General features: G+C 37.7%; 101 protein-coding genes, 4 tRNA genes and 1 other RNA gene (1 of these 106 running past the window's edge). 58 read left to right on the top strand and 48 right to left on the bottom strand.

Features of this window, described 5'->3' with window-relative positions:
• Positions 1-601: autotransporter outer membrane beta-barrel domain-containing protein (locus T432_RS0101910; protein ID WP_028883956.1), on the top strand; the 601-nt coding region annotated here is incomplete at its 5' end.
• A gap of 88 nt (positions 602-689) precedes the next feature.
• Here T432_RS0101910 and rpmG read toward each other — a convergent pair.
• The 6 genes from rpmG to radC all read right to left on the bottom strand — a co-directional run bounded on the left by rpmG (position 690) and on the right by radC (position 5,635).
• Positions 690-857: a 50S ribosomal protein L33 gene (rpmG, locus tag T432_RS0101905; protein WP_014111238.1), complete on the bottom strand. Its 168-nt coding sequence runs from the start codon at positions 855-857 to the stop codon at positions 690-692.
• A gap of 17 nt (positions 858-874) precedes the next feature.
• Positions 875-1,111, bottom strand: coding sequence for a 50S ribosomal protein L28 (gene rpmB / locus T432_RS0101900; protein WP_015551972.1), 237 nt, complete (start codon positions 1,109-1,111; stop codon positions 875-877).
• Between the two features lie 125 nt (positions 1,112-1,236).
• Positions 1,237-2,682 carry an MATE family efflux transporter gene (locus T432_RS0101895; RefSeq protein WP_248646256.1) on the bottom strand — a complete coding sequence of 482 codons (1,446 nt, stop codon included), beginning with the start codon at positions 2,680-2,682 and terminating at the stop codon, positions 1,237-1,239.
• A 2-nt stretch (positions 2,683-2,684) separates the two neighbouring features.
• The gene (locus T432_RS0101890; protein WP_028883954.1) at positions 2,685-4,445 is read right to left on the bottom strand and encodes an ArnT family glycosyltransferase; all 1,761 of its coding nucleotides are present in this window, start codon (positions 4,443-4,445) and stop codon (positions 2,685-2,687) included.
• A gap of 72 nt (positions 4,446-4,517) precedes the next feature.
• A complete protein-coding gene (locus T432_RS0101885) occupies positions 4,518-4,778 on the bottom strand; it encodes a type B 50S ribosomal protein L31 (RefSeq protein WP_014111242.1) in 261 nt (86 codons plus the stop codon).
• A 173-nt stretch (positions 4,779-4,951) separates the two neighbouring features.
• Positions 4,952-5,635 carry a RadC family protein gene (gene radC / locus T432_RS0101880; RefSeq protein ID WP_028883953.1) on the bottom strand — a complete coding sequence of 228 codons (684 nt, stop codon included), beginning with the start codon at positions 5,633-5,635 and terminating at the stop codon, positions 4,952-4,954.
• A 52-nt stretch (positions 5,636-5,687) separates the two neighbouring features.
• Between radC and T432_RS0101875 the strand changes: the two genes are divergently transcribed.
• The gene (locus T432_RS0101875) at positions 5,688-6,155 is read left to right on the top strand and encodes an FKBP-type peptidyl-prolyl cis-trans isomerase (protein ID WP_028883952.1); all 468 of its coding nucleotides are present in this window, start codon (positions 5,688-5,690) and stop codon (positions 6,153-6,155) included.
• The gene (gene ispH, locus T432_RS0101870; protein ID WP_028883951.1) at positions 6,155-7,102 is read left to right on the top strand and encodes a 4-hydroxy-3-methylbut-2-enyl diphosphate reductase; all 948 of its coding nucleotides are present in this window, start codon (positions 6,155-6,157) and stop codon (positions 7,100-7,102) included. The genes T432_RS0101875 and ispH overlap by 1 nt, the downstream gene beginning before the upstream one ends.
• Here the strand turns inward: ispH and T432_RS0101865 are convergent.
• From T432_RS0101865 to T432_RS0101840, 6 genes are read right to left on the bottom strand one after another with little or no spacing between them, the layout of a single operon-like run.
• Entirely contained in the window at positions 7,089-7,724 is a 636-nt protein-coding gene (locus tag T432_RS0101865; RefSeq protein WP_028883950.1) for a Maf family protein, read from the bottom strand. The two genes, ispH and T432_RS0101865, sit on opposite strands and share 14 nt — an antisense overlap.
• Position 7,725: 1 nt before the next feature.
• Complete coding sequence (gene rlmH, locus T432_RS0101860; protein ID WP_015551979.1) at positions 7,726-8,196, bottom strand: 23S rRNA (pseudouridine(1915)-N(3))-methyltransferase RlmH; 471 nt, start codon at positions 8,194-8,196, stop codon at positions 7,726-7,728.
• 1 nt (position 8,197) lies between these two features.
• The gene (rsfS, locus tag T432_RS0101855; protein ID WP_014111248.1) at positions 8,198-8,596 is read right to left on the bottom strand and encodes a ribosome silencing factor; all 399 of its coding nucleotides are present in this window, start codon (positions 8,594-8,596) and stop codon (positions 8,198-8,200) included.
• Positions 8,593-9,180, bottom strand: a complete 588-nt coding sequence (gene nadD, locus T432_RS0101850; protein WP_028883949.1) for a nicotinate (nicotinamide) nucleotide adenylyltransferase — start codon at positions 9,178-9,180, stop codon at positions 8,593-8,595. The genes rsfS and nadD overlap by 4 nt, the downstream gene beginning before the upstream one ends.
• A complete protein-coding gene (purD, locus tag T432_RS0101845) occupies positions 9,180-10,466 on the bottom strand; it encodes a phosphoribosylamine--glycine ligase (protein ID WP_028883948.1) in 1,287 nt (428 codons plus the stop codon). The genes nadD and purD overlap by 1 nt, the downstream gene beginning before the upstream one ends.
• On the bottom strand, positions 10,467-11,198 hold the full coding sequence (locus tag T432_RS0101840) for a YebC/PmpR family DNA-binding transcriptional regulator (protein WP_014111251.1): 732 nt from the start codon (positions 11,196-11,198) through the stop codon (positions 10,467-10,469).
• Positions 11,199-11,294: 96 nt separating this feature from the next.
• On the opposite strand from T432_RS0101840, the gene T432_RS0101835 reads away from it, so the two are divergent.
• Together T432_RS0101835 and fic are read left to right on the top strand one after the other, a co-directional pair.
• Positions 11,295-12,788, top strand: coding sequence for a helicase HerA-like C-terminal domain-containing protein (locus T432_RS0101835; RefSeq protein ID WP_028883947.1), 1,494 nt, complete (start codon positions 11,295-11,297; stop codon positions 12,786-12,788).
• A 27-nt stretch (positions 12,789-12,815) separates the two neighbouring features.
• Positions 12,816-13,370, top strand: a complete 555-nt coding sequence (gene fic / locus T432_RS0101830; RefSeq protein ID WP_028883946.1) for a protein adenylyltransferase Fic — start codon at positions 12,816-12,818, stop codon at positions 13,368-13,370.
• 29 nt (positions 13,371-13,399) lie between these two features.
• Here the strand turns inward: fic and T432_RS0101825 are convergent, their stop codons facing one another.
• Both T432_RS0101825 and pepN read right to left on the bottom strand, forming a co-directional pair.
• Entirely contained in the window at positions 13,400-14,410 is a 1,011-nt protein-coding gene (locus T432_RS0101825) for a class 1 fructose-bisphosphatase (protein WP_028883945.1), read from the bottom strand.
• A 3-nt stretch (positions 14,411-14,413) separates the two neighbouring features.
• Positions 14,414-17,119 (bottom strand): aminopeptidase N, encoded by a 2,706-nt coding sequence (pepN, locus tag T432_RS0101820; protein WP_028883944.1) that lies wholly within the window; start codon positions 17,117-17,119, stop codon positions 14,414-14,416.
• 104 nt (positions 17,120-17,223) lie between these two features.
• Here pepN and tldD point away from each other — a divergent pair, with 104 nt between their 5' ends.
• The 8 genes from tldD to T432_RS0101780 all read left to right on the top strand — a co-directional run bounded on the left by tldD (position 17,224) and on the right by T432_RS0101780 (position 25,184).
• Positions 17,224-18,690, top strand: a complete 1,467-nt coding sequence (gene tldD, locus T432_RS0101815; protein WP_028883943.1) for a metalloprotease TldD — start codon at positions 17,224-17,226, stop codon at positions 18,688-18,690.
• A gap of 1 nt (position 18,691) precedes the next feature.
• Positions 18,692-19,810, top strand: coding sequence for a tRNA 2-thiouridine(34) synthase MnmA (gene mnmA, locus T432_RS0101810; protein ID WP_044971011.1), 1,119 nt, complete (start codon positions 18,692-18,694; stop codon positions 19,808-19,810).
• An 11-nt stretch (positions 19,811-19,821) separates the two neighbouring features.
• Entirely contained in the window at positions 19,822-21,210 is a 1,389-nt protein-coding gene (gene purB, locus T432_RS0101805) for an adenylosuccinate lyase (protein WP_028883941.1), read from the top strand.
• A 61-nt stretch (positions 21,211-21,271) separates the two neighbouring features.
• Positions 21,272-21,718 (top strand): c-type cytochrome, encoded by a 447-nt coding sequence (locus tag T432_RS0101800; protein ID WP_028883940.1) that lies wholly within the window; start codon positions 21,272-21,274, stop codon positions 21,716-21,718.
• Between the two features lie 9 nt (positions 21,719-21,727).
• Positions 21,728-22,372 carry a carboxypeptidase regulatory-like domain-containing protein gene (locus T432_RS0101795; protein ID WP_028883939.1) on the top strand — a complete coding sequence of 215 codons (645 nt, stop codon included), beginning with the start codon at positions 21,728-21,730 and terminating at the stop codon, positions 22,370-22,372.
• Positions 22,373-22,454: 82 nt separating this feature from the next.
• Positions 22,455-23,009 (top strand): hypothetical protein, encoded by a 555-nt coding sequence (locus T432_RS0101790; RefSeq protein WP_028883938.1) that lies wholly within the window; start codon positions 22,455-22,457, stop codon positions 23,007-23,009.
• Between the two features lie 39 nt (positions 23,010-23,048).
• A complete protein-coding gene (locus T432_RS0101785) occupies positions 23,049-23,513 on the top strand; it encodes a hypothetical protein (RefSeq protein WP_028883937.1) in 465 nt (154 codons plus the stop codon).
• A gap of 12 nt (positions 23,514-23,525) precedes the next feature.
• Positions 23,526-25,184: an FMN-binding glutamate synthase family protein gene (locus tag T432_RS0101780; RefSeq protein WP_028883936.1), complete on the top strand. Its 1,659-nt coding sequence runs from the start codon at positions 23,526-23,528 to the stop codon at positions 25,182-25,184.
• On the opposite strand, the gene T432_RS0101775 is transcribed toward T432_RS0101780, so the two are convergent.
• A complete protein-coding gene (locus tag T432_RS0101775; RefSeq protein ID WP_028883935.1) occupies positions 25,181-25,630 on the bottom strand; it encodes a hypothetical protein in 450 nt (149 codons plus the stop codon). The genes T432_RS0101780 and T432_RS0101775 overlap by 4 nt on opposite strands.
• A gap of 10 nt (positions 25,631-25,640) precedes the next feature.
• On the opposite strand from T432_RS0101775, the gene T432_RS0101770 reads away from it, so the two are divergent.
• From T432_RS0101770 to T432_RS08730, 4 genes are all read left to right on the top strand, one after another.
• Positions 25,641-26,162 (top strand): ribonuclease domain-containing protein, encoded by a 522-nt coding sequence (locus T432_RS0101770; protein ID WP_028883934.1) that lies wholly within the window; start codon positions 25,641-25,643, stop codon positions 26,160-26,162.
• Positions 26,153-26,431 carry a barstar family protein gene (locus T432_RS0101765; RefSeq protein ID WP_028883933.1) on the top strand — a complete coding sequence of 93 codons (279 nt, stop codon included), beginning with the start codon at positions 26,153-26,155 and terminating at the stop codon, positions 26,429-26,431. The genes T432_RS0101770 and T432_RS0101765 overlap by 10 nt, the downstream gene beginning before the upstream one ends.
• A 98-nt stretch (positions 26,432-26,529) precedes the next feature.
• Positions 26,530-26,606: transfer RNA gene (locus tag T432_RS0101760), tRNA-Met, on the top strand.
• 332 nt (positions 26,607-26,938) lie between these two features.
• Positions 26,939-30,115, top strand: a complete 3,177-nt coding sequence (locus tag T432_RS08730) for a YadA-like family protein (protein WP_044971008.1) — start codon at positions 26,939-26,941, stop codon at positions 30,113-30,115.
• Between the two features lie 48 nt (positions 30,116-30,163).
• Here T432_RS08730 and T432_RS0101750 read toward each other — a convergent pair whose 3' ends face one another.
• Together T432_RS0101750 and T432_RS0101745 are read right to left on the bottom strand one after the other, a co-directional pair.
• The gene (locus T432_RS0101750) at positions 30,164-31,957 is read right to left on the bottom strand and encodes an ATP-binding cassette domain-containing protein (RefSeq protein ID WP_028883932.1); all 1,794 of its coding nucleotides are present in this window, start codon (positions 31,955-31,957) and stop codon (positions 30,164-30,166) included.
• Entirely contained in the window at positions 31,957-33,156 is a 1,200-nt protein-coding gene (locus T432_RS0101745) for a lytic murein transglycosylase (protein WP_248646255.1), read from the bottom strand. The genes T432_RS0101750 and T432_RS0101745 overlap by 1 nt, the downstream gene beginning before the upstream one ends.
• 123 nt (positions 33,157-33,279) lie before the next feature.
• Here T432_RS0101745 and T432_RS0101740 point away from each other — a divergent pair, with 123 nt between their 5' ends.
• From T432_RS0101740 to ssrA, 3 genes are all read left to right on the top strand, one after another.
• The gene (locus tag T432_RS0101740) at positions 33,280-35,448 is read left to right on the top strand and encodes a carboxy terminal-processing peptidase (RefSeq protein WP_014111270.1); all 2,169 of its coding nucleotides are present in this window, start codon (positions 33,280-33,282) and stop codon (positions 35,446-35,448) included.
• Between the two features lie 2 nt (positions 35,449-35,450).
• Positions 35,451-36,386, top strand: a complete 936-nt coding sequence (locus T432_RS0101735) for an SDR family oxidoreductase (RefSeq protein ID WP_028883930.1) — start codon at positions 35,451-35,453, stop codon at positions 36,384-36,386.
• Positions 36,382-36,699, top strand: a transfer-messenger RNA (tmRNA) gene (gene ssrA / locus T432_RS08255). The genes T432_RS0101735 and ssrA overlap by 5 nt, the downstream gene beginning before the upstream one ends.
• Here ssrA and T432_RS0101730 read toward each other — a convergent pair.
• The 3 genes from T432_RS0101730 to ompA form a co-directional block, all read right to left on the bottom strand.
• Positions 36,697-37,371 carry an HAD family hydrolase gene (locus T432_RS0101730; protein WP_028883929.1) on the bottom strand — a complete coding sequence of 225 codons (675 nt, stop codon included), beginning with the start codon at positions 37,369-37,371 and terminating at the stop codon, positions 36,697-36,699. The two genes, ssrA and T432_RS0101730, sit on opposite strands and share 3 nt — an antisense overlap.
• Positions 37,361-38,071: a bifunctional 2-polyprenyl-6-hydroxyphenol methylase/3-demethylubiquinol 3-O-methyltransferase UbiG gene (ubiG, locus tag T432_RS0101725; protein ID WP_028883928.1), complete on the bottom strand. Its 711-nt coding sequence runs from the start codon at positions 38,069-38,071 to the stop codon at positions 37,361-37,363. Before ubiG ends, T432_RS0101730 begins: the two co-directional genes overlap by 11 nt.
• A 70-nt stretch (positions 38,072-38,141) precedes the next feature.
• Entirely contained in the window at positions 38,142-38,711 is a 570-nt protein-coding gene (gene ompA / locus T432_RS0101720) for an outer membrane protein OmpA (RefSeq protein ID WP_014111274.1), read from the bottom strand.
• Between the two features lie 424 nt (positions 38,712-39,135).
• On the opposite strand from ompA, the gene gyrA reads away from it, so the two are divergent.
• From gyrA to T432_RS0101625, 19 genes are all read left to right on the top strand, one after another.
• Positions 39,136-41,820, top strand: a complete 2,685-nt coding sequence (gene gyrA, locus T432_RS0101715) for a DNA gyrase subunit A (protein ID WP_028883927.1) — start codon at positions 39,136-39,138, stop codon at positions 41,818-41,820.
• Positions 41,820-42,950 (top strand): 3-phosphoserine/phosphohydroxythreonine transaminase, encoded by a 1,131-nt coding sequence (gene serC / locus T432_RS0101710; RefSeq protein WP_044971006.1) that lies wholly within the window; start codon positions 41,820-41,822, stop codon positions 42,948-42,950. Before gyrA ends, serC begins: the two co-directional genes overlap by 1 nt.
• Entirely contained in the window at positions 42,943-44,037 is a 1,095-nt protein-coding gene (gene pheA, locus T432_RS0101705) for a prephenate dehydratase (RefSeq protein ID WP_028883925.1), read from the top strand. Before serC ends, pheA begins: the two co-directional genes overlap by 8 nt.
• Before the next feature lies 1 nt (position 44,038).
• Entirely contained in the window at positions 44,039-44,911 is an 873-nt protein-coding gene (locus tag T432_RS0101700) for a prephenate dehydrogenase (RefSeq protein WP_028883924.1), read from the top strand.
• A complete protein-coding gene (gene cmk / locus T432_RS0101695) occupies positions 44,908-45,567 on the top strand; it encodes a (d)CMP kinase (protein ID WP_028883923.1) in 660 nt (219 codons plus the stop codon). The genes T432_RS0101700 and cmk overlap by 4 nt, the downstream gene beginning before the upstream one ends.
• A gap of 146 nt (positions 45,568-45,713) precedes the next feature.
• Positions 45,714-47,423 carry a 30S ribosomal protein S1 gene (gene rpsA / locus T432_RS0101690; RefSeq protein ID WP_014111280.1) on the top strand — a complete coding sequence of 570 codons (1,710 nt, stop codon included), beginning with the start codon at positions 45,714-45,716 and terminating at the stop codon, positions 47,421-47,423.
• On the top strand, positions 47,423-47,752 hold the full coding sequence (locus T432_RS0101685; protein ID WP_014111281.1) for an integration host factor subunit beta: 330 nt from the start codon (positions 47,423-47,425) through the stop codon (positions 47,750-47,752). The genes rpsA and T432_RS0101685 overlap by 1 nt, the downstream gene beginning before the upstream one ends.
• Before the next feature lie 95 nt (positions 47,753-47,847).
• The gene (locus T432_RS0101680; protein WP_028883922.1) at positions 47,848-48,183 is read left to right on the top strand and encodes a LapA family protein; all 336 of its coding nucleotides are present in this window, start codon (positions 47,848-47,850) and stop codon (positions 48,181-48,183) included.
• 10 nt (positions 48,184-48,193) lie between these two features.
• Positions 48,194-49,387 carry a lipopolysaccharide assembly protein LapB gene (locus T432_RS0101675; RefSeq protein WP_028883921.1) on the top strand — a complete coding sequence of 398 codons (1,194 nt, stop codon included), beginning with the start codon at positions 48,194-48,196 and terminating at the stop codon, positions 49,385-49,387.
• Positions 49,387-50,334 carry a D-glycero-beta-D-manno-heptose-7-phosphate kinase gene (gene rfaE1, locus T432_RS07855; RefSeq protein ID WP_049959886.1) on the top strand — a complete coding sequence of 316 codons (948 nt, stop codon included), beginning with the start codon at positions 49,387-49,389 and terminating at the stop codon, positions 50,332-50,334. Before T432_RS0101675 ends, rfaE1 begins: the two co-directional genes overlap by 1 nt.
• Complete coding sequence (locus tag T432_RS0101665) at positions 50,324-50,737, top strand: ComEA family DNA-binding protein (RefSeq protein WP_028883920.1); 414 nt, start codon at positions 50,324-50,326, stop codon at positions 50,735-50,737. Before rfaE1 ends, T432_RS0101665 begins: the two co-directional genes overlap by 11 nt.
• The gene (locus T432_RS0101660; RefSeq protein WP_028883919.1) at positions 50,737-51,669 is read left to right on the top strand and encodes a P-type ATPase actuator domain-containing protein; all 933 of its coding nucleotides are present in this window, start codon (positions 50,737-50,739) and stop codon (positions 51,667-51,669) included. The genes T432_RS0101665 and T432_RS0101660 overlap by 1 nt, the downstream gene beginning before the upstream one ends.
• Before the next feature lie 3 nt (positions 51,670-51,672).
• A complete protein-coding gene (ccoS, locus tag T432_RS08250; protein WP_028883918.1) occupies positions 51,673-51,849 on the top strand; it encodes a cbb3-type cytochrome oxidase assembly protein CcoS in 177 nt (58 codons plus the stop codon).
• Positions 51,850-51,983: 134 nt separating this feature from the next.
• Positions 51,984-53,450, top strand: coding sequence for a cytochrome-c oxidase, cbb3-type subunit I (gene ccoN, locus T432_RS0101650; RefSeq protein ID WP_014111288.1), 1,467 nt, complete (start codon positions 51,984-51,986; stop codon positions 53,448-53,450).
• Positions 53,451-53,464: 14 nt separating this feature from the next.
• Positions 53,465-54,163 carry a cytochrome-c oxidase, cbb3-type subunit II gene (gene ccoO, locus T432_RS0101645; RefSeq protein ID WP_014111289.1) on the top strand — a complete coding sequence of 233 codons (699 nt, stop codon included), beginning with the start codon at positions 53,465-53,467 and terminating at the stop codon, positions 54,161-54,163.
• A gap of 15 nt (positions 54,164-54,178) precedes the next feature.
• Positions 54,179-54,352, top strand: coding sequence for a cbb3-type cytochrome oxidase subunit 3 (locus T432_RS0101640; protein ID WP_014111290.1), 174 nt, complete (start codon positions 54,179-54,181; stop codon positions 54,350-54,352).
• Positions 54,349-55,281, top strand: coding sequence for a cytochrome-c oxidase, cbb3-type subunit III (gene ccoP, locus T432_RS0101635; protein ID WP_014111291.1), 933 nt, complete (start codon positions 54,349-54,351; stop codon positions 55,279-55,281). The genes T432_RS0101640 and ccoP overlap by 4 nt, the downstream gene beginning before the upstream one ends.
• Positions 55,282-55,371: 90 nt before the next feature.
• A complete protein-coding gene (gene ccoG / locus T432_RS0101630; RefSeq protein WP_028883916.1) occupies positions 55,372-56,943 on the top strand; it encodes a cytochrome c oxidase accessory protein CcoG in 1,572 nt (523 codons plus the stop codon).
• A gap of 3 nt (positions 56,944-56,946) precedes the next feature.
• Entirely contained in the window at positions 56,947-57,246 is a 300-nt protein-coding gene (locus tag T432_RS0101625) for a FixH family protein (RefSeq protein WP_028883915.1), read from the top strand.
• Between the two features lie 71 nt (positions 57,247-57,317).
• On the opposite strand, the gene T432_RS0101620 is transcribed toward T432_RS0101625, so the two are convergent.
• From T432_RS0101620 to leuS, 11 genes are all read right to left on the bottom strand, one after another.
• On the bottom strand, positions 57,318-58,040 hold the full coding sequence (locus T432_RS0101620; protein ID WP_044971002.1) for a helix-turn-helix domain-containing protein: 723 nt from the start codon (positions 58,038-58,040) through the stop codon (positions 57,318-57,320).
• 35 nt (positions 58,041-58,075) lie between these two features.
• On the bottom strand, positions 58,076-58,738 hold the full coding sequence (locus T432_RS0101615; protein ID WP_028883913.1) for a TadE/TadG family type IV pilus assembly protein: 663 nt from the start codon (positions 58,736-58,738) through the stop codon (positions 58,076-58,078).
• Between the two features lie 76 nt (positions 58,739-58,814).
• Positions 58,815-59,738 carry an Hsp33 family molecular chaperone HslO gene (gene hslO / locus T432_RS0101610; RefSeq protein ID WP_028883912.1) on the bottom strand — a complete coding sequence of 308 codons (924 nt, stop codon included), beginning with the start codon at positions 59,736-59,738 and terminating at the stop codon, positions 58,815-58,817.
• On the bottom strand, positions 59,738-60,259 hold the full coding sequence (locus T432_RS0101605; protein ID WP_028883911.1) for a gamma carbonic anhydrase family protein: 522 nt from the start codon (positions 60,257-60,259) through the stop codon (positions 59,738-59,740). Before T432_RS0101605 ends, hslO begins: the two co-directional genes overlap by 1 nt.
• A complete protein-coding gene (locus tag T432_RS0101600; RefSeq protein WP_044971001.1) occupies positions 60,259-61,668 on the bottom strand; it encodes an AMP-binding protein in 1,410 nt (469 codons plus the stop codon). Before T432_RS0101600 ends, T432_RS0101605 begins: the two co-directional genes overlap by 1 nt.
• A gap of 64 nt (positions 61,669-61,732) precedes the next feature.
• Positions 61,733-62,233: an RDD family protein gene (locus tag T432_RS0101595; protein WP_028883909.1), complete on the bottom strand. Its 501-nt coding sequence runs from the start codon at positions 62,231-62,233 to the stop codon at positions 61,733-61,735.
• A complete protein-coding gene (locus T432_RS0101590; RefSeq protein ID WP_028883908.1) occupies positions 62,226-63,545 on the bottom strand; it encodes a THUMP domain-containing class I SAM-dependent RNA methyltransferase in 1,320 nt (439 codons plus the stop codon). The genes T432_RS0101595 and T432_RS0101590 overlap by 8 nt, the downstream gene beginning before the upstream one ends.
• A gap of 2 nt (positions 63,546-63,547) precedes the next feature.
• On the bottom strand, positions 63,548-63,973 hold the full coding sequence (locus T432_RS0101585) for a CopD family protein (protein WP_028883907.1): 426 nt from the start codon (positions 63,971-63,973) through the stop codon (positions 63,548-63,550).
• Between the two features lie 14 nt (positions 63,974-63,987).
• Positions 63,988-65,037 (bottom strand): DNA polymerase III subunit delta, encoded by a 1,050-nt coding sequence (gene holA / locus T432_RS0101580; RefSeq protein WP_028883906.1) that lies wholly within the window; start codon positions 65,035-65,037, stop codon positions 63,988-63,990.
• 1 nt (position 65,038) lies between these two features.
• Positions 65,039-65,566 carry an LPS-assembly lipoprotein LptE gene (locus tag T432_RS0101575; RefSeq protein WP_248646254.1) on the bottom strand — a complete coding sequence of 176 codons (528 nt, stop codon included), beginning with the start codon at positions 65,564-65,566 and terminating at the stop codon, positions 65,039-65,041.
• 3 nt (positions 65,567-65,569) lie between these two features.
• Positions 65,570-68,224 carry a leucine--tRNA ligase gene (leuS, locus tag T432_RS0101570; RefSeq protein WP_028883904.1) on the bottom strand — a complete coding sequence of 885 codons (2,655 nt, stop codon included), beginning with the start codon at positions 68,222-68,224 and terminating at the stop codon, positions 65,570-65,572.
• Between the two features lie 99 nt (positions 68,225-68,323).
• Between leuS and T432_RS0101565 the strand changes: the two genes are divergently transcribed.
• Entirely contained in the window at positions 68,324-69,787 is a 1,464-nt protein-coding gene (locus T432_RS0101565; RefSeq protein WP_028883903.1) for an aminoacyl-histidine dipeptidase, read from the top strand.
• Between the two features lie 83 nt (positions 69,788-69,870).
• Here the strand turns inward: T432_RS0101565 and T432_RS0101560 are convergent, their stop codons facing one another.
• Positions 69,871-71,046, bottom strand: coding sequence for a JmjC domain-containing protein (locus T432_RS0101560; protein ID WP_028883902.1), 1,176 nt, complete (start codon positions 71,044-71,046; stop codon positions 69,871-69,873).
• An 18-nt stretch (positions 71,047-71,064) separates the two neighbouring features.
• Positions 71,065-73,683, bottom strand: a complete 2,619-nt coding sequence (mutS, locus tag T432_RS0101555) for a DNA mismatch repair protein MutS (protein WP_028883901.1) — start codon at positions 73,681-73,683, stop codon at positions 71,065-71,067.
• Between the two features lie 52 nt (positions 73,684-73,735).
• Between mutS and T432_RS0101550 the strand changes: the two genes are divergently transcribed.
• The gene (locus T432_RS0101550; protein WP_028883900.1) at positions 73,736-74,623 is read left to right on the top strand and encodes a mechanosensitive ion channel family protein; all 888 of its coding nucleotides are present in this window, start codon (positions 73,736-73,738) and stop codon (positions 74,621-74,623) included.
• Here T432_RS0101550 and T432_RS0101545 read toward each other — a convergent pair.
• Positions 74,613-75,371: an RNA methyltransferase gene (locus T432_RS0101545; RefSeq protein ID WP_015551322.1), complete on the bottom strand. Its 759-nt coding sequence runs from the start codon at positions 75,369-75,371 to the stop codon at positions 74,613-74,615. The genes T432_RS0101550 and T432_RS0101545 overlap by 11 nt on opposite strands.
• A gap of 63 nt (positions 75,372-75,434) precedes the next feature.
• Here T432_RS0101545 and T432_RS0101540 point away from each other — a divergent pair, with 63 nt between their 5' ends.
• Both T432_RS0101540 and T432_RS0101535 read left to right on the top strand, forming a co-directional pair.
• Positions 75,435-76,211 (top strand): inositol monophosphatase family protein, encoded by a 777-nt coding sequence (locus tag T432_RS0101540; RefSeq protein ID WP_028883899.1) that lies wholly within the window; start codon positions 75,435-75,437, stop codon positions 76,209-76,211.
• Position 76,212: 1 nt separating this feature from the next.
• Positions 76,213-77,070, top strand: a complete 858-nt coding sequence (locus T432_RS0101535; protein WP_028883898.1) for an undecaprenyl-diphosphate phosphatase — start codon at positions 76,213-76,215, stop codon at positions 77,068-77,070.
• On the opposite strand, the gene T432_RS0101530 is transcribed toward T432_RS0101535, so the two are convergent.
• The 3 genes from T432_RS0101530 to T432_RS0101520 all read right to left on the bottom strand — a co-directional run bounded on the left by T432_RS0101530 (position 77,036) and on the right by T432_RS0101520 (position 79,056).
• Positions 77,036-77,806 (bottom strand): UDP-2,3-diacylglucosamine diphosphatase, encoded by a 771-nt coding sequence (locus T432_RS0101530; protein ID WP_028883897.1) that lies wholly within the window; start codon positions 77,804-77,806, stop codon positions 77,036-77,038. The genes T432_RS0101535 and T432_RS0101530 overlap by 35 nt on opposite strands.
• The gene (locus T432_RS0101525; RefSeq protein ID WP_028883896.1) at positions 77,799-78,305 is read right to left on the bottom strand and encodes a peptidylprolyl isomerase; all 507 of its coding nucleotides are present in this window, start codon (positions 78,303-78,305) and stop codon (positions 77,799-77,801) included. Before T432_RS0101525 ends, T432_RS0101530 begins: the two co-directional genes overlap by 8 nt.
• An 88-nt stretch (positions 78,306-78,393) precedes the next feature.
• Positions 78,394-79,056 carry a tetratricopeptide repeat protein gene (locus T432_RS0101520; protein ID WP_248646252.1) on the bottom strand — a complete coding sequence of 221 codons (663 nt, stop codon included), beginning with the start codon at positions 79,054-79,056 and terminating at the stop codon, positions 78,394-78,396.
• 14 nt (positions 79,057-79,070) lie between these two features.
• Here T432_RS0101520 and cysS point away from each other — a divergent pair, with 14 nt between their 5' ends.
• From cysS to tilS, 3 genes are read left to right on the top strand one after another with little or no spacing between them, the layout of a single operon-like run.
• Complete coding sequence (cysS, locus tag T432_RS0101515; RefSeq protein ID WP_028883894.1) at positions 79,071-80,522, top strand: cysteine--tRNA ligase; 1,452 nt, start codon at positions 79,071-79,073, stop codon at positions 80,520-80,522.
• 56 nt (positions 80,523-80,578) lie between these two features.
• Positions 80,579-81,541, top strand: a complete 963-nt coding sequence (locus tag T432_RS0101510; RefSeq protein ID WP_028883893.1) for an acetyl-CoA carboxylase carboxyltransferase subunit alpha — start codon at positions 80,579-80,581, stop codon at positions 81,539-81,541.
• Positions 81,516-82,634, top strand: coding sequence for a tRNA lysidine(34) synthetase TilS (gene tilS / locus T432_RS0101505; RefSeq protein ID WP_028883892.1), 1,119 nt, complete (start codon positions 81,516-81,518; stop codon positions 82,632-82,634). The genes T432_RS0101510 and tilS overlap by 26 nt, the downstream gene beginning before the upstream one ends.
• A 35-nt stretch (positions 82,635-82,669) precedes the next feature.
• Here the strand turns inward: tilS and T432_RS0101500 are convergent.
• Both T432_RS0101500 and T432_RS0101495 read right to left on the bottom strand, forming a co-directional pair.
• Positions 82,670-82,747, bottom strand: a tRNA-Arg gene (locus T432_RS0101500).
• A gap of 46 nt (positions 82,748-82,793) precedes the next feature.
• Entirely contained in the window at positions 82,794-83,144 is a 351-nt protein-coding gene (locus tag T432_RS0101495) for a TM2 domain-containing protein (RefSeq protein WP_028883891.1), read from the bottom strand.
• Between the two features lie 97 nt (positions 83,145-83,241).
• On the opposite strand from T432_RS0101495, the gene T432_RS0101490 reads away from it, so the two are divergent.
• Genes T432_RS0101490 through T432_RS0101480 form a run of 3 tightly spaced genes read left to right on the top strand, consistent with a single transcriptional unit; the run spans position 83,242 to position 86,766 of the window.
• On the top strand, positions 83,242-84,303 hold the full coding sequence (locus tag T432_RS0101490) for a TAXI family TRAP transporter solute-binding subunit (RefSeq protein WP_028883890.1): 1,062 nt from the start codon (positions 83,242-83,244) through the stop codon (positions 84,301-84,303).
• 20 nt (positions 84,304-84,323) lie between these two features.
• Positions 84,324-84,794, top strand: a complete 471-nt coding sequence (locus T432_RS0101485; RefSeq protein ID WP_028883889.1) for a DUF1850 domain-containing protein — start codon at positions 84,324-84,326, stop codon at positions 84,792-84,794.
• Entirely contained in the window at positions 84,784-86,766 is a 1,983-nt protein-coding gene (locus T432_RS0101480; protein WP_028883888.1) for a TRAP transporter permease, read from the top strand. The genes T432_RS0101485 and T432_RS0101480 overlap by 11 nt, the downstream gene beginning before the upstream one ends.
• Positions 86,767-86,825: 59 nt before the next feature.
• Here the strand turns inward: T432_RS0101480 and T432_RS0101475 are convergent.
• Both T432_RS0101475 and T432_RS0101470 read right to left on the bottom strand, forming a co-directional pair.
• Positions 86,826-86,919 (bottom strand) — tRNA-Ser (locus tag T432_RS0101475).
• A 55-nt stretch (positions 86,920-86,974) separates the two neighbouring features.
• A complete protein-coding gene (locus T432_RS0101470) occupies positions 86,975-88,234 on the bottom strand; it encodes an aspartate kinase (protein ID WP_028883887.1) in 1,260 nt (419 codons plus the stop codon).
• A gap of 145 nt (positions 88,235-88,379) precedes the next feature.
• Here T432_RS0101470 and T432_RS0101465 point away from each other — a divergent pair, with 145 nt between their 5' ends.
• Positions 88,380-88,856 (top strand): DUF1178 family protein, encoded by a 477-nt coding sequence (locus T432_RS0101465; RefSeq protein ID WP_014111323.1) that lies wholly within the window; start codon positions 88,380-88,382, stop codon positions 88,854-88,856.
• A gap of 12 nt (positions 88,857-88,868) precedes the next feature.
• Positions 88,869-89,354: a YajQ family cyclic di-GMP-binding protein gene (locus T432_RS0101460; protein ID WP_028883886.1), complete on the top strand. Its 486-nt coding sequence runs from the start codon at positions 88,869-88,871 to the stop codon at positions 89,352-89,354.
• Positions 89,355-89,410: 56 nt separating this feature from the next.
• Here T432_RS0101460 and efp read toward each other — a convergent pair whose 3' ends face one another.
• Genes efp through acnB form a run of 4 tightly spaced genes read right to left on the bottom strand, consistent with a single transcriptional unit; the run spans position 89,411 to position 94,924 of the window.
• A complete protein-coding gene (gene efp / locus T432_RS0101455; RefSeq protein ID WP_014111325.1) occupies positions 89,411-89,965 on the bottom strand; it encodes an elongation factor P in 555 nt (184 codons plus the stop codon).
• Positions 89,966-90,008: 43 nt separating this feature from the next.
• Entirely contained in the window at positions 90,009-91,127 is a 1,119-nt protein-coding gene (gene earP / locus T432_RS0101450; RefSeq protein WP_028883885.1) for an elongation factor P maturation arginine rhamnosyltransferase EarP, read from the bottom strand.
• Positions 91,128-92,333, bottom strand: coding sequence for an aminotransferase-like domain-containing protein (locus T432_RS0101445; RefSeq protein WP_028883884.1), 1,206 nt, complete (start codon positions 92,331-92,333; stop codon positions 91,128-91,130). It abuts the gene before it with no gap.
• Positions 92,333-94,924, bottom strand: a complete 2,592-nt coding sequence (gene acnB / locus T432_RS0101440; RefSeq protein ID WP_028883883.1) for a bifunctional aconitate hydratase 2/2-methylisocitrate dehydratase — start codon at positions 94,922-94,924, stop codon at positions 92,333-92,335. The genes T432_RS0101445 and acnB overlap by 1 nt, the downstream gene beginning before the upstream one ends.
• Before the next feature lie 171 nt (positions 94,925-95,095).
• Here acnB and T432_RS0101435 point away from each other — a divergent pair, with 171 nt between their 5' ends.
• From T432_RS0101435 to thiC, 6 genes are read left to right on the top strand one after another with little or no spacing between them, the layout of a single operon-like run.
• Positions 95,096-96,253: a hypothetical protein gene (locus T432_RS0101435; protein WP_028883882.1), complete on the top strand. Its 1,158-nt coding sequence runs from the start codon at positions 95,096-95,098 to the stop codon at positions 96,251-96,253.
• Position 96,254: 1 nt separating this feature from the next.
• Complete coding sequence (locus T432_RS0101430; RefSeq protein WP_028883881.1) at positions 96,255-97,238, top strand: hypothetical protein; 984 nt, start codon at positions 96,255-96,257, stop codon at positions 97,236-97,238.
• Positions 97,235-98,587: a tryptophan--tRNA ligase gene (locus tag T432_RS0101425; protein WP_028883880.1), complete on the top strand. Its 1,353-nt coding sequence runs from the start codon at positions 97,235-97,237 to the stop codon at positions 98,585-98,587. The genes T432_RS0101430 and T432_RS0101425 overlap by 4 nt, the downstream gene beginning before the upstream one ends.
• 36 nt (positions 98,588-98,623) lie before the next feature.
• Entirely contained in the window at positions 98,624-99,151 is a 528-nt protein-coding gene (locus T432_RS0101420) for a phosphatase PAP2 family protein (RefSeq protein ID WP_028883879.1), read from the top strand.
• Positions 99,148-100,188 carry a glycosyltransferase family protein gene (locus T432_RS0101415; RefSeq protein WP_028883878.1) on the top strand — a complete coding sequence of 347 codons (1,041 nt, stop codon included), beginning with the start codon at positions 99,148-99,150 and terminating at the stop codon, positions 100,186-100,188. Before T432_RS0101420 ends, T432_RS0101415 begins: the two co-directional genes overlap by 4 nt.
• A 31-nt stretch (positions 100,189-100,219) precedes the next feature.
• Positions 100,220-102,094 (top strand): phosphomethylpyrimidine synthase ThiC, encoded by a 1,875-nt coding sequence (thiC, locus tag T432_RS0101410; RefSeq protein WP_028883877.1) that lies wholly within the window; start codon positions 100,220-100,222, stop codon positions 102,092-102,094.
• A 41-nt stretch (positions 102,095-102,135) separates the two neighbouring features.
• Here thiC and T432_RS0101405 read toward each other — a convergent pair.
• The 3 genes from T432_RS0101405 to trxA all read right to left on the bottom strand — a co-directional run bounded on the left by T432_RS0101405 (position 102,136) and on the right by trxA (position 103,902).
• Positions 102,136-102,212 (bottom strand) — tRNA-Ile (locus T432_RS0101405).
• A gap of 40 nt (positions 102,213-102,252) precedes the next feature.
• Entirely contained in the window at positions 102,253-103,509 is a 1,257-nt protein-coding gene (gene rho, locus T432_RS0101400) for a transcription termination factor Rho (RefSeq protein WP_028883876.1), read from the bottom strand.
• Positions 103,510-103,584: 75 nt separating this feature from the next.
• On the bottom strand, positions 103,585-103,902 hold the full coding sequence (trxA, locus tag T432_RS0101395; protein ID WP_014111335.1) for a thioredoxin: 318 nt from the start codon (positions 103,900-103,902) through the stop codon (positions 103,585-103,587).
• A gap of 191 nt (positions 103,903-104,093) precedes the next feature.
• Between trxA and parE the strand changes: the two genes are divergently transcribed.
• Positions 104,094-105,167 carry the 5' portion of a DNA topoisomerase IV subunit B gene (gene parE, locus T432_RS0101390; RefSeq protein WP_028883875.1) on the top strand. It continues 903 nt past the right edge of the window, so only the first 1,074 of its 1,977 coding nucleotides appear in the window; the start codon lies at positions 104,094-104,096; the stop codon falls past the right edge of the window.

The raw sequence follows: 105,167 nt of genomic DNA, 5'->3' as shown, positions 1-105,167 counted from the left end.
TATCACAACAGATGCCCTAAGCCTAGGAGTCTATCACACTAACTATAACCCTAATGGTTCGTACTTTGATTTAGTAGGACAAGTGAGTAAGCTTAAAAACAAATACAATGCACGCAATGGTATTAAGGTTGATCAAAGCGGCTGGAGTGCGTTGCTATCGGCAGAGATTGGACATAAGTTTGCACTTGGTACTGCAGGTGGATTTATCGAACCACAAGCACAGCTTGCCTACCAACATCTAAGCCTAGATGATTTTAAAGACAAAGCTCGTGAAGTCAAGGGAGTGGATGCAAATGCCCTAAGAGGCAGAGTTGGTGTAAGGATGGGATATGACTTAGCCCCTAAAGCATCTGCAGTAGGCAGCTCGGTGTATATGACAGCTAACTTAATCACAGATATAACATCAAATCCGAAAGTGAAAATCGGTAAGGATAATGTGGAAGAGAAATTCAACCGCACATTCTTAGAGATTGGCTTAGGAGGACAAGCATCTATGAGTAAGTCTTTGAACCTATATGGTGATATAAGAGTACAGACTAATGTAGGCAGCAAAGATCGCTCAGGAATCAAAGGTCAAATTGGTCTTAAGTATAGTTGGTAGTAGTAAGGGTCCTTTGGACCCTTGCGATAAGCCCAAGATACAAAAAAGCCCACCGTCACAGGTGGGCTTAATCATATGTGAATTCTTATTATTTAAGCTTAGTTTCTTTGTATTCTACATGTTTACGAGCAACAGGATCATATTTTTTGATAATCATTTTATCTGGCATGCTACGTTTATTTTTAGTAGTAGTGTAGAAGTGACCTGTGCCTGCTGAAGACTCAAGTTTAATTTTTTCGCGAATACCTTTAGCCATATCTATCTCCTATGCTATTAAACTGATTGACCGTTTTTACGCATATCAGCTAAAACGGCATCAATACCTTTTTTATCGATAGTACGTAAAGCATTAGAAGAGATGCGTAGACGAACCCAACGGTTCTCACTTTCAACCCAAAATCTATGAGTTTGAAGATTTGGAAGGAAACGTCTTTTAGTTTTGTTATGTGCGTGTGACACATTATTTCCGGACATTGGGCGCTTGCCGGTTACTTGGCATACTTTAGCCATGATTATTTACCTCGTTAAGTTAAAAGATCTGTATTTTTGGCTCAGACCAACCTTATGTGATTTCCAAATAGGAAAACGTTCATTTTATTCTAAAAATATTTTATATGCAATTAACTTATTGAAATTTATGACTTTTTGCGTTTTAGTAGCTCTTTTTTGTAGTAAAAAGGCATATTATTTTTTCTAGATTTAGGAAGTAGAGTACGTATTACAAAAATATACCAAGAGCCCAAAATAATAGTACATACATAAAGAGAAATAGTAATCATAGTCCACATGGAAGAGATACCAACGGGAGCACCAGGCACAATAAAGTCAGTTAAAAACGTAACTCCGCCTTTGCCAGAACCGAATCCAAAATAAAATCCTCCTATCATCCCTATACCCAATAAGATAATCGATTGAGTCACAAATGGTACGGTAGCAATTTTGTGAGCTCTCAATATATATGGAACATAACATTGCAAAGCATCAGCTAAATGGAAGAATGGAATTATCGAAATCATAATTAAGGTGATTTCTGCTACATTTGCATCGTTTGTGTATAAAGAGACTAACGGCTCTTTAAATACTATTACAAGCACAGCTAATATGGCATATCCAGCCAAAACTAAATAAGTGCCAATTTTTACGGTGTTATAGGAGAGAATATATTTTCTTGCACCAATAGCTTGAGCCGCTAAAGCTGAAGTTGCAATGCTTATCGATTGAGGGATCATATACATCACTGCGACTAAATTAGTCATAATCTGATGGGCCCCAGAAACGAATTTGCCTTCTCTAGCAACGAATAAAGCCATAAATGTGAATATACTTATTTCTACAAGATATGAACCCCCCATAGGAATACCAAGTTTCAATATTTGCCTAATATATTTAAATGTCGGGCGACCTAAGTGAAGCTTGTATTTTTTATATACGGGGTTACCGAATAAAATCCATAAACCTATACCATAGGTAATCCAGCTTACAATCAAGGTAGAAAGACCAGCCCCAGCACTTCCCAACTCAGGTAGACCAAATTTTCCAAATATCAAAATCCAATTTAAAATCGCCTTTGATGCAGTCCCCACAATACTTATGTACATGATATGTCGTGGATGCTGAGAAGATGTGCTCACTGCATATACAGCCCTATACATAAGCATAGCTGGCAATGCCAAGTAACTTATCCGCAAATAAATTGTAATTTCATCTCGTACCTCTTTTGAGACATCCCCTGACATTGAAAGCCACAAATCTGGAAATAGCATAAGTAGCCCAGCAACTAGAGATAATATCAAGGCTAGCCATGTCCCTTGGCCCCAAAAAATCCCAACTTCAGAATTTTTTCGAGCACCGATTAGCTGAGATATTATCGGGATAATTGCATGCACTACCCCCATTAAACTAATGCTTATAGTAACGAATATGGCAGAAGCTAAACTCATAGCTTGCAAGCTAGTTGAGCTGTAATTTCCAAGCATCATTGTGTCTAAAACTGCATATGATATACCAGCTAGCTGACCTATTAATATAGGCCAGATCATTGAAATTAACTTTTTAAATATCGCATTACTGTAAGTAGACATGATTACCTATTTTTTAGAAGAATGAAATATTCTCCGTGGCGCTCGCTAGGCCTATTTCCTTCCCATAACACTGAGTTTGTGGCCAGTGGAGAGATTTTACTTAAAGAAATTGGATTGTTTTTGTTTGTTTGAAGAAAAGCGAACTGACACTCGTTTTTACTAAATTTTAAATTGGAAAAAATATGAAAAACAGCTAGCTGCCCAAGACCAACATTTATAGGTTCTACGCATGCATTAGGTGGCAATGCCCCCGCAACTTCCCTCGCTAAATCTTCACCAGCAATTCTATAAGATCGGCTGTAATTTATTAGAGGTAGCCAAAGCAAAGAGAGTAAAAACCAAACGCAAGTAAGCCCCCCTGCAGTCACAATCAGTCCTCGCCATAGGCCCTGTGGTTGTTTTCGTAAGCGCCAGTTTAAAAGCATAATCCATAAAATGCAGACCACAACACCAACAAATACTTCAATCCAATTGATGGTAATTTCGTAACCAGTAATTAATCTCATTATGTTGAAATTAATTTTGCTTGGCCATCCAGTTTGAAGTGCAATCCATCCAAACCACACTGTCAACAGAGCAATAGACACAGTCATAATGCTAAACCAATCGAGAATATTGATAGCATTACGTTTTAGAGTAGGAATACACATAGCGGCCAAGGCAACATTGCCAAACATAATGGGTCCATAATAAAGGTCATATGCAGGGCTGAAGAAAAATATAACAATTAGATTCGATGCGTAAAATAAAAAGGGAATCAAAATGTGAAACTCTTTAATCCATCGAGCCCATTTATAAATTGCTATTAAGGCAAATGGCCAGCTAGGCCAGAGGTACCAACTTAAATCGCGAATCTTAATTAATGTATCCTCAGTTTTAAGCTCAAAAGCCATCTTCAAATTATGCAGGTACCAACCGTCTAGCCAGTTAGGATTGCTTTGACGCACATACCAGTCCCACAAGAAGAAAGCAACACTCGTGGTAATCAACGGAATAAGCAAATTTAATTTTGTACGTACATCATAGGCAGGAAGAATCAGAAGAACAAAACTGACTATAAGTAATGGAAACAAACCAATAAAACCAAAAGAAGCCAATGACCCTATAAAAGCGAAACTTAAAGCTATAACGCCTTGAGGTTTTTTATCTATAATTCGCACAAAACCGTAGAATGCAATAGAATGCAAAGCCATAAGAAGAGGGAAATAGCTCGTTTCATGAACCCGAATAATAATTCCTACAGTAGCTATGCCAAAGAAGTACGCAACATCAGCAATCATTCTCCCATAGTCCTTTGGCCTAGGCTCCCCTCCAAATGAAAGTGGCAATGGCTGTGCCTCCTTTCTCCTAGCTAGCAAATATGTCCCATACCAAATGCCCCATAGAATTAAGAAATAGTAAAAAACATTAGGTATGCGTGCGGCATTGATTTGAGCGTCTAAGGGATTAAGAAAAAGTTCTAAAAATGGGGCAAAGATTAGAATAGAAATAGCCCCAATAATAGAATTCAAAGGCCCCTCACCATAAAAGGGAATTTCAGATATATGTGTAGTTAGCCAAGCACTTAAGTCAAATCCGTTAGAGAAATCTCTTACTAAAGTGAGCATACTGGCAAAGCCTGCTGCATCCTCAGTTTTCCATGGATCACGCCCAAAAAGCCCTGCGAAAATGAACGCAAACATAACCCAGTAGAGTATTCTTCTAGGTAGTTTGGAAGCCGCAGGACTGGCTAATCGGGCAGGTGTTTTACGGATTGAATTCATAATAAAAAAGGCAAACCCAAAACTAGATGCGTTTGCCTTATATTTTAGTACTTTGAATTTGTACTAAATCTTTTATTTTTTGATAGTACCTTGAGTACGTGCGAAACGGGCACGGAATTTCTCCACGCGACCAGTTTCAACAATACGAGTTTGAGCACCAGTATAAAAAGGGTGAGACTCAGAGGTCACGTCACACTTAAATAGTGGATATGTTTTGCCGTCAATATCAATAGTTTCGCGAGAATTCAAAGTAGAGCGAGTAATGAATTGTTTACCTGATTGCATATCTTGGAAAACAACTTCTCTGTATTCTGGGTGAATGCCTTCTTTCATGATTATCCTTATGTGTACGGGTCGCCAAATCAAATAAAATTTAATTCACGTATCCTAAAAGTAATCTAGGATTGTATCAAAAATTAAAAACTTTTCCACATATTAGATCCCAAATTTGGTATATCCGTCTTAATTTTTTAACAAAATCATAGGTTTAATAGGCCATTGCACAATTAATCATTTATTAACCCCATCTCAGCCATTGATTTAGCTTCTAATCTTGTGCAGACTATATGGTCTATAAGTTTAATATTTACTAAATCCAGAGCATCACGCAATTTTCTAGTTATTTCTATGTCGGGTTTACTTGGTTGGGGCTCACCAGAAGGGTGGTTGTGAGCCAAAACTATATAAGCGGCATGATGTTTAAGAGCACTTTTTACAATTTCTCTAGGATAAATTGGGGCATGGTCAATTGTCCCTTTAATTGCAATTTCCGAATGAGTAAGTTTAAAAGAATGATTGAGAAATAAAAGCAGGCAGTTTTCCTCGGTTTTATTGCCAATTGTATGAATGCAATATCTTTTCACTGCACTTGCTTGTTGTAGTACAGGATATTCTTTTAGGGGTTCTTCTAAAATTCTCTTTGCTATTTCATGTAAAGCCATAAGTTGCGTAACTTTAGCTAGGCCTAAACCGTGAATATCATATAACTCTTCTGAATGGGCATTTAAAAGTTGTCTTAAGCCTCCAAACTTTGTGAGCAATTTTTGACTAAATTCAACTACAGGCTGCCCCTTAGGGCCACTTCCTAATATCAGAGCAAGTAATTCTGCAGTCGATAAAACCTCTGGCCCATGCTTAATGAGACGCTCTCTTGGTTTTTCAGTAGGTGTATCTAAACTTAAAATTGACATAGTGATTAAAATAAATAACTTTAAAACCAGATTTTGATGGAAATTAATCCTTATGACTAGTCGGGATGATAAAACTATCCATAATGATTCATACTTAACTCTCCACTACAAAATACTCTTAAAAACAGGAGCATTGCCAGCGGAAGAATTTATAAATACCTTCAATGGTCCACCAGCAACACTTCTTATGGGTTCAGGGCAGTGGGCAGAAACTATGGAAGCTCCACTAATTGGTCATAAAGAGGGCGATCATTTTAGTTTTGAACTTTCCGCAGCTGAAGCTTTTGGAGAAAGAAATCCAGAACTAGTTCAAACTATATTGGAGGATGCCGTAATCAATGGATCAGATGATATCCCAGTTTTTGAAATCAATGATCGAATAGAATTTACAGCTCCAAATGGCTCTCGTTATTCTGGTCTTTTTAAGGGTAGGGACGGAGAGAATGTTATTATCGACTTTAATCATCCACTGGCGGGACAAGCACTTCATATTGAAGTAAAAATTATTGGAGTTATGTAATGACAGATAATTCAAATGCAGAGATTCTCCTTTCTGAACCACGTGGCTTTTGTGCAGGCGTCGACAGAGCGATAGATATAGTTGAGCGTGCACTTGAGCTACATGGGGCACCCATCTATGTTCGTCATGAGATTGTTCATAATCGTTTTGTTGTGCAGTCATTAAGAGAAAAGGGAGCCATTTTTGTCGACGAACTCGATGAAGTGCCCGAAGGCTCTATCGTAATTTTTTCTGCTCACGGGGTTTCTCTAAAAGTGAGGGAGGAAGCCGAAGCGCGAGGATTGCGTGTTTTTGATGCAACCTGTCCCCTAGTTACAAAAGTGCATATTGAAGTAAAAAAAATGCATGAAGCGGGTAGGTCAGTGATTATGATTGGACATAAAGGACATCCAGAAGTTGAGGGTACACTTGGTCAAGCCCGAGGCAATATGTACCTTGTCGAAACTGTTGAGGATGTTCACAATTTAGATATACCAAATACAGATAATTTGGCCTATGTTACTCAAACCACATTATCAGTTGATGATACAGCATTAATCACAAAAGCCTTACATGAAAAATTTCCCAATATCATTGCCCCCAAAAAAGCCGATATCTGTTATGCAACTCAAAATCGTCAGGATGCAGTCAAAATCATTGCCCCCCAATGCGATGTGTTTTTCGTTGTAGGAAGTACAAATAGTTCTAACTCAAATAGGCTTCGAGAGTTGGCTGAACGCCTTAATTGCCCTTCATATCTTATTGATGATCCTGATATGATTAAGCCAGAGTGGATCGAAGGAAAAAAATCTATAGGCATTACGGCAGGTGCGTCTGCCCCAGAAGTGCTTGTGCAAAATGTAATTAATAGACTACGCGAAATGGGTGCGATTTCTGTAAGAAAAGTTGCTGGAATCGAGGAGAACGTGTCATTTCCGCTTCCAAGAGAACTATCTAGGAAGCTTTAAGTCGCAAGCCACAAAGCAGTTGATATGTTTCAAACAAAGGCAGCCCCATCACACCCGTATAGCTGCCTTCTATTTTTTCAATAAAAATTGAGGCCATGCCCTGAATGCCGTAGGCACCAGCTTTTCCGAAAGGCTCTCCACTTTCTATATATTTAGAGACATCATCCATCGAAAGCCTCTTGAAATAAACATTCGTGCGAGAAACAGCCAATGTCCTATCGCCCCTAACATTTATCACCACAGCTGTATGCACCTGATGCATTTTTCCAGAAAGCTTAAGCAAAATCTGAGCCGCATCAATCTCATCTTTTGGCTTACCTAAAACATAGCCATCCATCATAACGCATGTGTCAGCCGTCAGAATGGGCCTATAGTAAAGCTTATCATTGAGTACATAATCCCAAGCTAAATCTGACTTCTCATATGCAGTGCGAATCACATAGTCCTCTGGTCTCTCGTTTTCGAGCATTGGTTCATCCTCGCCCTCAGGCTTAGGCACACGCAATACTTCATGACGAATTCCAATATGCTTAAGTAGTTGATGTCTGCGTGGACTCTCAGAAGCAAGATATATTATTGGAAACTTATTTGATATAGGTGTCTCTTTAAAATCATCGACCATACTAAGCTCTGTGATAAGGGTGATTGTTTAAAATGCTCCATGCCCTGTATAACTGTTCAATTAGCAACACACGGACCATTGGATGTGGCAATGTCAACGACGACAACCTCAATTTTTCATTACTCTTTGATTTGAGTACTTCATCCAAACCATCTGGCCCTCCAATCAATAGAACCACTTCAGGTTTTTCATTCATCCACTCACTAAGCCTTTTAGAGAGAGAAACGGTGGTCAAATCCTTTCCATGTTCATCGAGTGCAACTACCCACGCATCGCTTGAAATCGCAGACTCAATTCTGATAGCTTCTGCGGCCATCATTTGTTTTGCTGTTTTGCCCGACGTTCTAGGTTCAGGTTTTACTTCATGCAAAGAGACTTGTATTTCTGGGGGCATGCGTTTTTCATACTCAGCATATGCCTCTTCAACCCATTTAGGCATCTTCTGACCAACAGCGATAATTTTTAATTTCATACTAATCCAAATCTGGATCGTAAGTATGAGAAGGCGGTGTTTCAATGGTGGATTGAGGAAGAAGTTTCATGCGTACTGGACGTCCACCCCACACAGCTTCCAAATCATAATATGCACGAATATGTGGTTGCATACAATGGATAATAATATCTCCAATATCCACTAATACCCACTCGCCACTATCCTCGCCTTCAAGTGCAATAATTTCAATATCATGCTTACGAACCGCATCAATAACACTTTTAGCCAAAGAACGAGTTTGTCGATTCGAAGAACCGCTTGCAATAATCATGCGGTCGAACAAACTTGTTAAATGGGTTGTATTGAAAATTTTGATATTTTGAGCTTTTACGTCTTCTAGTGCATCGACTACGATTCTTTGAAGTTTTTGAATATTCATTCTTTATAAAGATTGTGAGTATTAATGTATTTTATAACCTCTGGGTGGACAAGTCCCTCAATAGATTGCGAATTTTTAATTTTTTCTCTAATTTGAGTTGAAGATAAATTTTGATCTTCCATTTGCAGAAAATGTATCTCTTTATTTAATTTTTTGAGTTCTTCGCTTATCTCAGAAGGAATCTCAAGAGGGTAGGATGGTCTATGAGCCACTAGCAGATCAACATGTCTAAGTATATCCTGCCATCTATGCCAGGTCGTAAAATTTTGAAGCTGATCACTGCCCATAATCCAATAATATTTATGCTCCGGTGGCAATGCCTCAACTGTATCTATCGTATATGTAAGCCCATCTCTTTCTAATTCACTTGTGTTAATGCATATGTCTGGATGACCTGCAATCGAAAGCCTAATCATAGCAATTCTATGAGCGGCTTCAAGCATCTGAGATGGTTTCTGCCACGGTTTTTTTGCTGGCAGTAATTGCACTTGCTTAATTTCTCCAAAATTTAGTGCACTTAGAGCAAGTGAGAGATGAGCTTTGTGAAATGGATTAAAACTCCCACCCAATAAGGCTATATGCATTAATTTCCTTTTAAGGCTCTCCAGCCTATATCTGTACGATATTGCATACCGTCAAAATTTATTTTCTTAATTTTCTCGTAGGCAATGTTCCTGGCTGTTTTCAATTCTTCACCAACAGCACATACGCAAAGTACACGGCCACCTGAAGTAACTAAATCTCCATCTGAGTTAATTTTTGTACCTGCATGGAAAATCTTACAATTATTAGATTCACTCAAATCACCACTAATTGCATCGCCTTTTCTAGGATTAGTCGGATATCCATCTGAAGCAAGTACTACTCCTACAGCAAATCTTGAATCCCATTCAATCTCTGCCTCGTTAAGATGCCCATTTAAAGCAGCACCTACAATATCGGAGAAATCAGATTTAATACGCATCATAATAGGCTGCGTTTCAGGGTCACCCATGCGGCAATTAAATTCCAAAACCTTTATAGAACGTGTTTCATCTGGACCATCATCAATCATTAGCCCTGCATATAAAAATCCTGTGTATTTAATACCGTCAGCTTTCATACCTACAATAGTTGGGCGAATAATCTCATCCATAACCCGATTATGAATTACATCGCTTACGATAGGAGCAGGTGAATAAGCTCCCATACCACCTGTATTTGGCCCCTTATCGCCATCTAATTGACGTTTGTGGTCTTGACTGCCTGCTAGAGGAAGTATATGTTCACCATCAACCATAACAATGAAACTAGCTTCCTCGCCCTTTAAAAAATCCTCAATCACAATGCGAGAACCCGCTACGCCCATAGTAGCTCCTGCAAGAAAATCATCCACAGTCGCATGAGCGGTGTCCATATCCATCGCAACTACCACACCTTTCCCCGCCGCTAAGCCGTCCGCTTTTATAACAATCGGTGCCTGCTTTGAGTTCAAGTATTCATGAGCCTCTTGAGTCGATGTAAATGTCCTATAATCCGCAGTTGGAATCGAATGACGCATCATAAAATTTTTCGCAAAATCTTTGGAACTTTCAAGCTGTGCAGCAGCCTTTGTAGGGCCAAAAATCCTTAAACCATGTTTGCGAAATAAATCTACGACACCCTGAGCAAGTGGAGCTTCAGGACCTACAACAGTAAATTCAATCCCGTTTTCTAGAGCAAATTTTAAAAGCCCCTCATTATCTGAGATGGCAATGTTCTCGAGTTTCGCTTCTTGATCTGTCCCGCCATTTCCTGGGGCAATATACACTTTAGTGACTTTATTGGATTTAGCCAATCTCCATGCAATTGCATGTTCGCGTCCACCAGAGCCAATTACAAGCAAGTTCATCTATTCGGCCTCATCAAAAACGGCTGTAGTATGTACTTCTTGAACATCATCTAGGCTTTCTAGTTGATCGAGAATTTTTTGCATTTTAACGGCATCATCTCCTTCAAGAACTGTCTCGTTTAATGGTTTCATAATGATGGCATCTACTTCTGGAGTTAACCCCGCATCTAAAAATGCTTTCTTCACGGCCATGTAATCAGAAGGCTCACATGTCACTTCAATAAGTCCTTCTTCGTCTGTAATAACATCATCTGCCCCTGCCTCTAATCCTATGTCCATTATTTGTGATTCGTCACTACCTGGAGCAAATAGGAATTGTCCACAATGTTTAAACATAAAGGCTACGCTTCCGTCTTGACCTAAATTACCCCCATGTTTAGTAAAAGCGTGACGAACATCGGAAACTGTTCTTGTGCGGTTATCAGTCATACATTCAACAATCACGGCTGCACCAGCAGGGCCATAGCCTTCATATCGGATTTTTTCATAGTTTTCACCATCTGCACCGCCAGCTCCGCGTTGAATCGCACGCATTATATTATCTTTAGGCATATTTGCGGCAGTAGCCTTATCCCATGCAAGACGTAATGATGGATTTGCATCGGGGTCAGGACCTCCAGCTCTTGCGGCAACTTGAATCTCTCTAATTATTTTCGTCCAGATTTTTCCACGTTTAGCGTCTTGTCGTCCTTTACGGTGTTGAATATTAGCCCACTTACTATGTCCAGCCATTTAATTTCTCTATTTGTTAAATATAAAATGACTAATTTTAACAAGACTAGGGTTAATTTATAATTAGCTAGTTAAATTTACTTGTATGAGGTAATCATGGCTGAGCCTATTCTTTTTGCTAAAGGAAGTGAAGATTTTGTTTATATGTTGCCAAAACTAGCCAATCGGCATGGTTGCATAACAGGTGCCACAGGTACTGGTAAGACTGTGTCTCTTCAAGTTCTTGCTCAGTCATTCTCAAAATTAGGTGTACCTGTTTTTATGGCTGACGTTAAAGGTGACTTAACAGGTATTTCTCAAGCTGGTGAAGCCTCTCCAAAATTGGTGGCTCGATTAGAAAAATATGGTATTCCAACACCAAATTTTGCTGCTTGTCCTGTTACTTTATGGGATTTATACGGGGAGCAGGGACATCCAATTAGAGCAACTATTAGTCATATGGGACCTCTGTTACTGTCACGTATTTTAGATTTAAATGATACTCAGTCTGGTGTACTAAGCTTGATATTCAAACTTGCAGATGATGAGGGTCAGTTAATCCTTGATATGAAAGATTTACGTGCCATGTTGCAGCATGTCTCAGATCGTAGAGCTGAAATACAAGGTACTTACGGAAACGTATCGCCTGCTACAGTTGGGGCCATTCAAAGAAAACTTCTAGAATTGGAAGCTCAAGGAGCAGACAAATTCTTTGCAGAACCTATGCTCGATATATTCGATTTAATGCGAGTAGATCATAACGGAAATGGCATGGTTAATATCTTGGCTGCAGATAAATTGATGAATTCGCCTAAACTATATGGAGTGTTTTTATTGTGGTTACTAGCCGAGATCTACGAGGCATTGCCAGAAGTAGGGGATTTAGAGAAGCCAAAATTTGTTTTCTTTTTTGATGAGGCACATTTGGTTTTTGAAGATGCACCAGATGCATTATTAGAAAGAATTGAGCTTATTGTTCGCCTTAGCCGTTCAAAAGGAATTGGTGTTTATTTTGTAACTCAAAATCCATTAGATATTCCTGATAGTGTTTTAGGTCAGTTAGGGAATCGTGTTCAACACGCTTTACGTGCTTATACACCACGCGATCAAAAAGCGGTTAGAACTGCAGCTGAAACCATGCGTCCAAACCCTAAACTTAATATCGAACAGGCTATAACTGAACTTGGTGTGGGTGAGGCCTTAATCTCTTTCTTAGATGAAAAAGGTGCTCCTTCTATAACAGAGAGAGCTTGGGTTGTTGCACCTGCTTCTAGAATTGGCCCCATCACTGACCTTGAGAGAAATCAACTTAAAAATTCTTCACATGTTTACGGTAAATACGATCGTACTGTCGATCGAGAATCCGCTTATGAAATACTCCAAAAGCGTGCTGCAGAAGTTCAAGCGCTACAACAAAAAGAATCTGCACAAGCACAAGGAAGTGGAGGTGTAGTTGGAATTTTTAAAGACTTTATGATCGGCAGTACTGGTCCTCGTGGGGGACGTCGTGATGGCATAATACAAAGAGCAGTTAAAAATGAGGCTTCACGTATGACACGCTCTTTAATTCGTGGAGTTTTAGGATCTTTGTTAGGTGGTAGACGAAGATAATTATTTTTATTTGTGATTTATGGGCCTATGAATACCAACGATATTGATAAAAAAAGTTTAGAAAACGCCAAGAATCTTTTTTTAAGCGGAAAAATAAATCAAATTGAAGTAGATACACTTCTAGGCCTTAAAGAAATTCACAGAGAATTATTCTCTGGTTTATATGAATTTGCTGGTGAGATAAGGACAAAAAATATCTCAAAGGGAAATTTTCGATTTGCAAACTCTCTTTATCTCAAGGAAGCTCTATCTGCTATTGAAAAGATGCCAGAATCTAGTTTTGAAGAAATTGTGTCTAAATACGTTGAAATGAATATAGCCCATCCTTTTATGGAAGGTAATGGGAGAAGTACAAGAATTTGGCTTGATATGATTTTAAAAAAACGAATTAGAAAAGTTGTGGATTGGGCAAAGATTAATAAAATTGATTATCTCCAAGCTATGGAGAGAAGCCCGATAAACGATTTAGAACTTCGTACATTATTAGGAAATAATCTCACAGATAGAATAGAAGATAGAGAGGTAATTTTTAAAGGTATTGAACAGTCTTATTTTTATGAAGGATACGATGCACGAAAATAGTTGAAAGCCTCGTATTTGAGGCTTTCTTTTTATTTGAAGTAGGATTTGAAAGTTTCTACTTCATTTTTTGAACCCAAGACCACACTCACTCTTTGATGTAGGTCTTTAGGTTCAATATCTAAAATAGGATTTACTGTATCCACAGCCAAACCGCCAGCTTGTTCAATGATTAAAGACATGGGATTTGCTTCATAAAGAAGACGCAATTTACCTGGCTTTTCAGGATTACGTTTATCCCATGGATACATAAAAATACCACCTCTTTGCAAGATTCTATGCACCTCTGCAACCATTGAAGCCACCCATCGCATATTAAAATCTTTTCCTCTAGGACCTGTAGTGCCTGCCAAACAATCATTTATATAATTTTGTACAGGCTCATCCCAATGCCTCATATTAGACATATTTATGGCAAATTCCTTGGTATCTTCAGGTATTTGTATATTTTCTTTAGTAAGAATCCAACTACCAAGTTCCGTATCTAGAGTGAAAGCCACAACACCATTTCCCACCGTAAAAACTAGTTGCGTTTGTGGGCCATATAAAGCATAACCTGCGGCAACTTGTTGACGTCCAGTGTTATAAAAAATATCTTTAGAAATTTTTGGGTTCTCTAGTTTTTTACTGTCAGCTTTGACTATTGAGAAAATTGTGCCTATAGAAATATTTACATCAATATTCGATGAGCCATCAAGCGGATCAAATAGAAGAAGATATTCGCCCTTAGGATATTTTTCAGGAATATTATGAATATCTTCCATCTCTTCAGAAGCCATCGCAAGCAAATGCCCGCCCCATACATTTGCCTCGAGCAAAACATCATTGGAAATTACATCTAATTTTTTCTGAACCTCTCCTTGAACATTTTCATGAGAAGTTTCACCTAACACATCATTTAGATCACCTTTACCCGTTAGGTTGGCAATGGTCCTGCATGCCCTTGCTACTGACTCTATAATCAATCTGACTTCTGGAGCGAGTTTGCTTTCATTACGTTGTTGTTCAACAAGATATTGAAACAAGGTTTTTCTAGTCTTCATGTTTTACTCAATCGATGATGCTTTTGAAATGATTTCTATCACATTAGGAGATAGTTTATCCTGTGCGGAAATTTTATCTAATTGTGCTTTCATAAGTCCACGGTAAGGCTCATCATATTTAGACCAATTATCCATAATACGTGCATACCGAGCTGCAACTTCAGGATTTTTCGAATCGATTTCAAGTAAATATTTGGTGAAAAATTCGTATCCTAATCCATCTTTACTATGGAACAACTCCATATTATTCATACTAAATTGGAAAATTAAAGATCGTGCACGATTAGGGTTCGATAAATTAAATTGCGGGTGGGCAATAAGAGCATTTATAGCATCCATATTACTTGCATACATAGCTTGAAGTGCAAACCATTTATCGATAACTAATTGATCATTTTCAAATTGATGGTAGAAGTGATTTAAGAAAGTTTTAGTCAATTCATGGTCAGGGTGGTATTTAACAAGGCTTGATAAGGCCGCATATCTGTCGGTCATATTATTCGCATTTAAATACTGATCATTAGCTAAATTCAAATGTTTATCTGACTCTTGATTAAGCAGAAAATTTAGACATGTATTTTTAAGTGCACGAACTCCATAATTTTTTGCATCTAAAACGTATGTCAGATTTTCGTTTAATTTAGAGTACAAAGCAAAAAATAAGCCTTCTAATCTAGTTGCAAGTTCACGTGAGAATTTTTTCGAAGCTCTAACAAGATTTTGTGGATTTATAGGTGATTGCATTTGAGAGAGCAACTTCAATCCAGGCACCTGCAATAGCAATGCCTTATATGCATCACTAATATTCGTATCAGATATATTTAACTGCCACACACGAATAACATCAGCATCCACTATTTTTTCAGGAGATATAGTAATTGCAAGTATTTCATTTATCGCTAGCGTTTGAGCGGATTCCCAACGAACAAATGGATTTGTATCCTTAGTTGCTAGAGTAATTAGCTCATCTTTAGTATAAGAATATTTCACTTTAACAGGAGCTGAAAAATCCCTTAATAAAGATGGAATTGGTTTAGAGCTCACATTTGCAAATGACCAGGTTTGAGTTTCTTGATGCAAGTCGAGAATAAAACTATTTGGTTCATATTCCGTAATCGCAGAATTATAGTCGTTGCTAATTGGTTCAGCTTTAATAGCGGCCCCATACTCATTTATAAATCCGATCTTAAATGGTATGTGGAATGGTTCTTTTTTGTAGTCCGCTTTGATTTTTTCAACCCCAACATTTGGGCATGATTGAGAAAGGGTAACTTGAACCACTTTAGTCTCTGGCGAGTAGGCAATGCTCACGTCTACTGTCGGTGTGCCCGCTTGTGAATACCATCTTCTAAAAATATTAAGATTGCGTCCTGGATTTTTAAGGCTATAAATTGATTCCATAGCATTTACAAAATCATCGCATGTTACGGCCTGCCCATCATGACGTCTGAAATACTCACGCATACCAGACTGAAAATCCTCTTCACCTAAAAGAGTATGCTGCATGCGTATTACTTCTGCACCTTTTTCATATACAGTTGATGTGTAAAAATTTGCTATCTCTTGATAAGAGTGTGGTCGAATTGGGTGTGCCATTGGCCCTTCATCTTCAGCAAATTGAATGGCACGTAAATTAATTACATCTTGAATTCTATTTACTGCTCGAGCACTTTCAGCTTCTTCAAATTCAAGTCCTTTAGCCATCATATCTGCAGAGAATTCTTGATCTCTAAATACTGTTAGTCCTTCTTTAAGACTTAATTGAAACCAGTCTCTACATGTGACGCGGTTACCAGTCCAGTTATGAAAATACTCATGTCCAACAACACCTTCAATGCCTTGATAATTTGCGTCGGTAGCTGTCTCAGGTGAGGCTAATACATACATTGCATTAAAAATGTTAAGCCCTTTGTTTTCCATAGCACCCATATTGAAGTCGCGAGCTGCGACAATCATAAAACGCTCTAAATCAAGTTCAAGTCCAAATCTTTCTTCGTCCCACTTGATTGCATTTTTTAAACTCTCCATAGCCCATTTAGTTTGGCTTTTGCTTCCAGGGTCACTATAGATTTGAAGTAGTACTTTTCTACCTGATTTAGTTTCTATATGATCTTCAAGTAAATCAAACTGACCACCTACTAAAGCAAATAAATAGCAAGGTTTTAGGAATGGGTCATGCCATATAGCTCTATGCATTCCATCTTCTAAATCTATTGACTCAATTAAATTACCATTAGAGAGGATATGTGGGTATTTCTCTTTAGATGCATCAATAGTGACTCTAAACTCAGACATAACATCGGGACGGTCTGGATAAAAGGTTATTCTTCTAAATCCTTCTGCCTCGCATTGAGTAAAAAAACTTTCTCCTGAAATATATAAACCCATTAATGCACTGTTATCCTTTGGGTTACAAGAGTTAACTATCTCAATAGTGAACTCTTTTGCTGGAGGAATTAGAGTTAAAAGTTCATGTTCATATTTATAGTCATTAAACTCTACATGATTAATTTTTAATGACTTAATGTCTAAATCAGCACCATTTAAAACTAGCGGAACAATTGAGTCGTTCTCATCTTTAAGTTTTACCTGCATCGTATTAGTAACAGTGGTGCATTTAGGGTCTAATTTGAAATATAAACTAACGTTCTGTATTGAATAAGGGTAAGGAAGGTAATCTTCTCTATAAACTGTTTTTTGAGAATTCATTAATAGTACCTTATAGGGTAAAAATCAGATTATGTATTATAGTCCCGAGCATGTTTGAACTATAATGATGTATTTAAAAAAAATAAAGTTCAATTTTATAACTTATGACCTCTATTTCCTCTAGCGAATCTCCAATCGTACACGCAAAAAAAATTCTCCTAGACGACAATGGAATCACCCTTGAATATATAGCAAAAGCATTGGGTGTAATTCACAGCCATAAAACAAACTATGCGGATCTCTACTTTCAGTACAACAGTTCAGAGAACTGGAGTTTAGAAGAGGGAATTGTGAAAACTGGTGGTTTTTCTATTTCTCAAGGTGTTGGTGTTAGAGCTGTGGCTGGAGAGAAAACCGCATTTTCCTATTCGGATGAATTATCTTCATCGATTCTTTTAAAGAATGCGGAGACCGTCAAAAGCATTGCCACCCAAGGGGAGGCTAAGGTATACACATCTCCAAAAGGTTTAGTTAAAAGCGAAAGCCTTTACGCACCTATTGACCCTATCAATACTATGACTTCAGAAGAGAAGCTAGAGATTCTTCATAAGGTCGAAAAATATGCGAGAGCTATGAGTCCTGAGATTAAGCAAGTTATGGCTGGTCTCGGGGCTGAATATGAAGTTGTTTTAGTTGTAAGTAGTGGTGGTCGTTTGGAGGCTGATATTAGGCCTCTTGTTAGACTTTCACTAACCGTAATTGCTGAGAGAAATGGTCGTCGTGAAAGGGGAAATGCTGGAGGCGGCGGAAGATTTGGACTTAATTATTTTACGGATGAGCTAATAAAAGAATACGTTAAAAAAGCCGTAGATGAAGCTCTAATTAATTTAGAAGCTAAGCCAGCACCTGCAGGAGAAATGACTGTTGTTCTAGGTTCTGGCTGGCCTGGTATTCTTCTTCATGAGGCTGTAGGACACGGTCTTGAGGGCGATTTTAATCGCAAAGGAACTAGTGTATTTTCTGGACGTATTGGTGAAAGAGTGGCTTCCAAAGGTGTGACCGTTATAGATGATGGAACAATTAAAGATCGTCGCGGCTCTTTAAATATTGATGATGAAGGAAATCCAACTCAAAGAAATGTCCTTATAGAAGACGGAATTTTATGCGGATATCTACAGGACACTTTAAACGCAAATTTAATGAACATGCCTTTAACTGGAAATGCACGTCGCGAATCATATGCACATCTTCCTATGCCACGTATGACTAATACTTATATGTTAGGCGGAGAGCATAAACACGAAGAGATTATCGAATCAGTTAAAAAAGGAATTTATGCGGCAAATTTCTCAGGTGGTCAGGTTGATATAACAAGCGGAAAATTTGTCTTTAGTGCTTCAGAAGCATATTTAATCGAAGATGGAAAAATCACCTCTCCAATAGTTGGTGCTACATTGATAGGTAGTGGTCTAGATACTATGAATAAGGTTAGTATGATTGGGGATAATATGTCTCTTGATAGTGGTGTCGGGACTTGCGGAAAAGATGGACAAAGTGTGCCTGTCGGTGTAGGTATGCCTACTATAAGAGTTGACGGTATAACTGTAGGTGGTACCCATCAAGGCAGATAATATGTCTAAACCTAAAGTTGTTGTTGGTTTGTCTGGAGGAGTAGATTCATCAGTTACCGCTCATATTCTAAAAGAGCAAGGGTACGAAGTACTGGGCATCTTTATGAAGAATTGGGAGGACGATGATGATTCCGAATTTTGTTCTTCTCGCCAAGACTGGATTGATGTTGTTAGTGTCGCAGATACTCTAGGGATTGAAGTGGATGCCGTAAATTTTGCGGCAGAATACAAAGATAGAGTTTTTTCAGATTTCCTTCGAGAATACTCTGCAGGCCGTACACCGAATCCTGATGTTTTATGTAATGCAGAAATAAAATTTAAAGCATTTTTAGACCATGCGATGAGTACAGGGGCGGAGTACATTGCCACAGGGCATTATGCTAGGGTTAGGGCTGTGGATGGCCCTAAGGGCAAGTCCTATCAGCTTCTTAAGGGTCTTGATCCGCAAAAAGATCAGAGCTATTTTTTGCATCGACTCAATCAAGAGCAACTCTCTAAAGTTATGTTTCCATTGGGGGAACTTCATAAAACTCAAGTGCGTGAGATTGCCGCTAAATTAGGTTTATCTAATGCCGCAAAAAAAGATTCAACAGGAATTTGTTTTATTGGAGAGCGCCCATTTAGGGAATTTTTAAATCGATATTTACCTTCAAAACCTGGCCCTATACTGACTGATTCGGGTGAGCAAATTGGGGAGCATGTAGGTCTTTCCTTCTACACTATTGGTCAGCGAAAGGGTATTGGAATAGGAGGGGTTAAATCGCATATGTCATCTGATGGAGTTTCTGATGCTTGGTATGTGGCTCGCAAAGATATGAAATCCAATACTCTTTATGTCGTTAATGGTCATGACCATCCATGGCTTTTATCAAATGAATTGGTGGCACTTGATGCCTCATGGGTTTCAGGAGAGAGTCCAAATTTAGGTGCTTATGCCGCTAAAACACGTTATCGTCAGTCAGATGCAGAGTGTGAATTAGTTCATTCTGAGGGACAGGAATTTAAATTACATTTTCGTGAGAATCAATGGGCCGTTACGCCTGGGCAATCAGCCGTGATTTATGACGGTGAAATTTGCCTAGGAGGTGGAATAATAGAAGTTTCACGCGACTCAAATTAAAAAGGTCAATTATGAAATTAGATGATCAAACTTCAATGCAAGATTTTGTATTAACTGCTTTATCTCCTATAGATGGTAGATATGCATCTAAGAGTACCGATCTAAGGACCTATTTATCGGAAGCTGGGTTTATGGCTCATAGAGTTGAAGTAGAGATAAACTGGCTGATTGCATTGTCAGAGGCTGGATTAGATGAAATTAAGCCATTTTCCGACGATTCTAAAAAAGAGCTACTTAAAATAGTTTCTGATTTTTCTTTGGTCGATGCTGATCGCATTAAAGAGATTGAAAAAACTACCAACCACGACGTTAAGGCGGTTGAATATTTTCTTAAAGAGAAAATAGCTTCAAATGAAGAATTATCAAAAGCCTCAGAATTTATTCATTTTGCATGCACATCTGAAGATATAAATAATACATCTCACGCTTTGATGCTTAAAAGAGTGAGGGCAACGGTGTTATTGCCAAAAGCGAAAGAGATTATTAATTTAGTAAAAAACTATGCTCTTCAATTTGCAGAAATTCCCATGCTTTCACGTACACATGGACAAACTGCTAGCCCTACGACACTAGGAAAAGAATTTTCAAATGTCCTAATTAGATTGGAGAGGGCTTATATGGCCATTGAATCGGTCGAGCCACTTGCTAAATTAAATGGCGCTACAGGTAACTATAATGCCCATGTTTCGGCATATCCAGAAATTAATTGGCCTGAATTTAGTAAAAAGATTATTGAGTCATTAGGTCTTATTCAAAACACACATACGATTCAAATTGAACCACACGACTGGATGGCAGCCTTATTTGATGCGGTTGCTAGGTTCAATACAATTTTGATTGATTTTAATCGTGATATTTGGGGCTATATCTCTTTAGGATATTTCAAACAAAAGCTTAAAGAAGGCGAGGTAGGTTCATCGACTATGCCTCATAAAGTAAATCCGATTGATTTTGAAAATTCAGAAGGCAATCTTGGTTTGGCTAATGCGGTGCTTAGACATTTATCTGAGAAGCTACCTATATCGCGATGGCAGAGAGACCTAACCGACTCTACTGTTCTAAGAAACCTTGGTGTTGCCTTTGGATATTGCATGATTGCTTGGGATTCACATATAAAAGGGCTAAATAAGCTTGAGGTTAACGAGGGCAGGATTAAAGAGGATATTGAAAATTGTTGGGAGGTTCTTGCTGAGCCTGTGCAAACAGTGATGCGTAGGTATGCATTGCCACAACCATATGAGCAACTAAAAAAACTCACTCGTGGACAGGGTATTACAAAAGAGGCATTAAGAAATTTTATTTCAGAACTCGATTTACCTGAAGCGGCTAAAAATGAGCTTTTAGAGTTGACACCTGAGAAATATACTGGTCTTGCTGCTAAATTAGCAAAGATTGTTTAAAATTCTTGTAATGTCCAAACTTTAACTTATACTAGATTTGGATTTTTTTAAGGAGAATATTATGAAATTTCTAAAATCATTATTTATTGCTACCTGTATGATCTCTGCAGTAGTAGCTCAAGCAGAAGAGAAAAAAGAACCAACTGCTGCGGAAAAAGCAATTAAATATCGTCAGTCAGCTAAAACTGTTATGGCTACTCATTTTGGTATGTTAGGCGGTATTTTAAAAGCTGAAAAATTCGATGAAGATGCAGCTGAAAAACAAGCTGAAATTCTAGACTTTGTTGCTCGCTTGCCTTGGTCTAAATTCGGTCCTGGTACTGAGGGCGGGAACGCAAAACCTGAACTTTGGTCAAACACTGCTAAATTCGAAGAATATCGTGATCTTCTATTAAAATCAGTAGATGACCTAGAAGAAGCTGAAGAACTTGATGAGTTTAAAAAAGCTTTTGCGGGCATGGGTGATGCTTGTAAAAAATGTCACACAGAATTTAGAGTTAAAAAATAATAATGGAGGATGCTATTAGTGAAGGAAAAATCTAGATATTTTAAATTTAAGAAACTTTCATCTTTTAGCATCTGGGCATTTATTATCACGGCTTTGGCTGCTTGTTCGACTCCCTTTATAAAGCAGCCGATTAAGCCGCTTCCGAATGAACTTATAAAATCATCATCAGCCTTGAAAGCGAGAGAGGGGTTAGATGGCGGGAGCATTGCCATAGCAAATAATTCGCCTCTAGCTCAAGTAGTAGGCAGAATATATCTTAGAAATCAAAATGATTCATCAGAGCGTACAGGAAAGTACGTCGAAGTTGCATTAAATCCTGTATCAAATGCAAGTAATCAATGGTATAGGGATGTTTGTTTAGGCGGGTTTGAATTGGCAGGGGATATTGGCCCATCATATAGGAATATGATTAGAACTTCAGTTTCTAATGAGTTGGGGCAGTTTGCATTTCCAAATGTTCCTGAAGGGGAATATTATCTTTCAGCTAGACTTTATTGGTTCGATGAAAAGCCAATGAGCGGTCCTGAGATGTATGGGGGTCTCTTAGCTAAGAAAATTCGCGTAGGGCAGTTAGCTATTTCAGAGCAACTTACACAAGAAAATGCGTGCAGTGGAAATTATCGTGAATATAGATTGATTAATATTTTCAATTAGTACCAAATTTTTAATTTTTGTGTCATTTCTGTGATATATATTAGACGGATTATATTTTTTCATCCCCTCAATTTTTTAAATTATGAAACTCGCACATATTTTTCTATCTGCCGCTCTTGCTTGTGGTTTAATGGCCTGTGAATCTACTGGTACAGGTCCAAACGGTCCAAAAGGATCACTAAGAGTAAATCCATATAAAGACGGTAAAACTCTGGCTTTGTACGTTGTATCAACTAAGAAAGGCACTGTAAGAAAACGTGTCAGAAACAAAAAAAATCGCTTGGTTTGGGTTAACGAAAAACAAGATACTCAGCTTAATGCTGACGGTAAAACTTACTTTACTACTGGTAGAGTGATTGGATTGGATGATGTTTCTTATGCTCTTGCAGCTAAAACTATTAATGATGAACCTGCACTAGGTCTACGTTTAACTCCAGATGCAGCTTTAAGACTTGCAACTGAGCTGCAATCCTCAAAAGGTGGGACAGTTTTAGCCAGTATAGATAATAAATTTTTCTCGCGTTTAAATAATGCTGGAGCTAAGCTAGAAGACGGTGTAATCCTATTCCCGGTATCATCATTAGTTGATGCAAGAGACTTAGCTGTAACTTTACGTGATGGAAAGAAAGGCAAGTAAGTTATAAAATTTTCTTAAATTTTACTTTCAGGAAAATTTATGAATCTACTTAAAAAACTACTACTTCTTTTTATACCTATTCTATTAGCTGCGTGTCAGAGCCCGAATCAACCGGGCGACACCGCTAATCCTTCTGAAATTGACTCTATTGTTGAGGTTTATCATGGATCTAATGATCCAGTTGAAAACTTTCAATCACTTAAAGTTAATGAAAAAATTAGAATCTATGTTTCTAAGTTTCCAATTATCAATAGATCTTATATAAATCAGGTCCAAAATATTGTGGACGACAAGGGTAATGCATATGTGCGACTAGGATTGACAGCCGAAGGCATTGCCATCATGTCAAAAACTCCTCAAAACTATGGATATGTAACGGTCGTTAAAGGAAATTTAGTTTCTATAGATGGGTTTGTTCAAAAGAGTAACTTCTTTTTATTAGTTCCTGACCAAGAAACCGCTCAATCTCTAAGCAAAATTATTTCAAGTTCAATTCCTAAATAATTAGGTCTAATCATGGCTAAATTTTTATATTCTCGGTACACAGTCTTCGTACTTGTTATTTTCGGTAGCATTATCGGTTTATTGTTAGCCATGATATTCGACTCAAATTGGTTGTGGCTTGCTATTCCCTGTATTTTCTTAACTGCTATAGGTATTCGTGATCTTACTCAGACTAAGCATGCAGTCACTAGAAACTACCCAGTTATAGGAAATATGCGTTATATTCTTGAGTCAATTCGTCCAGAAATAAGGCAGTATTTTCTTGAGCAGGATAATGAAATATTGCCATTTTCAAGAAATCAGAGGGCTGTAGTTTATCAACGTGCAAAACAGCAAATCGATAAGCGGCCTTTTGGGACAATTAAGGATGTATATGAACAAGAGTACGAATGGATTAACCATTCTATGCATCCTACTACTATTGAGAATCACGATTTTAGAACTACGGTAGGCGGTCCTCAGTGTACTAAACCATATTCGATTTCAGTATTCAATATTTCGGCTATGAGCTTTGGGGCATTGTCTAAAAATGCGATTCTTGCCTTGAATAGAGGGGCTAAACAAGGTGGATTTGCACATGATACGGGTGAGGGTGGTATCAGTAAATATCATATGCAAGGCGGAGACTTAATTTGGAATATCGGCTCAGGTTACTTTGGTTGTCGTAATGAGGATGGTTCTTTTAACGATGAGGAATTCGCTAAAAAGGCCACTCAACATAATGTCAAGATGATTGAACTAAAAGTTTCACAAGGGGCTAAACCAGGGCATGGGGGTATATTGCCAGGGGCTAAAGTAACTCCTGAAATTGCAGAAGCTCGTGGTGTTCCTGTAGGTGAAGATTGTAATTCTCCAGCCTTCCATCCAGAGTTTGACAATCCAATTGGTATGATGAAATTCATCAAGAGATTGCGAGATCTTTCAGGGGGCAAACCTGTAGGGTTTAAGATTTGTATTGGTCACCCATGGGAGTTTTTCTCCATAGCTAAGGCTTTTTTAGAAACTGGTATCTACCCAGATTTTATAGTGGTGGATGGAGCTGAGGGTGGTACTGGTGCGGCTCCTATAGAATTTGCTGACCATGTCGGTACGCCTCTACGTGAAGGCCTACGATTAGTACATAATACATTAGTTGGTATAGGTTTAAGAAAACACATCAAAATTGGTGCTGCAGGTAAAGTAATTACTGCGTTTGATATTGCTCGTGCACTATCACTTGGGGCAGATTGGTGTAATGCTGGTCGTGGATTTATGTTTGCTGTTGGATGTATCCAGGCTCAAGCCTGTCACACTGATAAATGCCCTACAGGTGTTGCTACTCAGGATCCACTAAGAGCGAAAGCTCTTGTTGTGGAAGATAAGGCCTATAGAGTCTACAACTACCACAAAAATACACTGCATGCTTTAGCAGAACTTTTAGGTGCAGCGGGCCTTCACCATCCAAGCGAACTTAGAGCACACCATATTGCTAGACGCGTATCTCCAACTGAAATTAGATTGCTCTCTGCACTATATCCCGAATTGGTAGAGAATGAATTAATTGAAGGGAAATATAGTACGAGATTATTTGAAGTCGCGTGGCCTGTAGCTAATGCTCAAAGCTTCCATTTAGAAGCTTCTGCTCAAAATATGGTGGAGTCATTCCATAAAGCATATGGAATGAACAATTAATTAAGCTTAGAGCAAGACTTAATAAATTTATCTACGACTTTTTCTTCTGGTTCAAGTTTGTCTTTAGGAGTATTCCAGAGGCCTTCAGCAAAAGCTTTAAAGTCAGTTGGGATATCAGGATTCTCTGAAATATAAGTCATTGCTTCAGATATAGGTTTATCCTCAAGCCTTAAAGAATAAAGATTATGAATAATTGGTTCAGCCATATCGCATGTAAAACCGCTTTCCTCCACAGGAGATGCTTCATTTGAAGTGATTTCGAAAGCGTCTTTGGTACTCAATATTTCAGGATTAGTTGCGGGAGTATTTTCGGGACTTACTACTACTGGTGCTTCTGGATTAACTGGATCATCCTGTAATAAAACATCTTTAAACGAGTTGAATAAAAGATAAGCAATACCCACTAAAATTAAAACAAAGATTAGTACTTTAAATAAATTCTTCATTAAAAACCTTATGCAACTACCCAAAATCAGAAAGAATCATTTCGTTTATTTTACATTAATAATAATTCTTCTCATTAGTATATGGGCTTATTTAAAACCTTCTAAATCACAAGCTGAGGCCACTATACAGAATCTTCAGGATCAAAACTCCTGTGAAATAGTGATTCCCAAATGGATTAAAGATAATCTTAAAAACAATTTAAATTCTAATCAAGTTCTTGAAATTGTGCGTAATCTTGAGAAAGAGGAAGCATTGCCACCTTATTATGTGACAAAAAGAGAAGCACGCGAGATGGGATGGACTCCTGGTAAGCCATTTAATGAAATCCAAGGTTTAAAAGGTAAATCCATAGGAGGCGATAAATTTCGTAATTTCGAAAAGAGGCTACCCCGCGGACGATGGAAGGAAGCGGACCTTGATTACAATGGAGAGCGTCGCAATGCAAAAAGATTTTTATATAGTGAATCTGGACGCAAATACATAACATTAGATCATTACGAGACTTTTGTGGAGGTGCCTGCATGCAAATAAAAATTTGTGATTTGACTGGTGTGAAAAGCAAAAGCGAATTTTATGATCGCATTTATTATGAATTTGATGTGGCAGATTATGCGGCCAATAATTTAGATGCTTTACACGATATATTGACTATGGATATCGAGGGTCCAATTGAAATTGTTTGGAGTGATCTCGATGGCAGTGCAAGTGAGATGACTTGGGATCAGGTGAATAAGATCTTAAGTGTGTTTCGTAGTGTAGAAAGCGACAGAGAAGACTTTATTTTGCGAATTTCAGACTAAAATCTTGTTTTTTTTATGGTGGCAATGTAGAATAATTTTCTTTACTTTATGTAATTGGTGACTTGCTTTTTGCATAACAGATCAAAATCCCTCATAAAGGCTCTTTAGCTCAGTCGGTTAGAGCGACGGAATCATAATCCGCAGGTCCCCCGTTCGAATCGGGGAAGAGCCACCAAATTTTCCTTCTTTTTTGAATTTAGTTTTTGGCGGAGTTGATATGTTTGAACTCGAATTTTAGGCACGTGTGATTTTCACTACGTTAATTTTTCGAATAAACATTGACATAAATCAAAAAACATAATTTATCAATACAACTTTTAAATAAAATTTATTTGTTTTATTTCTAATTATTACAACTAAGGCATAAATTTTATATATTTTTATAGATTTATTGTTTTCTTGTCTATAAAATTTGAACTTTGAAATTTTTTACAAATTTTAGCTTCAACATGATTCAGTTGTGTTTTTCTTGCAACTGGAATGCTTATTATTTTGATTAGGATACATATGAATAAGATATATAAATCTGTATTTAATGCCACAACTGGTGCTTGGGTGGCAGTCTCAGAGCTTTCCAAAAAGCGTGGGGGTGGCAAATCTACACGCTCTAAAACTTTATCTGGTATTTTAGGAACTATATTAGCGACAGGATCGCTATTTGGTTTTACTGGATATATTTCATCTGCTCAAGCATATGACTTAATTCACCCAGATCAGTATCGTGTATATGGTTGTGGGGCACCTTTAGGTGTAGCTGGTGACCAAATTTCTTCATTTCTTTGTGGTGGTGCAATAGATAAAAATGGGAATTGGGCACCTATAAAGCCTATTACAGGTGTAGGTTGGGACCCTGAATGGCCTGACACTGCACATCATGTGATTGCTATCGGGTTTGATCCAAAAATATATACACATTTAGGAGTTGTTATTGGTGGTAGAAATCAGATTCACTCTCTAGGTTCAGTTGTGTTAGGTTACCAATCAGTTGCTGATCGTGAATATTTAGGCGAGGATGCATCTGTAACTTTTAACCCAGCTAATAAGGTCTATCTTTATAATTCACCTATGGTTCGTCAGACTATCCGCGGAAAAATGGGTGCTTTCTCAGTTGGTCTAAGAGACATTATTAGAAAAGGCCCAGACGGAAGACTTTACAGATATAGTGGAGTTACTAGACAGATTATTAATGTAGCCCCAGGTCGACAATGGTCTGACGCAGTAAACGTTGCTCAATTATTGGCTGTAGAAAATGCATTAAAAAAATATGTTGACGATAACGTTACAGAAATCGAAAAACAACTTGATAATCCAATAGACAAGCCTGACTATACAGGTAATGAAAATCACAACGGCTCAACTGGAGACGATAAACCCGACGAAAATGGTGTTATCGGAGGTGAATTACCTGAACCTACACCTGAAAATCCACCTCCAGTTGTAGACCCATCTGATAATCCTGGTCACGACAATCCAGGCGGAAATACAGCTGGTCCAGATAATCCTGACGACCCTAATAATCCAGATAGCCCATTTAATCCAAATAATCCTAGTGGTCCTGGCGACAATCCAAACCCAGGTGTAACTGTTGCTGGTGGTGGTGTTGCTTTCAAATTTAAAGGAAACACAGGTGAAGATGCTACTAGCCCTAAAGCAAATAGTGTGGTTCATATCAAAGGGGCAGACGCTAAAGACGGTGAAACGTTAAAAGAAGAAGATTTTGATGATGGTGAAAATATCCTAACTAAACTTGAGAAGTTTAATAATGATCTTATACTTAGAATCAAGCTTCGCAAGAATTTTAACCCTCAAAGCATTACAGTAGGTAAAGGTGACCCAGGTACTCCAGGTGCTGATGGTGTAAACGGCGAGATCAAAGTTATCAATAAAATCGACAAGGAAACTGTTGTAGTTAAAGGTGATGAATATAACGGAGGTGTTATAGAGATCTATGGTCCTAACGGCAAAGATGGTCGTGATGGAACTAATGAAAAAGATGTAGAATCTGGACTAACTTTAGCTAACGATGGAATTACCTTCAATAATATTCCTGGTACTAAATCTGATCCAAATGGTGAGGTAGACGGTAAAGGTGACTCTAGTTTATCTATGACAGCAGATACCTCAGATGAAAATAATAAAACTCCTGGTACACTAGATAACGAAGAAGGGAAACCTGTAACTCCACGTCTTGTTTATACTGATCCAAACAATAACAATGAAAAAGTCTTCGTAGCAACTATGAATGACGGTTTCAGATTTGGCGCGAATACTGGTGAAACTGACAAAAACCCACTTGCAACTAAGCTTAATTCCATTGTTGAAATTAAAGGTAAAGACTTAGCTGAAGGTGCAGATACCGAAACATTGTGGAATGATGAATTCGATCAAGGCGAAAATATCATGACACGAGTTGAGGAAAAAAATGGCAAAACCATTATTCGAGTAGCTATGCGTAAAGAAATCGCTACAAACACTGTTAATTCAACTACTGTTAATACCAATACTATTGTAGTTGGTAAAGGTGATCCAGGTACTCCAGGTGCTGATGGCCAACCAGGAGAACCAGGTAAAAATGGTGTCAACGGCGAAATCAAAGTTATCAATAAAATCGATAAGGAAACTGTTGTAGTTAAAGGTGACGAAGAAAATGGAGGTGTTATAGAACTCTATGGCCCTAACGGCAAAGATGGTCGTGATGGAAAAGACGGAAAACCAGGCGAACCAGGTCTTACTTTAACAAGTAAAGATATCACATTCCATAATATTCCTGTTACAAAAGGTAAAGATGGAAAAGATGGAACTGGTTCATCAAGCCTTTCTATGGATGCAAAAGGCACTACATCAACTTTAGATGATAAGGAAGGCGAACCAAAAACACCTCGCATTGTTTATACAGACCCTAACAATCCTAATGAAAAAGTTGAAGTTGCAACAATGAAGGATGGTTTGATTTTCTCAGGCGATAACGGTGACACTAAACTTAAAAACAAACTCAATACAGAGTTAAAACTTGTGGGTGGAGCTGATATCAATAATGTTTCTGAGAATAATATTTCAGTAGCTGCAGTTCCTGCGACGGATGAAAATCCAACTAACGAAATCAAAGTTCGCCTATCGAAAGATCTTAAAGGCTTGAACTCTGCTCAATTCGTAAATGGAACTCATGAAACTATTATCAAGCCAGAAGGTATCGTAATCAGCAAAGTCGTTCCTGCTGAAAATGACTCAAATGGTTCTAACGGCGGTTCTGATAGTGGCTCTGATAGTGGCGATTCAACTGGTTCTGGAAATGGTGCTACTGTTACTAAACCTGTTGTTGAAATCAATGAAAACGGCTTAGATCTTAAAGGTGAAGGCTCAATCACTGGCTTAAAACCTAGTTCTGACCCAAATTCAGCTACAACTCTAGGTCAAGTTCAAGAGATTGTATCTAACTCAGAGGTTAATCAATGGAGAAACACGCGTGAAAGTACGGCAACTGCAGTAGCAATGGCGAACTTACCGCAAGCATATGTGCCTGGTAAGAGCATGGTTGCAATTGCTGGTGGAAATCACGAAGGTAAAGCCGCTGTAGCAGTAGGTATTTCTACGATTTCCTCTAGTGGTAAATGGGTACTTAAAGGCTCTATGGCCAAATCCAAATCTAAATTTAGTGCTGGAGTAGGCGTAGGATACCAATGGTAATCTAGCCCTCAAATAGAAAGCCCCGATTCGCAAGATTTCGGGGCTTTTTTATATCTTCGCTTCAAGTTTTTGCCACTTATCAAAAAGCAGCTCCAACTCCTTTTCTAAATTGGCAATGTTCCCGTGAATCTCCGCCGCTGCCTCTGGCCCATCCGTATAAATCTCTGGGTCTGAAAGCTTAGCTGTCAAAATTTCAATTTCTTCTTCAACTTTAGAAATTCTCTCAGGAAGCTCTTGTAGCTCTTTAAGTTCATATGTGCTGAGTTTAGATTTATTTTTAGACTTTGTTTCTTTTGGAATTTCTTTTCGAACTACATCCTCTACAGGATTATTTTTTGGTTCTTTTTGGGGTCTTTGCCTAATGTAATCTTCATATCCCCCAACATAATTATTCCATGTTGCATCACCATCAAAGGCAATGGTTTGCGTAATAACATTATCCAAGAACACTCGATCGTGACTCACAAGTAAAACCGTTCCAGAATATGTTTGCAGCAACTCCTCTAATAATTCTAAAGTTTCAATATCTAAATCATTTGTGGGTTCATCAAGTACTAGAACATTTGCAGGGCGTGCAAATAATCGAGCCAGCAATAGCCTAGCTCGTTCACCGCCTGACAGGCTGCTAACAGGAGAATGAGCACGTGCAGGATCAAACAGAAAATCCCCTAAGTACCCCATAATATGCTTTTTATTACCACCAATCTCCACCCATTCACTACCCGGACTAATCACATCCGCCAAAGTAGCATCTTCATCAAGTTGATTACGCATCTGATCAAAATATGCAACTTCAAGATTAGTCCCTAATTTCACAGAACCAGATGTAGGGGTTAGTTGGCCAAGGATTAAACGTAAGAGGGTGGTTTTACCCGCCGCATTAGGACCTATGATGCCAATGCGATCCCCACGCAATATCTTTGTTGAAAACCCTCGTACGATCTCTTTCGAGCCATAGCTGAAACTCACATTATCCAATTCAGCCACTAGTTTCCCAGATCTTTCACCGCTTGAGAGTTGAAAGTTAACATTTCCCACTCTATCTCGTCTTTCGGAACGTTCCCGACGCAAAGCTTCAAGTCTTCGAACACGTCCTTCATTCCTAGTTCTTCGAGCCTCAATACCCTTTCGAATCCAAACTTCCTCTTGAGCGAGAAATTTATCGAACTTCGCATTTTGAATTTCTTCGGCCTTTAAAGCAGCCTCCTTTTGAGTCTGCCATTTAGAAAAATTACCAGGAAAGCTATATAACTTTCCGCGATCTAATTCAACAATCCTTGTGGTAACCTCATCCAAGAACCGCCTATCATGCGTAATCACAAGCAGTGCAAACGTCGCTTTTTTTAATTTTTCCTCAAGCCAAATAATGCTCTCAAAATCTAGATGATTAGTAGGCTCATCTAAAAGCAAAAGTTGCGGATTTTTTAATATAGCAGCTGCCAATGCAATCTTTTTATTCGTACCACCTGACAGCCCAACCGCTTGCATAGCCCCATCTAAGCCAAGTTCATCCAGTATTTGCTCAGCCCTTGAACTGCGCTCCCAGTCCTCGACCTCTAAATAATCAGATAATAAATTTTCGAGAATAGTTTTACTCTCATCTAATTTTGGCTCCTGCTCAACGGTCACGATCCTAATGCCATTTAAGAATGAAATTTCCCCATCATCCGCATGAATTCGTCCGTTTATAATTTTTAGCATTGAGGATTTGCCTGCACCGTTCCTTCCGATAAGTCCAATGCGCTCACCTTCAGAGATAGAAAAATCGGCATGGTCAAGTAAAGCATGATGCCCAAACGCAAGCTGAGCATCTGTAAAAGTTACAAGAGAATTTGACGCCATCAGAATTTTTCTTTTCGTAGCGTATTTAAAATAGATTTATCTGGAATTCCTGTCGCTGGCAATGCCAACCTTTGCTGCTCAAATCGTATAGCATCCTGAGTCTTAGATCCTGCAATGCCGTCAGGTTCTCCTATTTGATGCCCACGTGCGAGCAAAATGCTTTGTAGTTCACGCGTTTCAGCCCTAGATAAGCTCTCGTCCTTCGTTGGCCAAGGTGTCACAAATGGCCCCTTACCGCGCAATCGATCAGATAAATGTGCAATTGCTAATGCATAGCTCTCCGCCGCATTATAGCTATAGATAGCATCGAAATTTTTAAACGTAATGAATGCTGGTCCCTTAATCCCCGCTGGCAATAACAACGCCGCCTTCGTGTTTGGTTGTGCAACTGAGCTCAAACTCTGACCATCTATAGTTTTGATACCCTTGTTCATCCAATATTGAACAGTTCTTTTATGCTTTCTGCCCGACACATCCAAATTAATATTAGGTGGCAATGCTACCTCAACCCCCCACGGTCTCCCTGTTTGCCATCCACTTTTGACCATATAGTTTGCTGTAGACCCCAATGCATCCGCCACATTATCCACTAAATCCCGACGCCCATCTTTATCGAAATCAACGGCAATTCTCTCAAATGTCGATGGCATAAATTGAGTCTGCCCAAAAGCCCCAGCCCATGACCCTTTCAGTTTCTCACGAGATATATCTCCTGACTGCAATATACGTAAAGCAGAAAATAATTCACCCCTAAAATATGGTTGCCTACGCCCCTTACATGCCAATGTCCCTAAAGAGCGCACTAAATCATACTTTCCAAGATTCGTCCCAAAATTACTCTCAACCCCCCATATAGCAACTACAGTCGCAGGATCGACGCCCATCTGCTCCTCAACACGCTTTAAAATATCGGAGTGTTTATTCATAAGAGCACGCCCCTGATCAATGCGTTCCTGATCCACAAGATTGGCCATATAACGCCATATTGGAGTCACAAACTCAGGCTGGTAATTTAGTTTTTGAATTAATGAATTATCTGGCTTAATCGGTAGTAAATACTTTTCGTAAGTCGCATAGTCTACATCCGATTTCATAGCTGGACTTCTTAAATTGGCAATGCAATTCTCAAACGCATTCGTAGCAGCAATACTAAATTGAGAATAAGTCAGTCCTAATGTGGCAATGATTACCGATTTCATCAACTTTTTTGGGCTCATATAAGGTAATGTAGTGAAATAAAATTAAAAGGGATTTTATCGATTTTACAATGCTTTGGTTAAGTATAATCAAACATAAACAATTAATAGATTACGTTAAGTTTTATGAATTTAAATCGAGTTTTCAAAAGCACGCTCATTGCCATAAGTTTAATTTCTGGATCTGTATCCTTAAATGCAGTCACAAACGATGCTCAAACTAACGAGGCATCATTGTATAAGCCAGCTAAATTTAAAGATTTGGAATTTAAAGACAATTATGCTCGTGCAACGGTATTATCAGCTTTAATTCTGAATAGATTCCAATTCGAAAAAAAACCTTTCGATGATAAATTACAGTCGCTTGTCTTCGAGAACCTATTTAAGTCGCTCGATGTAAACAAAATGATTTTTACTAAAGAGGATATAAATTCATTTAAAAAATATGAATCGAAAATTCTCTCTTACTACAGGAAGGGTCAGCTACAAATAGGATTTGAGATTTTTAATCTATATAAGCACAGATTGGTTGAGAGATATGATTACGCAATCTCGCTTTTAGATAAAGGTTTTGATTTCAAAAAAAATGAGGAGTTTGTTCTTGATCGTGATGAACTCGATTGGCCTTTGACTCATCAGGAAGCTAACGATTTATGGCGCAAGAGAATCAAAAATGATTTTCTTCGCTTAAAACTAGCTAATGTTGATGAGGACAAAATCAAAAACACTCTTCGTAAACGCTATATCAACCGCAGAAACACTGTTGCACGCATGGATGGAGAGCAGGCCGCAGAATACTTTATAAATGCTTTAGGTGACAGCTTAGATCCTCATACTACATACTATAGTCCCTCATCAGCGAAAAACTTTGATGTGTCTATTAGCTTGTCTGTTGAGGGTATTGGTGCCGTATTGCAAAAGCATTTTGAATACGGTCAAATTCGTGAAGTGGTTGCTGGCGGTCCTGCCGCTAAAAGTAAGCAAATTAATCCTGGTGATTTAATTGTGGGAGTTGCTCAGGGAGAAACTGGTCAGTTTGAGGATGTTATCGACTGGGAACTTGACGACATAGTTAAGAAAATTCGAGGCAAAAGAGGAAGTGTTGTTAGACTTCAATTAATCCCTGCTGGTACTGGTATGGACGGTAAACCTAAAGAGGTTAAGATTGTTCGCGAAAAGGTTTCTATGGAAGAGCAAGCTGCAAGATCTAAAGTGATAGAAACTAAATCAGATGGAAAATCTCATAAGGTAGGTGTTATTACAATTCCATCGTTTTATGAAGATTTCGATGCTAGAAAAGCCTTGGAGAAAAACTACAACTCATTATCTAAGGACATTACTAAATTTCTTAATGAATATAAAAAGTCAGGGGTTGAGGCTGTTGTTTTAGATTTAAGAAATAATGGTGGTGGTTCTTTAAATGAGGCCGCTAAAGTAAGTGGACTTTTTATAGGCAATTATGAGAAGGTTGTGCAAGTAAGCTCACAAAACGGCGATATTAATGTAGTCCAATCTCGCGGTGTCAAACAAGAGTGGGATAAACCTGTTGTTGTTATTATTAATAGGTTTTCTGCTTCAGCATCTGAAATACTTGCAGCAGCCATTAAAGATTATGGCCGTGGAGTAGTCGTAGGTTCTCAAACATGGGGAAAGGGTACTGTTCAAACCTTTAGAGATTTAACAGACTTTTTACAAAAAGACGTTGAGTATAAAGATTTAGGTGCTATCAAATGGACCATTCAAAAATTCTTCCGAGTTAACGGTAGTTCAACTCAACTAAAAGGCGTAGAGCCAGATATTGAGTTTCCATCAAGCGTGGACAACGAGAAACTTGGTGAATCTAGTTATGATAATCCATTGCCATGGACTATTTTGAGACCAGCTGAATATAAACCTTTTGCAGATTTGAAGGGAAGCATTGCCAAACTAAATACCTTACATAAAGATCGTATTGCAAATTCTGGAAGCTGGAATCTACTCAAAAAGGAAAATGCATATCGTTTGAAATTATCTCAACGTAAATCGTACTCTCTTAATTATGAGACACGCGTTAAAGAACGAGAAGAGATGGATGCACAAATCAAAGCCTTCGATAAAGAAAGAAAAGAACTTGGAGAAATTAACTTTAATGATCTTAAGTTAGATGATGGTCTTGCTAGAGGAGAGGGCGATTTAAAAGAGGAGCTTGAAAACGAGAAAAAACGCAAGGAGAATCTTGATGTTGTGGCTCGTGAAAGTGCAAATATTGCCTCTGATATGATTTCTGTTACTTCAGGGTTAAATTTTAGCCGATAGATATGGCAGCGGCTCTTAAAGCCCCTCCTTACAAATTCGCCGTAATAGTTGGCGACTCTGGACAGTTGGGGCTTACATTTAAATATTCCAGACATATATATAGTATTTGCACAAGATATGAATTTTTTCCTAGCTCATCCTTAGATGCACACGAAAATTTTCGAGCTCTTAAGCGATTTCTAGATGCTTACAAACCTGATTTAGTAATTAATACAATTGCTTATACTTCAGTAGATGAGGCCGAAAATAATAAAGAAGTCTCCTATGTTATTAATGCTGTGCTACCTAGGACTTTAGCTCAATGGTGCTTCTACAACAAGGCGGCAATTGTTCATTTCTCTACTGACTATGTCTATGATGGAACCTCTAAGGAACCCTATCCTGAGACTACACTACCTTGCCCAATTAATCAGTATGGTCTTGATAAATTAACTGGTGAACTCTATATAATGAAGGAAACCCCTGATTTTTATATCTTTAGGACTAGTGCTTTATATAGTCCCTTTAGGGTGAACTTTGTTAAGAAAATTTTTTCTAAATTAACTAACCCTAAAAAGCAAGGCCCATATAGATTTAATGTAGTAAGAGATCAATTTACTGTACCCACCTCTAGTGAATTTTTGCTTGAATACATGTTTAAGATTATCAGTAAGAAAGCATTAGGGGTTTTTCATGTAGTTCCATCTGGATACAGTAGTTGGTATGAATTTGCCTTAATGATTCGTTCTGAAGGTGTTAAATGGAGTAATTTGAGCCCTAGAGCTCCATTAATTTCTCCAACTAAAACTAGGAAAGATCATAAGGGTGCTAATCGCCCAGAGTTTTCCGTATTAGATAACTCTAAGATGGCGAAACTTTTAAGAACTACTATTCCCGAATGGGATGAGGTTTTTCGTGATTGTTCTGATGAACTACTATCTGTCCTTAGGGATAGGTGACATTAGTCATTGATTTTGTTAAAATTAACTTTAAGCTGTATATCTGATAGACTGAATTATTTTTGGACGCGGGTTCGACTCCCGCCGTCTCCACCACTAAGGCATTTATCAGAGTGTTTTATTGGAGGGGACGTATTGGCTTCGACAGGGATAACTAGGAATATTGGCAGTCGGTAGGCGATGACCGTAAATCAAGCACATCTATAAATGCTAACGATGATAAATTTGCATTGGCAGCTTAATTAAACAAGCTCCAGGAGTGTGATTCACTTGGCAACAGAACGAATCAAGGCAGCTTCGGCTGCCTTTTTTATTTAAATAATTTATCTATTCCAACAGTAATTTCAGCTGGTGTATGGGCTATGAAATCTGCTCCCCATTCGGGAATCATTTCAGGTTCAGGACAATATCCATATGTCAGGATTATTGTTTTCATGCCCGCAGCCTTACCAGCTTCAATATCTCTTTGATCATCTCCAACATATATGCAATTGCTAGGATTTACACTAGCTTGATCACATGCTAAGAATATAGTATCTGGGTGAGGCTTACTTTTAGGAGCTGAATCTCCATAAGTAGATGAAATAACCCGATGAGTTAAATTAAGAAAATTTAGCAATGGAATGGTTAGATTAGATGGTTTATTTGTGACAATGCCCCAAGGAATCTTCTTATTATCTAAGTCTTCCAACATTTCAGGTATCCCATCAAAGAAACGAATATTTTGAGTCAATCTTTCCCTATAATCTGTAAGATATTCTTCTCTGATTAAATCGTAGTCTGGGTCCTCCTTTAAAAGACCTATAGCTTCTTTTAACATAGCTGGAGTACCACGAGAAACGAAGTTTTTTAGATATTCAAAGGGGAGAGGCTCTTTATTTCGTTTTAATCTTTGCAGATTTGCACATTCCACCAAATCTTTAGCAGAATCAACAAGAGTACCGTCAAAATCAAAAAAAACCGCTCTAGAGACCTTAAATTCCATGCTTTTTAACTGCCAACATATAATTTATGTCAAGCGATCCACTCAATTCATAATTACCCGTAAGTGGTTTATATTCAAAACCAGTGGAGTTCAATAAATCAAGATTGTACATTCTAGCAAAACGCATAATTTCACTAGGTTTTAGAAACATACTATGATTATGGGTGCCTTTAGGAACCATACCAAGAATATATTCAGCAGCAACAATGGCTAAAGCGTATGATTTAAAGTTTCTGTTAATAGTGGAAAAAAATGCAATGCCATCAGGTTTTAGTAGGGTAGAAATTGCTTCAATTAAACTTTGAGGATTTGGTACATGTTCAAGAAGTTCCATGCACGTAACAACATCATAAGTTTGTTTATGAGATATTGCATGATCTTCAGCAGATTCCACTAAATAATTTATTTTAAGACCACTCTCAAGGCTATGAAGTTTAGCTACGGTTATAGATTCTTTTGCTAAATCTATACCAGTTACATCTGTAATGCCTGAGCTAACTAGGCTTTCAGTTAGGATACCACCTCCGCACCCAATATCTATTAACTTAATATCTTTTGGAGGTTTATCAATATTGGATAAAACCCAATTCAATCTAATTGGGTTAATATCATGAAGTGTTTTAAATTCACTAGATTTATCCCACCATTTTGAGGCAATGGCTGAGAATTTTTCAATCTCTGTGTCGCTTACATTTGTCATAGTTTTAAAGAAATGAAAATGGCCCCTAACTGGAGCCATATTCATTTTTAAATAATATCTAGTTTAGAAATTATTTAGGTGTACCAACCATCTCGATATCTACGCGACGGTTTTGAGCACGACCTTCACGAGTGCGGTTATCTGCTACAGGTTGAAGTTCACCGCGACCAGAAGCGATGATTTGTTCAGCTGGGATACCTTTGTTTACAAGGTAGTTTTTAACTGTAGCTGCACGGCGTTCAGAAAGTTTTTGGTTATATGCTTGAGTACCGATAGAGTCAGTGTGACCAACAGTAATCAATGATTCAAGAGTTAAATGAGTTACTTGTTCAGCGATTTGATCTAGAACAGCACGACCTTCAGGTTTAAGATTTGATTTGTCGAAATCAAAGAAAGTATCTGCATTGAAAGTAACTTTGTTTGCTGTAATAGGAAGTGGAGTACCGTCAGCAGCTACTGCTACTGTGCCACCACACTCAGGAAGTGCAGTTGCAGGAGTCCAGAAGTCATTCTGCCAGCAATCACCGAAGTCATTTACTACAGGGTCACCGAAGTCACTAACCCAGTTATCTACTGTTTGAGCTGATGCAACGCCAGCTGAGAAAGCAAAAGCAATTGCTAGAGCGAATTTAGAGGTCATTTATATTTCTCCTCGAAGAGCTAAATGTGCTAAAAAAAGATTCGCAGCGCGTGACGCCACATAATTAAAATTCAGGGATAGTATACCAATCATTACGGTCATATTCAAAACCTTTTGACGGTTTTTCCCTTATTTCCGTAGTTAATATTACGTTATTTAGGCAAATATTGTTATTTTTGTAGGTCAAAATAAGGATACATTGCAAAAAAGTGTCGTTTTTTTTGAACAATAGTTGCATATTTCATACATTTATGTGACTGAATTATCGATCAAAACAAGTGAATTCCGCTTAAAAATTTACGTTTAGAAACACAAGTTAAAGCAATTTCTTAAGTTTATTTGTAACTTGAAACGAAACTGTATTGAAACACCCCTCAAATGCTAAAATTCCAAGTTAAGCAAAATAAATAAAAAAGTGAAATAAATGGATTCTTTCGCAAAGGAAACCCTCCCTGTATCTCTTGAAGAGGAGATGCGTCGTAGTTACCTAAGTTATTCAATGAGTGTAATAGTAGGCAGAGCATTGCCTGATGTTAGGGACGGTTTAAAACCTGTTCACCGTCGTGTTCTTTATGCTATGCACGAACTATCTAATAGTTGGAATAAGCCCTATAAAAAATCAGCCCGTATTGTGGGTGATGTGATTGGTAAATACCATCCTCACGGTGATTCTGCTGTCTATGACACTATAGTTAGAATGGCTCAAGATTTCTCAATGAGATATATGCTTGTTGATGGACAGGGTAATTTTGGGTCAATTGACGGTGATGGTGCGGCTGCCATGCGTTATACGGAAATTCGCCTCGAGAAGATTGCTCATGAGATGCTATCAGATCTGGAAAAAGAAACTGTAGATTTTGGGCCAAACTATGATGGTAGTGAGTTCGAACCGAAAATATTGCCAACTAGGATACCAAACCTACTTATTAATGGCAGTTCTGGGATTGCAGTCGGGATGGCTACTAACATTCCTCCACATAATCTATCTGAAGTAATTGATGGATGTCTATATTGTCTTAAAAATCCTGATTGCTCAATTGACGAATTAATTGAATATATTCCAGCCCCTGATTTTCCTACGGGCGGAATTATTTATGGGTATAGTGGTGTTCGTGAAGGCTATCGTACAGGACGTGGTCGTGTAGTCATGAGAGCCAAAACTCATATAGAGGATTTTGAAAAAGGCAATAGACAAGCTATTGTTGTAGATGAAATTCCTTATCAAGTAAACAAAAAAACTCTCCAAGAGAAAATAGCCGAACTAGTTAATGGAAAGAAAATTGAAGGCATCTCCGATATTAGAGATGAGTCAGATAAAGATGGAATGAGACTAGTTATTGAGCTTAAACGTGGAGAGGTGGCTGATGTTATCCTCAATAACCTGTTTAAGTTAACTCAGCTACAAGATACTTTTGGTATGAACTTGGTAGCTTTGGTTAATGGCCAACCTAAACTTCTAAATCTTAAAGAACTTGTAGTCTATTTCTTGCAGCATCGTCGTGAAGTTATTACCCGAAGAACTGTTTATGAATTAAGAAAGGCTAGAGAAGAGGGACATAAGTTAGAAGGCTTAGCTGTTGCACTGGCTAATATAGATGAATTTATCCAAACAATTAAATCATCTGCTTCTCCAGACGAGGCCCTTGAGCGCTTAATGAGTAAAGGGTGGGATTCGTCTTTAGTCAAAAGCTTGCTATCTAGAGTGGATGAAGATCAAACATTGGGTGGCTTTAAAGCCTATAGACCTGAGGGGTTGCCTGAAGAATATGGTTTGCGAGAAGACGGATTGTATTATTTAAGTTATGAGCAAACACGTGAAATTCTTAATATGAACTTGCGTCGACTTACAGGCTTAGAGCAAGAGAAAATTATTTCTAGCTATGAGGCTGCGATGGAGGCTATTACGGATCTTTTAGATATTCTAGCTAAGCCTGAGAGGATAACTACAATTATCGGAGAGGAACTCATTGCCATCAAAAATGAGTACACTCTAAAGGATACTCGTCGCTCTCAAATCGAATATCAAGCTGCTGAATTTGAAACCGAAGATTTAATTACTCCTATGGATATGGTTGTTACTCTATCCAAGGAAGGTTATATAAAGAGCCAACCATTATCTGAGTATCAAGCACAAAATCGGGGTGGTCGCGGCAAAAAAGCTACCGAGATGAAAGATGATGATTATATCCAACAGCTGTTTATCGCTAATACACACGATTATGTTTTATGTTTTTCAAGTTTAGGTCGTTTACATAGGCTTAAAGTATGGGAGGTACCTCAAGGGACGCGTACGTCCAAGGGGAAACCTATCGTTAATCTTTTTGATTTACAGGAAAATGAAAGGATAACGGTAGTATTGCCAATTAAACAATTCTCAGATGATCAATTTATTTTCTTAGCTACAGCTAAGGGCATAGTTAAGAAAACCGCTCTATCTCAATATTCAAGCACTCGTAAGATGGCTGTTATAGCTGTCACTTTGGATGATGATGACTACTTAGTTGGGGCTGAATTAACAGACGGTAAAAGTGACATTATGTTGTTCTCTGATGCGGGCAAAGCTGTGCGTTTTGATGAATCGTCTGTTAGGGCTACGGGCAGGTCATCGCGAGGTGTGCTTGGCATGAGATTGGAAGAGGGACAAAAAATTATTTCACTTATTGTCTCGAAAGATGAACAGGCAAGTGTCTTAACTGCCACTGAAAATGGATATGGTAAAAGGACAGCTGTTACAGATTATACGCGTCATGGTCGTGGAACTAAAGGTATGATTGCGATTCAGACCAGTGATAGAAACGGTAAAGTTGTAGCTGCTGTATTAGTTCAACCTGAAGATGAGATAATGCTGATTACCACTGATGGTATAGTGGTTAGAACTAAGGTTGAGCAGATTCGTGAAATGGGCAGGGCTACTCAAGGTGTGACTTTAATTAGAGTGGATCAAGGTACGAAACTTTCTGGAGTTCAGAGAGTTGTAGAAACTGTTACGGAAGGCGATTTAGGACAACAGGAGACTGAGGATGAGGAAGCATTGCCACAGTCATCTGAAGTGGAAGCTGATTCGCAAGATAGTGAGAATCCAGCTAGTAATTCTGAGGGAGATGAATAATGAGTGTTTGGAATTTTTCTGCTGGTCCAGCAAAACTTCCACGTCCAGTATTAGAACAAGCTGCATCTGAAATGCTCGATTGGAATTCTAGTGGTATCTCTGTTATGGAAATGAGCCACAGATCTCCAGAATACGAGCAAATTTTGTCAGATGCATTGACAGATTTTAGGGATTTGTTTGCTGTTCCCGATGGATATTCGATTTTATTTATGCATGGAGGAGCTACTGCTCAAAATGCATTGGTGCCTATTAATTTAATAGCTAGTCGTGAAGCCCAAAAGGCCGATTATGTGCTCACTGGTACTTGGTCTATAAAATCTCATAAAGAATCACAAAGATTTGCAGATGTTCAGGTAGCCGCAAGCAATCAAGTGGAAAAAGAAATAGACGGCGTTTTGTATAAATCAGGAATGTGGATGCCAGAAGTTTCTGACTGGAAAATTAATCCAGACTCATCATATGTTCATTTTTGTTCTAATGAAACTATAAGTGGTTTAGAGATGAAAGATTTGCCGAATATGGCCAATCTAGGGGCTCCTGACGTACCTATGGTTATTGATATGTCCTCTCATATTCTATCTAGACCTATAAATTTTGATGGTGTAGGCTTGATATATGCAGGAGCTCAAAAAAATCTCGGCCCTGCGGGTGTAACTGTTGTTATTGTTAGAGATGATTTGATTGGGTTTACTAAAGATATTTGTCCTTCCGTATTTAATTACGAAAACGTAAAAGGAGGTAATTCTGGCTTTAATACCCCTCCAGCTTATAACGTATATATTTGCGGTTTAGTACTTAAATGGTTGCGTTCAAAAGGTGGATTAATGCCTATTCACGAGCAAAATCTAGCTAAGGCCCGATCCTTATATGAATTAATCGATAAATCTCAAGGGTTTTATAAAAACGAGATTCAGCCGAAATATAGATCTGATATGAATGTGACATTTACATTGCCATCAGAAGAGCTTCACAATTTATTTTTAAAAGAAACTAAAGCGAATGGTCTTTTAGGATTGAAAGGGCATAAATCGGTAGGTGGAATTAGGGCTTCAATTTATAACGCAATGCCTATTGAAGGTGTTCGCGAACTGGCTGAATTTATGGACAGCTTTGTAGCTCAACATGGATAAACAAGATGAACTAGCTCTCCGCTTAGAGCCGCTTCGTCAGCAAATCGACGAAGTTGATTGTGCTATTTTGGAGTTGCTTGATAGGCGTGCTAGTTTAGCTATAGAAGTAGGGGAAATTAAGAAAACTCACGGCTCTGATACGGATGTACTTAAACCTGAACGTGAGGCTAAGATTTTTAAGTCTTTATCGGAGAAAGCTAAGGTTTTTCCTTCTATAGCGGTGCAAAGTGTATGGACTGAGATAATTTCTGCTTGTCGTGGTTTAGAAAAAAAATTGACCGTTGCATATCTCGGCCCCAGCGGCTCATTTTCTGAAGAAGCGGCTTACAAACTTTATGGCCACTATATCGACAAAAAGCCATGCACTACATTTGAGGAAGTTTTTAAAGCAGTAGAATCAAAAGAGGCAGATGTTGGAGTCGTACCAGTTGAAAATTCTACCGAGGGAATGGTAAATAGCACACAAGATTTGTTTTTGACTTCTAAATTAAAAATTCATAGTGAATGTAATGTGGAAGTAAAACATTGTTTACTGCATAAAAATGGCCAAATGAGTGATGCAAAAAAACTTTATGTTCATCCTCAGACTCGCGGGCAATGTCATAAATGGCTAATACAGAACTTGCCTAATATTGAGATAATTACGGCAAAAAGCAATTCAGAAGCGGCCATGCAGGCATCGGCAGATTCTGCGGCACTAGCAATTGCTAGTGAGAGTGCTGCGGAAATTTATGGACTCAAATGCATTGCCACAGGAATACAAGATTCTACAAGCAATAAAACTAGGTTTGTAGGCATAGGGCATATTGCACCCAAACCAAGTAATAATGATAAAACAAGCTTAATTTTTGCGGCCTCTAATGAAGCAGGAAGCGTATATAACCTGCTATTTCCGTTTGCCCAATACGGCGTATCTATGAGTAGATTAGAATCTCGCCCATTTAAAAATGGAGAATGGGAATATTATTTTTATGTCGATCTTTTAGGGCATGCACAAGAGGCAAATGTCTCTCAAGCATTAGATCTTCTAAAAAGCAAAGCACCATTTGTGAAAGTGCTGGGCTCGTATCCAAAGGCTAGTTCATGATATGACTAAGATTAAGAACTTAGGATTAATTGGTGTCGGGCTGATTGGTACCTCAGTTCTTTTGGGTCTATCAAAGAAAGATTTAGTCTCTCGTGTGTATGCTTACGACACTAATAGTGAGAATATTGACTATGCCATCAAAGAAGGGTGGGTGGATGAAAAATCTACTATAGATGAAATAGCTCAGAAGTGCGATTTCGTAATCATTGCCACTCCGACAAAGGCGATTATTAATGTTTTTAAGCAGCTAGCATATAATTTGAACCCAAATGCAACGGTCATAGATGTAGGAAGTACAAAGGCAGAAATTATCACTTATACGCATCAGAATTTTCCCCATCTAAAATCATGCTTTGTGCCATGTCATCCAATAGCTGGATGGCATACGAATGGCCCTCATTCTGCGAATCCTAATTTATTTGTAAACCGCAATATAGTGATTACGCCTTTTAATGAGACTCCCTCTGAACGCCTTGAGTTTGTTAAAAAATTGTGGGATTTGCTTGGGGCAAAAGTAAATTTAATGACTAGCTTCGAGCAGCACGATAAAATATTTTCTGCCCTAAGCCATCTGCCTCATTTTATTGCCTCTTCATATATGGAATATTTAATTAAGAATGTGCATTTTCGCGACAATATCGATTTGGGCGGAACGGGGTTTCGTGATTTTTCCCGCATTGCAGGCGGATCGGCTCAAGTTTGGACCGATATTTTTCTTAGTAATCGTGATGTGCTTTTGGAGCAAATTAGTGACTTTGAAACTCATTTAAATATGATGCGAGAGCTTATTGATTCTGGGGATAAAGTGAAGATTATGGATTGGCTTGAGAGAACATCAGAGTTGCGTAATTCTTGGAAGGGAATTATCGAATGAAATTAATAACTATTGATGGGCCAAGTGCTTCTGGAAAAGGCACTGTTAGTCAAAGAGTTGCTGAAATTTTGGGTTGGGATGTGTTGGATTCTGGTGCACTTTATAGGCTCTCAGCCCTTGCATGCCTCAATTTAAGTACAGATTTAAAGAATATTCAGGATGTAGTCTCAGTAATAAAAAATATGCAGATTAATTTCTGTGATGGTCATGTGTTTCTTAATTCCAATAATGTGACTGATGCCATTCGTACAGAACATGTTGGCAATGTTGCCGCTCAACTCGCCACAATCCCAGAAGTTAGGAAGGCGTTAGTAAATCTCCAACACAGTTTTTTAAAGGAAAAGGGGCTAGTTGCTGATGGTCGAGATATGGGGACAGTTATATTTCCACAGGCACCCCTAAAGATATTTTTAATTTCTGACATAGAAACTAGAGCACTTCGAAGATTCAATCAAATAAAAGACAAAAACCCGAATATCACTCTTGATGCTATTAGGAATGATATGAGAAAGCGAGATGAACAGGATAGAAACAGAAGCATTGCCCCATTAGTGGCTGCAAAAGATGCCATTACCATTGACACTACTTCAATGAGTATTGATGAAGTTGTTAATTTCATAATACAAAAATGGAAAATCTTAGAAAAATTCTCCTAATTATTTGATTATCAAGAAATTTTTAATTAAAATATCAATCTTTTTTTAGTGCCCTATTTATAGGGTTTTTTTAACTCCACTGGTTACTTAGTAATTGGTGTGCATATTTGGGATTAGGCAAACCGTTTAATCTCTTGGATTTATTAATGTCTCAAAATCTTAACTTACAAGAAGCCCTCGGGGGCGAAAGCTTTGCTGATCTGTTCGCTAACGCTAATCAGCAAGAAGTCAAATCAGGTGAGGTAATCACCGCAGAAGTTGTTCGAATTGAACACAATCATGTAGTGGTAAACACTGGACTTAAATCTGAGTCTATGGTGCCACGTGAAGAATTCCTTAACGATCAGGGTGAACTTGAAGTAGAAGTAGGCGACTTCGTTTCAGTTGCAGTTGACTCTCCAGAAAATGGTTTTGGTGAAACTGTTGTTTCTCGTGATCGTGCTAAACGTTTGGCTGCATGGCTTAAACTGGAGGAAGCACTTAACTCTGGTGAGCTTATTACTGGTACTATCACAGGTAAAGTTAAAGGCGGCTTAACTGTTATGACTAACGGTATCCGTGCATTCCTTCCTGGCTCTCTTGTTGATGTACGTCCAGTTAAAGACACAACTCCTTTTGAAGGTAAAACTATGGAGTTTAAGGTCATTAAACTTGACCGTAAACGTAATAACGTAGTTCTATCACGCCGTTCTGTTCTTGAATCTAATATGGGTGAAGAACTTCAAAAACTTCTTGAAAATCTTCAAGAAGGTTCTGTGGTTAAAGGAACTGTTAAAAATATCACTGAATACGGTGCCTTCGTAGACTTAGGTGGTATCGATGGTCTTTTACATATCACTGATATGGCATGGCGTCGTGTTCGTCATCCATCAGAAGTATTAACCGTTGGCCAAGAAGTAGAAGCTAAAGTTCTTAAATTCGATAAAGATAAAAATCGCGTTTCTCTCGGTATTAAACAACTTGGCGAAGATCCATGGGTTGGCTTAGCTACTCGTTATCCGAAAGATTCTAAACTAACTGGTAAAGTTACAAATATCACAGAATACGGTGCTTTCGTTGAAGTTGAAACTGGTATTGAGGGTCTTGTTCACGTATCTGAGATGGATTGGACAAACAAAAATGTCGACCCTCGTAAAGTAGTTTCTCAAGGTCAAGAGATTGAAGTATGCGTTCTTGAAATTGATGAAGACCGTCGTCGTATCTCTCTTGGTATGAAACAAGTTCAACCAAATCCATGGGAAGAATTCGCTAATAAACATAAACGCGGTGACCGTATTAAAGGTGCTATTAAATCTATAACAGATTTTGGTGTATTCATTGGTCTTGAAGGTGGCATAGATGGTCTAATTCACCTATCTGATCTATCTTGGAATGAACCAGGTGAAGTTTATGTACGTAAACTAAGCAAGGGCGACGAGATTGAAGCCGTTGTTATTGCCATCGATACTGAAAAAGAACGTATCTCATTAGGTCACAAGCAACTTGAAGGTGATCCGTTCACTATGTATACCTCGACTCATGAGAAATCTGCTCTAGTTAAGGGTGTAGTGAAATCTGTAGAACCTAAAGGTGCTACTGTTACCTTGGATTCTGATGTTGAAGGATACCTTCGTGCATCTGAAATTTCAAATGGCCGCATCGAGGACGCGACTACTGTTCTGAAAGAAGGTGATGAAGTTGAAGCTATGATTATTAATATTGATCGTAAAGCTCGTTCAATCCAACTTTCTATTAAAGCTCGCGAAAATGCTCAAACAGCTGAAAAGCTTGAATCACTTAAAGATTCATCTTCTGGAACTACAAGCCTTGGTGCACTTCTTAAAGCAAAAATAGATCAAGCTAAAGATAATAAATAGTGACAAAATCTGAACTTATTGATGCACTGGTTGCTACTTACCCACAATTTGCAACCCGTGACATGGATATAGCCGTTAAAACTATTCTTGATGCGATGACTAATTCCTTAGCGGATGGTCAAAGGATCGAGATAAGAGGGTTCGGTAGTTTTTCATTGTCACAACGTGCTCCGCGTGTGGGCCGCAATCCTAAGACTGGGGAAGTCGTTGAGGTCGTCGGTAAACGAGTGCCTCACTTCAAAGCTGGTAAAGAGTTGCGAGAAAAGGTAGATGAGGTCTTTAAGAAAGAGCTAAATCCAATAATTACAGAAGATAGCTTTCTTTCTTAATATTTCTTTTATTAGTAGCCTGAACATTACGTTCAGGCTTTTTTTTACTCTAATTTTTGTCTTACAATATGGAAAAATGAAATTTTGAGGTCTATATGAAAATAGTTGTCTGGGCTATACGCATTATTCTTTTTGTTTTAGTTATATTGTTAGCCATAAAAAACACCGCTCCTGTAGACATAAATTTCTATGGAAATCTATCGCTTAAACAGGTTCCATTAATTGTTGTAATCCTTACAAGTTTTCTACTTGGTGGTGTTTTAATTTACTTACTTACATTGCCAACTAAATTAAGCAGAGGCGTAGAATTAAGTCGCTTGCGTAAAGAAAATCAGATTATGAAATCTGACCTTGAGCACACTCATAGAAAAGAACAAATTGTGCCTGTTTCATCTCCAGACGGCTTTGTAGTAACGGAAAAAGTTCGCTAATAGGTGAAGTTTGAATTTTGAATTCTGGTTTTTAATATTTATACCTATATTCTTTTTGCTTGGTTGGTATGCCTCACGTATAGATGCCAAGCAAATGATGGACGAATCTAGCAATCTCCCAAATTCATACTTTAAAGGTTTGAATTTCCTTTTGAAAGAGGATTACGACAGGGCTATAGATTCATTTGTAGAGGTTGCAAAACTAGATACTGAAACAACCGAATTACATTTAGCTTTGGGTAGTCTATTTAGAAGAAGAGGCGAAATTGACCGTTCAATTAGAGTTCACCAAAGTCTATTAAATAGACCAGATTTACCAGCTCATGAAGTTGCACATGCACGATTTGAGCTTGCTCAGGATTACTTTAAAGCTGGGTTGTTGGATAGAGCAGAAAGAGAGTTTAAAAACTCCCTATCGCATAGTAAGTATGCATTGCCATCGTTTGCAAATTTATTGAGAGTCTATGAGATTACTCATGACTGGGACAATGCTATCAAAACTTTAAAAGAACTTCAGAACCGTCTCAATAAACCACTGCCTGAAATTGTTCACTATTATTGCGAAATTATTGAAGATGAGCTTAGAAAGGAAAAGCCTGATATTCAGGAAATTGAACAAATCCTTATGCACGCAAGGGATGAGTTTGAAAATCTAGGAGAATCATCGAATCCTTCAGTTAGTGCAAGGCTAAGTATTGTTAGAGCTAAAATTGCGGGACTTAATAAAGATATAGGTTTACAAAAAAAACATTTGCTCAGTGTTTTATATGAGGCTCCTGAATTTGGTGGATTGGTAGCTAGAAATTTAATGGATCTTATGAACAGTTCTTCAGAGGGTTCGGAAGGTTTTGAGTTATTAAAATCCCATTATGCGAAATATCCTTCTATAGAAATCTTTAGTGTACTTTTTGATTATCTGGTGCAGAAATCCCCAAAAGAAGCAATTGAATTTGCAAAATCCTCTTTAAGCACTAATCCTTCTATTTTGGGGCTTAGTAAGGCTCTATCTAGTTACTTGAAATTTGGCACTTCTGATGGGGTGGATAATTTAGTCATACTGCAGAATTTGATATCTTCTCAAAGTGATAAACTTGAAAAATACACGTGTAACCATTGCGGATTTCAAGCTAAATCTTTTTATTGGCAGTGTCCTGGTTGCAATAATTGGAATACATTTGATCATAAAAGAGTTGAGGACCGATAGTGTCACATAACTATCCAATAGAAAATATAAAGAAACGCAAAATATTAGTGGTTGGTGATCTTATGGTAGATCGCTATTGGTTTGGTAGGGTGGATAGAATCTCTCCTGAAGCACCTGTGCCTGTGGTCCACGTTAAGAAAAATGAAAATAGGCTTGGTGGTGCGGCAAACGTTGCTAGTAATGTTGTTAGTCTAGGGGCTCAAGTATCATTAGTTGGAATTGTTGGGGATGATGAACCTGCGAAAATTTTAAAGAATTTATGTGAAGAGCACTCAATAAGTCATCATTTTATCTCAGATAATACTTCAGAAACTACCATCAAGATGAGGGTTTTAGGCGGTCAGCAGCAACTTATAAGGATAGATTTCGAAAAATTTCCAAGTGACCAAAAAGCCCAAGAGTTAAATCAGAAAACTAAAGAATTAATTAAGGCTCATGACCTAGTGGTATTTTCAGACTATAGAAAAGGTGCACTTAAATATATCGAAGATATGATTGTTTTTGCTAAAGCAAATTGCATCCAAGTTTTAGTGGATCCAAAAGGGGCTGATTATTCTAAATATTCAGGAGCCTCTTTAATTACTCCAAATAGAGCTGAGATGGAATTAGCTGTAGGACATTGGGATTCAGAAGAATCTTTACTTTTGAAGGCAAATGCTTTGAGAGAGGCCCATGATATTGATGCTATTTTAGTTACTAGATCAGAACTAGGTATGACTCTATTTGATAGAAATGGTCGCACACATCAAAATGCTCAGGCTAAGGAAGTTTTTGATGTGTCGGGAGCTGGAGATACGGTTTTAGCTACCTTGGCGGTTACAAGGGCGGCTGGCCTAGAGTGGAGCGAAGCTATTAACTGGGCAAATAAAGCTGGTGGCATAGTTGTCGGTAAACTTGGTACCTCAACTGTTAGTTCAGAAGAAATAATGCATTATCATGATTTGTAAATTCATTAGATTTTTTGTATTTATTTTAGTTTCTTTTTTTGCTATCAATGCTTCATATGCTAGCTCGATTGACGTAAATACGGCATCAATAGAAGCACTCGATTCTATAAAGGGAATCGGCCCCAAAATGGCCAAATCTATTATTGAAGCTAGAAAATCAGGTGGCCCCTTTGAGTCTTATAGTGATTTAGCTGATAGGGTTAAAGGCTTAGGGGAGAAAAAAGTAAAATCCCTTCGAAAAGCAGGATTGTTTATAAAAAATGCAAAAGACGAGAATGCGAAAACATTGCCAAAGAGCAAAATAAAAACTAAGAAAAAATCTAAATCTAAAAAAGAGAAGGTTAAGGAAACAGCCGTGCCTTTTGATACATTTCCAAAATTAGTTAGACCTCCTAAATCATAATGGAATCAAATAAATCAATTTTTTCTATACCAGATAATTTACCGCAAGAGGAACGTTCTAAACGAAGAGCATTGCTATCAAGGCTTGGTATATCTTGGCTTGTAATGATGCAAATTATGATGTTTGCGGTTCCAGGTTATGTGAAACCAAGCTACGAAAATACAGATAGCTATGAAATTCTGATGAAGGTGATAGTCATGATGAATTGGATTAGTCTTGCATTGACCATTCCAATTATTTTGTACTGTGCAACGCCGATTTGGAATGGACTATTTAGAGACGAGAATCGCAATCATATAAACATGAATTGGCCCGTAGCAATTGGGATAATTGTTGCTTTTGTGCCATCAATGTTAGTGACCATTACTCATAGAGGAGAGGTCTATTATGACTCAATTTCTATGTTCGTGGCTTTTTTACTAACAGCAAGATATCTAGAGCTAGCTGCTGAACAATCAACCTTTAACAAGGCTAGTACATTTGATTTGCGGACTCTTCACCAGAGCCTTAAGAATAGAGCTGATAGACTGGCTTATGTATTTGTGATTCTACAAATAGTACTTGCTGTTGTTACCTCGGCCGTGTGGTATTTTTGGATCGACAAAGCACATGCATTGCCAGTTTTAGTGTCCTTATTTGTTATGAGCTGTCCATGTGCTATGGCTATGTCTGTGCCCACTGCATTTTCAGCGGCTCGAGCAGGGTTGAGTGAAGAATATGTTACAAGAGATACTCAAAATCTGTATTCTAAGATTAAAATCTGTACTTACCAAAATCTGTATGGTTCTTTGATTTGGCACATACTAATGACTCCATTAGCCATGACAGGTATAGTAGAGCCTTGGCTTGCTGCCATTACTATGCTTATTTCATCTTTAGGCGTAGCTTGGAATTCATACAGATTGTTTAAATTTTTGAAGTCCCATAGCTAGAAAATGTTTGCACTTTTTATACTTTTGGCACTGTCATTTTTCTTTGTAGTTATCGTAGGATTGTTCCTATATTGGGCTACAAGCTCAGGACAATTTGATGATGTTCAAAAGCACTCTACAGCTATCTTAGAGGACGACGATACACAAAATCTTGATGTATCTCAACCTTTAGATGAATAGAGTAGAAATGATTCTAGATTTTTTGACTTACTTCAAAATATTTAAGTAAAATGTTAAAGTCCGATGAAATCGATTGAAATTATTCGGGCTTTAATTATAAATTTAATAGACTTGTTTTATTAAGAGGAAAACCTATGCGTACATTAAGCGCTGATACTCCTGAAACCTTTAACTATAAGGTAGTAAGGCAATTTGCGATTATGACTGTGATATGGGGTGTTGTGGGTATGTTGGTTGGCGTTATTATTGCCGCTCAACTAGTATTCCCAGAGCTTAACCTAGCAGATATTCTCGGTTATGGTCGTTTACGTCCACTTCACACTAATGCAGTTATCTTTGCGTTTGGCGGTAGTGCTCTTTTCGCTACATCATACTATGTAGTACAAAGAACCTGTCACACACGCCTATTCTCAGATGCACTTGCTGCATTTACATTCTGGGGGTGGCAGTTAATTATCGTTTTAGCGGCAGTTACATTGCCAGCTGGTTTTACTAGCTCTAAAGAATATGCTGAGCTTGAGTGGCCCATCGATATTCTTATTACTCTAGTTTGGGTTGCTTACGCTGTGGTTTTCTTCGGAACCATCTTAAAACGTAGAGTTAAACATATCTATGTTGCAAACTGGTTCTACGGAAGCTTTATCTTAACCATTGCCATCTTACATATTTTCAATAATATTGAATTCCCTGTAAGCGGTGAGTTATTTAAATCTTACTCATTCTACGCGGGTGTACAAGATGCTATGGTTCAGTGGTGGTATGGCCATAACGCTGTAGGCTTCTTCTTAACAACCAGCTTCCTAGGAATGATGTATTACTATGTTCCTAAACAAGCACAAAGACCAATCTTCTCATACCGCTTATCAATCGTTCACTTCTGGGCTTTAGCATTCACTTACATGTGGGCAGGTCCTCACCACTTACTTTGGACTTCATTGCCAGACTGGACTCAAAGCTTAGGTATGACATTCTCTCTTATCCTTCTTGCGCCATCTTGGGGTGGTATGGTTAACGGTATCATGACTATGTCAGGTGCTTGGCATAAACTTCGCCAAGATCCTATTCTTAAATTCATGGTTACAGCATTATCCTTCTACGGTATGTCTACATTCGAAGGTTCAATGATGTCTATCCGTACCGTAAATGCTCTATCTCACTACACTGAATGGACTGTTGCACACGTTCACTCTGGTGCGTTGGGATGGGTTGCTATGATTACCTTCGGTAGTATGTATTACACAATCCCACGTCTATGGGGTCGCAGTGAAATGGCTTCTAAAGGTCTAGTCGAACTGCACTTCTGGATTGCAACTATCGGTGTGGTTCTATATATCGCTTCTATGTGGGTAGCTGGTGTTATGGAAGGCTTAATGTGGCGTTCTGTAGAAGCTGACGGTACTATGACTTACTCATTTGTACAAGCTCTTGATGCTAAGAAACCACTTCTAATGATTCGTCTACTTGGTGGTACTTTATACCTAGTTGGTATTGTGATCATGCTTGTAAACGTATTCAATACTATTCGTGGTCATAAAGCAGTTAACCCTGCTGTTCCTGCACCTACTGAGCACGATGTTGCTCCTAACACAGTAACTGCTTAAGGGAGAAATAGTTTATGGCTACAAATAATAAAAAATTCTTCTCTCATGAGGTTATTGAGAGAAACATGGGTTTATTAATCATCTGCTCTATATTGGTGGTTATATTTGGTGGTTTGGTTCAAATCATTCCATTATTCTTCCAACACTCTACTACTCAAGCAGCACCAGGAGTTAAACCTCTTAATGCTCTCCAATTAGTAGGTCGCGACGTTTATATTAAAGAAGGTTGTTACGGTTGTCACAGCCAGCAAGTACGCGTTCTTGCTTCTGAAGTACAACGTTATGGTCCATATTCAGTCGCAGGTGAAAGTGTTTACGATTATCCATTCTTATGGGGTTCTCGCCGCATGGGTCCAGATCTTGCTCGTGTAGGTGGACGTTACTCTGATGACTGGCATCGTGCTCACCTTCGTAATCCTAGACAGTTTGTACCTGAATCTAATATGCCAGCATATAAATGGTTGCAAAATAAAGATGTTTCATCTGAAAACATTCAAAACCGTATGAAAACATTGAATTCTCTTCATACTACTCATACTGGTCAACCTATGTATTCAGAAGAAGAGATCGCAAAAGCACCTGAAATGCTTAAAGGTAAAACTGAAGAAGATGCAGTTATTGCATTCCTTCAAAACCTTGGTGTTGGTTACAGAGCTGCATTAGCTGAGCAAAATAAAGCTAATGCAACTACTGCTCAACCCGCAGCTAACTAATAGGAGTCCTAGATAATGGCACTTTTGAATGGTCTTCTAACTATTCTTTCGATGGCATTATTTTTTGGAATTATTTGGTGGGCTTGGTCAACTAGACGTAGTAAAGATAATGAAACTGCAGCTAATTTGCCCTTTAGCCTACCAGATGAAATTGAATCAGATCATAAAAATGGAGAGATAAAATCATGAGTGATTTTTTTAGTAGCGGTTGGAGTTACTGGATCACCATCATTACGATTTTGGGTATAGTTTTCTGTGTATGGTTACTATGGTCACAACGTAAATGGCTAAAACGACAAACAGAAATTACCGACACTGGTCATGAATGGGACGGTATTACGGAGTTTAACTACCCAATCCCACGTTGGTGGATTTATATGTACCTTGGCCTTTGTGTTATAGGTGTATCTATTATTTTCCTATACCCAGCTTTAGGTGATTTCAAAGGGTTCTTAAACTTTACTTCTCAAGATAAGGTTGAACAAGAACTATCTGCTCACGCAGAACAAATGAAACCTATCTATGCGAAATTTGACGGTAAATCTGTTGAAGATTTATCTAAAGATCCAGAAGCATTAGCTTTAGGTGAACGTCTTTTCTTAAATAACTGTGCTCAATGTCACGGTTCAGATGCAAAAGGTTCTCCTAATTTCCCTAACTTAACAGATAACGATTGGAAGTGGGGTTCGCAAGAGGGTGATAAATTCGTTACTACACCTAATGATGTAATAGATATTATTACTAATGGTCGTATCGGCGTTATGGCTGCTTGGAATTCTGTTCTTACACCAGATGACGCAAACAACGTTGCACACTTTGTTCGTTCATTATCTGGTTTAAGCCATGATGCAACTTTAATCGCAAAAGGTAAAGAGAAATACGATCAAATTTGTATTGCATGCCATATGGCTGACGCTAAAGGTAATCGCCTTTTAGGTGCACCTAACCTTACTGATGATGTATGGTTTAATAGTTCGTCTCGAGACGTAATTGTTCACACAATTCTTAACGGACGTTCTGGTGAAATGCCTGCCCATGGTGCTTTACTAACTGAAGATCAAATCAAAATTTTAGCTAGTTATGTTTGGGGTCTTTCACACTCTGAAGCAGCTAATTAAGCTGAGATAGCGAAAGGGTATTTAAGTACCTGTTAATAACTAAGTTATAATGACCACTATCTAGTAGATAGTGGTTTTTTTTTAAAAGCTATGGAAAACGAAAGAAAAGATATCAATCCTGAAATTGAGGAAGAAGAAGTAACACCTGATTGGCAGCCCCAAAGAATTGCCATATCGGATGATGAATCCGAAAGGATTATGAAAGAAGCTACGGCAAAAGTTTATGCTCGTTCCGTAAAAGGTAGATTTGATCGTGCTCGTCAAGTAATGGTTTACCTAACTCAGTTTGTATTTTTAATACTTCCTTGGTTTAATTGGAATGGACGTCAAGCTTTTTGGCTAGATATCATTAATAGAAAATTCTATCTCGGCCCGATGGTTCTCTCATCCCAAGATGTCCTTTACCTAGCTATTATTCTTATTATTTCAGCTTATGGTTTATTCTTAGTAACTGCATTAGCTGGACGCGTATTCTGTGGATACGCCTGTCCTCAGACAGTCTACACTGAAATTTTTATGTGGATCGAAAAACATATTGAAGGGGATCGTGTTAAGAGGATGAAATTAGATGAATCCCCTTGGACAGGCCGCAAAATATTATTGAGATACTCTAAGTATCTAGCTTGGGGTTTGTTTTCATTATGGTGTGGTTTGTCTCTTGTAGGTTGGTTCTTACCTATAAGAGAAGTTTTTCCAAGATTCTTCCAACTTGATTTAAGTTTTTGGCCCTATTTTTGGACTTTCTTCTACGGAACTATTATGTTCCTATTTGCTGGTCTACTTAGGGAAAACGTTTGTAAGTATATGTGCCCTTATGCACGTTTCCAAAGTGTAATGATCGACAAAGACACCATTATTGTGACTTATGATCAAAAACGTGGAGAGCCTAGGGGTAAACGCAAAAAAGGTGCGGACTATAAAGCTCAGGGACTAGGTGACTGTATCGACTGTACTATGTGTGTTCAAGTCTGTCCTACTGGTATTGATATTAGGAACGGTCTGCAGTATATGTGTATAGGATGCGGAGCCTGTATTGATGCCTGTGATGAAGTGATGGATAAGGTAAATTATCCGAGAGGATTAATTCGATACACTTCAGAATATGGCGTAAACAATGGTTTGAGCTTTAAAGAAGTTCGTCATAGATTTTATAGACCAAGAATCTATATTTATATGACTCTTCTTGCACTTCTTGTTGGAGGTCTTTTCTATTCACTTTACTCACACAATCCAATAAAAGTGGATATTGTTAGGGATCGTGGCTCTCTAGGTAGGGAGGTTAAGGGTGGTTTTATCGAAAACGTATATCGTATTCAGGTCTCAAATATGACCACAGAACCAAGGGTATTTACGGTTTCAGCTGATCAAGAAATTCTCCCAGGAGCTACAGTTTATCTTCAGCACAGAAGGGGTTTTGCTCATATAGGAAAAGACGACAAACTGACTGAAGCTCAAAAAAAACGTTATGAAAATCTTAATTCTGATAGCCGTGTAGTTGTTGAACCACTTGAATCTAAGTGGGTGCCTTTAGTTATACGTGTACCAGGAGAAAATTTAACACGTGGGCAATCTTATGATTTTGATGTTAAAGTAGAATCTTTATCTGAAGAACTGGGCGATTTAGAAGCCGACCATGAAACAAGCTTCTATGCCCCTAAATAAAATATGAGTAAAAAAACGTTTGAAGAATTAGATAAAAATCCTAATCCTTGGTATAAAGAGCCTTGGCCATGGATACTGATGGCAGGGCCTATCCTTGCCATTATTGGATGTATTATTACTATCAATTTAGCTCTTAAAAGTGATTACGACGATAAAAACAAAGTTCATGCCTACAAGCAAGGTAAATTTATTAGTCGTGACGGAAATGATCTTCCGAAGACTCTTCTAAAAAAGACGGATAAAAGTGACTTTGAAATTGGGACCGATCAAGATAAAAAACCTAAGGAAGATAGTAAAAAATAGCCTTTTTCCTTATAAAAAGAGGGCTTAAAAGTTATCTCAAGCCCTTTTCTTTTTGAGTATTTTTGTTTTATTTAAGATTTCTGGATCGCAAGTAATTTTTCTCGATTAAGGATATGGACATTCCTATTATTGATTGTCAAAATTCCTTCTTTTGAAAATTTAGAAAATAATCTACTTACAGTCTCTAAGGTTAGACCTAAATAATTTCCTATGTCTTCTCTGCGCATGCGTAGAATAAATTCATTAGGTGAGTAGCCCATAGTTTCTTGCTTTTGGGCGGTATCTTGTAAAAACATAGCAAGTTTTTGATCCGCATTAAGTGAGCCCAAAGTCAAAATCATATTATGTGATCTAGAGATCTCAGTTCCTACCAAACCAACCATAACCTCACGAATTTCTGTGAACTCTTCAAGCATATGTTCAATATCTTTTACGGCTAATAAACATACCTCTGAGTCTTCCATGGCAATGGCATAGGAAGCATGAGCCTTATTATTTAGAGCATCAAGTCCAAGAACCTCATCCCGATAAAAAAATCCAGTGATTTGACTTTGACCGTTGGAGTATTCAATTAATGTTTTAAAAGAACCTGAGCGGATAGCATATAAGCTAGAAAAGGGGTCCCCAGTTTTATAAAGAGCCTCCTTTTTTGGAATTCGTATCCTCTCTTTAACGATTATGTCCTCAGTAATTTTTAGATTGTTAGGCAGCTTACCATTAGGCAAACACAATCTTCCAACTTTGCATGAAATACAACTAGGAGATAACTCCTTTGCTATGACATGTTTAAGCAAATTTATCCCTTATAAAAATTATTGTTTTTCTGATTTTAACAATTTTTTGCATATCTAACATTTTGATACCACGAGCCTGTTCTGATTAATGGGTGACTATGCATAGTAACCCGCACTCTCGTTTTAATTGGCAAATATCCGTGTGAAAAAATTCTATCTTTATAAATATCTGAACTTGTTTTACCTAATAGAGTTGAGATTAGTATCTGAACGCCTGGCACTACTGGTTTGTAAGGATAGATCAATTCTAAATCTAAAGTATTTGCGTCGTAAATACTTGTGTCGGATTTTAATTCAGCTTGCTCTTTTTGGTAGTTGTTATTTATAAGGGGTAAGGCAAATACTAAGGAACTATCGTGCCATTTTTTTAAATCTTTACATGTAGGAGAATGCACAGTAATTTCCCATGGTCTTCCAAATAATTTCCAGTTTTTTGCGTATGTTTTTTTCTGAAGCTTTGTTGCAGATTTGCTTACAAAAAGTGGCAATGCTTCCGTATTAAATGTTTTTTCTATAATTTCAAAATCTGCATTTTTAACCATAGCTTGTCTGGAAGCCTCAAGCAATGCGAGATTTAAAACCTGCTTGTATTGGTACCAACGAGTAAATTCAAAACATATCAAAGAAAGAAGTAAGCAAGGAATCGCCGCTATCAGAAATTCTACGGCACTAAAGCCTTTATTGATGAATTTATTCATATCAAATCTCTTTAAAAAAGAAATTTGATTTTGAACTAAATTTAAGAGAATTTATATAAGTGTGGACGAAATTGTCCTAGTGTTCAGTTTTAGGATTATCTTGTATTTGAGATTGACTTGAATCGATGAATAACTGAGCCGAATCGACAGCATCGAAATTATATTTTTTACCGCAGAACTGGCAGCTAACTTCGATATTATCTCTTTCACTCAATATGCTTTCAACTTTAGATTTGCCGAGCATTCTGAGCATATCACCGACTTTTTCTTTAGAACATGGACAATACCAAATTACCGTATTACTAGGATATTCAAGAAGTTGAGTTTCCCAAAATAATCTATCAATTAAAGTAGAGACAGAAACTTCAAGCATCTCTTCATAATCAATAGTAGATGCTAGGGCTTGAATATTACTCCAAGTCTCCTGAGCCTGTTCCTCACTAATTTCTAATCCTCCAGAATAGGGGAGTTTTTGTATTAAAAGGCCAGTTGATCTTTTTTTATCTGAAGCTAAATATAGTAGAGTTTCTAACTGTTCCGACTGCTTCATATAAAGTCGCAATGCATCTGAAACAGAATCTGCTAGAAGTGGTACTATTCCTTGATATGGTTGCTGGCCCTTAGATTTGTCCTTAGGATCAAGAATAACAGCAAAACTACCTTTACCATTAAAATTAAGCAATGAACTAAAGGTATCTGTATCTTTAATTGCATATTCTTGATTTTGCTTTATTGTTGATCGAATTTTGAAATCAGAAGTACACTCTACAACTAATAAAGATACGGGTCCTTCGCTTTGAATTTGTAAAACTACAGAACCTTCAAACTTAATGTTTGCTGCTAAAAGCACACTTGCAGCCGTAAGTTCACCTAAAAGCTTAGCTAATAAAGGATGATAATTTTTCTCATATTGTGAATCATCCCATGCATCTTCTAAGTTAACACTGATTATTCTTACGCTTTTATCTAATGTTATGAATTTCTGTACTAAATCGTTCATTAATCAATCCTTATTAATGAATCTTTATACTTCTGACCTAATGAGACATATTTAAGAGTATTAGCTTTAAATCGCTCGTAGAGCTCTTCTGTGACAGTGCCTTTGATTTGATTGACTCCAATTACAAGAGAATTAGGAGGGATTTTTTTACCCTCAGTAACAATGGCCCCAGCGGCAATGATTGAGTTTTCTCCAATTTCAGCACCATCTAAAATGATGGAATTCATACCGATTAAGCAGCCATTACCGATACTGCACGCATGAACCATAGCCATATGACCTATAGTCACAAAATCACCAATTATTAAGGGATATTCCGAAGCCTCATGTAATACAGAACCTTCCTGTATATTTGTCCCGCAACCGATTACAACCTTATTTACGTCACCCCGAATCGTAACATTGGGCCAAATACTGCAATCCGCACCAATAGTCACATCACCTATAATCACTGCATTCTCGAAAATAAATGCAGATGAATCGATTTTTGGTTTTAAATCTTCTATTGCATATAGTGGCATCAGTTTCCTTTGTTCGAGTCTCTTAGCCAATAATATCCGTTTTTATCCACTTTGATTTCGATGCCAGTATTAAACCACTGGTCATTAATAATAGGCACTGGATGAAGAAAATTGGAATGCCAATAAAGCGTACAGACACCAGGGCTAGAATCATCGTTTTTATCGGTTTCTTTAACATGTAAAGTGCCAAAAGAATTAGTTTTGACTTTGTTTCCTTTAGAGTCTAAAACGGCTAATTCGTATCCAGGAACTGCTTTACCTACGCTTCCTGGAACTGAGGGCCACTTGGCGTTTGATTCTGAGATGATTGTAGAGAAACCTTGAGGCATTAAAAGTTTATTGAATTTAAAATTAGTAGATTCTCGAAGCCAAAACTCTAGAGCTGGACTGCATCCTTGAGCAATAGTTGATACGCAACGAAGACCTGAGTCACATTTAGATAAAACCCCTGAAAAAGCCCTTATACGTTCCAACTCCTCTGGTGAAGTAAAAAAATTGGTCACTGGGTAGTGCTCAATTAATGATAATAATCTAGGAACAGTCCGTCCCCCAGGGCATCCTACAATAGTTCTGCCAAAATATAAAGTTGGCAATAATCCCCCCATCAACCCGTAATAACTGCTCCAATCGTAAGTGGTAAAAAATATATCTTTATTTTGCGGAAACCAATCTTGTGAGCAGGTGAATCCTGGAAGTCCACCAATCAGAGTTTCATGAGATATAACAGTAGCTTTAAGTTCTGAAACTTCAGATAGCGAGTCTGAAACTTTATTCTTTCTTAAATTTTCAGCTTCAGTCCCAACATTTGGATAAAGAAGTATGGCCGTAGTATCAGGCCTAACAGGAATTACATTAAAATCCTTTGGTTGGCGAGCTAGCAATGCTTTCCAAGGTATCAATCGCTCATCTTCTGTATTAATGCCAATGATCTGTTTTAGCGAATTTTTAAGTTGTGATGAATGATCGACAGCATGTAAAAACGGTGTGAAAGAATGCTTGTCTACAATAGCAATTCGAGCCCCGCAATCAAGTAATCTATTTGCGTAATACTGAGAATCTTCACTTATACCTAGTGGAACAGCTATTGCACCTACAGTTATAGCCGCTAAAATCGTAATAGCAGTTTCAGCCGAATGTTGAAGTGCTATGGCAATGCGATCCTGTGGATGAATTCCCATCCTTACAAAACCATTTGCTAATTTATTCACTTTCTCGGATAGTTGGCCATAAGATAAACTAGTTAGTTGACCAACCTGATCTTCAAAATATATAGCCGCTAATCTAGCTTCATGCGGACTTGAGGCCCATCTATGACAGCAAGCAGAAGCTATATTGAAATTAGATGGGACATACCACTCATATTCTTTAAATAAAGTAGAGTGCATATCAGATTTTGTTTTTTCTTCCATGAGACCGCCCATAGACACTAGAGATAATTAATTGATTTAACTATTTATTATAAATTTTTGAGTCTTATTTGACTAGTGTGAGATATGTCCCAGATAGCCTATCTTGAAGAAATAAGCCCTTAGGATCAAGCCATGAGTAGACAAAATTAAGAAATGGAGTGAAAAATACGAAAACTGTAACCGAAGCCCATCCTAACATTTTAGATACTTGGTCAACCACAAAAGCCCCAATAAGAGGGATAATCCACGCAGAAATATATCTTATTATTAAACGTCCAGTACTTGGTTTTTGAGAATTAAAGGTTTTCACGCCTATATTCCATGTTTTCATTGGCAATGTTTGCCCTTTAGCTCTCCAAGAAAGTACAAAATATAAGCCAATTGCTATGAATAATAAGGCCTGACTTATCCAAAAGTATTTTTCCACTTCAGTTCTTTGTGTGAGACTGTCAAACGCATAAGAAGTTACAAAAATAACCGCCAGCAGAAGCATGCCCTCATACATGTAACAAGCGAAAATTTTCATTCTCGAGGGTCTTGCGAACTCTAAATTAGGCTTAGTCATTTCTATAGCTCTCTTCGACCATTTCAAAATTAAATAAGCGGCACTCCAAATTGCCATTAAAAACAGGAGTTTTGCGTCTAGGTTTAAGTCTCAATTTTGATGGTAAATCTCTATCGCTAGTAATAATATTTATATCCCATCCAGTAAATTGTTTTTTAAGAACAGATGACCACTCACGCCAGAAGGGAGTATCTTCCGAGTCTAATCTCTCTCCATATGGGGGATTGCATAGAATTACCCCAGGTTCTGAAGGTGGGGTACACTCTAGTGCATTAATAACTTTAAGCATTATTTCATCACTCTCTAAACCAGCTCGAAGAATATTTGCCCTTGCGGCTTTAAGTGCGAATGTGTCAATATCGGTTCCATATATATGCAATGGTTCACTAGCTTTGAGATTCTCCCTTGCTTCAGCTTTCATTTGACGCCATTGTTTGACAGGATGATTTCTAAATCTTTCAAATCCTAAAGGATGAAATAGCCCTGGCGGTATATTTTTTGCGATCCATGCAGCCTCTATTAAAATTGTTCCACTGCCGCAAAATGGGTCGTAAAGGGGCTTTTCAGGTGACCACCCCGTAAGAGCTAGCAGTCCAGCAGCTAAATTTTCTCGAATCGGTGCCAAACCTTTATCGAGTCTCCATCCACGTTTAAATAAAGATTCCCCTGATGTATCAAGATAAAAAGTAGCCGATGCACTATCTAAAAATAAATGGACCTTTGCACTTGGACGCACAGTGTCAATGCTCGGACGAGAACCCTCTTTGTCACGCAGCCTGTCTACAATCCCATCTTTTGCACGTAGATTACAGAATTGCAAACTCGTAAAAGCTGTCTTCATACCCGTAGTATCCACTCTTAAAGTATGCTCTGGCCCAAACCATCGCTCCCAAGGAACCTTATAAGCAAGTTCATATATATCGTTTTCTGTTTCTATTTTCTCGTGAGCAACTTGAACTAGTATTCTGGAGGCAATGCGTACGCTTAGGTTAGCCATCATTACTCCACTCCAATCAGCCTTAAAGCTACATCCAGATTTACCTATTTCAACCTCTCGCAACCCTAAACTTTTAAGTTCATCTAACAACACACCTTCCAATCCAATGGGGCAGGGTGCAAAAACAGAGAACATCTCAGTTGTGTAATCTGAAGTGATTTTGGGAATAATTTTAGTTTTTGGTGCATTTAAAGCTCTTTGAGCAACTTTTCTCGCCCTGGCACCAGAACGCACAGTCTTACTTTCCGAATCCTTAGATAATGTGGATTTTTTTGAGGTCTTTTTTAGACTTAGAGTTTTACTATCTTTTTCCATGTTTATAAAGAGATAGTTTTAAATACAGCTAGCCAAACAATACCAATAAGTAAGATTAAGGGCAGCTCATTAAAAATTCTATAGTATTTGTGAGATTTAGTATTAGTGCGGTTTTTAAAGGATTTATGAATTTTAAAACATAAATGATGATAATACATAACACCAAAAACTAATAACAACTTAACATGCATCCATGGGCCACTATTCCAATAATAATTAAGCCATAAAATTAAGCCTAGAATAACCCCAGGTACAGCTATCACAGTCATAAATCGTAAAAGTCTATGGGACATACCCAAAAGATATTCATAAACCTCAGGATTATCCCGATTGCTAGCAAGATTTACAAATATTCTTGGTAAATAAAAAATACCCACATACCAAGAAAGCACAAATACTATATGAAAAACTTTAAGCCATAAAAGCATACTAATTCCTATTCCTACAATAGACCATTGCCAGCGGTTTTAATAATTAAACGTTCCATCTCAGAAATTGGACTCTTAAGTCGACCATCTATTGGATAGCCCTTTGAAATTTGATCGATATCCGTTGCATGCTGTAGTAAACCCATTACTTTAGGCATATTAAAACGATTAACTGCACTCAAATATCTTTGATGAAAGCTAGGAAACACCCCCATAGAGCTCAATATCGATGGCAATGCCTCCGCATTCACCTTTCCTTGCATTACTCTATATAAAATCCTAATTTCTCGAGTCACCATAGCCAGAATTTGAATAATATTTGCCCCTTCCTGAATCAGACCATGAAATATCTTAAGACTTCTTGGAATATTACCTAGCATCATGGCTTCTGTCAGCTGAAATACATCATATCTAGCTGAATCTGCCACACTCGATCTAACCATATCTAAAGTAAGATTTGTTTCACTTCCAGCTAAAAGAGCAAGTTTATTTATTTCTTGCTTTGCCGCAACAATATTTCCCTCTATCCTATCAATCAGAAGTGTCAATGCATCTTCATCTATGGTTTGCCCATTTTGTTTTATAAGTTTGCGAGCCCATGCAGGCAAATCTTTGCGTTTTAAATTAGGAATATCTATTAAGGTGGCAATGTTAACGACACTTGTAAACCATTTTGTTTGTTGAGTTTTTTTATCTAGCTTAGGGCATGAAATTATTACACAAATATCCTCGGGATTTTGCTCCTTTATATACTCAGCTAATTTAGCTAAAGTAGGGCCACCTTTACGACCAAATTTTCCACTCGGAATAGATATTTCAAGAATTTTATTTTCTGCAAACAAAGTGTTTGTCTGTAAATGAGTAAGCACATCATCCCAAGGGCCGTTAGAATCAAGTACCATAGATATTCTTTCTGAATACTCATGTTTTCTACAGAATTCCCTTAATCTATCAACTGCATCGATATTCAATAGAATCTCATCGCCCATTACTAGATAAAAATTTTTAGGGCCAGATTTTGACTCTTTTATATGCTTATCTAATGCGTCATAGCTAATCTTCATCTCAATTCTTCTTCAGAAAATTATTGCTTATATCAGATGCTGTTATTCTTCCGAATAATTTAGATGCGATTTCCCTCTCCATATCTTCGTACAAAAAATCAGATTCTTGATCACTAGCCGATGATTGCAATATGTCGTAGGGCATAATACGAGTCGAAGATATGATTGATTGGGGTAGGAGTATATTGTTGCTTGCATCGTGTAAACTAAATTCTAATTCCAAATAAAGTTCATATTCTTCAACTTTTCCTAAAGCATCAAGAGAAATAGGCGTTCTCTCGCGTCTTAGCTCTGATGTTTTAAGAATTATTTCTGCGTCTTTAGGATTATCCACGAATTTAAGATTAGGCGATCTAGTTTTAAGCATACGCATAAGCATGACACCAAACCTACTGTTCGAATCAAGATTCGTATACATCATATTAAATGGTTGATGCATCTCTGAGCGCATTTTAAAACCACAAGATACACTAAGACTTAAAGCAAAAAGCAAAAAGAGTCTGAAAATGATTTTTAGACCTAAGTTCACTTACTATCCCACAACATTCACTAACTTATTAGGTACCACAATAATTTTCTTAGGAGTTCTACCTTCCAGATGTCGTTCAATTTGTGGATGAGCAAGGGCTATCTGTTCTACTTGATCTTTAGATGAACCATTAGGAACTGTAATTTGTCCGCGTAATTTTCCGTTTATCTGTAATACCATCTCGATTTCATCAGATATTAAAGCTGACTCGTCAACCACTGGCCATGGGGAATCTATAATTTCACCATATTTAGAGGCAAAACCAAGCTCCTGCCATAAAACATAGGTTATATGTGGCACAGCTGGATACAAAAGACGAAGCAATATGCTGACAGCTTCTCTAGTAGCATGTAATTTGTATTCACTTTCTGCAAAATTCGCGTCTTCAAGTGCATTTAGAAGCTTCATATTTGCAGATACCACAGTGTTATATTGCATACGACTGTAGTCGTAGTCAGCTTGCTTAAGAATTTGATGTACGTTTAATCTAAATTGTTTTATGTCTTTAGGTGCATTTGTGAAATCAAAGTTATCAGAAACAGAAGAAATGCTGTCTTTTATTCCATAACAAAGATTCCAAAGTCTTCTAAGGAACCGATTTGAGCCATCAAGCCCTGTATTAGACCATTCAAGAGTTTGCTCTGGCGGACTAGCAAACATAACAAATAGGCGAGCTGTGTCAGCCCCCATGGTGTCGATTAGATATTGTGGGTCTACACCATTATTTTTTGATTTAGACATAGTGCCTATGCCCATATAATCAACAGCTTGACCATCTTCAATCGATGTTGCACCAATAATTTGCCCTTTTTCACCATAAATATTTTCTACCTTATCGGGCCAAAAATAATCTATTCCGCCGCGTTCGTTTTTACGGCTATAGATATGGTTTAGCACCATTCCTTGAGTCAATAAATTTTCGAAAGGCTCATCAAATTTAACAAGCCCTAGATCTCGACTTACTTTTGACCAAAAACGTGCGTAAAGCAAATGCATGACCGCATGTTCAATACCACCGATGTACTGGTCCATAGGCATCCAATAATCGCATCTTTGATCGACCATAGCTTGATCATTATGGTGAGATGCGTATCGCATGTAATACCACGAAGAGTCCACAAATGTGTCCATGGTATCTGTTTCGCGTTTAGCATCTGAGCCACATTTCGGGCAATTGCAATTAAGGAACTCTTCAGATTTGTTTAGTGGATTGCCACTTCCATCAGGTATTAAATTAGTTGGCAATACTACTGGTAAATCTTGGTAGGGAACAGGTACAGTCCCACAATGTGGGCAGTGAATAATTGGAATAGGGGTGCCCCAATATCTCTGTCTAGATATTCCCCAGTCACGCAGTCTCCATGTTTCTTGACGTGCCCCCAGACCTAATTCCTGCATAAAAATTTCGATTTTCTTGAATGCACCTTCATATTCAAGTCCATCTAATAGATCTGAATTAACACAATAGCCGCGTGATTTATCTGCGTACCACTCTCTCCATTCTTTATTACTAAACTCCTCTCCGTCTATAGCAATGACCTGTTTTATAGGTAACGAGTATTTAAGAGCAAAGGCAAAATCTCTTTCATCATGAGCTGGTACACCCATTACTGCACCGTCTCCATAGGACATAAGTACATAATTGCCCACCCAAATTTCGATTTTTTCTTTTGTTACTGGATGAGTGACGAAAAGACCAGTTGGAACACCCGATTTCTCCTTCGTTGCCATCTCCGCTTCAGTCGTACCTCCAAGTTTAGCTTCTTCAATAAATTTAGCTATCTCTGGATTATTTGAAGCTGCAAGGGTGGCAATGGGATGTTCTGGAGCCACTGCACAGAAGGTGACTCCCATAATGGTATCTGGCCGAGTAGTGAAAACATAAAGCCTTCCATCCTGAATTAAATTCCCTTTTTCATCTTTAATATCATGTGGAAATGCAAAACGTAAACCTTCACTTTTACCGAGCCAATTAACTTGCATTAGTTTTACACGTTCTGGCCAACCTTTAAGATCATTTTGAACAAAGTCTAATAATTCCTCTGCATAATCAGTGATTTTTAAATAGTATCCAGGGATTTCACGCTTTTCAACTAAAGCACCAGATCTCCAACCTCTACCATCTATAACTTGCTCATTTGCCAAGACTGTCTGATCAACAGGGTCCCAATTCACTACCTGAGTTTTTCTATAGGCAATGCCTTTTTCAAGCATCTTTAGGAACATCCATTGGTTCCATTTATAGTATTCAGGATCACATGCCGCTAACTCGCGAGACCAATCAATTGCAAAACCCATAGCTTGCAATTGTTTTTTCATATATTCGATATTTTTATAGGTCCATTCAGCAGGTGGCACCTTAGATTTAATTGCAGCATTTTCCGCAGGCATACCAAATGCATCCCATCCCATGGGCATGAGAACGTTATAACCTTTCATACGAAGCTGTCTGGTTAGCATATCGTTAATGGTGTAATTTCTAACATGTCCCATATGGAGTTTGCCACTAGGGTAGGGCAGCATAGAACATGCATAATACTTAGGTTTTTCAATACCTTCAGCGTTTGTCGCATGTTCAATTACTCGATAAACATCTGATTCATTCCATTCTTTTTGGGCTTGTTTTTCAACAAGTTGAGCTTGGTATTGGTCTAACATTTGACTCTATATATTTGTTATTTTTAAAGTTTATTATTATAAATCACTGACTAGATTGATATAGTAATATATGAGCATTAGACAACTTATGAGGCTTATATGAATTCTAATTCCATTACAGAACTAGAACCCAAAATCTTATGGAAATGGTTTGATGATTTTTGCGGCATTCCACATCCAAGTTTTCACGAAAAAGCTCTAAGTGACTTTATCTTAAATAAAGCAAAAGAAATTGGCCTTTATGTAGAACAAGACTCAAAAAACAATCTTTTAATACGCAAACCAGCAAGCAAAGGAATGGAGGATAAACCTGCTATTGCCATGCAAGCACATATTGATATGGTTCCTCAAAAAGGGGTGAATAGTAAACATGTGTTTGAACGCGATCCTATTGCCACCTACATTAGGGATGGATGGGTTTATGCGGACGATACTACTTTAGGAGCGGATAATGGTATAGGAGCTGCCATGGCTCTAGGTGTTATGTTTTCTGAGAATCTATCGCATCCTGCACTTGATTTAATTTTGACTACTGAAGAAGAGATTGGGATGGGTGGAGCTGAGGTTTTAAATCCTGCATGGCTCTCTGCACCATATTTACTTAATTTAGATTCAGAGGATGAAAGGGTAATAACAGTTGCATGTGCGGGAGGTCGCGATATTACAATTCATTTAGACTATGATCTAAAGGACATATCATCGGACTCCATAGTTTATGAGATTAAGCTGCATGGATTGAAAGGCGGTCATTCGGGAATAGATATTAATAAGGGCAGGGTAAATGCAATTATTATGCTTTCTCAAATCTTAATATCAAGTGGCATAAATTTTGAATTAATAAGTTTGAATGCTGGAACTGTTAGAAATGCAATTCCACGAGAGGTCTCTGCTATCGTTGCCATTGAAGGGCAATCTATGGGTGATATTGAAGGCAAACTACTTGAATTATTGCCCATTTATTCAGAAGAATTTAAACATACTGAAAATCCATTTCAATTAAGTGTTAGTTCTGTTGCATCTGATACAGAAGTGAAAGCTGCTTCATATGAGAACTCATTAAAAATTCTTAATTTGATTTGCAGTATTCCAAATGGAATGATTAAAAACACCCATTTTTCACATGATTTAGTTGAAATTTCTACAAGTTTAGGCGTTGCCAGAATTTGTGATGGAAATTGTGAGTTGCAGTGCTTAATGCGTTCATTGATTGATGCTTCTAAATTTGGCTTAGAGCAAAGATTTAAAAGCGTTGCAGACTTAGCTGGTGCACGGATGGAATCAGATGGGGATTATCCTGCTTGGCAGCCTGAAATGGAATCACCTTTGTTAGCAAGTTTAGTAAAAATTTTCACTGATTACTATGATGAGAAGCCAAGTATTAAGGCTATGCATGCGGGTCTTGAATGTGGAATTCTTAAAAAACATGCCCCAGATATGCAGATGGTTTCATTTGGACCAAATATACGTCAAGCTCATTCACCAAAAGAGTGCGTTGAGATTAAGTCTGTGCAAGAATGCTGGCAATTACTAGTTAACTTTCTAGCAAATCCTCCAGTAAATTGATTTATTAAAGCCGCTTACAAAAATTTTAAACAATCAGAGTAAGCGGCCAAACCAAACTAGCACGACGTGCAGGAGATATTCAATTAATCACAAATTAACCATCCATCATCGAGCCATCTATGCAATAACTCAAATGTAAGTTCATCACTTGTATTAGCTAGTTCAGCAGTGATTTTTCTATCATCTGCCAGTGTTTTGAGAATCTCATTTAACGGAGCTTCCACAACTTCACCGTTGATATATACCTCATTATTTCTATAAAGCATCTTAGATTTGATATCTAATCTAAGAATTGTTTCGGGGCTCATATCTTCAATATTTAGTTCATCCTCATTAAATTCAAATTCAGCAACTCTATTTGGCTCAGTCAACCAACATCCCAAAAAACGGGAAGCCAGTTTATCGTTATATTTAATATTTTTTAGAGCCTCTAATGATTGGTCAATCATGCTTTCGGGAATTTGGGCTGGATTACTTACAGGTCCTTGCTGCGGGTCTGAATATAAACCATCAACTTTATAGCCATCAATCAAGGGTTCAGAATATATACCAATACCTAAGCCCGACTGAACGCTAATTTGATCTATAGCAGCTTCCAAAACACCACGGGCCATATTAGCAAGTGATAGTGTTCTAAATCCAAATGAAATCGTTACACAATCATTTGTATCAGCAATGCCATCATGAGCACATTGCGGAGGCAAGTAAAGCATATCTCCAGGCTCAAGTACCCACACATTTTCAGGTTTAAAGTTTTTAAGAATTCTACATGGTAAATCAGGAATAAGTTCTTGGTCTTCTTGTTGACTTATTCTCCATGTACGTGAGCCATTTCCCTGTAAAAGAAACACATCATATGTATCAAAATGAGGTCCAACTCCACCTCCAATAGAAGCGAGGCTTACCATTACATCATCAAAGCGAGCATCTGGAATAAAGCGAAAATTTTGTGCCATATCGTAGAAGGCTTGTTCGTGCAAATCCATACTTTGCACTAGCAAAGACCAATTAGGCATATCGTTAGTTGGAATCTCTTCGAGTGGACCACGATCTAGAAGCCATTCCTCACCATTGCGTCTGACCATTCTAGATTCAACGCCCTCGAAAGAGGCGAGAGTTCTAAGTCTCTCAAGTGGGATAGGCATTTTAAAATTTGGAAATGCTTGCTTGATTAATAGAGGTTTTTTTTGCCAATAATCCCTCATAAACTCTTCAGCACTCAATCCACCAAGCAGTTGCATGGGCTTATTCATATCCATTTGCATATCATGTCCTCCCTATATATTCGAAGAAAAATCCTTTAAGCGATATAGCGTCTCAAGAGCCTCGCGTGGACTCAATTCATCTGGATCAATATCCGAAATAAAATCCTGAAGATTTTTTAATTTATCTCGCGTTTCGGCTGGATCTTCAAAGCTCACATCTATATCAGAAACCTGCGTGTCAAATAAATCCATCTGTGAAGAATTCGATTGATTAAGCCGCTCTAGCACGTTTTGAGCTTGCTTGATTACAGCCATAGGCAAGCCCGCTTTCTGAGCCACTTGAATGCCATAGCTTTTATTCGCAGGTCCATCATGAACTTCGTGCATAAATACAAGTCCATCCGAGGTTTCAACTGCACTTAAATGCACATTGGCAATGCCCTTGTATTCATCCACTAGTCGTGTCAATTCAAAATAGTGCGTCGCAAAAAGTGTGAGCGATTTATTGTGATTTAACAGCCTGCATGCTATGGCCCAAGCCAATGATAAACCATCGTATGTCGATGTTCCACGACCAATTTCATCCATCAAAACAAGGCTCGCATTTGTGCTATTAGTAAGAATTGATGCAGCTTCAATCATCTCAACCATAAAGGTTGAACGCCCTCCAGCCAAATCATCCGATGCACCGATTCTAGTGAAAATGGCATCCACCTCACCAATGCTTGCACTTTCCGCAGGAACATAAGAGCCCATCCTCGCAAGAAGTACAATAAGGGCCGTTTGTCGCATATAGGTTGATTTTCCGCCCATATTTGGGCCAGTGATAATTTGCATCCTATTTTCAGAATTAAGAAAGCAATCGTTTGCCGTAAATTTCTCGATTGTTCTCTCCACGACTGGATGACGCCCTTGTTCTATGGCAATGCTTGTGCCTTCTACAAGCTCAGGTTTAATCCAATTGTTATTGTATGCGTGATATGCTAGGGCCGAGTAAACATCAATACTTGCAACTAATTTAGCAATATCCTGAAGTAGGGAGACCCATATTTGAATATTTTGCAAAATTTCATCGTAGAGGTATTTTTCGCGTTTTAAAGCTCTCTCATCGGCTGATAAAATCTTATCTTCCCATTGTTTTAATTCAGGCGTAGTAAAGCGCTCCACATTTTTAAGGGTCTGTTTGCGACGAAACGCATCTGGTACATTTTCGGCCCGCGATTTTGGTATCTCAATAAAAAATCCCTGAACACGATTGTATTCAACACGAAGTAAACTAATGCCTGTAGCCTCTTTTAACTTCGTCTCATATTCAAGTAAAAAAGAACCATTATTACTACTAGTATTCCTTAGGTCGTCAAGTTCCGAATCAAAACCTTCAGCTATTACTCCGCCATCACGAATCTGAGTTGATGGCTCTGTGGCAATGGCCTTGCTTAAATACTCTTTCAGTTCTTCGGCTTTGGGAATACATTCTAAATTTATGCTTAAATTCCCATAATTTTCGAGCAAAAATTTTCGTACAACTTCCAAAGTATGCAAGCTATCACGCAGCTTAGCAAGCTCCTTGGGCTTGATTGTTAACATAGCCACTCTAGAACTTAATCTTTCTATATCAGTAATTGGTTTTAATTGATCCTTAAGATTTTTAAGAATTTGAGAGATACTGAACTCTTCGTTTGTTGGCTGCAGAAACTGAGAAACATTCGTTTGTCTTTCATTAATTTCAGAATTGTTTTTAAGTGGATTATGAATCCAATTTCTTAGAAGACGGCTTCCCATGCCCGTTTCGCAATTATCTAAAGTAGAGAAAAGTGTGGGACCTTTTGATGAACTTAATGATTCAGTGAGCTCTAAATTTTTTCTTGTAAATGGATCAAGACCTAGAAAACGAGATTCCGATTCGATATAAATTTTCTTGATATGTCCTAAGTTTTCATTCTGAGTTTTTACGATATATCGAAGCAAACAACCAGCTGATATGATATTTAATGATGTCTCGACACCAAGCCCAAATACACTTAAGTCATCAATCTTAAAAAATTCCTTTAATCTTAATGTGCATTCTTTTAGATCAAAATGCCAATCAGGAACTTTTGTTATTGTGCATTTATAGCTAAATTTGTAATTGCTACTCTCAGGAACAATAATTTCCGCTGGGCTTAGACGATATAGCTCCTGATCTAGTGATTTACTCAGAATTTCAGAAGAAGCAAAATCGCCGTTAGCTAAATTAAGCCATGTAATACCGGAGTGAACACCCTTAGAGTATATGCATAAAATTAGGCTATCAGATTTTTGAGGAAGAAGATTTTCGTCAGTAATTGTGCCTGGAGTAATAATCCTGACTAACTTACGTTCTACAGGCCCTTTGGATGAGGCAGGATCGCCTACTTGTTCACCAATGGCTACAGATAGGCCGCTAGCAACTAAACGAGAGAGATATTGATCCAGTGACTGAACAGGAATGCCTGCCATTGGGATATCATTGCCACCTGTATGGCCGCGTTTTGTAAGCGTAAGATTTAATATCCTAGATGCTAATTGTGCATCATCGTAGAACATTTCATAAAAATCTCCCATCCGAAACATTAGTAATACATCGTCGCCAGCTTGCGATTTAAGATTGAAATACTGCTGCATCATAGGTGTCAATGATGCCGCATCTGGAGGGCTAAATTTCTTGTTCATACTTATCAATTAAAATTATTAGATTCTATTTTAATATTTCTAGGTGATTTTCATGCAAACACAAGATTTATGGGCTCGTTGGGAGCCATGGGTCATGTCATTTCTTGTTAACTTTGTATCAGCCGCAGTTATCCTGATCATTGGATGGATGATATCAAATCTTATAGGAAAAGGCCTTAAAAATATATTAACTAAAACTAGGGCGGTCGATAGAACAGCTATGCCTATGATTACAGCAATCGCTGTATGGGCCATTCGTATAGTAGTTATATTGATTGTTCTTACCCAATTTGGTGTTGAAACGGCATCGTTAATTGCAGCTTTAGGTGCAGCAGGCTTAGCAATTGGTTTAGCTCTGCAAGGGACATTGCAAAATATCGCCTCTGGAATAATGTTAATTGCTCTAAGACCATTAAATACAGGGGATTACATCACAGTTCACTCTACTGATGTTTCAGGTACTGTTGTTGAAGTTGGTTTGTTTTTAACTAAACTGGTTAAGCTTGATGGAATGCAAGTAACCCTACCGAATAGTGTTGTTTGGGGCAGTCAGATTACGAATTTTAGCCGCTCTCAGCAAAGACGTATGGATTTGCAAGTACCTATAAGTTATGGAGATGATTTGGATAAAGCCATTCGTGTTTTAAACGATATGATAGAGTCCGACCCCGATGTATTAACATCCCCTAAACATGAGGTTCTTGTTACCGATTATAAAGATTCAGTGGTGATAGTGACTATGCGTGTTTGGGCACATGCAAGTGTTTTTTGGGATCTTCAGGCTAAGCTTATGAAGGATACACGAAAACACCTTGAACAAAATGGATTCAAACTTCCTGTTCCATTACAGCTACAAACATTTCAAAACCCTAAAGCTTTAAAAGAAGCCCTAATTGAAGCTGAGGGTGATAGTGAGGTGAAAAAGATTTCTAACAATTAGGATTTTGTGCTTTAAGGAACTTGACAATTCCGAGGAGCATTTGAACTTCCTCTTTAGAAATTTTGGCTCTAAGTAATATATGCGTAAGCTTGCGTTCTAGGGATGCAAGCTTTTCCTTTTCATAGCCCGATTCACTTAAAATCGATTCAACAGATTTAATTAAATGATTCATTTGCCCATGGGTGGCAATGTCCTCTCCCTCCATCATTTGTTCCTTTATTTCACCAGTTAATATGTACTCATATCTAAGTTCCCAAGCAGCCAACTGCAAAGCTTGTGCGACATTTAATGAGCTATATTCAGGATTTGCAGGAATATTTACTACGTAGTTGAAATCATATAAAGAAGCGTTATCTAAGCCACTTTGTTCATTCCCCATAACAACAGCAATTTTATGATTCTCAGTTTCTAGTAAATGCTTATGAGCAATTATTGCCATTTGTCTAATATCTACAGATTCAAAGTCCTTTCTTTTTCGTGCCGTCATAGCAAATGTTAAGGTCGCCTCTGACAATGCTTGTGATAAATTTTCTACAACTTTTATATTTGCCAATGTGTCCTGTGCATTTGATGCCATAGCAATTGCATCTGAATTTAAATGAATATCTTTTAGAGAGGAATTACAGAGCACTAAATTACTAAACTGCATAGTTTTTAAGGCTCGAGCAGCTGCTCCAACATTGCCACCATGAGATGTTTTATCTAAAACAAATATTGTGCGAAGGAATAAATTTATTGTCTTATTCATTTGAGGCTTAAAAAAGGTGTTTTTAATATAATAGTAATTTTTAAAATTTTATATTTAAACAGTATGCAACCTCAATTAGCTATCGCTATTAAAGCTGCAAGAAAAGCAGGTTCAATTATTAATCGAGCTAGTCTGGAACCTGAAAAAATTAAAGTTTCTAAAAAGGATTCGGGCGACTATGTAACTGATATAGATACTGCAGTTGAAGAGGCTATTATCGAAGTGCTACTCGAAGCTTATCCAGAACACAGTATCCTTGGAGAGGAGACAGGTGGTCAAAAGGGTCAAAATACAGACCACGTATGGATTATCGACCCTATTGACGGTACAAACAATTTTGTTCATGGCACTCCTAATTATGCTGTATCCATTGCACTTGCTCATAGGGGGCAGATTGTTCAAGCTTGCATTTATGATCCTTCTAGGAATGAGTTGTTTACTGCATCTCGAGGAAGTGGAGCATTTTTGAATGATAGGCGAATTCGTGTCAGTGGTGTTAAGTCTTTATCTGATGCTTTGGTTTCTGCACGTTTTCCACATTCTAAAAATGATTCTGTTGAAGACTACGCAAATAAGTCTAAAGATTTAATTATGCATTCTGGTGGGTTCAGAAGACTTGGGTCGACAGTACTTGAATTGGCATATGTTGCCTGCGGTAGATTTGATGCATATTTCGGTGCTGGATTGCAAAATTGGGATATTGCTGCGGCCACATTATTAATTGTTGAGGCAGGCGGACTCGTTGGAGATTTCCAAGGAGAGCAAACATGGAAGCAGACGGGAAATATGATTGCGTCGACTCCGAAGTTATTTCCACATTTAATAAATCACTTCAAATAACATGAGTAGTGATTTTATCTTTTTGTTAAAAGCTGCAATTTTAGGCGTTGTTGAGGGTGTTACTGAATTTTTACCCATCTCAAGCACTGCCCATTTATTAATCCTCGGTGATTGGCTTAATTTTGACGCTGGTCAAGATAAGGTCTACGAAATTGTTATTCAGCTGGGATCCATTCTTGCAATTGTTTGGCTATATAGAAGCGAGTTATTAAAAATAGCTGCAGGCTCTATGCGTGCTAGAAAGCCCGATCTTCTATTTGTACGAAATATTCTTTTAGCTTTTTTGCCAGCTGCTGTTATAGGCCTAATATTTATAAAACAAATAAAAAAGCTGCTTGATGATCAATTTATAGTCTATGCCATTACATTGGTTTTAGGCGGTTTAATTATGCTTTGGGTTGAGAGCAGGCCTGAGTTTTCAAAAAGGGTCAGAGACGATGAAAATATAATGATTAAATCGAAGACTCTAAGTATAGAAGAGATATCTATCATGCAGGCATTGGCAGTTGGATTTGCTCAATGTTTAGCTATGATTCCTGGTACTTCACGATCAGGTGCATCTATTATTGCAGGTATGATGGCTGGGATTGAACGTAAAGTTGCCACTGAATTTTCTTTTTTCTTAGCTATTCCAACTATGATGGGAGCTACAGCCCTCAGTATTTATAAATACGGTCATCTATTAAGTGAAAGCAATATTATTGCTGTAGTTATAGGTTTTGTGACTGCGTTTTTCAGTGCTCTATTTGTTGTTAAGGGTTTGTTGCGATTCGTTGCTAAGCATTCTTACGTGCCATTTGCATGGTATCGCATTATATTTGGGGCTATTGTTGCTCTTTGGGTATGGAATATTTTGTAATTATTTGACCATCAGATGTAATTACTAAGAAACCACCTCTACTGTCTTGATCGTAATCCCAATCTGGTAGAACATATCTAGTTATGAAACCATGCTCATGAATAGCGGGTCTATGTGTATGACCATGAATAATGGTACTAACGTTAGGATTTTTAAAAAATATTTTATCTACCGCCCTTTGAGCAATATCTAAATAAAAATGACCACTTTTTTTGTTTAATTTACTTTTGCATCTAATTTTATTTGCAATTGTAGTTCTTCGGTTAATGCTAAGGCTTAAAAAAATACGTTGAAGAAGTTTATTTCTAAATAATTTTCGCATCTTTATATAGCCTGGGTCATCTAAACAGAGCTGATCTCCGTGAGAAATATGAATGTATTTTTCGTTTTGAGTTTTAATTATTACTTCTTCAGGCAAAAGCTTAATACCAGTTGTTTTTGAAAATTTTTTTCCAATTAAAAAATCACGATTACCATGAATAAAGTAGGTAGGAACTGCACTGGCAAAATTAGTTAATTTCTCGATGGCTTCCGTAAGCCAAGCAGGGGGATTTTTATTTAAAAGATCATCTCCAATCCAAACTTCAAACAAATCGCCAATTATGAAAAGGGCGTTTGCCTCGGATTGAATGGAGAAAAGGAAATCGTAGAAATGAGAATTTGTTTGTGGAATATCTGGCCCCAGATGAATATCTGAGACCAAGAATGTAGAGCCGCTAATATTTAGTTTATTCAACTAAAGTTGCCTTTTGGATAATCACGTCTTCTTTAGGAACATCGTTATGGAAACCACGGCTACCAGTACTAACATTTTCGATTTCGTCTACAACTTCAGTACCGCCAACAACTTTACCGAAAACAGCATATCCCCAACCTTGTGCGTCTTTAGATTTAAAGTTTAAAAAATCATTATCCGCAGTATTAATAAAGAACTGAGCTGATGCTGAATGAGGATCATTGGTACGAGCCATTGCTACAGTGTATTTGTCGTTTTTAAGACCGTTATCTGCTTCATTTTGGATCGGTTCACGAGTAGATTTCTCAGACATGCCTGGTGCAAAGCCCCCACCTTGAATCATAAAACCTTTGATAACGCGGTGAAAAATAACCCCATCGTAGTGACCAGCTTTTACGTATTCAATAAAATTTTGTGAAGTTTTAGGTGCTTTTTCTAAATCAAGTTCAAGCGTGATAACACCTTTATTAGTATCGAGAGTTACATTTTGTTTAGTCATTTTTTTCTCCTGTGTTTGTGCGTGTATGTTTAAAGACACGGGAATTATAGACGCAAATAATAAAGTATTAATTAATTTTTTCATATCCCTATTTTCCTTTAATTAGATGATCAAGCTCTTTAGCTTTGTTGGACGCCCCCGAAACCCCAAGCCTCCCAGCCTTCTGAAAATGCTCTCGCGATTTAAGTGCATATACTATGCCGAGATTTTTTTGAGCGACACCATAGTTTGGATTGATGGAAATAGCTTGCTCTAACGATTGCTTTGCTTCTTCTAACAGCCCAAGCCGTAATTGTATAACGGCAATATTATTCCACGGTTCAGGAAGCTCTGGGTACGACTGCGTCATGTTACGGTAAGTTTCTAAAGATTTTTTAAGATTATTTTGTCTTTCATAAACCCGTCCCTCTAAAAATATAAGTTGAACATCAACTTGAGGTGCAATATGCTTTAAATCATCTGTTTGATTCTTCTTGATTTCTCGCAGAGCTTCATTAAGTTTGCCTTGGTTTATAAGACCGTTGATTCTGTTTGCTAAGTCAGTGCGACTTTCAGGAATGGATGTATCTACTGAGGGCGTAAAAATGTCTAGAAATCTAGCAACAGTAGTTGAGCCACCTTCATTGCTGTAATCCTTCTCCGCAGCTAAGGTTGGCAATGCTCCCGTAATCATCAAAATCGCTAATGCAATGTGTTTAATATTTTTCAAAATAGAATTTCTAAGGTTAAACTTATGGAAAATTTTATCCATTTTATACTTTTCAAATGCAAATATACGACTCTCTGACTCGTCAAAAACAAGATTTAAAGCCTGTTGAACCTAACAAAATTCGCATGTATGTTTGTGGAATCACTGTTTATGATTTTTGTCATCTTGGCCATGCCCGCATGCTTGTTAGTTTTGATGTTATCTGTAGGTGGCTAAGATTGAAGGGATACGAAGTTAAATATGTTAGAAACATTACTGATATAGACGACAAAATAATAAAAAAAGCTGTTGCCACTAATAAGAAATTAAGCGAAGTGACAAAGTTTTACACGGACGCCATGCATGCAGATGAGCGGGCTTTGGGGGTATTGCCACCAGATTACGAACCTAGGGCAACTCAACATGTAAGTGGGATGTTAGAGATTATCAAAAAACTTGAATCTAAGGGCCTTGCGTACAAATCTGAGGATAACGATGTTAACTTTTCTGTACGTAAATTTGAACCCTACGGCAAGCTCTCTGGTAGGTCATTAGATGATATGAGATCCGGTGAGAGGGTGGCAGTTTCCGAAGCCAAACAAGACCCTCTTGATTTTGTTTTATGGAAAGCAGCTAAGGAGACTGAGCCTGAGGACTCAAAATGGAAGTCACCATATGGTTTCGGGCGTCCAGGATGGCACATAGAATGTTCTGCTATGAGTAAGGAATTGCTTGGACTACCTTTGGATATACACGGAGGCGGACCAGATTTGAAATTTCCACATCACGAGAATGAAATTGCTCAATCTGAGGGTGCTTACGAGATAGATTTAGCTCGCATATGGATGCATTGCGGACCTTTGATGGTCGATAACGACAAAATGTCTAAATCTCTTGGAAATTTTAAGACAATTCGTCAGACGGTAGCTGTCGGTGATATTTCAGACGATGAATCTGAGTATAACTACAATGTTCGCGAAGCAGAAATGCTACGTTTTTTTATTGTTCGTAATCACTACAGAAGTGCTCAAAATTTTACGCCAGATAATTTAATTGATGCACAGGCCGCCCTTGATAGGTTCTACCAAACCTTAAGTAACTTTGATATTGAGGATGTACAAATTGATTGGTCTAACCAATTTGCCTCAAAATTTAAGCAAGCGATGGATGATGATTTCAATACTTCCTTAGCCATCTCTATCTTATTTGAATTAAATACTGAAATTAATAAAACAAAGTCTAAAGAATTATTAAACTTATTAGTCGCATTAGGTCGCGTTTTAGGTCTTTTTGTTATTGAACCTAAGTTGTATTTTCGAACCTCTACAAGATATTCTAAAGTTCAAATTAGTAATTCAAATATTGATTCTTTGTCCGATTCTGAAATTGAACAATTGATTTTGGATCGTAAGTCAGCGAAAACCAACAAAAATTTCAAAGCTGCAGATGAAATTAGGGAAAAGCTTAAGAGGGCTGGTATTGAACTTGAAGATAAGCCAGGTGGAATTACAAATTGGCGACGAACCTAAGTGACATTAAAATCAATGAATGATATTATTACTTATCTCAATTTACGCCTAAAATTATGAAAAACACATTTCTTGAGTTCGAAAAGCCGATTGAAGAATTAGAACAAAAAATCGAACAACTTCGTAATGTTTCTACAGAGGACGTGATTGATATATCTGAAGAGGTTTCTAAGCTTCAAGCCAAAAGTGAATCTCTTACTAAATCTATATACGATAAGCTTACCCCTTGGCAAACTGCACTAGTTGCACGTCATCCTCAACGTCCTTACACCATGGACTACGTTAAAAGTATATTTTCTGACTTTCACGAGCTACATGGTGATCGCATGTATGCTGATGACTTGTCGATTATAGGTGGGCTTGCACGTTTTAATGGTGAACCTTGTATGGTTATAGGCCATCAAAAGGGACGCGATACTAAGGAAAGGGCTAAACGTAATTTTGGTATGCCCCGTCCAGAGGGATATCGCAAAGCTTTAAGATTGATGAAGCTTGCTGAAAAATTCAATATTCCTATTTTCACTTTTGTTGATACTCCAGGTGCATATCCTGGGGTGGGTGCTGAGGAAAGAGGTCAGTCTGAAGCTATAGGACATAATTTGTATGCAATGGCTGAGCTAAGAGTACCGATCATTGCCACCATAATAGGCGAGGGTGGTTCTGGAGGAGCTCTAGCAATTGCCGTAGGTGATTTTGTGCATATGTTGCAGTACTCTACATATGCAGTTATTTCTCCAGAAGGATGTGCTTCAATCTTATGGAGAAGTGCAGATAAAGCTTCTTTGGCAGCTGAAGCTTTAGGTATCACAGCCGATAAGATTCTAGAGTTTGGATTGATAGATAAAGTTGTTCCAGAACCAGTTGGAGGTGCTCATCGCAATCCAACTTTGACAGCAAAAAATTTAAAGCGAATTTTAAATGAGTCACTCAAACAATTAGAAGGCATAGCTCCAGAGCAACTTATTGAGCGACGCATACAGAGGTTGATGTCTTATGGACGAGTTGCAGAAAAAACGTGATAGTACTTACGACTTTAGAATTAAGACTACTGCACCAGATAGGGATTTAACTGAAAAAGAAAAAAAAAATATTGAATTTATTCAAGCTTTCCAACGTTTCAAAGACTATGACGTTGATAAATGTTTTAAGGAATTTTCAGATCTCGGTATAGATAAAGTCGCCTTAGGTTTTAGTGGTGGAGCTGATTCAATCACCCTTGCTTTGAAGGCACAAAATTCAGCTGATAGGTACAATATTGAACTTCACTTAATGCACGTTCACCACGGGCTTATTGCCACAGCGGATGAATGGGTTGAACACAATCTAAATTTTGCTCAGAAGCATGGTTTTCTAATTCATATTCTTTATGTTGTTATTGAAAGCTCCAAAAAAGGAATTGAAGAAGCTGCTCGAACAGCGAGGTATAGAGCCATCATTGATAAATGCAGATCCTTAAACATATCAGATGTGCTTCTAGCTCATCATATTGTTGATCAAGCCGAAACAATTCTTTTTAGATTAATTCGAGGCACTGGAATTTTAGGAATGCAAGGTATGCCTTCTGTTTCTACCAAAGAAGGAATACGTTTTCATCGTCCACTATTACACAGAAGGATTGATAGAAAATTATTAGAAAATGCCAATATCAAATATATTGAGGACCCAAGTAATAATGATCCTAAATTTAGTCGTGGATCTATAAGAAACCATTTGTCAGAGGCATTTTCTGATATATTTTGGACTTGGCCAGAAAATGTGGGCAGGTTTGGTCAATATTGTGAAGACGTTCAAGATCTTCTAGTAGAATTAGCAAAAATAGACGCACTTTACGTTAATTTGGAATTTGGTATTCATAGAAAAAAAGAGGCAGCTTCTTTTGATCTTCTACATTGGAGATATATATCAGAACTTCGGCAGAAAAATCTACTGCGTTATATATTGGGTGAGCTAAATCAATACAATCCAAATCATCGAAAAATGGCTGAAATAGTTAGGCAATTACAAAATGTCCATCAAATGGGTACAGATAGAGAAATAGCCATAAAGCACGAAAGCGTTCTTATAACTGTTGAAGAGGGAAGAGTGAAATTCTATCAGGGAAATCAGTGGTGAAGGGCTTACGAAGTATATTAATTCTTAAAAAGTAATGGCGCGCCCGGCAGGATTTGAACCCACGACCCCTTGGTTCGTAGCCAAGTACTCTAATCCAACTGAGCTACGGGCGCTAAAGGAAACTATTATTTTAATGTTGAGCGTATTCTAAATCAATAATTACTCTAAATTTAGCTCAGATTTGTTGTATTTTGCATTAAAAACTTCATCTTTCATACGGATTAACATAATTCCTTCATAAATAGAATATAAGGCAATCGCATACGGAACAGCGGCTAAAAACAAAAAGGCTTTATTTTCAGTTAATTGAACTAAAAGGCCAGTAGCGATAACAAAGATTAAACTAAGAATTGAATATAGCAGTCCAAGAGAGTTCTGGTTTAGGTAGAATTTATGCATCCCTATAACTCCACCAAAAATACCTAACATTCCAGCCATATATTTATTCTTTAATTCATTTTTCGTATAGTTATATTCAAAATCCTCTTCATTATCTTCTTGCTTACTCATAAGTGGATTTCCTAATAGTGGTTTTACTAGTTAAAGTTTTAAATTCAAATGTTACTATTAATTAAATATACTAGTGCAATTTATTTAGGAGTATTTTATGAAATTGTTTAAAACGACTAGCATTTTAGCCTTCGTATTAGTTGCCTTGGCAGCATGTGGAGAAAAAGAGGATACTAACAAAACAACCAGCAAAACTGAAACCACAACCACAGAAACTAAAACGGTAACACAAGAAACTAAAGCTCCTGAAACTTCATCTGATACAGCTAAATCAGAAGGTTTAGAAACCAAATTCGTAACGATTGCAACTGGTGGTGCATCAGGTCCATATAACATTATCGCAACTACTTTAGCTGACGAATATAACAAAGCTTATGGCGTAAATTCTAAAACTCAAACTACTGGTGCTTCAGTAGAAAATGCTAATTTAGTAGGTGGCGGAAAAGTTGAGATGGCATTCTTGATGTCAGATATCCTTTCTGATGCGGTTAAAGGGCAAAATAGCTTTAAACAGCCTGTAGAGACTATTCGTCAGATGGCTGTCCTATATCCTAACTTTGTGCAAGTTGTGACTTCTAAAGACTCTGGAATTAATACTTTGGCAGATATTAAAGGTAAACGTGTTTCTGTTGGTGCACCTGGCTCTGGTACAGAGGCAAATGCCAGAAATCTTATTGAAGGCTTTGGTATGACATATAACGATATTAAAGTTGATTATTTAGGATATGCAGAATCTGCAGACGCACTAAAAACTGGAAAAGTTGATGTTGCATTCTTAACTTCTGGTTTGCCTAATGCATCTTTACTTGAATTATCTAGAAGCTTTCCCATGAAATTAGTATCTGTTCCAGCGGATAAACTTAAAGAAATCGCAGATAAAGCACCGTACTTTAGTTCTAAAGAGATTCCAGCTGGCACCTACGGTAATGATGAGCCTGTAACAACTGCAGTCATTAGGAATGCAATTATCGTTTCTAGTAAAATTAGCGACGATGATGTTTATAAACTAACTAAAACATTCATTGAAAAATTGCCTAATCTACAAAATTCGCATCAAGCAATTAAGGCTGTAGATTCGAAATCTGCTCAAGAAGGTATGGTTGCTCCTATTCACCCTGGAGCGAAAAAATACTACGACGAACTTAACGCTAAACAGTAATAGCTTGATTTTTTGTTAGTATGAGCAAAATCAGATTAATTCTGATTTGTGCATCTCTTTTAGTTTTGGCTCTGTTTTACCCTATAAATAGAGCCAAAATTTCATATCTCGATAAATCATGTTTATTATCTGACGGTAAATTTTCCTTATCCTGGGTACATTCAGTTGAACATGAGACCTGGATAGAAAATTACGAAGCTAAATATGGATATTTACTTTTAGAGAGCACGTATCTTAAAACTTTTGGTGCAGGTACTCCTTCTGATGGTGAAGTTATAGATGCACCTAAGGGTTTTATAGGTTATAAAGTAAATCGTAAAATACCAATGCTAAATTGGGTTGTATCACAAAATATGCAAGGCTCTATCATTGCTGATGGGCATGATTGGGTTATAAGTAAGGAAGTACCAAGGTTTACCGAGGTTTATATTGAATCTATAAGTATACCTTTTATAAAGATGTTGTTTGGAGGTTTTTGTAATGACAAATAATTTAGATCAAAGCACTGATAGTCAAACTATTTTGGAAAAGTTTGATCGTGAGTCTGTCACTAGACATCCAGATAACAAATTTTTCAAATATTTAATTTCTGCAGTTGCAATTTTTTATTCGCTTTTTCATATATACACAACTTTCTATCCAGTACCTACACTAGTACTAAGATCTATTCACGTAGGTTTGGGTGTGTTTTTAATTTTTTTGTTATATCCACCTTTCAAATCTAGTAGTCGCAGAACTATTCCTTGGTATGAAATTGTTTTCTGTATCGGAGCATTAGCAAGTTTCATTTATATAGCTTTTGAATACGAGGCTCTATCTACTTCTAGAGGCGGCATGCCTAATCAGAGGGATATTGTGATGTCCATAATTACTGTAATTATCGTTATTGAAGCAGGTAGAAGAATTACTGGTTGGATATTGCCTATTTTTGCTTTGATATTCTTGCTATATCCTTTTATTAGTCATATGGATTTTATGCCTGGTAGATTGATGACTAGGCCCTACGATATAGGAGATATATTTGGCCAGTTATATCTAAAGACTGAGGGTATTTATTCATCTGCCATTGGTGCATCAGTTAACTTTATATTCTTATTCATTTTGTTTGGTGCCTTTTTATCAAGATCAGGCATGGGTCAATTGTTCAATGACTTAGCCCTAGCTCTTGCAGGTAGTCAAAAGGGCGGTCCAGCTAAGGTAGCCGTTATATCAAGTGGCTTTATGGGAAGTATTAATGGATCTGCAATTGCAAATGTTGTGGGTACAGGTGCATTCACCATACCATTGATGAAAAAAATTGGATATCACAAAAATTTTGCTGGAGCGGTGGAAGCTAGTGCCTCAGTAGGAGGTCAGATATTGCCACCAATCATGGGTGCCAGTGCCTTCATTATGTCAGAGACTACTGGTGTGTCTTATGGAACAATTGCGTTAGCGGGCTTATTGCCAGCATTGCTCTATTATTTTGGGGTGATTGCTCAAGTGCATTTCAGGGCAGGGAGCACTAATTTAAGCGGTGTTGCTAAAGCTGATTTACCTCGCTTAAAAGATGTTTTAATAGCACGTGGTCATATGCTATTACCTATTGTGTTTTTAATCGTTATGCTTGGAAAATCTGTACCTATTGGATATTCGGCGGCTTACACCATTGCATTCACAATAGTAATTTCTTGGCTTCGCAAGGAAACTCGTATGGGCCCTAAGCAAATTTTGGAGGCCTTAGAGGACGGTGCTAAACAATCCCTATCCGTAATGGCTGCGTGTGCGGTAGTAGGTATAGTTATTGGGGTAGTAAGTTTAACAAGTTTCGGATCAATTATGACCTCACTAATTGTTAGTTTAGGTCAAAATTCATTGTTTTTAACACTATTCCTAACTATGATCGCCTCCATGATTTTGGGGATGGGCCTGCCATCAATTCCAGCTTATATTATCACTGCTACTATGGCTGCTCCAGCACTAGCTCATTTTGATGTACCAGTTTTAGTTGCACACTTTTTTGTATTCTATTTTGGTATCTTCGCTAATATTACTCCTCCTGTTGCCTTAGCTTCTTTCGCTGGGGCAGGTATTGCAGGGGGTAATCCAATGAAGACAGGATTTATATCCCTCAGGTTGGCTTTAGCTGGGTTTATCGTGCCATATATGTTTGTATATAACCCTGATATGTTATTGATTGATGTTGAAGGTATATCAGTGACTGCAAAAGAGTTTCCATTGCCAGGAGTAATAGACATACTAGCTGTTATTGTTACTTCTTTTATGGGTGTTTTAAGCTTATCTGCAGCATTAGAAGGTTATTTATTTAAACACATTCCAACTTGGCAGCGAATAGTATTTGCAGCTGCTGGATTGATGCTTATATTCCCAGAATTGACCACTGACTTAGCAGGTATCGCGTTGTTTTTAGTTATGGCTTTTATGAATAAAAATTCTAAGGGGCAGGGGGCTCTTGGAGTTTAGTGATCTGCGTTATAAAAAAAGCTAGTATTAAATAAATACTAGCTTTTAAATTATTCATATGGCGGAAACGGAGGGATTCGAACCCTCGATACAGATTTAAGTCCGTATGCTTCCTTAGCAGGGAAGTGCCTTCAGCCTCTCGGCCACGTTTCCGTATAAAAAAGAATTAAAAATTTTAACCTTTAAGAGGGCCAAAATCAATTTTAAATTAAAGTTTAACTGGTTCTTTATCGAGTTCGAAAGCTTTATGTAGTGCTCTAACCGCAAGTTCCATATATTTATCCTCAATCGCAACTGAGGTTTTAATCTCACTAGTACTAATCATCATAATATTAATACCTTCTTGAGATAGGGCACGGAACATTTTCGCTGCGACACCACTATGAGATCTCATACCAATACCTACGATTGATACTTTTGCAATTTTATCGTCGGCAATCATTTCACGAGCACCAATAGAACTTACTATTTGCTCAATAACTTCACGAGCTCGTGCAAAATCACTTCTATTAATAGTGAAAGAAAAGTCTGTTGTGCCATCAACTGATGTATTTTGAATGATCATATCAACATCAATGTTAGCTTGAGCAATGGGATCAAGAATACTATGAGCAACACCTGGGTTATCTGGTACACCTAGAAGTGTTATCTTAGCTTCATCTCTACTATATGCGATTCCTGAAACAACAGCTGCTTCCATATTTGTATTTTCCTCAAGTGTGATTAAAGTGCCCGAATTTTTTTCTACTTCTAAATCCATATCTGGATCAGTTAACGATGACAATACGCGTAATGGAACATGGTATTTCCCTGCAAATTCCACAGCACGAATTTGTAATACTTTTGAGCCTAATGAAGCCATCTCAAGCATCTCTTCGAAGGACACAAATGGCATGCGGCGAGCATCAGGTTCAATTCTAGGGTCTGTGGTATAAACACCATCTACATCAGTGAATATCAAACATTCTTCTGCTTTAATAGCAGCAGCAATTGCAACTGCAGATGTATCTGATCCACCTCTACCTAGGGTGGTAATGTTTCCGTCTTCGTCAACCCCCTGAAATCCAGTAACTACTACTACTTTCCCTTTATTAAGGTCTTTAGTAATTCGATCACCGTTTATAGATTCAATGCGAGCTTTAGTATAAGATTTATCAGTACGAATCGGTAACTGCCAACCAGCATAACTTCTAGCTGGAATTCCTTCATTTTGAAGTGCAATAACAAGTAAGGCACTACTTACTTGCTCACCTGTTGCGGCGAGCATATCCAATTCACGACGATCAGCTAATTCGTTTATGTCTTTAGCCATGCCCAATAATCTATTAGTTTCGCCAGCCATTGCAGAAGGAACTACAACGATTTTATGGCCTGCGGCATACCACTTAGCCACACGTTTAGCAACATTTTTAATACGCTCAAGGGAACCCATAGATGTTCCACCGTATTTATGAACAATCAAAGACATGTTAGGATTAAATTGTTATTATTAAAATCTTATATTTTAAACGTTTAAAGCTAAATATTGAATAGAGAAACCCTATATTTAGTTGAAAAATGTCTAAATAACCCCATATAAAGTAAAATACAGAATTAGCAATAAGTATAAATTTATGAGTTTAAAAGTATTTAATCTTAGCTGCGATCACGGTCACGAATTTGAAGGTTGGTTTGAATCTTCAGAAGCACTCGAAAAGCAAGCGAGTATGGAATTAATCGAATGCCCTTATTGCCAGTCTACAAATGTTTATAAGACTGCGTCGGTTCCTCATATTGCTACTTCATCAAGCAAAAAGAAATCTATTGAACCTGACTCTAAACCTGAATCTGAGAAAACTTCAGAAGCTTCCCTTCCAGAAGAGATGGTTACCGAGGTTTTTAAAGCTATCGAAAAAGCTATAACAGCTGCGGAAGATGTAGGTGATGGATTTACAGATGTAGTAATCAGAATCCATAAAGGAGAAGAGCCAGCTAGACCCGTTAGAGGAAAAGCTTCTATAAAACAACGCAAGATGCTGGAGGAAGAGGGCATTGCCACTCTTGCGGTGCCAGATTTTCTTGACCCTGATTTTAAAAAGAAACTTAATTAAGAGGATTCTTATATGCCTTCGTTTGATATTGTTAGTGAACCAGATACTATCGAAGTTAAAAACGCTATTGAGCAAGCAAATAAAGAAATTTCTACTAGATTTGATTTCAAAGGTTCTGATGCACGCATAGAGCAAAAGGATCTAAGTCTATCCATTTTTGCGGATGATGAGTTTAAGCTTAATCAAGTAAAAGATGTTCTTCATAACAAAATGGCTAAACGCAATGTAGATTTACGTTTTTTAGGTTATGGAAAACAAGAAAAAATCTCAGGCGATAAAATCAAGCAGCTCGCTTCTATAAATAAAGGCGTAAGTTCCGACCTAGCTAAAAAAATAGTTAAAACTATAAAAGATAGCAAACTCAAAGTGCAGGCTAGTATTCAAGGCGATGCTGTTCGGGTTACTGGTGCAAAGCGTGATACATTACAAGAGGCTATAGCTTTAGTTAAAAAAGAAATTTCTGACGCACCACTTAGTTTTAATAATTTCAGAGACTAAAAGAACACAAAATAAAAAATCCCAACATCGAGTTGGGATTTTTTTAAATACGAAGATTAAACGCGGCTTCTGTATTCATTTGTGCGAGTATCAATTTCGATTTTGTCCCCGATATTGCAAAATAAAGGTACTTGAAGTTCAAACCCAGTATTTATTTTTGCTGGCTTCATAACCTTACCTGAAGTATCGCCTTTTACCGCAGGCTCTGTATACACGATTTCACGAACAATAATTGTAGGCAGCTCTACAGAAATAGCACGTCCCTCGTAGAACACAACTTCAACAGTCATGCCTTCTTCTAAGAAATTTAAAGCATCTCCCATATTATCCGCTTCAACGTCGTGTTGGTTGTACTCCTCGTCCATAAACACGTACATAGGGTCAGCAAAGTAAGAGTATGTACACTCTTTTTTCTCAAGCATAACAACATCGAATTTTTCGTCCGCTTTATACACAGACTCAGATCCAGAAGATGTTAGAAGATTTTTGAATTTAAGTTTAACTACGGCAGCGTTGCGGCCTGATTTATTGTATTCAGCTTTTTGTACTACAAGTGGCTCGTTATTAACTAAAACAACGTTACCCACACGTAACTCTTGTGCAGTTTTCATGAAAAAAAGGGCTCCGATATGGAAAAAATCTAATCCGACTATTTTACAATTTTTTAGATTTACGTGCCAAAAATTCAATTAATTGGCCCGTTAAGTCTGGTATTTCCCTTTGGCAATGCTCCCTTAACCCATAAAACTCTTTCTTTAAATATCCTCCTAGAATATCTCCAATATTTTCGATTAACAATGCATTGCCTCGTCGTGGGTCATTTAATTGCAAGGAAGCTTCGAAATATTTATCTCCAAAACCAGCAATCTTAAGCCAAGCTTTAAGCTTTACTAAATGAGTGTCTTCCGTTAGTTTATAAATATTCCAGTAAAAGGGTTTTCCTGACCATATAGCTCTTACAAAACTATCTTCACCACGTACAAAATTCAAATCCCCCACTTGTAGCAAATAATCAAATTCCGAATGTGGGACAAAGTCACATATATTAATCTTGTGATTATTCGAAATTTTGAGATTTTTAATTTGGGGAAAGTTTTTATAAACGCTTATGGGGAATTGAAAGACTAGCTTCTCATCCTTTGTCGAAGAATTCTGCAAGCCATTGATTATGGCCTCTATGGGGGCATGTGGATAGGTAAAAAAATTTATTACTTTATATCCATTTGAGATGAGAGGGGCGAGAGCATTGCCACAATATTTATTAATCCAGCTAAACTTAAATTCACCTTTAAACGAATTTAATCTATCGAGCGCATCAAGTTCACAAAGTAATCCTCCGCTCTTCTTTGTTAACCCAGGCATAAAGAAATATTTAGGAACGCCGTTGTTTTGAAACGAGGGGGTTAAATGATACGATTCAATCCAAGCCTCAGCACTTAAATACTCAAGATTAATCCATATATCGGTCTGGCCCCGCATCTTTGAAATATAGGACTGAGGCACGTCGCAGCCAAAAGCCTCAATAACCGCATAAGCTGGTGTGATACCATCGAAAAGGGCATCTTCTAGAGTCTGATACCCCATGACCTCAACCCTATATGATTGATAGGAGGGCTCAATTGTCTTGAGAGTATCAGGTTTATTTGTAAAAAGCCGAATTTTAGATTCTGGAAGCCTCGCAGCTAAATCCTTGCATAATCTCCAGCTAACACCAATATCTCCGAAATTATCGATTACATTGCAGAAAACATCGATGCTAGCTGGAAGAGGCATTTATCGTTTAGCGTTTTTAATTGATTGAGCGAGCTGCTCTACGCCTTTGCGGATTTTGTCTTCTGCTACGGTAACGAAACTTAGGCGTAGTTCATTGTGTTTAACATGAACAGGGTCCGACGCTACATAGAAGGCTGAGCCTGGTACATAGGCAACTTTATAATCTCTAATCGTAGGCGTAAGAAGTTCTAAGGTATTGAATTCAGGTGGCAATGTCATCCAAATAAACATCCCGCCTTCTGGTTTCGTCCATTTTGCATCAATATCCTTAAAGTTTTCTTCCAAGGACTCAAGCATATAATTGCATTGGTTGCGATAAATCTCTCTTACTTTAGGAAGATGCTCATCAAGGAAATTATCCTTAATAGTTTCGTATACCGCCATCTGAGTGATTACTGACGTATGCAAGTCCGTAGCTTGTTTAAGTTCAACTAAAGCATTAATAATTTTCTCATCTGCAACGATATAACCTATACGCATCCCAGGTGATAATACTTTAGAGAAAGATCCTAATCTAATCACTGTCCCACCGTGTTTCTGAGATAGTGCATATAAACCTGGCAAACTTTCTCCATGATAGATAAGCTCTCCGTATGGATCATCTTCAATAATCGGCACATTTAGTGACTTACATTTTTCTAAAAGGGCGATTCTTCTTTCAACACTTAAAGTACGGCCAGTTGGATTGTGAAAATTTGGCAATGCATACAGGAATCTTGCATCTTTTGCGTTAGATTCTGTAATCGATTCGGGTATCAAACCGTGGTCATCAGTTTCAATAGTCTCGTATTTAGGAAAGTATTGATCAAAACATTGCAAAGCACCTAAATATGAGGGTGCTTCAACCAATATCTTAGAACCTTCATCTAAAAACACTTTAGACACTAAATCTAAAGCTTGTTGGGAACCAGAGACTATTAATACATTTGATGGCTTAATTTGGGCACCTTTAGATGCCACGTAATCAACAACCCACTCTCTAAGTTTTATATAACCGTCAGCAGAGTTGTACTGCAGAGCCATATATGGATTTTCAGAGAGAACTTTGTCGTAAGCTTCCTTGATTTTCTGTACTGGAAAGCCTGCTGGAGATGGAAGACCTCCAGCAAATGAAATTACATTTGGGTCAACGGTTAATCTAAGTATTTCTCTAATGATTGATACTTCACCATGATTAACTCTTTTTGAAAATTTAATATTACTCATTAGATTTCTACAGTTTTAGCAATATCAACAAAGTCTTTAATTTGATCAAAATTCATATATTTATATACAGAACTACCGTTTTCATTAATCACATTAATATCTCGGTGATATTCTTCAGTAGTCGGAATGTGGCCAAGTTTTGAACATATTGCGGCTAACTCTGCAGAACCTAAGAATACATTAGAATTTCTACCTAAACGGTGTGGGAAGTTACGAGTACTTGTAGACATTACAGTAGCCCCTTCGTGTACTTGTGCTTGGTTACCCATACACAATGAACATCCAGGAAGTTCTGTACGAGCACCAGCTGTACCAAATATGCCATAATGACCTTCATTCGTAAGCTGCTGCTCGTCCATTTTTGTAGGTGGAGCAACCCAAAGTCTAACTGGGATATCGCGTTTGCCTTCTAGTAATCTTGAAGCAGCTCTAAAGTGACCGATATTTGTCATGCAGCTACCGATAAATACTTCATCAATTTCAGTACCAGCTACATCGGATAATTTTTTGATATCGTCTGGATCATTAGGGCACGCAACCAATGGCTCAGTAATCTCGTCCATATTAATTTCAATAACTTCTGCATACTCAGCATTATCGTCTGCTTTGAGAAGTTGTGGATTTGCGAGCCATTCTTCCATAGCACGAATTCGACGTTTAATAGTCTCGGCGTTTTGATATCCATTAGCGAGCATCACTTTAAGAAGCGTGATATTGCTGTTTAGATATTCGATAATTGGCTCTTTATTAAGTGCAACTGTACATCCAGCAGCTGAACGTTCAGCAGAGGCATCAGTCAATTCAAAAGCTTGTTCAACTTTAAGGTCAGGGAGTCCTTCAATTTCAAGGATACGACCTGAAAATACGTTTTTCTTACCTTTTTTAGCGACAGTAAGTAAGCCACGTTGAATAGCAAAATATGGTATTGCATTAACTAAATCACGCAATGTAATTCCAGGCTGCATTGTTCCAGTAAATCTCACTAGAACAGACACTGGCATATCTAAAGGCATAGTTCCAGTAGCAGCTGCAAATGCCACTAGTCCAGATCCAGCAGGGAAACTTATTCCGATAGGGAAGCGAGTATGTGAGTCGCCGCCTGTACCAACAGTGTCTGGCAATATCATCCTATTTAGCCATGAGTGGATTACTCCATCACCTACTTTTAAGGAAATCCCACCGCGAGAGCTCATAAAATCTGGCAACTCTTGATGAGTTTTAACGTCAATTGGTTTTGGATATGGTGCAGTGTGGCAGAATGACTGCATCACTAAGTCCGCTGCAAATGATAAACAGGCCAAGTCTTTTAGCTCATCGCGAGTCATAGGGCCAGTTGTATCTTGGCTTCCAACCGATGTCATCTTAGGTTCGCAATAAGTACCTGGGCGAATGCCTTGTCCTTCAGGCAAACCACAAGCGCGGCCTAGCATTTTTTGAGCTAAAGTAAATCCAGCATTGCTAGGTTTAGGTTCAGCTGGTTTGCGGAAAATATCCGAAGGCTCTAGTCCTAAAGCTTCTCTAGCTTTAGCTGTCAATGCACGTCCAATAATTAAATTTATGCGACCGCCAGCTCTTACTTCATCAAATAAAACATCGGACTTAACTTCAAAGTCAGCAATAATTTCTCCGTTTTTAAGAGCTTTTCCTTCATATGGGCGAAGTTCAATCTCATCTCCCATTTCCATTTGAGATACATCTAATTCAATTGGCAATGCCCCCGCATCTTCCATCGTGTTATAGAAAATTGGGGCAATCTTACCGCCTAAACATACACCTCCAAAGCGTTTGTTTGGAATAAAAGGAATATCCTTTCCTGTAAACCATATTACTGAGTTAGTAGCAGATTTACGTGAAGAACCTGTGCCCACAACATCACCAACATAAGCTACTAGATTACCTTTTTCTTTTAATTTTTCGATAAAAGCAACTGGACCTCGTTTACCTGGTTCTTCAGGTTGAAATTCGGCACCTTCACGTGCATTTTTAAGCATTGCTAATGCATGTAGAGGAATGTCAGGACGGGTGGTAGCATCTGGAGCAGGAGATAGGTCATCCGTATTAGTTTCTCCAGGTACTTTGAACACTGTAATCTTAAATGACTCAGGTAATTCTTCTCTTGAGGTAAACCATTCAGCATCAGCCCAACTCTGAATAACTTCTTCGGCAAATTTATTTCTGGATTTTCTGAGTTCGTCTATTTTGTTAAATGAATCAAAAACTAGCAGAGTTTTCTTTAAGGCATCTGCAGCTATCGGAGCTAATTTCTCGTCGGAAAGTGCTTTTATAAGTGGGTCCACATTGTATCCACCTAACATAGTGCCAAGCAATTCCACAGCTAATTCAGGAGATATTAAATCTAATTTGATTTCTCCGAATGCAACTTTAGATAAAAATTCTGCTTTTACTTTAGCGGCGTCATCCACACCAGCAGGAATTCTATTTTTAAATAAATCTAATAAATACTCTTCTTCGCCAGAAGGAGGATTTTTTAATAATTCAATTAAATCAGTAGTTTGTGAAGCGCTTAGTGGTAATGCAGGAATACCTAGAGCTGCGCGTTCTGCCTCGTGTTTGCGATAAGAATCAAGCATTTATAGTCCCATATTTGATTTAAGTTAATCTCTTATTATAAATTGTTGTGAAAAAAAATTTATTTATATGTCAAAACATATATTTTGTTTTAATATGAATTTTTTTAATTGAAAAGTAACAAAATCTTATTAAAGTTACAATTTTAGTTATTTCCGTGTAAAGGAACAGTGATGAACGACAATACTAAAAATCCACAAAATCCGCAAAACCCACAAAATCCACAACCTGTTCAACCAACAGGTGTTAATCCTAATAATCCTAACTATACTCAACAAGCTCCAGTTGTTGAGAGAAAAACAAATCCGCTTTATTTCATTATCCCTTTAGCAATAATTATTATTGCTGCTTTGGCATATTTTCTTTTCTTTAAATCTGATAAGAAAGTTGAAGATACAGGAAGTACACAGCAAAGCACTCAAAGCATTGTTCAAAGCGAAGAAGGTAAACAACCAGAAACTCCTACGACCACAACTACTACAACTCAAGAAGCTCCTAAGCCTACTGAAACTAAATCAAATGAGAAATTTGAAAATTTCAAGTCATATGTAAGTAGTCAGTTCGCAGAAGATGAAATCGTATGGGGAGATAAAACAGATTTAGATAACGATGGATTTAGATTAAATAATGTCAAAATAATCAATAAAGATGATAAATCTGAACTTACAGTTGAAAGTGTAGATGTATTGGATTTCACTAAAGTTGAAGGTGGTTACAACTACGAATTTAAGGCTAAAAATATTCTAATTGATGGAAAACACCCATTTATGGCTGATGATGAAGCTAAGAATGAATTAGCTAAAGCTGGAATCTCAAATTTAGAACCTCTTGAAGTTTATCAGAAAGTAGTTCGAGATGTTGGAGCAGATAAGGCAGATTTTACTGGTGACTTTATTCAGCCGGGACTTATGAAAATTAATACTTCAGGTGTATTTCATAATGTGAACACTCTATATAAAGAACTTGAATCAGACCCTAGTGTAGCTGAAGACTCAACCCGTATGATGGCTTTGCTAGTTCCTGTTTCTATAGAGAAACTGGATATGACTTTTAAAGATGAAGGTGCCTTGAAATTAGCAGGTGACTCATTAGGCCAATATAATGCAAAAACGTGTTCTGAAATGCTTGTGATGTTTCAAGTGAACCTAGATAATGAACAACTTTGTGGGCCATTAAGTAATTTTCTTACCGGGGCTAATAAAGAATTTCATATAAAAATGAATCCAAATTCTCCTTACCAAATATCTAAACTGCTTTCTGTATTTCAATCTCCAACCCCTCCAGACTTTAAAGCATTGTTTAATGAAATGGGATTAAATATTCACAACTAATATGAAATCAAAAAAAACCTTTGTGATTTACGGTGTCATTGCCATCCTAGTACTTTTAGTGCTAGGGTGGTTTGGTGCTAATTATTATCTAAGTTACAGAGTAGATGCTCAAGCAAGAGAAATTGTAGATTCGATGGGGCTCTCAGAGAAAATTAAATGGAAGTCCATCTCAGCAAGCTTCGGAAAAACCGCCAAAGTCCAGGAAGTGGAATTAAATTTTCCAGAAATTTTACCTAAGCCTATACAAATTAAAGAGTTAGCTTTAACAAATTTTGAACGTGTTAGAAAAACATTTGAGCTAGATTTAGTTGCAAGTGACATTACCGATAATACTGATAAATCTTATTTCTACACGCTTAAGGATATGTACAAAGAGCTCAAGGGGTTTCATCTACGAGACATTCCTCCTATGAATGCTAGTTTGCATATTGAGAATAGTTATATCGATGATTTGATTTCTGTTCAGATTGACTTAGAGCAAGAGGGAGGTCTTAATTTTGATTTCAATACAAATCTTAAAAATATCAATCCCTTTTTAGAGCAAGTCGATAAAGTATTAGAACCAAGCTCTGATGAAGATACTAAAAAACTAAGTGATGCTGAACTTCAGATTTTATTAGGGTCACAATTAGCAATTGTGCAGGTAGTTAATAGCGAAATCTATATTGAGGATTCTGGCTTAATTAAAAACAACCGCAATGATGCTAGAAATTATATGCATAGAGTTCACTGCCCAAATATTTTGAATAGTTTGGAATATAGACGCCCTGAACAGTTATGTGAACCATTTCATAATTTTCTCTTAGCTCGAGAAAAAGATGTTAACTTTTCTATTTCGCCAGGAGGCGGATTCTATTTATCAAAATTACTCGAATACTACCCGTTTGATAATTTTGATAATCATACAACTGGACAGCTTCTTCGTGCATTGCAATTTAAAATAAGCAATACTACGGAAATTTTTAATAAATACATTATTAGATGAATAACAATAAAAAAAGAGTTCTCACTGGTATTACTACCACAGGAACACCTCATTTAGGAAATTACGCGGGTGCACTAAGACCTGCAATTGAAGCAAGTAAAAATCCAGAAATTGAAGCCTTTTATTTTTTAGCTGATTATCATGCATTGATTAAATGCGATGACCCTAAGAGAGTTTTTAAGTCAAGACTCGAAATAGCAGCTACATGGCTTGCGGCTGGTTTAGATCCAAACTCAACTGTTTTTTATAGGCAATCTGATGTCCCATTTACAACAGAACTCTCATGGATATTGACTTGCATGACACCTAAGGGGCTTATGAATCGTGCACATGCTTATAAGGCAGTGTATGACCTAAATCTTGAGAGAAATATCGATGTAGATGATGGTGTAAGCATGGGACTATATTCTTACCCCATCCTTATGGCTGCTGATATTCTTTTATTTAATGCTCACGAGGTGCCTGTCGGAAAAGATCAAGTACAACATTTAGAGATGACTCGATTTATAGCTCAGAGATTTAACCATCACTATTCTAAGGGTGAGGATATATTTGTATTGCCAGAAGCTAAAGTGGATGAGGAAGTAGCTACATTGCCAGGGCTTGATGGTAGAAAGATGTCTAAAAGCTATAACAATACGATTCCTCTTTTTGATGGTGGCTCTAAGGCTTTGCAAAATGCAATCAAACAGATTCAAACTGACTCCAAATTGCCAGGTGAAGCCAAGGATGCTGAAAATTCTCATTTATTCATGATTTACAAAGCTTTTGCTTCTGCTGACGAGTGTTCTGATTTTAAAAATCAGTTAGAAGGGGGGCTCTCATGGGGAGAGGCTAAGGATAAGTTGTATAAATTGCTAAACGAAATTCTTTCGCCTATGAGAGAGCGTTATGAAAGCTATATTTCTAAGCCTGATGATATAGAAGACGTGTTAAAAATGGGTGCTCAAAAAGCAATTGAATACGCACGACCTCTAATGGAGAGAGTCAGAGATGCTGTGGGGCTTGCATCTTTTAAATCAACTCAAATTTACACTTCAAAAGATGAGAAGAAGAAGTCTAAAAAATCTGCGAAATTTTTAAGTTATAAAGATGAAGACGGTAGTTTTAAGTGGAAGCTTATATCAGAAGAATCCCAAGAATTATTGATTTCTGAAGCTTTTGCTGACCCTAAATCAGCGGCTATGGCTACTAGAGAACTTTTAAATTTAGAGCATTTTGAGATTGTAGATGGTGTTTTAATGGTTGAAGGCAGGGGCATTGCCACCTTAAATAAAAATATATTTAAATCTGATATGGATATTCATAATTTAATCGAATTATCCCTTTCACAAATCAAAAATAAATAACGGAAGGCGGATGGTACAAAGTAAGAGATACACAAAATGAAATTTCCAAATCCAGAAACAACAGCACTGGAGTTACGTTTTTTCTTTTGGTTGCTCTCTTTAAATAAATACAAAGGCGTCACATACATAAGCCGTCAAATATCTAAACTTGGAGATGGGCCATTTTACGTGCTCTGCGGGATATTGTTTATTTTGTTTGGCGGCTCATTAGGTGAGAGGATGTTTGTTATCGGATTCATTGCCTACTCGATTGAGCTTCCTTTATATTGGAGTATTAAAAATAGCATTAAACGGGATCGACCATTTAGGAGATACGAGAATGTTTCTGCTGTGGTCGTGCCAAACGATACGTTTAGCTTTCCATCAGGGCATACTGCAGCGGCATTTGTATTTGCAACTATGGTCAGTAATTTTTTTCCTGCATTTACGATTCCCGTCTATTTGTTGGCATGTATGATTGGTTTATCTAGGGTGTTGCTTGGAGTGCATTATCCTTCAGATATATTGGCAGGAGGACTGCTTGGAAAAATATCTGCTTGGATTGCTTTATCGGTGGGTCTATGAAAATTTTATATGGTGTTCAAGCCACGGGAAATGGCCATATAACTAGAGCTAGAAAGATGCTACCCCATTTGCTTTCACATGGCTTTGATGTAGATTTTGTGTTTAGTGGCCGTCCCAAAGATGCCTATTTCGATATGACTCAATTTGGGGATTTTCAGACTAAGCATGGCTTTACATTTGTATATAACGGTTCTGAGGTATCGATTCCTAAAACTGTTATTAATTCTAGGCCTATAGAATTTATTAAGGATTATCTTAAGTTAGCTAAATCGCTTGATAAATATGATTTGGTTTTGAATGATTTTGAACCAGTTTCTGCTTGGGCTGCACGTCGGGCAGGCGTGCCTTCAGTGGGCCTTTCGCATCAATATGCATTGTCATATCCAATTGCTGATTATGATTTTCCTATTGGATTTCGTGCGGGCTTAAAGTTTTTTGCTCCAGCTAAATACCGACTTGGTGTGCATTGGGATAGTTTTGGATATCCTATTTTGCCGCCTCTTATAGAAATAAATTCAAAAACTGAGACTGTTGTTGGTGATTTTTCGCTCGTTTATTTGCCTATCGACCCTCTTGAAGCTCTTTTAGAAATTTTTCATAAAATCCCTGATCATAAATTTATACTTTATACAAAAACAGATAAACCCTCTTTAAGTGGCAATGTTCTCGTTAAACCTCTTAGTCGAGAAACTTTCCCCATCGATTTCGCTTCATGCGATGGAGTTATTTCTAATTCTGGTTTTGGGCTCTGTAGTGAAGCAATGGTGCTTGGCAAGAAAATTCTTACTATTCCTCTTAAGTCTCATACTGAACAGCAATCTAATGCAGCTGTATTGAAAATTTTAAATAGGGCAACAGTAGTAGACGCACTTCGAATCGATACATTGAAAGATTGGATTTCGCAGCCAAATCCTCCTAAAGCAATCTTTCCTGACGTCGCTGAGGAAGTTTCTAAATGGTTGAAGAAAGGTGATTTTTCATCTATTTACAATTTATCCGAAGAACTTTGGGCCCTTACATCAAATGTAAAAATATAATATCAAGTTCTAAGTCCAATAGGGGTTAAGAATGGCCAAAAACAATGGAAATGAATCTCAAGAACTTGAACATTTAAGCGAGTCTTTACGAGTTCAATTTGCTTATCCAAACTCCGAGAGAGTTTTTATAGAGGGCTCACGTGAAGATATAAAAGTCCCTTATAGAATAATAAAACAAGACCCTACAATCACTGATAGAGGAGAGGTAGCAAATCCACCTATTCCTGTGTACGACACCAGTGGAAAATATGGGGATTTAAATTCGGATATTGATTTAAAAAAGGGCTTGCCTGATATAAGAGCTAATTGGATTGACGAAAGAGATGATATTTATGTGCTTTCTGGACTTAGTTCAGATTATGGCAATGAGCGTCTTAATGACACTTCTGCTGATCACCTAAGATTTAAAACTATCACTACTCCTCGTCGTGCAAAAGTTGGTAGAAATGTCACTCAAATGCATTATGCACGTAAGGGTATTATCACACCTGAGATGGAATTTGTGGCTCTTCGTGAACAAATGAAATTGCAGGAAATCTACGAAGATCCGCAATATGCTCAATTAATTAAGCAACACTCAGGAGAGGCTTTTGGTGCAAATATTCCAAAGCATCCTCGAGATATAACACCTGAATTTGTTCGTCGCGAAGTTGCTGAAGGTAGAGCAATTATTCCAGCAAATATAAATCACACTGAATTAGAACCTATGATTATAGGAAGAAATTTCAGAGTAAAAATAAATGGAAATTTAGGTAATTCTGCTGTGAGTTCAAGCCTTACGGAAGAAGTAGAAAAAATGGTTTGGGCTTTGCGTTGGGGCTCTGACACTATTATGGATTTATCAACAGGAGAACATATTCATGAAACACGTGAATGGATTATCAGAAATTCTCCAGTTCCTATAGGGACAGTTCCTATTTATCAGTGTCTAGAGAAAACAGGAGGCATTGCCGAAGACTTAACATGGGAATTATTTAGAGACACATTGATTGAGCAAGCAGAGCAGGGAGTTGATTATTTTACGATCCATGCTGGAGTTCGATTGCCATTTATCCCTATGACTGCAAACCGTGTGACAGGTATCGTCTCTCGTGGTGGCTCGATAATGGCAAAATGGTGTCTAGCTCATCATCAAGAAAACTTCCTTTATTCTCATTTTGAAGAAATCTGCGAGATTATGAAAGCGTATGATGTGTCATTCTCACTTGGAGATGGATTGCGACCAGGATGTGTTGCAGATTCTAACGACGAAGCCCAATTTAGTGAGCTTTATACTTTAGGCGAACTAACAAATATAGCTTGGAAACATGATGTGCAAGTAATGATTGAAGGGCCAGGACATGTTCCATTACAGAGAATAAAACAAAACATGATTGAGGAACTTCAACACTGTTATGAAGCTCCATTTTATACTTTAGGCCCTCTGGTCACGGATATTGCACCTGGGTACGATCATATTACATCGGGAATTGGTGCAGCTAATATTGGGTGGTATGGTACTGCAATGCTATGCTATGTAACTCCAAAAGAGCATCTAGGCTTACCAGATAAAGAGGATGTTCGCACAGGCATTATTACCTATAAACTTGCCGCTCATGCAGCAGATCTTGCTAAAGGATGGCCTGGTGCTCAGATTCGGGATAATGCTCTTTCAAAAGCAAGATTTGAATTTAGATGGAGGGATCAGTTTAGATTAGGATTAGACCCTGAAAGAGCAGAAAGTTTTCATGATGAAACATTGCCTGCAGAAGGTGCAAAAATAGCTCATTTTTGCTCGATGTGCGGACCTAAATTTTGCTCTATGAAGATTAGTCAAGAACTGAAATATGATGCTGCTACTTTAAAAGAGGGCATGCAAGAAAAATCGATTGAGTTTATCAAGCAAGGTTCAAAAATCTATAGTTAATAAAAAAGGCCCCAAATACTGGGGCCTTAGCTTTCAATTGGTGGTCCTCCCGGCTGGACTTGAACCAGCGACCAAAGGATTATGAGTCCTCTGCTCTAACCAACTGAGCTACAGGAGGGAAAAAGAGATAAATTATACAGTCATTTTTTAATTTTGTCTTATTTTTTCATTAATTCGTAAAATTCATCGTTAGTTTTCGTTGCACGAATCTTATCTAAGATGAATTCCATTGCTTCTACTTCATCCATATCATGAATAAATTTACGTAGAACCCAAGTTTTCTGTAAATCTTCAGGACGCATAAGCAGCTCTTCTCTACGTGTACCGCTCTTATTAAGATTGATAGCTGGATAGACACGTTTTTCTGCAAGACGCCTCTCTAGATGAATTTCACAGTTACCAGTACCTTTAAATTCCTCGTAAATAACCTCATCCATACGGCTGCCAGTTTCAATCAATGCAGTACCAATAATAGTTAAAGATCCACCTTCCTCAATATTACGAGCTGCACCGAAAAAGCGTTTAGGACGCTGCAATGCATTTGCGTCAACCCCTCCTGTTAATACTTTTCCTGAGGATGGAACTACAGTGTTATAGGCTCTAGCTAGACGCGTGATAGAATCAAGCAAAATTACAACATCTTTTTTAAGTTCAACTAAGCGTTTTGCTTTCTCTATAACCATCTCGGCAACTTGTACGTGTCGTGTTGCAGGTTCATCGAATGTGGATGCCACAACTTCACCCCTAACAGTGCGTTGCATTTCTGTCACTTCTTCTGGGCGCTCATCAACAAGCAAAACTATAAGAGTAGCTTCTGGATAATTTGCGGTTATCGAATGAGCGATATGTTGCATCATTACTGTTTTACCTGATTTCGGGCTAGCAACGATTAAAGCCCTTTGACCTTTACCGATAGGAGCAAAGATATCGAGAATTCGGCCAGTATAATTTTCCTCACTTCTAATATCTCTTTCTAGCTTAAGAGGCTCATCAGGGTGAAGAGGAGTCAGGTTTTCGAACATAATCCTGTGTTGAACTTTTTCAGGATCAAGTCCGTTTACTTTTTCAACTTTAACAAGGGCGAAATAACGCTCTCCATCTTTTGGAACTCTGACCTGGCCCTCAATATGGTCTCCTGTATGCAAATTAAATTTTCGCATTTGTGAAGGAGAAATATAGATATCATCAGTACTTGCTAAGTAAGATGAATATGGTGATCTTAGAAAGCCAAAGCTATCTGGCAATACTTCCAAAACTCCGTCACCAAAGATTTGTTCACCGTTTTTAGCTCTTTTTTTCATTATTTGGAACATAAGTTCCTGCTTGCGGAAACGGTTTGCGTTTTCTATTTCTAGGCCAAGGGCCATATCAAGTAATTGAGATACGTGAAGATTTTTGAGTTCGTTAAGATGCATTTTAGATAATGAAGTTTGAAAGTGGCTTAAGGGGAGACAGGAGTAAATTCCTTAGGTTTAAGCCACTTGTAAAAATTAAATGTTAGTGTTTATGAAATTAGTTAAATCAGTTTTGTTTACGGCACCAACTTTTACAGCTGATTGCTTACCGTCTTTAAATAACATAAGAGTAGGTATGCTACGAATTCCAAACTGAGCAGCTAGGTCTTGGTTATCGTCTACGTTAACTTTAACGATTGAAACCTTTTCGCTAAGTTCAGAGTCGATCTCCTCAAGAATAGGTGCAACCATTTTGCATGGGCCGCACCAAGGAGCCCAAAAATCAACTAAAACAGGTTTAGTAGAATCTAATACTTCAGCTTTAAAGCTATCTAAATTTGCTTGTTTAATCATATTATTCTCTCTTGGGATGAAGAAATTTGTAGGAAGTTATATATTCTTATTTTTATAACTAGATTGGATTCGATAATTATAATAGTAAGCTAAATAATACCATTAGCTTTTAGCAAATTTTATATTTTTTCCTTAAAATAGTCGAATTTTGCACAATCTAAAATACATTAAGTTACAAACTAGAGCCCATAGTGAGTAGTAAAAATTACGATAAATATGATGAGGGTTCAATTAGAGTCCTCAAAGGTCTGGAGCCAGTTAAAGAGCGTCCAGGCATGTATACCAGAACAGAAAATCCATTACACATAATTCAGGAAGTTATAGATAATTCAGCCGATGAAGCATTGGCAGGGTTTGCGAAAAAAATATCTGTTACTTTGCATGAAGATTCAAGTGTCACTGTTGAAGACGATGGTCGTGGCATTCCAGTGGGCATGCATCCAGAAGAAAATGTGCCTGTCGTGGAGATTGTCTTTTCACGACTACATGCTGGAGGCAAGTTCAATAAAAAAGATGGGGGTGCTTACGCATTTTCAGGTGGTCTGCATGGGGTAGGCGTTTCGGTTACGAATGCATTGTCAACAAGATTAGTGGTTAATGTTACCCGCGATATGGGTGTGTACCAATTAATTTTTTCAAATGGTGGTGAAGTAGAGCAGCCGTTAGAGAAAATATCGGACGCCCCTAAACGCAAATCAGGTACAGTGGTTAAGGTTTGGCCAGATACAAAATATTTCGATAGTGCCTCAATTCCGATAAATGATTTAATTCATCTACTGCGAAGTAAAGCGGTTTTATTGCCAGGTATTGAGGTCAATCTAAAAATAGAAAAAACTGGAGATAAATATAGATGGTTATATGAGTCGGGGCTTATAAGTTATTTATCAGAGGAGCTCGATAGATCTGAATTGCTTATTTCATTGTTTAGTGGTCAAGATTATGCTCAAGAAGGCCATGAATCTTTTGAACAGGGTGAGGGTGCTAGTTGGGCCGTTGCATGGTCAATGGAAGGTCCTTTAGTTCGCGAATCATACGTTAATCTTATCCCTACTATAAACGGTGGTACTCATGAATCTGGTTTAAGAGAAGGACTTTTTCAAGCTTTAAAATCCTTTGCAGAAATGCATAGCCTTATACCTAAAGGTGTAAAACTATTGCCCGAGGATTTGTTTTCTAGAGCGAGCTTTGTTTTATCTGCAAAAGTTCTCGACCCACAGTTTCAAGGACAAGTTAAAGAGCGTCTAAATAGTCGTGATGCCCTTAGA

The organism is Taylorella asinigenitalis ATCC 700933 (assembly GCF_000687755.1).
Classification (GTDB): Bacteria; Pseudomonadota; Gammaproteobacteria; order Burkholderiales; family Burkholderiaceae_B; genus Taylorella; species Taylorella asinigenitalis.
This window is presented reverse-complemented; position numbering and strand designations above follow the sequence as displayed.

What these genes read in the sequence shown, in the direction of transcription:
- rpmG (WP_014111238.1), bottom strand. Translation starts at nt 857, where the DNA reads ATGGCTAAAGGTATTCGCGAAAAAATTAAACTTGAGTCTTCAGCAGGC.
- rpmB (WP_015551972.1), bottom strand. Translation starts at nt 1,111, where the DNA reads ATGGCTAAAGTATGCCAAGTAACCGGCAAGCGCCCAATGTCCGGAAAT.
- T432_RS0101895 (WP_248646256.1), bottom strand. Translation starts at nt 2,682, where the DNA reads ATGTCTACTTACAGTAATGCGATATTTAAAAAGTTAATTTCAATGATC.
- T432_RS0101890 (WP_028883954.1), bottom strand. Translation starts at nt 4,445, where the DNA reads ATGAATTCAATCCGTAAAACACCTGCCCGATTAGCCAGTCCTGCGGCT.
- T432_RS0101885 (WP_014111242.1), bottom strand. Translation starts at nt 4,778, where the DNA reads ATGAAAGAAGGCATTCACCCAGAATACAGAGAAGTTGTTTTCCAAGAT.
- radC (WP_028883953.1), bottom strand. Translation starts at nt 5,635, where the DNA reads ATGTCAATTTTAAGTTTAGATACACCTACTGAAAAACCAAGAGAGCGT.
- T432_RS0101875 (WP_028883952.1), top strand. Translation starts at nt 5,688, where the DNA reads ATGACTAGTCGGGATGATAAAACTATCCATAATGATTCATACTTAACT.
- ispH (WP_028883951.1), top strand. Translation starts at nt 6,155, where the DNA reads ATGACAGATAATTCAAATGCAGAGATTCTCCTTTCTGAACCACGTGGC.
- T432_RS0101865 (WP_028883950.1), bottom strand. Translation starts at nt 7,724, where the DNA reads ATGGTCGATGATTTTAAAGAGACACCTATATCAAATAAGTTTCCAATA.
- rlmH (WP_015551979.1), bottom strand. Translation starts at nt 8,196, where the DNA reads ATGAAATTAAAAATTATCGCTGTTGGTCAGAAGATGCCTAAATGGGTT.
- rsfS (WP_014111248.1), bottom strand. Translation starts at nt 8,596, where the DNA reads ATGAATATTCAAAAACTTCAAAGAATCGTAGTCGATGCACTAGAAGAC.
- nadD (WP_028883949.1), bottom strand. Translation starts at nt 9,180, where the DNA reads ATGCATATAGCCTTATTGGGTGGGAGTTTTAATCCATTTCACAAAGCT.
- purD (WP_028883948.1), bottom strand. Translation starts at nt 10,466, where the DNA reads ATGAACTTGCTTGTAATTGGCTCTGGTGGACGCGAACATGCAATTGCA.
- T432_RS0101840 (WP_014111251.1), bottom strand. Translation starts at nt 11,198, where the DNA reads ATGGCTGGACATAGTAAGTGGGCTAATATTCAACACCGTAAAGGACGA.
- T432_RS0101835 (WP_028883947.1), top strand. Translation starts at nt 11,295, where the DNA reads ATGGCTGAGCCTATTCTTTTTGCTAAAGGAAGTGAAGATTTTGTTTAT.
- fic (WP_028883946.1), top strand. Translation starts at nt 12,816, where the DNA reads ATGAATACCAACGATATTGATAAAAAAAGTTTAGAAAACGCCAAGAAT.
- T432_RS0101825 (WP_028883945.1), bottom strand. Translation starts at nt 14,410, where the DNA reads ATGAAGACTAGAAAAACCTTGTTTCAATATCTTGTTGAACAACAACGT.
- pepN (WP_028883944.1), bottom strand. Translation starts at nt 17,119, where the DNA reads ATGAATTCTCAAAAAACAGTTTATAGAGAAGATTACCTTCCTTACCCT.
- tldD (WP_028883943.1), top strand. Translation starts at nt 17,224, where the DNA reads ATGACCTCTATTTCCTCTAGCGAATCTCCAATCGTACACGCAAAAAAA.
- mnmA (WP_044971011.1), top strand. Translation starts at nt 18,692, where the DNA reads ATGTCTAAACCTAAAGTTGTTGTTGGTTTGTCTGGAGGAGTAGATTCA.
- purB (WP_028883941.1), top strand. Translation starts at nt 19,822, where the DNA reads ATGAAATTAGATGATCAAACTTCAATGCAAGATTTTGTATTAACTGCT.
- T432_RS0101800 (WP_028883940.1), top strand. Translation starts at nt 21,272, where the DNA reads ATGAAATTTCTAAAATCATTATTTATTGCTACCTGTATGATCTCTGCA.
- T432_RS0101795 (WP_028883939.1), top strand. Translation starts at nt 21,728, where the DNA reads ATGCTATTAGTGAAGGAAAAATCTAGATATTTTAAATTTAAGAAACTT.
- T432_RS0101790 (WP_028883938.1), top strand. Translation starts at nt 22,455, where the DNA reads ATGAAACTCGCACATATTTTTCTATCTGCCGCTCTTGCTTGTGGTTTA.
- T432_RS0101785 (WP_028883937.1), top strand. Translation starts at nt 23,049, where the DNA reads ATGAATCTACTTAAAAAACTACTACTTCTTTTTATACCTATTCTATTA.
- T432_RS0101780 (WP_028883936.1), top strand. Translation starts at nt 23,526, where the DNA reads ATGGCTAAATTTTTATATTCTCGGTACACAGTCTTCGTACTTGTTATT.
- T432_RS0101775 (WP_028883935.1), bottom strand. Translation starts at nt 25,630, where the DNA reads ATGAAGAATTTATTTAAAGTACTAATCTTTGTTTTAATTTTAGTGGGT.
- T432_RS0101770 (WP_028883934.1), top strand. Translation starts at nt 25,641, where the DNA reads ATGCAACTACCCAAAATCAGAAAGAATCATTTCGTTTATTTTACATTA.
- T432_RS0101765 (WP_028883933.1), top strand. Translation starts at nt 26,153, where the DNA reads ATGCAAATAAAAATTTGTGATTTGACTGGTGTGAAAAGCAAAAGCGAA.
- T432_RS08730 (WP_044971008.1), top strand. Translation starts at nt 26,939, where the DNA reads ATGAATAAGATATATAAATCTGTATTTAATGCCACAACTGGTGCTTGG.
- T432_RS0101750 (WP_028883932.1), bottom strand. Translation starts at nt 31,957, where the DNA reads ATGGCGTCAAATTCTCTTGTAACTTTTACAGATGCTCAGCTTGCGTTT.
- T432_RS0101745 (WP_248646255.1), bottom strand. Translation starts at nt 33,156, where the DNA reads ATGAAATCGGTAATCATTGCCACATTAGGACTGACTTATTCTCAATTT.
- T432_RS0101740 (WP_014111270.1), top strand. Translation starts at nt 33,280, where the DNA reads ATGAATTTAAATCGAGTTTTCAAAAGCACGCTCATTGCCATAAGTTTA.
- T432_RS0101735 (WP_028883930.1), top strand. Translation starts at nt 35,451, where the DNA reads ATGGCAGCGGCTCTTAAAGCCCCTCCTTACAAATTCGCCGTAATAGTT.
- T432_RS0101730 (WP_028883929.1), bottom strand. Translation starts at nt 37,371, where the DNA reads ATGGAATTTAAGGTCTCTAGAGCGGTTTTTTTTGATTTTGACGGTACT.
- ubiG (WP_028883928.1), bottom strand. Translation starts at nt 38,071, where the DNA reads ATGACAAATGTAAGCGACACAGAGATTGAAAAATTCTCAGCCATTGCC.
- ompA (WP_014111274.1), bottom strand. Translation starts at nt 38,711, where the DNA reads ATGACCTCTAAATTCGCTCTAGCAATTGCTTTTGCTTTCTCAGCTGGC.
- gyrA (WP_028883927.1), top strand. Translation starts at nt 39,136, where the DNA reads ATGGATTCTTTCGCAAAGGAAACCCTCCCTGTATCTCTTGAAGAGGAG.
- serC (WP_044971006.1), top strand. Translation starts at nt 41,820, where the DNA reads ATGAGTGTTTGGAATTTTTCTGCTGGTCCAGCAAAACTTCCACGTCCA.
- pheA (WP_028883925.1), top strand. Translation starts at nt 42,943, where the DNA reads ATGGATAAACAAGATGAACTAGCTCTCCGCTTAGAGCCGCTTCGTCAG.
- T432_RS0101700 (WP_028883924.1), top strand. Translation starts at nt 44,039, where the DNA reads ATGACTAAGATTAAGAACTTAGGATTAATTGGTGTCGGGCTGATTGGT.
- cmk (WP_028883923.1), top strand. Translation starts at nt 44,908, where the DNA reads ATGAAATTAATAACTATTGATGGGCCAAGTGCTTCTGGAAAAGGCACT.
- rpsA (WP_014111280.1), top strand. Translation starts at nt 45,714, where the DNA reads ATGTCTCAAAATCTTAACTTACAAGAAGCCCTCGGGGGCGAAAGCTTT.
- T432_RS0101680 (WP_028883922.1), top strand. Translation starts at nt 47,848, where the DNA reads ATGAAAATAGTTGTCTGGGCTATACGCATTATTCTTTTTGTTTTAGTT.
- T432_RS0101665 (WP_028883920.1), top strand. Translation starts at nt 50,324, where the DNA reads ATGATTTGTAAATTCATTAGATTTTTTGTATTTATTTTAGTTTCTTTT.
- T432_RS0101660 (WP_028883919.1), top strand. Translation starts at nt 50,737, where the DNA reads ATGGAATCAAATAAATCAATTTTTTCTATACCAGATAATTTACCGCAA.
- ccoS (WP_028883918.1), top strand. Translation starts at nt 51,673, where the DNA reads ATGTTTGCACTTTTTATACTTTTGGCACTGTCATTTTTCTTTGTAGTT.
- ccoN (WP_014111288.1), top strand. Translation starts at nt 51,984, where the DNA reads ATGCGTACATTAAGCGCTGATACTCCTGAAACCTTTAACTATAAGGTA.
- ccoO (WP_014111289.1), top strand. Translation starts at nt 53,465, where the DNA reads ATGGCTACAAATAATAAAAAATTCTTCTCTCATGAGGTTATTGAGAGA.
- T432_RS0101640 (WP_014111290.1), top strand. Translation starts at nt 54,179, where the DNA reads ATGGCACTTTTGAATGGTCTTCTAACTATTCTTTCGATGGCATTATTT.
- ccoP (WP_014111291.1), top strand. Translation starts at nt 54,349, where the DNA reads ATGAGTGATTTTTTTAGTAGCGGTTGGAGTTACTGGATCACCATCATT.
- ccoG (WP_028883916.1), top strand. Translation starts at nt 55,372, where the DNA reads ATGGAAAACGAAAGAAAAGATATCAATCCTGAAATTGAGGAAGAAGAA.
- T432_RS0101625 (WP_028883915.1), top strand. Translation starts at nt 56,947, where the DNA reads ATGAGTAAAAAAACGTTTGAAGAATTAGATAAAAATCCTAATCCTTGG.
- T432_RS0101615 (WP_028883913.1), bottom strand. Translation starts at nt 58,738, where the DNA reads ATGAATAAATTCATCAATAAAGGCTTTAGTGCCGTAGAATTTCTGATA.
- hslO (WP_028883912.1), bottom strand. Translation starts at nt 59,738, where the DNA reads ATGAACGATTTAGTACAGAAATTCATAACATTAGATAAAAGCGTAAGA.
- T432_RS0101605 (WP_028883911.1), bottom strand. Translation starts at nt 60,259, where the DNA reads ATGCCACTATATGCAATAGAAGATTTAAAACCAAAAATCGATTCATCT.
- T432_RS0101600 (WP_044971001.1), bottom strand. Translation starts at nt 61,668, where the DNA reads ATGGAAGAAAAAACAAAATCTGATATGCACTCTACTTTATTTAAAGAA.
- T432_RS0101595 (WP_028883909.1), bottom strand. Translation starts at nt 62,233, where the DNA reads ATGACTAAGCCTAATTTAGAGTTCGCAAGACCCTCGAGAATGAAAATT.
- T432_RS0101590 (WP_028883908.1), bottom strand. Translation starts at nt 63,545, where the DNA reads ATGGAAAAAGATAGTAAAACTCTAAGTCTAAAAAAGACCTCAAAAAAA.
- T432_RS0101585 (WP_028883907.1), bottom strand. Translation starts at nt 63,973, where the DNA reads ATGCTTTTATGGCTTAAAGTTTTTCATATAGTATTTGTGCTTTCTTGG.
- holA (WP_028883906.1), bottom strand. Translation starts at nt 65,037, where the DNA reads ATGAAGATTAGCTATGACGCATTAGATAAGCATATAAAAGAGTCAAAA.
- leuS (WP_028883904.1), bottom strand. Translation starts at nt 68,224, where the DNA reads ATGTTAGACCAATACCAAGCTCAACTTGTTGAAAAACAAGCCCAAAAA.
- T432_RS0101565 (WP_028883903.1), top strand. Translation starts at nt 68,324, where the DNA reads ATGAATTCTAATTCCATTACAGAACTAGAACCCAAAATCTTATGGAAA.
- T432_RS0101560 (WP_028883902.1), bottom strand. Translation starts at nt 71,046, where the DNA reads ATGGATATGAATAAGCCCATGCAACTGCTTGGTGGATTGAGTGCTGAA.
- mutS (WP_028883901.1), bottom strand. Translation starts at nt 73,683, where the DNA reads ATGAACAAGAAATTTAGCCCTCCAGATGCGGCATCATTGACACCTATG.
- T432_RS0101550 (WP_028883900.1), top strand. Translation starts at nt 73,736, where the DNA reads ATGCAAACACAAGATTTATGGGCTCGTTGGGAGCCATGGGTCATGTCA.
- T432_RS0101545 (WP_015551322.1), bottom strand. Translation starts at nt 75,371, where the DNA reads ATGAATAAGACAATAAATTTATTCCTTCGCACAATATTTGTTTTAGAT.
- T432_RS0101540 (WP_028883899.1), top strand. Translation starts at nt 75,435, where the DNA reads ATGCAACCTCAATTAGCTATCGCTATTAAAGCTGCAAGAAAAGCAGGT.
- T432_RS0101535 (WP_028883898.1), top strand. Translation starts at nt 76,213, where the DNA reads ATGAGTAGTGATTTTATCTTTTTGTTAAAAGCTGCAATTTTAGGCGTT.
- T432_RS0101525 (WP_028883896.1), bottom strand. Translation starts at nt 78,305, where the DNA reads ATGACTAAACAAAATGTAACTCTCGATACTAATAAAGGTGTTATCACG.
- T432_RS0101520 (WP_248646252.1), bottom strand. Translation starts at nt 79,056, where the DNA reads ATGGATAAAATTTTCCATAAGTTTAACCTTAGAAATTCTATTTTGAAA.
- cysS (WP_028883894.1), top strand. Translation starts at nt 79,071, where the DNA reads ATGCAAATATACGACTCTCTGACTCGTCAAAAACAAGATTTAAAGCCT.
- T432_RS0101510 (WP_028883893.1), top strand. Translation starts at nt 80,579, where the DNA reads ATGAAAAACACATTTCTTGAGTTCGAAAAGCCGATTGAAGAATTAGAA.
- tilS (WP_028883892.1), top strand. Translation starts at nt 81,516, where the DNA reads ATGGACGAGTTGCAGAAAAAACGTGATAGTACTTACGACTTTAGAATT.
- T432_RS0101495 (WP_028883891.1), bottom strand. Translation starts at nt 83,144, where the DNA reads ATGAGTAAGCAAGAAGATAATGAAGAGGATTTTGAATATAACTATACG.
- T432_RS0101490 (WP_028883890.1), top strand. Translation starts at nt 83,242, where the DNA reads ATGAAATTGTTTAAAACGACTAGCATTTTAGCCTTCGTATTAGTTGCC.
- T432_RS0101485 (WP_028883889.1), top strand. Translation starts at nt 84,324, where the DNA reads ATGAGCAAAATCAGATTAATTCTGATTTGTGCATCTCTTTTAGTTTTG.
- T432_RS0101480 (WP_028883888.1), top strand. Translation starts at nt 84,784, where the DNA reads ATGACAAATAATTTAGATCAAAGCACTGATAGTCAAACTATTTTGGAA.
- T432_RS0101470 (WP_028883887.1), bottom strand. Translation starts at nt 88,234, where the DNA reads ATGTCTTTGATTGTTCATAAATACGGTGGAACATCTATGGGTTCCCTT.
- T432_RS0101465 (WP_014111323.1), top strand. Translation starts at nt 88,380, where the DNA reads ATGAGTTTAAAAGTATTTAATCTTAGCTGCGATCACGGTCACGAATTT.
- T432_RS0101460 (WP_028883886.1), top strand. Translation starts at nt 88,869, where the DNA reads ATGCCTTCGTTTGATATTGTTAGTGAACCAGATACTATCGAAGTTAAA.
- efp (WP_014111325.1), bottom strand. Translation starts at nt 89,965, where the DNA reads ATGAAAACTGCACAAGAGTTACGTGTGGGTAACGTTGTTTTAGTTAAT.
- earP (WP_028883885.1), bottom strand. Translation starts at nt 91,127, where the DNA reads ATGCCTCTTCCAGCTAGCATCGATGTTTTCTGCAATGTAATCGATAAT.
- T432_RS0101445 (WP_028883884.1), bottom strand. Translation starts at nt 92,333, where the DNA reads ATGAGTAATATTAAATTTTCAAAAAGAGTTAATCATGGTGAAGTATCA.
- acnB (WP_028883883.1), bottom strand. Translation starts at nt 94,924, where the DNA reads ATGCTTGATTCTTATCGCAAACACGAGGCAGAACGCGCAGCTCTAGGT.
- T432_RS0101435 (WP_028883882.1), top strand. Translation starts at nt 95,096, where the DNA reads ATGAACGACAATACTAAAAATCCACAAAATCCGCAAAACCCACAAAAT.
- T432_RS0101430 (WP_028883881.1), top strand. Translation starts at nt 96,255, where the DNA reads ATGAAATCAAAAAAAACCTTTGTGATTTACGGTGTCATTGCCATCCTA.
- T432_RS0101425 (WP_028883880.1), top strand. Translation starts at nt 97,235, where the DNA reads ATGAATAACAATAAAAAAAGAGTTCTCACTGGTATTACTACCACAGGA.
- T432_RS0101420 (WP_028883879.1), top strand. Translation starts at nt 98,624, where the DNA reads ATGAAATTTCCAAATCCAGAAACAACAGCACTGGAGTTACGTTTTTTC.
- T432_RS0101415 (WP_028883878.1), top strand. Translation starts at nt 99,148, where the DNA reads ATGAAAATTTTATATGGTGTTCAAGCCACGGGAAATGGCCATATAACT.
- thiC (WP_028883877.1), top strand. Translation starts at nt 100,220, where the DNA reads ATGGCCAAAAACAATGGAAATGAATCTCAAGAACTTGAACATTTAAGC.
- rho (WP_028883876.1), bottom strand. Translation starts at nt 103,509, where the DNA reads ATGCATCTTAACGAACTCAAAAATCTTCACGTATCTCAATTACTTGAT.
- trxA (WP_014111335.1), bottom strand. Translation starts at nt 103,902, where the DNA reads ATGATTAAACAAGCAAATTTAGATAGCTTTAAAGCTGAAGTATTAGAT.